The 115,343-nt window shown below is 70.9% G+C and carries 84 protein-coding genes, 1 tRNA gene and 5 pseudogenes (2 of these 90 cut by a window edge); 49 read left to right on the top strand and 41 right to left on the bottom strand.

Going from position 1 to position 115,343, the window contains the following annotated elements; translation table 11 throughout:
- On the top strand, positions 1–975 hold the 3' portion of the coding sequence (locus H9Y04_RS36865) for an MFS transporter (RefSeq protein WP_187818545.1). The gene continues 327 nt to the left of window position 1, outside the view; 975 of the gene's 1,302 nt are visible here — the last part of the coding sequence; the start codon falls outside the window, past its left edge; its stop codon occupies positions 973–975.
- A 34-nt stretch (positions 976–1,009) separates the two neighbouring features.
- Here the strand turns inward: H9Y04_RS36865 and H9Y04_RS36860 are convergent, their stop codons facing one another.
- Positions 1,010–1,594, bottom strand: coding sequence for a biotin transporter BioY (locus H9Y04_RS36860; protein ID WP_187818544.1), 585 nt, complete (start codon positions 1,592–1,594; stop codon positions 1,010–1,012).
- A 290-nt stretch (positions 1,595–1,884) separates the two neighbouring features.
- Here H9Y04_RS36860 and H9Y04_RS36855 point away from each other — a divergent pair, with 290 nt between their 5' ends.
- The 3 genes from H9Y04_RS36855 (at position 1,885) to H9Y04_RS36845 (ending at position 5,757) form a co-directional block, all read left to right on the top strand.
- A complete protein-coding gene (locus H9Y04_RS36855; RefSeq protein WP_187818543.1) occupies positions 1,885–3,264 on the top strand; it encodes an amino acid permease in 1,380 nt (459 codons plus the stop codon).
- Between the two features lie 140 nt (positions 3,265–3,404).
- Positions 3,405–4,958, top strand: a complete 1,554-nt coding sequence (locus H9Y04_RS36850; RefSeq protein WP_187818542.1) for an amino acid permease — start codon at positions 3,405–3,407, stop codon at positions 4,956–4,958.
- A gap of 151 nt (positions 4,959–5,109) precedes the next feature.
- Positions 5,110–5,757: a superoxide dismutase gene (locus H9Y04_RS36845; protein ID WP_187818541.1), complete on the top strand. Its 648-nt coding sequence runs from the start codon at positions 5,110–5,112 to the stop codon at positions 5,755–5,757.
- 134 nt (positions 5,758–5,891) lie between these two features.
- Here H9Y04_RS36845 and H9Y04_RS36840 read toward each other — a convergent pair whose 3' ends face one another.
- The 3 genes from H9Y04_RS36840 to H9Y04_RS36830 form a co-directional block, all read right to left on the bottom strand.
- Positions 5,892–6,470, bottom strand: coding sequence for a Uma2 family endonuclease (locus H9Y04_RS36840; RefSeq protein ID WP_187818568.1), 579 nt, complete (start codon positions 6,468–6,470; stop codon positions 5,892–5,894).
- Positions 6,471–6,570: 100 nt separating this feature from the next.
- Positions 6,571–7,479 carry a hypothetical protein gene (locus tag H9Y04_RS36835; RefSeq protein ID WP_187818540.1) on the bottom strand — a complete coding sequence of 303 codons (909 nt, stop codon included), beginning with the start codon at positions 7,477–7,479 and terminating at the stop codon, positions 6,571–6,573.
- Positions 7,480–7,744: 265 nt separating this feature from the next.
- Positions 7,745–7,960, bottom strand: coding sequence for a hypothetical protein (locus H9Y04_RS36830; protein WP_187818539.1), 216 nt, complete (start codon positions 7,958–7,960; stop codon positions 7,745–7,747).
- A gap of 113 nt (positions 7,961–8,073) precedes the next feature.
- On the opposite strand from H9Y04_RS36830, the gene H9Y04_RS36825 reads away from it, so the two are divergent.
- Positions 8,074–8,901: a helix-turn-helix domain-containing protein gene (locus tag H9Y04_RS36825; RefSeq protein ID WP_187818538.1), complete on the top strand. Its 828-nt coding sequence runs from the start codon at positions 8,074–8,076 to the stop codon at positions 8,899–8,901.
- Positions 8,885–9,115 (top strand): DUF397 domain-containing protein, encoded by a 231-nt coding sequence (locus H9Y04_RS36820; RefSeq protein ID WP_187818537.1) that lies wholly within the window; start codon positions 8,885–8,887, stop codon positions 9,113–9,115. The genes H9Y04_RS36825 and H9Y04_RS36820 overlap by 17 nt, the downstream gene beginning before the upstream one ends.
- Before the next feature lie 4 nt (positions 9,116–9,119).
- Here H9Y04_RS36820 and H9Y04_RS36815 read toward each other — a convergent pair whose 3' ends face one another.
- The 3 genes from H9Y04_RS36815 to H9Y04_RS36805 form a co-directional block, all read right to left on the bottom strand.
- Positions 9,120–10,841 carry a fibronectin type III domain-containing protein gene (locus H9Y04_RS36815; RefSeq protein ID WP_308801614.1) on the bottom strand — a complete coding sequence of 574 codons (1,722 nt, stop codon included), beginning with the start codon at positions 10,839–10,841 and terminating at the stop codon, positions 9,120–9,122.
- 145 nt (positions 10,842–10,986) lie between these two features.
- Entirely contained in the window at positions 10,987–11,592 is a 606-nt protein-coding gene (locus tag H9Y04_RS36810) for a hypothetical protein (RefSeq protein WP_187818535.1), read from the bottom strand.
- Between the two features lie 80 nt (positions 11,593–11,672).
- On the bottom strand, positions 11,673–12,341 hold the full coding sequence (locus H9Y04_RS36805) for a mycothiol-dependent nitroreductase Rv2466c family protein (protein WP_187818534.1): 669 nt from the start codon (positions 12,339–12,341) through the stop codon (positions 11,673–11,675).
- A gap of 172 nt (positions 12,342–12,513) precedes the next feature.
- Between H9Y04_RS36805 and pepN (H9Y04_RS36800) the strand changes: the two genes are divergently transcribed.
- A complete protein-coding gene (gene pepN / locus H9Y04_RS36800) occupies positions 12,514–15,096 on the top strand; it encodes an aminopeptidase N (RefSeq protein WP_187818533.1) in 2,583 nt (860 codons plus the stop codon).
- 103 nt (positions 15,097–15,199) lie between these two features.
- On the opposite strand, the gene H9Y04_RS36795 is transcribed toward pepN (H9Y04_RS36800), so the two are convergent.
- On the bottom strand, positions 15,200–16,708 hold the full coding sequence (locus tag H9Y04_RS36795; protein ID WP_187818532.1) for a hypothetical protein: 1,509 nt from the start codon (positions 16,706–16,708) through the stop codon (positions 15,200–15,202).
- 322 nt (positions 16,709–17,030) lie between these two features.
- On the opposite strand from H9Y04_RS36795, the gene H9Y04_RS47120 reads away from it, so the two are divergent.
- Positions 17,031–18,266 carry a hypothetical protein gene (locus H9Y04_RS47120; protein WP_236071914.1) on the top strand — a complete coding sequence of 412 codons (1,236 nt, stop codon included), beginning with the start codon at positions 17,031–17,033 and terminating at the stop codon, positions 18,264–18,266.
- Positions 18,267–18,385: 119 nt separating this feature from the next.
- Here the strand turns inward: H9Y04_RS47120 and H9Y04_RS36780 are convergent, their stop codons facing one another.
- Positions 18,386–20,125: a TIGR03767 family metallophosphoesterase gene (locus H9Y04_RS36780; protein ID WP_187818531.1), complete on the bottom strand. Its 1,740-nt coding sequence runs from the start codon at positions 20,123–20,125 to the stop codon at positions 18,386–18,388.
- Positions 20,126–20,481: 356 nt separating this feature from the next.
- Between H9Y04_RS36780 and H9Y04_RS36775 the strand changes: the two genes are divergently transcribed.
- On the top strand, positions 20,482–20,943 hold the full coding sequence (locus H9Y04_RS36775; RefSeq protein ID WP_187818530.1) for an NUDIX hydrolase: 462 nt from the start codon (positions 20,482–20,484) through the stop codon (positions 20,941–20,943).
- Positions 20,944–21,017: 74 nt separating this feature from the next.
- Here the strand turns inward: H9Y04_RS36775 and H9Y04_RS36770 are convergent.
- Positions 21,018–22,036 (bottom strand): annotated as a pseudogene (locus H9Y04_RS36770) (RNA-guided endonuclease InsQ/TnpB family protein).
- A gap of 44 nt (positions 22,037–22,080) precedes the next feature.
- On the opposite strand from H9Y04_RS36770, the gene tnpA reads away from it, so the two are divergent.
- Positions 22,081–22,476 carry an IS200/IS605 family transposase gene (gene tnpA, locus H9Y04_RS36765; protein WP_268980537.1) on the top strand — a complete coding sequence of 132 codons (396 nt, stop codon included), beginning with the start codon at positions 22,081–22,083 and terminating at the stop codon, positions 22,474–22,476.
- A 148-nt stretch (positions 22,477–22,624) separates the two neighbouring features.
- Here tnpA and H9Y04_RS36760 read toward each other — a convergent pair.
- The 5 genes and pseudogenes from H9Y04_RS36760 to H9Y04_RS47595 all read right to left on the bottom strand — a co-directional run bounded on the left by H9Y04_RS36760 (position 22,625) and on the right by H9Y04_RS47595 (position 26,446).
- A pseudogene (locus H9Y04_RS36760) lies at positions 22,625–23,824 on the bottom strand (LLM class flavin-dependent oxidoreductase).
- A 2-nt stretch (positions 23,825–23,826) separates the two neighbouring features.
- Positions 23,827–24,770: pseudogene (locus H9Y04_RS36755) on the bottom strand (ABC transporter substrate-binding protein).
- A 57-nt stretch (positions 24,771–24,827) separates the two neighbouring features.
- On the bottom strand, positions 24,828–25,592 hold the full coding sequence (locus H9Y04_RS36750) for an ABC transporter ATP-binding protein (RefSeq protein ID WP_187818567.1): 765 nt from the start codon (positions 25,590–25,592) through the stop codon (positions 24,828–24,830).
- A complete protein-coding gene (locus H9Y04_RS36745) occupies positions 25,565–26,311 on the bottom strand; it encodes an ABC transporter permease (protein ID WP_236071930.1) in 747 nt (248 codons plus the stop codon). Before H9Y04_RS36745 ends, H9Y04_RS36750 begins: the two co-directional genes overlap by 28 nt.
- Positions 26,312–26,446, bottom strand: coding sequence for a hypothetical protein (locus H9Y04_RS47595; protein ID WP_268980535.1), 135 nt, complete (start codon positions 26,444–26,446; stop codon positions 26,312–26,314).
- 542 nt (positions 26,447–26,988) lie between these two features.
- On the opposite strand from H9Y04_RS47595, the gene H9Y04_RS36740 reads away from it, so the two are divergent.
- Positions 26,989–30,306 carry a S8 family serine peptidase gene (locus tag H9Y04_RS36740; RefSeq protein ID WP_187818528.1) on the top strand — a complete coding sequence of 1,106 codons (3,318 nt, stop codon included), beginning with the start codon at positions 26,989–26,991 and terminating at the stop codon, positions 30,304–30,306.
- Between the two features lie 69 nt (positions 30,307–30,375).
- Here H9Y04_RS36740 and H9Y04_RS36735 read toward each other — a convergent pair whose 3' ends face one another.
- Complete coding sequence (locus tag H9Y04_RS36735) at positions 30,376–31,221, bottom strand: hypothetical protein (RefSeq protein WP_187818527.1); 846 nt, start codon at positions 31,219–31,221, stop codon at positions 30,376–30,378.
- Position 31,222: 1 nt separating this feature from the next.
- Positions 31,223–31,765, bottom strand: a complete 543-nt coding sequence (locus H9Y04_RS36730; protein WP_187818566.1) for a sigma-70 family RNA polymerase sigma factor — start codon at positions 31,763–31,765, stop codon at positions 31,223–31,225.
- A gap of 221 nt (positions 31,766–31,986) precedes the next feature.
- On the opposite strand from H9Y04_RS36730, the gene H9Y04_RS47115 reads away from it, so the two are divergent.
- The 4 genes and pseudogenes from H9Y04_RS47115 (at position 31,987) to pepN (H9Y04_RS36705) (ending at position 38,823) form a co-directional block, all read left to right on the top strand.
- Positions 31,987–34,251, top strand: coding sequence for a TerD family protein (locus H9Y04_RS47115; protein WP_236071913.1), 2,265 nt, complete (start codon positions 31,987–31,989; stop codon positions 34,249–34,251).
- 211 nt (positions 34,252–34,462) lie between these two features.
- Positions 34,463–34,927: pseudogene (locus H9Y04_RS36715) on the top strand (MFS transporter); the annotation flags it as partial.
- Between the two features lie 159 nt (positions 34,928–35,086).
- Positions 35,087–36,106: an aspartate-semialdehyde dehydrogenase gene (locus tag H9Y04_RS36710; RefSeq protein WP_187818524.1), complete on the top strand. Its 1,020-nt coding sequence runs from the start codon at positions 35,087–35,089 to the stop codon at positions 36,104–36,106.
- 143 nt (positions 36,107–36,249) lie between these two features.
- Positions 36,250–38,823 carry an aminopeptidase N gene (gene pepN / locus H9Y04_RS36705; RefSeq protein WP_187818523.1) on the top strand — a complete coding sequence of 858 codons (2,574 nt, stop codon included), beginning with the start codon at positions 36,250–36,252 and terminating at the stop codon, positions 38,821–38,823.
- Positions 38,824–38,986: 163 nt separating this feature from the next.
- Here pepN (H9Y04_RS36705) and H9Y04_RS36700 read toward each other — a convergent pair whose 3' ends face one another.
- From H9Y04_RS36700 to H9Y04_RS36665, 8 genes are all read right to left on the bottom strand, one after another.
- On the bottom strand, positions 38,987–42,070 hold the full coding sequence (locus tag H9Y04_RS36700; protein ID WP_187818522.1) for a lectin-like domain-containing protein: 3,084 nt from the start codon (positions 42,068–42,070) through the stop codon (positions 38,987–38,989).
- A 263-nt stretch (positions 42,071–42,333) separates the two neighbouring features.
- Positions 42,334–42,891, bottom strand: coding sequence for a hypothetical protein (locus H9Y04_RS36695; RefSeq protein WP_187818521.1), 558 nt, complete (start codon positions 42,889–42,891; stop codon positions 42,334–42,336).
- Positions 42,892–43,211: 320 nt separating this feature from the next.
- Positions 43,212–44,111 carry a LysR family transcriptional regulator gene (locus H9Y04_RS36690; protein ID WP_187818520.1) on the bottom strand — a complete coding sequence of 300 codons (900 nt, stop codon included), beginning with the start codon at positions 44,109–44,111 and terminating at the stop codon, positions 43,212–43,214.
- A gap of 54 nt (positions 44,112–44,165) precedes the next feature.
- On the bottom strand, positions 44,166–44,525 hold the full coding sequence (locus tag H9Y04_RS36685) for a VOC family protein (protein ID WP_187818519.1): 360 nt from the start codon (positions 44,523–44,525) through the stop codon (positions 44,166–44,168).
- 10 nt (positions 44,526–44,535) lie between these two features.
- Complete coding sequence (locus H9Y04_RS36680; protein WP_187818518.1) at positions 44,536–45,492, bottom strand: DMT family transporter; 957 nt, start codon at positions 45,490–45,492, stop codon at positions 44,536–44,538.
- Positions 45,493–45,704: 212 nt separating this feature from the next.
- Positions 45,705–45,935: a hypothetical protein gene (locus H9Y04_RS36675; RefSeq protein ID WP_187818517.1), complete on the bottom strand. Its 231-nt coding sequence runs from the start codon at positions 45,933–45,935 to the stop codon at positions 45,705–45,707.
- 100 nt (positions 45,936–46,035) lie between these two features.
- Positions 46,036–48,087, bottom strand: coding sequence for a 4-alpha-glucanotransferase (malQ, locus tag H9Y04_RS36670; RefSeq protein WP_187818516.1), 2,052 nt, complete (start codon positions 48,085–48,087; stop codon positions 46,036–46,038).
- A gap of 84 nt (positions 48,088–48,171) precedes the next feature.
- A complete protein-coding gene (locus H9Y04_RS36665; protein WP_308801607.1) occupies positions 48,172–48,411 on the bottom strand; it encodes a hypothetical protein in 240 nt (79 codons plus the stop codon).
- 313 nt (positions 48,412–48,724) lie between these two features.
- Here H9Y04_RS36665 and H9Y04_RS36660 point away from each other — a divergent pair, with 313 nt between their 5' ends.
- The 4 genes from H9Y04_RS36660 to H9Y04_RS36645 all read left to right on the top strand — a co-directional run bounded on the left by H9Y04_RS36660 (position 48,725) and on the right by H9Y04_RS36645 (position 54,660).
- Entirely contained in the window at positions 48,725–51,820 is a 3,096-nt protein-coding gene (locus H9Y04_RS36660; protein WP_187818515.1) for a beta-N-acetylglucosaminidase domain-containing protein, read from the top strand.
- Between the two features lie 112 nt (positions 51,821–51,932).
- A complete protein-coding gene (locus tag H9Y04_RS36655; protein ID WP_187818514.1) occupies positions 51,933–52,481 on the top strand; it encodes a PadR family transcriptional regulator in 549 nt (182 codons plus the stop codon).
- Complete coding sequence (locus H9Y04_RS36650; protein WP_187818513.1) at positions 52,478–53,236, top strand: ABC transporter ATP-binding protein; 759 nt, start codon at positions 52,478–52,480, stop codon at positions 53,234–53,236. Before H9Y04_RS36655 ends, H9Y04_RS36650 begins: the two co-directional genes overlap by 4 nt.
- The gene (locus tag H9Y04_RS36645) at positions 53,236–54,660 is read left to right on the top strand and encodes an FtsX-like permease family protein (protein WP_236071909.1); all 1,425 of its coding nucleotides are present in this window, start codon (positions 53,236–53,238) and stop codon (positions 54,658–54,660) included. The genes H9Y04_RS36650 and H9Y04_RS36645 overlap by 1 nt, the downstream gene beginning before the upstream one ends.
- 122 nt (positions 54,661–54,782) lie before the next feature.
- Here the strand turns inward: H9Y04_RS36645 and H9Y04_RS36640 are convergent, their stop codons facing one another.
- Positions 54,783–55,319, bottom strand: a complete 537-nt coding sequence (locus H9Y04_RS36640) for an HNH endonuclease (RefSeq protein ID WP_187818512.1) — start codon at positions 55,317–55,319, stop codon at positions 54,783–54,785.
- A gap of 268 nt (positions 55,320–55,587) precedes the next feature.
- Between H9Y04_RS36640 and H9Y04_RS36635 the strand changes: the two genes are divergently transcribed.
- The 8 genes from H9Y04_RS36635 (at position 55,588) to H9Y04_RS36600 (ending at position 64,860) form a co-directional block, all read left to right on the top strand.
- Positions 55,588–56,649 carry a mechanosensitive ion channel family protein gene (locus tag H9Y04_RS36635; RefSeq protein WP_187818511.1) on the top strand — a complete coding sequence of 354 codons (1,062 nt, stop codon included), beginning with the start codon at positions 55,588–55,590 and terminating at the stop codon, positions 56,647–56,649.
- A gap of 434 nt (positions 56,650–57,083) precedes the next feature.
- Positions 57,084–58,304, top strand: coding sequence for an ROK family transcriptional regulator (locus tag H9Y04_RS36630; RefSeq protein ID WP_187818510.1), 1,221 nt, complete (start codon positions 57,084–57,086; stop codon positions 58,302–58,304).
- Between the two features lie 100 nt (positions 58,305–58,404).
- Entirely contained in the window at positions 58,405–59,739 is a 1,335-nt protein-coding gene (locus tag H9Y04_RS36625; RefSeq protein WP_187818509.1) for an ABC transporter substrate-binding protein, read from the top strand.
- 5 nt (positions 59,740–59,744) lie between these two features.
- Complete coding sequence (locus H9Y04_RS36620) at positions 59,745–60,692, top strand: carbohydrate ABC transporter permease (protein WP_187818508.1); 948 nt, start codon at positions 59,745–59,747, stop codon at positions 60,690–60,692.
- Position 60,693: 1 nt separating this feature from the next.
- Entirely contained in the window at positions 60,694–61,599 is a 906-nt protein-coding gene (locus H9Y04_RS36615; RefSeq protein WP_187818507.1) for a carbohydrate ABC transporter permease, read from the top strand.
- A 5-nt stretch (positions 61,600–61,604) separates the two neighbouring features.
- Positions 61,605–62,870 carry a 6-phospho-beta-glucosidase gene (locus H9Y04_RS36610; protein WP_187818506.1) on the top strand — a complete coding sequence of 422 codons (1,266 nt, stop codon included), beginning with the start codon at positions 61,605–61,607 and terminating at the stop codon, positions 62,868–62,870.
- Positions 62,861–63,883: an N-acetylglucosamine kinase gene (locus H9Y04_RS36605; RefSeq protein WP_187818505.1), complete on the top strand. Its 1,023-nt coding sequence runs from the start codon at positions 62,861–62,863 to the stop codon at positions 63,881–63,883. The genes H9Y04_RS36610 and H9Y04_RS36605 overlap by 10 nt, the downstream gene beginning before the upstream one ends.
- 155 nt (positions 63,884–64,038) lie before the next feature.
- Positions 64,039–64,860 carry an NAD(P)H-binding protein gene (locus H9Y04_RS36600; RefSeq protein WP_187818504.1) on the top strand — a complete coding sequence of 274 codons (822 nt, stop codon included), beginning with the start codon at positions 64,039–64,041 and terminating at the stop codon, positions 64,858–64,860.
- A 60-nt stretch (positions 64,861–64,920) separates the two neighbouring features.
- On the opposite strand, the gene H9Y04_RS36595 is transcribed toward H9Y04_RS36600, so the two are convergent.
- The gene (locus H9Y04_RS36595; RefSeq protein ID WP_187818503.1) at positions 64,921–68,631 is read right to left on the bottom strand and encodes a S8 family peptidase; all 3,711 of its coding nucleotides are present in this window, start codon (positions 68,629–68,631) and stop codon (positions 64,921–64,923) included.
- 334 nt (positions 68,632–68,965) lie between these two features.
- Here H9Y04_RS36595 and H9Y04_RS36590 point away from each other — a divergent pair, with 334 nt between their 5' ends.
- The 7 genes from H9Y04_RS36590 to H9Y04_RS36560 all read left to right on the top strand — a co-directional run bounded on the left by H9Y04_RS36590 (position 68,966) and on the right by H9Y04_RS36560 (position 79,789).
- Entirely contained in the window at positions 68,966–70,420 is a 1,455-nt protein-coding gene (locus H9Y04_RS36590) for a GlnX family signal transduction membrane protein (protein WP_187818502.1), read from the top strand.
- 62 nt (positions 70,421–70,482) lie between these two features.
- Positions 70,483–71,514 carry a glutamate ABC transporter substrate-binding protein gene (locus H9Y04_RS36585; RefSeq protein WP_498067171.1) on the top strand — a complete coding sequence of 344 codons (1,032 nt, stop codon included), beginning with the start codon at positions 70,483–70,485 and terminating at the stop codon, positions 71,512–71,514.
- A 78-nt stretch (positions 71,515–71,592) separates the two neighbouring features.
- A complete protein-coding gene (locus H9Y04_RS36580) occupies positions 71,593–72,912 on the top strand; it encodes a coiled-coil domain-containing protein (protein WP_187818501.1) in 1,320 nt (439 codons plus the stop codon).
- A 2-nt stretch (positions 72,913–72,914) separates the two neighbouring features.
- A complete protein-coding gene (locus H9Y04_RS36575; RefSeq protein ID WP_187818500.1) occupies positions 72,915–75,590 on the top strand; it encodes a serine/threonine-protein kinase in 2,676 nt (891 codons plus the stop codon).
- Between the two features lie 4 nt (positions 75,591–75,594).
- On the top strand, positions 75,595–76,986 hold the full coding sequence (locus H9Y04_RS36570) for a PP2C family protein-serine/threonine phosphatase (RefSeq protein ID WP_438818198.1): 1,392 nt from the start codon (positions 75,595–75,597) through the stop codon (positions 76,984–76,986).
- A 126-nt stretch (positions 76,987–77,112) separates the two neighbouring features.
- Positions 77,113–78,450, top strand: a complete 1,338-nt coding sequence (locus H9Y04_RS36565) for a vWA domain-containing protein (protein WP_187818499.1) — start codon at positions 77,113–77,115, stop codon at positions 78,448–78,450.
- 151 nt (positions 78,451–78,601) lie between these two features.
- Positions 78,602–79,789, top strand: coding sequence for an FHA domain-containing protein (locus tag H9Y04_RS36560; RefSeq protein ID WP_187818498.1), 1,188 nt, complete (start codon positions 78,602–78,604; stop codon positions 79,787–79,789).
- A 69-nt stretch (positions 79,790–79,858) separates the two neighbouring features.
- Here H9Y04_RS36560 and H9Y04_RS36555 read toward each other — a convergent pair whose 3' ends face one another.
- The gene (locus H9Y04_RS36555) at positions 79,859–80,920 is read right to left on the bottom strand and encodes a methyltransferase domain-containing protein (protein ID WP_187818497.1); all 1,062 of its coding nucleotides are present in this window, start codon (positions 80,918–80,920) and stop codon (positions 79,859–79,861) included.
- 114 nt (positions 80,921–81,034) lie between these two features.
- Here H9Y04_RS36555 and H9Y04_RS36550 point away from each other — a divergent pair, with 114 nt between their 5' ends.
- The 6 genes from H9Y04_RS36550 (at position 81,035) to H9Y04_RS36525 (ending at position 92,357) form a co-directional block, all read left to right on the top strand.
- Positions 81,035–81,439 (top strand): globin, encoded by a 405-nt coding sequence (locus H9Y04_RS36550; protein ID WP_187818496.1) that lies wholly within the window; start codon positions 81,035–81,037, stop codon positions 81,437–81,439.
- A 268-nt stretch (positions 81,440–81,707) separates the two neighbouring features.
- Positions 81,708–84,899, top strand: a complete 3,192-nt coding sequence (locus tag H9Y04_RS36545; RefSeq protein WP_438818197.1) for an FtsX-like permease family protein — start codon at positions 81,708–81,710, stop codon at positions 84,897–84,899.
- Between the two features lies 1 nt (position 84,900).
- Entirely contained in the window at positions 84,901–87,603 is a 2,703-nt protein-coding gene (locus tag H9Y04_RS36540; RefSeq protein WP_187818494.1) for an FtsX-like permease family protein, read from the top strand.
- Complete coding sequence (locus H9Y04_RS36535; protein ID WP_187818493.1) at positions 87,600–88,568, top strand: ABC transporter ATP-binding protein; 969 nt, start codon at positions 87,600–87,602, stop codon at positions 88,566–88,568. Before H9Y04_RS36540 ends, H9Y04_RS36535 begins: the two co-directional genes overlap by 4 nt.
- Positions 88,569–88,665: 97 nt before the next feature.
- Positions 88,666–91,377 (top strand): FtsX-like permease family protein, encoded by a 2,712-nt coding sequence (locus H9Y04_RS36530; protein ID WP_187818492.1) that lies wholly within the window; start codon positions 88,666–88,668, stop codon positions 91,375–91,377.
- Positions 91,374–92,357, top strand: coding sequence for an ABC transporter ATP-binding protein (locus H9Y04_RS36525; protein WP_187818491.1), 984 nt, complete (start codon positions 91,374–91,376; stop codon positions 92,355–92,357). Before H9Y04_RS36530 ends, H9Y04_RS36525 begins: the two co-directional genes overlap by 4 nt.
- 124 nt (positions 92,358–92,481) lie before the next feature.
- Here H9Y04_RS36525 and H9Y04_RS36520 read toward each other — a convergent pair whose 3' ends face one another.
- From H9Y04_RS36520 to H9Y04_RS36505, 4 genes are all read right to left on the bottom strand, one after another.
- Positions 92,482–93,129: a DUF8185 domain-containing protein gene (locus H9Y04_RS36520; protein ID WP_187818490.1), complete on the bottom strand. Its 648-nt coding sequence runs from the start codon at positions 93,127–93,129 to the stop codon at positions 92,482–92,484.
- The gene (locus H9Y04_RS36515; RefSeq protein WP_187818489.1) at positions 93,126–93,551 is read right to left on the bottom strand and encodes an acyl-CoA thioesterase; all 426 of its coding nucleotides are present in this window, start codon (positions 93,549–93,551) and stop codon (positions 93,126–93,128) included. Before H9Y04_RS36515 ends, H9Y04_RS36520 begins: the two co-directional genes overlap by 4 nt.
- Positions 93,551–95,215 carry an energy-dependent translational throttle protein EttA gene (gene ettA / locus H9Y04_RS36510; RefSeq protein ID WP_187818488.1) on the bottom strand — a complete coding sequence of 555 codons (1,665 nt, stop codon included), beginning with the start codon at positions 95,213–95,215 and terminating at the stop codon, positions 93,551–93,553. The genes H9Y04_RS36515 and ettA overlap by 1 nt, the downstream gene beginning before the upstream one ends.
- Before the next feature lie 368 nt (positions 95,216–95,583).
- Positions 95,584–96,180 (bottom strand): TetR/AcrR family transcriptional regulator, encoded by a 597-nt coding sequence (locus tag H9Y04_RS36505; protein ID WP_187818487.1) that lies wholly within the window; start codon positions 96,178–96,180, stop codon positions 95,584–95,586.
- A gap of 85 nt (positions 96,181–96,265) precedes the next feature.
- Between H9Y04_RS36505 and H9Y04_RS36500 the strand changes: the two genes are divergently transcribed.
- Positions 96,266–97,039, top strand: a complete 774-nt coding sequence (locus tag H9Y04_RS36500) for an SDR family NAD(P)-dependent oxidoreductase (RefSeq protein ID WP_187818486.1) — start codon at positions 96,266–96,268, stop codon at positions 97,037–97,039.
- 45 nt (positions 97,040–97,084) lie between these two features.
- On the opposite strand, the gene H9Y04_RS36495 is transcribed toward H9Y04_RS36500, so the two are convergent.
- From H9Y04_RS36495 to H9Y04_RS36480, 4 genes are all read right to left on the bottom strand, one after another.
- Positions 97,085–98,515: a Cys-Gln thioester bond-forming surface protein gene (locus H9Y04_RS36495; protein WP_187818485.1), complete on the bottom strand. Its 1,431-nt coding sequence runs from the start codon at positions 98,513–98,515 to the stop codon at positions 97,085–97,087.
- A 302-nt stretch (positions 98,516–98,817) separates the two neighbouring features.
- Complete coding sequence (locus H9Y04_RS36490) at positions 98,818–99,360, bottom strand: single-stranded DNA-binding protein (RefSeq protein WP_187818484.1); 543 nt, start codon at positions 99,358–99,360, stop codon at positions 98,818–98,820.
- A 140-nt stretch (positions 99,361–99,500) separates the two neighbouring features.
- Positions 99,501–101,465 (bottom strand): YfjP family GTPase, encoded by a 1,965-nt coding sequence (locus H9Y04_RS36485; RefSeq protein ID WP_187818483.1) that lies wholly within the window; start codon positions 101,463–101,465, stop codon positions 99,501–99,503.
- Positions 101,466–101,469: 4 nt separating this feature from the next.
- On the bottom strand, positions 101,470–103,065 hold the full coding sequence (locus tag H9Y04_RS36480) for a dynamin family protein (RefSeq protein WP_187818482.1): 1,596 nt from the start codon (positions 103,063–103,065) through the stop codon (positions 101,470–101,472).
- A 525-nt stretch (positions 103,066–103,590) separates the two neighbouring features.
- Here H9Y04_RS36480 and H9Y04_RS36475 point away from each other — a divergent pair.
- Both H9Y04_RS36475 and H9Y04_RS47110 read left to right on the top strand, forming a co-directional pair.
- Positions 103,591–103,663, top strand: a tRNA-Arg gene (locus H9Y04_RS36475).
- 92 nt (positions 103,664–103,755) lie between these two features.
- A complete protein-coding gene (locus H9Y04_RS47110) occupies positions 103,756–104,553 on the top strand; it encodes a hypothetical protein (RefSeq protein ID WP_236071907.1) in 798 nt (265 codons plus the stop codon).
- Positions 104,554–104,613: 60 nt separating this feature from the next.
- On the opposite strand, the pseudogene H9Y04_RS47105 reads toward H9Y04_RS47110, so the two are convergent.
- Positions 104,614–105,027 (bottom strand): annotated as a pseudogene (locus H9Y04_RS47105) (recombinase family protein); the annotation flags it as partial.
- Here H9Y04_RS47105 and H9Y04_RS47100 point away from each other — a divergent pair.
- On the top strand, positions 104,999–105,184 hold the full coding sequence (locus tag H9Y04_RS47100) for a hypothetical protein (protein WP_236071906.1): 186 nt from the start codon (positions 104,999–105,001) through the stop codon (positions 105,182–105,184). The pseudogene H9Y04_RS47105 and the gene H9Y04_RS47100 overlap by 29 nt on opposite strands.
- Before the next feature lie 721 nt (positions 105,185–105,905).
- On the opposite strand, the gene H9Y04_RS36465 is transcribed toward H9Y04_RS47100, so the two are convergent.
- The 4 genes from H9Y04_RS36465 to H9Y04_RS36450 form a co-directional block, all read right to left on the bottom strand.
- Positions 105,906–107,138, bottom strand: coding sequence for a DNA cytosine methyltransferase (locus H9Y04_RS36465; protein WP_187818481.1), 1,233 nt, complete (start codon positions 107,136–107,138; stop codon positions 105,906–105,908).
- Positions 107,125–108,108: a TRM11 family SAM-dependent methyltransferase gene (locus H9Y04_RS36460; protein WP_187818480.1), complete on the bottom strand. Its 984-nt coding sequence runs from the start codon at positions 108,106–108,108 to the stop codon at positions 107,125–107,127. Before H9Y04_RS36460 ends, H9Y04_RS36465 begins: the two co-directional genes overlap by 14 nt.
- A 13-nt stretch (positions 108,109–108,121) precedes the next feature.
- Positions 108,122–108,745 (bottom strand): hypothetical protein, encoded by a 624-nt coding sequence (locus tag H9Y04_RS36455; protein WP_187818479.1) that lies wholly within the window; start codon positions 108,743–108,745, stop codon positions 108,122–108,124.
- Positions 108,746–108,892: 147 nt separating this feature from the next.
- A complete protein-coding gene (locus H9Y04_RS36450; protein WP_187818478.1) occupies positions 108,893–109,579 on the bottom strand; it encodes a hypothetical protein in 687 nt (228 codons plus the stop codon).
- 313 nt (positions 109,580–109,892) lie between these two features.
- Here H9Y04_RS36450 and H9Y04_RS36445 point away from each other — a divergent pair, with 313 nt between their 5' ends.
- The 5 genes from H9Y04_RS36445 to H9Y04_RS36425 form a co-directional block, all read left to right on the top strand.
- The gene (locus H9Y04_RS36445; RefSeq protein WP_187818477.1) at positions 109,893–110,687 is read left to right on the top strand and encodes a hypothetical protein; all 795 of its coding nucleotides are present in this window, start codon (positions 109,893–109,895) and stop codon (positions 110,685–110,687) included.
- 427 nt (positions 110,688–111,114) lie between these two features.
- Positions 111,115–111,441, top strand: coding sequence for a pilin (locus tag H9Y04_RS36440; RefSeq protein ID WP_438818196.1), 327 nt, complete (start codon positions 111,115–111,117; stop codon positions 111,439–111,441).
- A 350-nt stretch (positions 111,442–111,791) separates the two neighbouring features.
- Complete coding sequence (locus tag H9Y04_RS36435) at positions 111,792–113,429, top strand: TrbL/VirB6 family protein (RefSeq protein WP_236071905.1); 1,638 nt, start codon at positions 111,792–111,794, stop codon at positions 113,427–113,429.
- Positions 113,430–113,439: 10 nt separating this feature from the next.
- On the top strand, positions 113,440–114,345 hold the full coding sequence (locus H9Y04_RS36430) for a PrgI family protein (protein ID WP_187818476.1): 906 nt from the start codon (positions 113,440–113,442) through the stop codon (positions 114,343–114,345).
- Positions 114,345–115,343, top strand: the 5' portion of a protein-coding gene (locus H9Y04_RS36425) for a VirB4 family type IV secretion system protein (RefSeq protein WP_187818475.1). The gene runs 837 nt beyond the window's last position; the window shows 999 of its 1,836 coding nt (coding positions 1–999); its start codon is at positions 114,345–114,347; the stop codon falls past the right edge of the window. Before H9Y04_RS36430 ends, H9Y04_RS36425 begins: the two co-directional genes overlap by 1 nt.

Genomic DNA, 115,343 nt, shown 5'->3' with positions numbered 1-115,343 from the left:
CTGCTGCTCGCCCTCGTGGCGGTGATCGGTACGGCACGCGGACCGGGCGATCTGGCGAAGCGTGTGATGGTCCCGGACGCGGCCGAGCGCGGCGGCGTCCCGCTCGAACGGGCCATGGGGCTCAGCGGGGTGATCGACCGGCTCGCGTCCACGGTGGGTCCGGCGGCGGGCGGCGCGCTGATCATGCTGGTCGGCCCGCTCACCGGACTGTTCGTCAACGCGGCCTGCTTCGCGCTCGGTTCCCTGCTCGTCGCGGTGGCGCTGCCCCGCGGCATGGGACGGCCGGCACCGGCGCAGGACGGCCCGGGCGACGAGGGTTCCTACCGGCAGCGGTTCGCCGCGGGCTTCGCCTTCCTGCGGGGCGACCGGCTGCTGCTCTCGCTGGTCGTGATGGTCACGATCACCAATCTGCTCGACGCCGCGTTCAACGCGGTGCTCGTGCCGGTGTGGGCCAAGGAGTCCGGTCACGGACCCGCCGCGATCGGCCTGCTCGCGGGCGCGGGCAGCGCGGCGGCGGTGGCCGGCAGCCTGCTCGCCACCGTGCTGGCGCACCGGCTCCCCCGCCGCGCCGTGCTGCTCGGCGGCTTCCTGGTGCTCGGCGCCCCGCGGTTCGTGGCCCTCGCGTCCGGGGCGTCCCTCGGCACGCTGGTCGCGGTGTTCGTCGTCGCCGGGTTCGGGGCGGGTTTCCTCAACCCGATCCTGGGCGCGGTGTCCGTGGAGCGCGTGCCCCGGCCGCTGCTCGGCCGGGTCCAGGCCCTTGCCGACTCCCTCGCCTGGTCGGGCATCCCGCTCGGCGGACTGCTCGCGGGCTCCGCCGTCGCGCTCGCCGGTCTGACGCCCGTCCTCCTGGTCTGCGGCGCCGTCTACTTCCTCACGACGAACCTGACCGGACTGCGGCCGGAGTGGGCCGAGATGGACCGCGCTCGGGCGCACGAGGAACGGGCCGGCAGCAGCCGGCCCGTTCCCCATCCGTGAGACCTGCAGGCCGAGCGAAATCCCGGCCGCGGCCTCAGCTCTTGCGGCCGACCAGCTTCCACGCGGCCGGCAGCGCGCCCATGGCCAGCGCGGCCTTCAGACCGTCGCCGATCAGGAAGGGCACCACGCCCGCGGCCCAGGCCGCGGAGAGCGACATGCCCGTGGACACCATCAGCCACGGCACGCCCACCGCGTAGATCACCGCGGACCCGAGCACCATCGTCCCGGCCGTACGCAGCACGGAGCGGTCGCCGCCGCGGCGGGCAAGCGCACCCACCATGCCGGCGGCGATCAGCATGCCGACGATGTAGCCGAAGGAGGCGCCGCCCCAGCCGGACGTGCCGTTCTGGAAGATCGGGGCGCCGAGGCTGCCGACCAGCGCGTACAGGCCGAAGGAGAGCAGACCGCGGCGGGCGCCGAGCGAGGTGCCGACCAGGAGGGCGGCGAAGGTCTGGCCGGTGACCGGGACCGGGGAGCCGGGGACCGGCACCGACAGCTGCGCGGAGAGCGCAGTGAGCGCGGCGCCGCCGACGACCAGCGCGATGTCACGGACACGCGAGGCGGGCAGAAGGTCGGCGAGGACCTCACCGGGGCGGGTCGCGACAGCTGCGGTGCTCATACGGACTCCAGGGAAGCGGGCGGGACGCCGCGGCAGGGACAGGCGCGGGACCCCGGAAAAGTTCGGCTCGGGACACGGCGACGCTATCCCAGCGGTCAACGCTCGTTCACCATCAGCCGTCGACAAAGCGGCACTTGGCGCCTTCGTATGCTCCGGACAAAAACAAGCCCCGGAGCCGGAAGTGGGTGACCTCCGTCACTAGGGCCTACGTCCAAGGCTGTCCGTTTTGCGCAAATCACAGCTCGCGGGCGAGACTGTAGGGTCCCACCAATCCCCTCCGAGAGCCGACGATGCACGACACCTCGCTGACCGACGGGCCCGAACCCCTCGGCCACGGCCTGAAACAGCGCCACCTCACGATGCTCGGCCTCGGCGGAGTCATCGGCGCCGGACTCTTCGTCGGCTCGGGCGCGGGCATCGCGGTCGCCGGGCCCGGCATCATCGTGTCGTATCTGATCGCGGGCGTGCTCGCGATGCTGGTGATGCGGATGCTCGGCGAGATGTCGGCGGCCGTGCCGGCCTCGGGTTCGTTCTCCGTGCACGCCGAGAAGGCGATCGGCCGCTGGGCCGGGTTCAGCGCCGGCTGGCTCTACTGGTTCCTGCTCGTCGTGGTGCTCGCCGTCGAGGCCACCGCCGCCGCGCAGATCGCCCACGGCTGGGCGCCCGCCGTACCGCAGTGGGCCTGGGTGCTGATCTTCATGTCGGTGTTCACCGTGGCGAACCTCGTCGCGGTGCGGAACTTCGGCGAGTTCGAGTTCTGGTTCGCCGCGCTCAAGGTGTGCGCGATCGTCGCCTTCCTGGTGCTCGGCACCCTCGCGATCTTCGGCCTCCTGCCCGACACCGACCCGGTCGGCTTCACCAACCTCACCGGCCAGGGCGGCTTCCTGCCGCACGGCTGGGAGGGCGTGATCTCCGGAGTGCTCGCGGTGATCTTCGCGTTCGGCGGCCTCGAGGTCGTCACCATCGCGGCCGCCGAGTCCGAGGACCCGGCCCGCTCGGTCTCGCGCGCGGTGCGCAGCGCGGTGTGGCGGATCCTCTTCTTCTACGTGGGGTCGATGCTGGTCATCGTCACGGTGCTGCCGTGGACGATGCAGAGCGGCACGGTCAGCCCGTATGTCACCGTGCTCGACTCGATCGGCATCCCCTCGGCCGGCACGATCATGAACATCGTGGTCTTCGTGGCCCTGCTCTCCGCGCTCAACGCCAACGCGTACGGCTCCTCGCGGATGCTCTTCTCCCTTGCCGAACGACGCGAGGCGCCCCGCGCGCTGCTCAAGGTGGGCGGCAGCGGAGTGCCGCGGCGCGCGGTGCTCGCCTCGGTGACCTTCGGCTTCGTGTCCGTCCTGCTGAATCTGAAGTGGCCGGACTCCGTCTTCCACTACATGCTCAACGCGGTCGGCTCGGTCCTGATCTTCGTCTGGGCCCTGATCGCGGTGGCCCAGCTGCGGCTGCGCCGCCGCATCGAGCGCGAGGCGCCTCAGAAGCTGGTCCTCAAGATGTGGGCGTTCCCGTATCTGACCTGGTGCGCGCTCGCGGGCATGGCGGCCATCGTGGGCCTGATGCTCACCGACGACACGGCCCGTCCGCAGCTGCTGTGGTCGGGCGCCGCGACGGTGCTCGTCATCGCGGTCGCGCTCGTACGGGACTTCGCATTCGACAAGCGGAAGTAACCAGTCCTGTACCGCGCGTGAGCAAGGCGTCCGGATTCCGGTCACCCCTGCCGGGCCAGCGGACGGTGCCCTCAGACTGATCCCTCGCTTATGCGAGCCATCTGCGAGACACCTGACACCGACGTACGGATCCCCTTGTCATGACACCGCCCTCCGCACCGACGTCCGTCGAGGACGCTCCGGCGACCGGCGCCCCTGGCACCGAAGCGCCGGCCCTGACCAACAGCCTCAAGCAGCGCCACCTTTCGATGATCGCGCTCGGCGGCGTGATCGGCGCCGGTCTCTTCGTGGGCTCCGGCGCCGCCATCGCGGCCGCGGGCCCGTCGATCATCGTCGCGTATGCGATCTCGGGTGCGCTCGTCATGCTCGTGATGCGGATGCTCGGCGAGATGGCCGCGGCCAACCCGGCCTCCGGTTCGTTCTCGGTGCACGCCGAGAAGGCCATCGGGCCCTGGGCGGGGTTCACAGCCGGCTGGTCGTTCTGGTTCCTGCTGTGTGTGGCGGTCGGCCTCGAAGGCATCGGTGCCGCTTCGATCGTCCACGGGTGGATCCCGGGCGTCCCGGAGTGGGTCTTCGTCGCGCTGTTCATGGTGGTCTTCTGCGCCACGAACCTCATCTCCGTACGGCACTTCGGTGAGTTCGAGTTCTGGTTCGCCACCCTCAAGGTCCTCGCCATCGTGGCGTTCCTGGTCATCGGCGTGCTCGCGATCCTCGGCGTGCTGCCCGGCTCCGACACCGAGGCCCCCGGCCTCACGCATCTCTCCGGCGACGGCGGCTTCTTCCCGACCGGCGTCGACGGGCTGATCGTCGGCCTCCTCGCCTCGGTGTTCGCGTACGGAGGTCTGGAGACCGTCACCATCGCGGCCGCCGAATCGGAGCACCCGGTCAAGGGCGTGGCCAAGGCCGTGCGCACCGCGATGTGGCGGATCGCCCTCTTCTACGTGGGCTCGATGGCCGTCATCGTCACGCTCGTCCCGTGGGACGACCCGGCCCTCGCCTCCGGCAAGGGCTCGTACGTCGTCACGCTGGAGCGCCTCGGCCTGCCCGCCGCCGGCCAGATCATGAATGTGGTCGTCCTGATCGCGCTGCTCTCGGCGATGAACGCGAACATCTACGGAGCCTCGCGCATGGCCGGTTCCCTGGTCTCGCGCCGGCTCGGCCCGCCCGCTCTCGGCCGCATCTCCGGCGGTGTGCCGCGGATCGCCGTGCTCGCCTCCAGCGTGTTCGGCTTCTTCGCGGTGCTGCTCAGCTACTGGTACCCGGAGACGATCTTCGCCTGGCTGCTGAACATGATCGGCGCCATCATCCTCGTCGTCTGGTTCTTCATCGCCGCCGCCCAGCTGCGGATGCGGCGCACGCTGGAGCGCGAGGCGCCGGAGAAGCTGGCCGTGAAGATGTGGCTGTTCCCGTGGCTGACGTGGGTGGCACTCGCCGGCATGGCGGCCGTCTTCGTCCTCATGGCCCGCGAGGAGGGCACGCGGACGCAGCTGTACTACACGGGCGGCCTGACGGTGTTCCTGGCGGTCGTCGGTTACGCGCTCCAGCAGTCCAACAAGCTCAAGGACCTGACCGAGAAGGTCACGCGGCTGGCCGAGCGCGTCGAGGGGCTCGGCGCCTCGCCCGCACCCGTCCCGACGCAGAGCCCGGCGGCCGACTCCGAGAGTGCACCCGAGAAGTCGGCCACTCCCGTCTGACCTGCACCCTCACCACGCACCCCAAGCCCCGCCCGGACTCGATCCGGGCGGGGCTTCGCGTTGCCCACGCACACCCCCGACAAGTCTCTTGCTGCTAACCTGCAGTTGCAAGAGACTTGCAATAAGCAGATCTCGGAGGGGATCGATCGTCATGGCCGTGTACACACTCCCTGAACTCCCTTACGACTACTCCGCACTCGCGCCCGTGATCAGCCCGGAGATCATCGAGCTGCACCACGACAAGCACCACGCGGCGTATGTGAAGGGGGCGAACGACACCCTGGAGCAGCTCGCCGAGGCGCGTGACAAGGAGACGTGGGGCTCGATCAACGGCCTGGAGAAGAACCTGGCCTTCCACCTCTCCGGCCACATCCTGCACTCGATCTACTGGCAGAACATGACGGGCCCGAAGGACGGCGGCGGCGAACCCCTCGCGGCCGACGGCGTGGGCGAGTTGGCCGACGCGATCACCGAGTCCTTCGGCTCCTTCGCCGCGTTCAAGGCGCAGCTCACCAAGGCCTCGGCCACCACGCAGGGTTCGGGCTGGGGCGTGCTCGCGTACGAGCCGGTGAGCGAGCGGCTGATCGTCGAGCAGATCTACGACCACCAGGGCAACGTCGGCCAGGGCTCGACCCCGATCCTGGTGTTCGACGCCTGGGAGCACGCCTTCTATCTGCAGTACAGGAACCAGAAGGTGGACTTCATCGAGGCGATGTGGGCGGTCGTCAACTGGCAGGACGTGGCCCGCCGTTACGCCGCGGCCAAGGAGCGCTCGTACAACCTGCTGCTCGCGCCGTGACGCCGTAACCCCTGAGCACCTGCCCTCGTGATCGTCTTCTCACCGATTCACCAGGCAGGCGGAGAGAGGAGAGCCCCCGCGAGGACGTGACTCGCGGGGGCTTTCCGCACGCGACCCGGCGTCGGCCGCACGCATCAGCCCGCGTCGTCTCCGTCGAGGAGGCGGTCCACGGAGAACTCGAGCTCGATGCCGACGGAATCGGGGACCGGTACGGTCGCGCCACGCTTGTAAGTGACGCAGTTGTCATATCCGTCCGTGCCGGGGTCCGTGTGGACCAGGACCACGTCGTGCTTACGGTCGACGACGAGGTAGACGGGAATACCCGCGGCCGCGTACGTCCCGACCTTGATCATGAGGTCGTTGGACCAGTTGGTCGACGTGACCTCCACGGCGAGACGGAAGACATGCGGCGCATAGCAGTTCTTCTCGACCAGGGCGTCCCTGTAGTCGGCGTCGACGATGGACAGGTCGGGGATGGCATAGTCGTCCGGGCCTGTGGGGAGCCAGAGGCCGATACCGGGGACCGCTTTGAGCCCCGCCTCCCGGCCTCCCGCCTGCCGGAACTCATAGACGACATCGGAGCACACCTCTTGGTGCGGTCCGTCCGGCGGTGGTGTCACGACAATGCTCCCGTTGAGGATCTCCACTCGGTGCCCGGGAAGCTCGTCCCAGAGGCGCTCGGCAGCGTCCGCGATCGACGTCTCGTGCATCATGATGGCCACTGCACCCTCCTTACGGGGATCCACTGTTCATGAGCGTATCCGCCTGCGCCGGGTTTCTGCCTGCGTTCATTCGTTCGGGTCGGCAAGCCCGCTAGGCGTGACCGTGTCGCAGCGCCGTTCTGGCCAGCGCCGCTCCGCGCAGGGCCGCGAGGCCTCCCGCCGGGGGCGGCGCGGCCGCCTTGTCCGCGCGGCACTCCCCGCACCGGTCCTCGTCGTCAACCGGACGGAACAGCATCGGCTGTACGTGCTGTTCGCCCGCGCATTCCCGCATCGCCGCCACCCTCGGCCGCTGCGGCACGCGCACGGGCGGGACCTCTTTGAGCAGGTACCGCAGGAGCCCGCCGGGGCGCAGGATCGGACTGCCCGTGGCGGGCAGACCGCGGGTGACGGCCGCTCGCACGTCGTCCGCCGCATGCCCCGCGCCGAGCCAAGCGGCGGCCAGGGCCGTGAGCTCGGGCAGCATGGCGCGCGGGACGTGGAGCCGTCCGTCCAACGCGCTTAGATCCGCGACCAGTTGGGCGGCCCGCGGAGGGTTGGAGGTGTTCTCCGAAGGGGGTTCGTCTGGATGATCGCCGACGGACGGTGGCGTCGGGTCACCGGCGGCCGGTGGGGCGTCACTCGGCAGCGGCGAGTCGGTGGGCTCCGTGACCTCGGCAGTCGACGCCGGGGAGGCGCCACCGTCTCGTACCGCGGCAGCTTCCGCCGCGCTCAGCGGCACGTTCGAGACCAACTGCCGGGTGACCCACCGGCCCCGCCCGCACTGCTCGCGCCACTCGTGGACATACCCCTCCTCCTTCAACTGCCGCTTGGCGCGCGTGAAGGCGATGCGTCCGAGGCCCGCCTGCTCGGCGGTTCTGGACAGCGGGGAGCTGTCGCCTTCGGGGAGGGAGAGCTGCCAGGTCAGCAGGCGCACCGCGTCCGACGACAGTCGGGGGTGGCGGAGGATTTCGTTCGGCACCTGCGTGAAGAAGCGGGCAGGCGGGATAGCATGACGCTGCATTTCGGTGCTCCTTGTAAGCACTCGAAGTGAAGGCCCTCGACGCTGGTTGGCGCCAGCCCGGGGGCCGCTTTGCGCTCACGGTACATCAACTTCCGCACACGGACGGTTACTTCAGGTGATCGCGCATCTGCGGCAGGCGCACGGCGGGAAGCGTCCCGGCGCGTCCGTCGCCGCCCCTCCCTCCGGGCCGGCCTCGTGTGTGACCGTCGGCCCCCACGTACGGCCGCCATCCCGTGACACCCGTAGCGTCATCGTCGTCACGGCCTCACCAACGGCCCCCGTGCCGCGCCGACTTCTGCTTCAGCCATGCCGTAACCTGCTCCTTCTCCTCTGCGGAGGCGGTCCGCAGGTCGCGTACGGCGATGCTCGCGACGAAGTGCACGAACCGCACCCGCCGCCACTCGCCGTCCGCGCCGATCACCTTGCCGGGTCCGTAGACGTCGGTTCCGGTGTGGGCGACGTACGCCCCTGGCTCGCGCATGACCCGCCCGCCTCTCGCGCTGTGTGGTATTTCGCTTACACAGTGGAGCGGGCAGGCTTACGCTCGGTAGGGGTTCGCATGTGACAACGCGCTTGGCACATGCGGGAGTTCGTATGGCGATCTCGGACGGTCCGCAGGCACGGAAGCAGTACGGGGACGAGCTGAGGCGGCTGCGTGAGGCGGCCGGGCTCACCCAGGAGGAACTGAGCGTGCGGGCGGTGATGTCGCGCACGCACATCGCACACATCGAGGCGGGGCGGCGCAGACCGGATCTGGCGGACGCGCGACGGCTCGACGAAGCCCTGCGCGGGGATGGGGTGTTGGTGCGGTTCCTGCCCACGCTGGGAGAGGGGCGGGTGGCGGAGCACTTCGCGGAGGCGTTGCGGCTTGAAGGCATGGCGACGGTGATCAGGGAGTACGCCGCGAAGCTCGTCCCCGGCGTCTTGCAGACGGAGGCGTACGCGAGGGCGGTGCTGGGGTCCGGCTTCCCCGCGAAGAGCGACGAGGAACGTGACAGGCTCCTTGTCACACGACTCGAGCGCAGCCGGATCCTGGCCGATTTCCACACACCTGTGTTCTGGACACTGCTCGACGAGGCCGTGCTCCGGCGCCCGGCAGGCAGCCGAGCCATCATGTGCGAACAGCTCCGTCACATCGTGAAGTTGGGAGCGAGCCACCGCATCCGGGTGCATGTTCTTCCGTACTCGGTGGGGTTGCACGCACTGATGGAGGGCTTCGTCTCACTGATGTGGTTCGACGACCTCCCGCCAGTCGCGTACGTGGAAGGCCTGAAGACCGGGCGCGTACTCGAAGTCCCGTCCGTAGTACGCGAATGCCAGGCGGTCTACGATCACGCTCTGGGAGACGCGCTCTCACACGACGCCTCCCTGGACATGATCGAGTCCGTCGCGAAGGAATACGAGCATGCACCGGAGCAATGAGTACGTGAGCATCCCGGACGCTTCCACCGTGCCCGGGTGGCGTAAATCCAGCTACAGCGGCGGCAGCAGCGGCGAATGCCTGGAAGTCAGCGACGCCTGCCAGGGCGCCTGCGTCCCCGTCCGCGACAGCAAGAATCCCACCGGCCCGGCGATCGCCTTCTCCCCCGCCACCTGGGTCACGTTCGTCACCGCGGTCCGCACGGGCACCCTCTAACCGCCTATGGGGCACTCCCGCCTGCCGCAGTGACGAACGGGGGGATACGCGGCGACTGCTCAACCGTCAGCTTCGTGCCGTCTGCCGCGACGGCGACGATGACGTACGACTGGTTCCCGGAGGGAAGGTAAGGCCACCTGAACGAGCGGGCGTCGCCGGGGACTTTGATGGTGTTGAGGATACGGAACCGATCGCTGGTGTCCGGTGAGGTGGCCGGGTACCAGAAGCCGTCGTGTATCTCGTAATGGTCCACAGCTCCGGGGGCGGCCGGGTCCCAGCTGAGATTCACCTTGCGGTCGACGATGACACCGTTGAATCCGGTGGCGGGCGCGGGTGCGGCAGGCACCGTCACGGATACGGGAGCGCTGGGCAGGGCGCGCATCGTCGGGTCCTCATAGGGCTCCACGGTGAAAGTGTTCGTCACTCCCGGCGTCACAGTGGCGTTGCAGCGGAAGCTGAGGCGGTCGGCATCCTGGCTGTAGGTGAGGTTGCGGCAGATCTCCGGGCTGTCGGGTGCCACGCCGGAGGGTGCATCGGGGCTGAGGGTGCGCCACAGGCGGTAGTCGTCCCACCGGATGGCGAAGGTGTCCAGCGGTTGGGTCCACTGGAGGAGCGCCGTGTTGTTGCCCTGATAGGAGACGGTGACGTCACCGAGCCTGGGGTACCAGAAGGCGCCGGCGTACACCTCGTCGTCGGTGGAGGCGGGAGCCGCGTTGCCCGCGGCGTCGTACGCCTCGACGCGGTACTTGATGTTCGCACCCAGTGCCGGCACGTAGTCGGTGTAGGAGGTGCCGGTCGCCCAAGCGACCTCGGCCCAATCTCGGGAGACGCCGGACCGCAGCGTTTGACGGAGCACGCGGTACCGGACGGCGTCCGGAACGGCCTTCCAGGACAGCAGGTAGCTCTCCCGTGCCGGATCGGTTCCCATGGTGACGGCGGGGACAACGCGCGCCGGTGCGGTCTTGTCTGCGGTGGTGACCGGGATGTCGGCAGTCCCGGCGGACTCGTTGCCCGCCTTGTCGTAGGCACGCGTCTCGTAATAGAAGGTCTGGCCGGTGGGCGGCGGGCTGTCGACGTAGGACGTGCTGCCGGTCTGCGCGACCCTGGTGTACGTGGCCGTGCCCTTGAGACGGCGGTAGAGGCGGTACCCGGCGATGTCCATGTCCACATTGGGGGACCACCGGACCGTCGACTTCAACGTGCTCACGCTGTACGAGGCCGTGATGCCGGCGGGCGTGCGGGGAGCGGTCTTGTCGACGGTCGCGGAGGTGCGTGGTGCGTATGCGAAGGAGACGTTGGCGGCGCCGGTCCAGTTCACGTAGTCGATGCGCAGCGTGTGCTTGCCGCTGGGAATCGTGACGTTGACCGTCTTGGTCTGGGTGGTGGAGCCGTTCTTCCAGATATCGATCTTGCGCACGCCATCGAGATGGACACGGACGCCGTCACGAGCGGCGACGGAGAAGGTGAAGGGGCCACCGTTTCCGAAGTCGCGGACGAGGCTGTAGCGGACGCCGAAGTTGTTCGTCGGGAGGCCGGAGGCCGGGGCGCCTGTGCCCCAGTTCTGGTCCATCACGTTGTCGCAGTCGGTCTTCTTCGGGGTGCCGGAGAAGGTGGTGTTGGCGTAGAAGCTGCGGGTGAAATAGTTGGTCTTGCACGCAGTGGCGGCGTCCGCGGGCGAGGCAGTGAGGAATCCACCTGCCGTGGCGAGGACGACAGCAGCGGACACCGGTCTCAGACGACTACTGGTCTTCAAGTGGAGAGGCCCCCGTCAACAAGTCCTCCCCCTACACGCGGCACGAGAGGACAGGAACGACACGACACGCACGCGCGGAGTGCACCTTACTGACTACATCCCTGCTCTGACCAGGCCTTTAGTCGACCAGTCCGTCCAGCTCCCCCACCGCCTCGAACTCCCTTGCCAGGCCCGTCTCATGGAGGCGGGCGAAGGGCGTGAAGGGGATGCCGTACTCGGATTCGCCGCGGTCGAAGTTCCAGGACTTGTGGGCCAGGAAGCGGTACGTCACCGGGCCCGGCGAGCCGTCCGCACGGACCTCGACCGTGCCCGTCAGGCGGTACGAGACCCCGCGCAGGGCCAGCCACAGGTCGGCGTCGTCGCGGCGCGTGATGCCGACGCCCCGCCAGCCGCTGTCGGCGCGGTACACACCCGGGGCGCGCCCCTCGGCCTCCTCGCGCCAGAGATCGAGCTGCTCGTCCACCGCGGTGCGCACCACCGGAAGCGCGAGCAGCGCGCGGGCGTCGAGGCGGTACGGGCGGCCCGTGCCGCGCAGGTAGTGGCGCAGGGCGCCGGCCGCGGTGCGCAGACCGAGCACGCGCCAGAGCGGGGGCAGGGTGCGGGTCGCCAGGTGGACGGCGTGATCGCGGAGGCGAGGGGGGTACGAGGCGTAGGGGGCGTTGTCGTTCGGCAGCCGCGGGTCCTCGCGGCCGCCCTCCGTGCCGATCAGTGTGGTCGTCCCCATAGGGGGACGCTAAGCGAGCACGAAGGGCCCCGCCTCCCGGAGGCGTCCGGGAGGCGGGGCCCCTCAGGCCCGCTCGGGGATCACTTCAGGTTCGAGAAGTCCGGACCCGCCGTGCGCGTGCGCTTGATCTCGTAGAAGCCCGGGGTCGACGCGACGAGCAGCGTGCCGTCCCACAGCCGGGCCGCGGCCTCGCCCTGCGGGGCCGGCGTGACGACCGGGCCGAAGAAGGCGATCTGCTCGCCGTCAGCGCCGGGCACCGCGATGACCGGGGTGCCGACGTCCTGGCCGACCTTGTCGATGCCTTCCTTGTGGGAGGCGCGCAGCTCGGTGTCGTACGTGTCCTTGTCCGCGTACTCGATCAGGTCGGCGGGCAGCCCGACCTCTTCCAGGGCGGCGGAGACGGCCTCGAGGGTCGCGCCCTCGCCGCGGTTGTGGAAGCGGGTGCCGATCGCGGTGTACAGCGGGCCGACCACGTCGTCCCCGTGCAGCTCCTTGGCCGCGGTGACCACGCGCACCGGGCCCCAGCCCTTCTCCAGGAGCTCCTTGTACTGCTCGGGCAGGTCGTCGCGACCCTCGTTGAGCACGGACAGGCTCATCACGTGCCAGCGCACCTCGACGGGGCGTACCTTCTCGACCTCCAGCATCCAGCGGGAGGTCATCCAGGCCCAGGGGCACAGGGGGTCGAACCAGAAGTCCGCGGTGACCTTTTCGCTGGTGGCGCTGGTGTTCTGTGCAGCCTGCTCGCTCATGACCGGGGATTCCTCCATCGACAATCCGTCACACTTCTGCCCGCACGAACACCGTGGCCGACCGGGGCATTCCCCGGATGTCCGGCGCGTGGGCGACATGGGAGGATCGCACTGATCGCGACACCACCAGACGTCCGGTCGACCCGTCCATGCGCGTTACGAGGGAGTACCCGTGCCCGGAGAGAACCTGTCCCGCGACGAAGCCCGGGAGCGGGCCGCACTGCTGTCCGTCGACGGCTACGAGGTCTCGCTCGACCTCAGGTCCGCGGTCGGTGAATCCGGCGGGGAGCCCCGTACGTTCCGGTCGGTGACGACCATCCGCTTCCGCTGCTCCGAGCCGGGTTCGGCCTCCTTCGCCGATCTGATCGCGCCGAGCGTCACCGCCGTCTCCCTGAACGGCGTGGACCTCGACCCGTCGGAGGTCTTCGACGGCTCGCGCATCGCCCTTGAGGACCTGCGCGAGGAGAACGAGCTGGTCGTGGACGCGCAGTGCGCCTACAGCCGGACCGGCGAGGGCATGCACCGCTTCGTCGACCCCGAGGACGGCGAGGTCTACCTCTACACGCAGTACGAGCCGGCCGACTCGCGCCGCGTGATGACCTGCTTCGAGCAGCCCGACCTCAAGGCGCCCTTCCGTATGGAGGTCCGCGCGCCCGAGGGCTGGACGGCCTGGTCGAACGGTGTGGGTGAACTGACCGACGGCGTCTGGCGGTTCGCGGAGACCAAGCCGATCTCCTCGTACATCACGGCGTTCGTGGCGGGTCCGTACCACTATGTGACGGACAACTACACGCGCAAGCTCGCCGACGGCACGACCCTGGAGATCCCGCTCGGCGCGATGTGCCGCAAGGGGCTGGCGAAGCACTTCGACGCGGACGACGTCTTCCTCATCACGAAGCAGGGCCTGGACTTCTTCCACGACCACTTCGACTACCCGTACCCCTTCGGGAAGTACGACCAGGCCTTCGTGCCGGAGTACAACCTGGGCGCGATGGAGAACCCGGGCCTGGTCACCTTCCGCGAGGAGTTCATCTTCCGCGGCAAGGTCACGCAGGCCTCGTACGAGCGCCGGGCGAACGTCATCCTGCACGAGATGGCGCACATGTGGTTCGGCGACCTCGTGACCATGGAGTGGTGGGACGACCTGTGGCTGAAGGAGTCCTTCGCGGACTTCATGGGGTCCTTCTCGATGGTGGAGTGCACCCGTTTCACCAACGGCTGGATCACCTTCGCCAACAACCGCAAGTCCTGGGCGTACCGCGCCGACCAGCTGCCGTCCACGCACCCGATCACGGCCGACATCCGTGACCTGGAGGACGCCAAGCTCAACTTCGACGGGATCACGTACGCCAAGGGCGCCTCGGTCCTGAAGCAGCTCGTGGCGTACGTGGGCCAGGACGCGTTCCTGGAGGGCGCGCGGCGCTACTTCAAGCGGAACGCGTACGGGAACACGCAGCTGGGCGACCTGCTTTCGGTGCTTGAGGAGACCTCGGGCCGCGACATGGCGTCGTGGTCACGCTCGTGGCTGCAGACGGCGGGGGTCAACTCCCTGACTCCCGTGGTGACGTACGACGCCTCCGGCAAGGTCGTGGAACTCGCCGTGCTCCAGGAGGCGGCCGCGTCGCACCCCGAGCTGCGTCCGCACCGGGTCGCGGTCGGTCTCTACCGCCGTACGCCGGAGGGCACGGTGGAGCGTTACGCGCGGGCCGAGGCGGATGTCGACGGGCCGCGTACGGTGGTCGCCGCTCTCGCGGGCGCCGAGAAGCCCGATCTGATCCTGGTCAACGACGACGATCTGACGTACTGCAAGATCCGGTTCGACGAGGGGTCCCTGGAGACGCTCCGCGGCCACCTCGGGGACATCGGCGACCCGCTGGCTCGCGCCCTGTGCTGGTCGGCGCTGTGGAACCTCACCCGTGACGCGCTGATGCCCGCGCGGGACTTCATCGACCTGGTGCTGCGGTTCGCGGGCCGCGAGTCGGACATCGGTGTGCTGCAGATGCTGCACGCCTGGGCGCGCTCCGCGCTGGTCAACTACGCGGCGCCCGTGTGGCGTTCCACCGGCGAGCGGCTGCTCGCCGAGGGTGCGCTGCGGGAGCTGCGGATCGCGGAGCCCGGCAGCCAGCACCAGCTGACCTGGGCGCGCTTCTTCGCCGCGGTCGCCTCCTCGGACGCGGACCACCAGCTCCTCGAAGGACTGCTCGGCGGTACGGCCCAGATCGACGGTCTGGACGTCGACCAGGAGATGCGCTGGGCGTTCCTGGAGCCGCTGGCCTCGGCCGGCCGCGCCACCGCGGAGGTCCTCGACGCGGAACTTGCGCGCGACGACACGGCCTCCGGCAAGCGCCACCACGTCCGCTGCCTGGCCGCGCGGCCCTCGGCGGCGGTCAAGGCGCAGGCCTGGGCCGAGGTCGTGGAGTCGGACGCGCTGTCCAACGCGCTGGTGGAGGCGACGATTTCGGGGTTCGCGCAGTCCTCGCAGCGGGAGCTGATCGCGCCGTATGCGCCGCGCTACTTCGAGGTGATCGAGCGCATCTGGTCCGAGCGCTCCATCCAGATCGGCATGGACGTGGTCCGGGGGCTGTTCCCGTCCCTCCAGGACTCGGTCGCGACGCTCGCGGCCACCGACGAGTGGCTGTCCTCGCATGCGGACGCGGCGCCGGCTCTGCGCCGACTGGTCCTCGAGGCGCGCGACGACTTGGCTCGTGCGTTGCGGGGGCAGGCGTGTGATGCCGGTTCGGGTGCGGCGGGCTGAGGCTGTCCGGTGCGGGCGGGTGGGGGTGCGGGTTCGTTGCGCCTGCGGCGGGCCTCTCCCCCACCCCGCCCCTTCCCGAAACCGGGGCTTCGCCCCGGACCCCTCATCCGAACTTCGTTCGGATCTGCTCAAACGCCGCAGGGGCTGATTGGGGCCACAGGACCTGACCTTCTATGCAGGGCACCTGGATGCGCGGCTCCAAGTCCTCCTGTACGTAATGGAGTTCGACCGTTCCCGTTGGGGCGGGCAGGCCCCGGTGGGGGTGTTGGGCGGGGCCCGGGAAGTTGATGTCCAGGATGGATTCGGGGAGGGTCTCGGCCTCGGCGTCCAAGGGGAAGAGGACGAGGGAGACGCCCTCGTACTGGGCCTCGTGGAGCAGGACGTAGCGTCTGGTCAGGGTGTGGGGTGAGCGGGCTGCTCGGGCAAGCGCCCGGGCGGCCGGGACGCCGCGGACCGCGCGGACGCCGTCGACCGTTGCGCCGATGGCCAGGAGCGCCGCGAAGGGCAGCAGGGTGTGGCGGCCCGACCACCACCAGATGCCCGTCGTCACCGCGGCGGCCGTGCTCTGGAGCAACGCGTTCCGGAGCGAGGAGAGTTCGAGCAGCGCCCGTACCCGCCACCACGGCAGGCTGCGCACGTCGGGACGTCGCGGCTGCTCCTTGCCCGTAGGCGGCAGCATCTGGCCGTGGGCGAAAGCGGACAGGGTCCCGTAGGAGAGGTCGGCGTCCGGGGCTGCGGTGAGGCCGGAGGCGTCCTGGGTCGTCGGCGGCGACGGCAGCGCCGGCACGTTCGGTCGCGTCGCGTAGGCCCGTATCTCGAGCATGGTGCGCACCACCGCGCCGATCAGGCCGATGCCGATCAACGCGAAACCGGCCATGCCCAGACCGTCGTTGACGTCGGGGTCGCCCTCGGAGGCCAGGTAGCGGGCCAGACCGAGGCCGGCCGGCACGAGGCCGAGCAGCGCGACCCAGCGGAACAAGGGGCGTCTGGGCGGGAATTGGACCACGGGCGGTACGGGCCGCGGCACCGGGTCGGGCGGGGTGCGGTCGAGCAGTCCCTGGTCCAGCGCTTCGGCGATCACGCGGCGCCGGGCCGCTTCGCCGCGCACCGGGCGTACGCGGAAGGGAAAATCACCGCCCGGACGGGCGATGGCCCCGCGCCCGGACGGGGAGCCGCACCACCACAGCACGCCGGGTACGCCCGGCGGCAGCGGCAGTTGCTTGCCGAGCGGGGCCGTGACCACGCTCAGGGCGACAGGTTCGCCGGTGTACGGATCCCGTACGGCACAGGTGGGCCTGCCCCAGAACGCCGGGGTGACCACGGCGACGCAGACGGTCCAGGGATGGGAGCCGAGGACATGACGCGTGCGGCGCACGTGGATCCCGTACGCACCCCGCATGAGCAGCACGAGGATGCAGCCGAGCAGGCACGTGACAGTCATCGCGACCAGCGGGCCCTCGTCGCCCTCGCCGCCGGCGAGCCCAGCGGCCACTCCGACGACGAAGAGAACCAGCGCCCAGCGCCCCATCCGCCGCGCCAAGGCCCCTTGCCGCGCGACGAACGCCGCCGATCTCGCGGCGCCGATCGCCGCCTCCCCCGGCATCCGACGCACCGGCTCTCCCCGCCCTCGCACCCCGTACCCCTTCGCGCTCGGCGGCATCACCCCCTGTTCAGCCGCGTTCGGTGCGGGGACTCTACGGGGCGGCCGCGCCCACCGGTATCCCTGCGCGGAAACCGGCCCTCGGCACACCATGGCCCCACCGCTCCCGTGCAACACACCTGTGACGCACGGGTCCGCCCCCGCCCGTAACCCCCATCCGGACCAGCCCTTCTCGGCTCTCGAACGCCCGTCCTTTAGTGCAGAATTGTCCGGTTTATGCGACGGGACGGTAACAGCGGTTAGAGGGTGGTCACTCAGCGGGAAACCCCTGGCCATGAACCACAACACCCCGCTCTCCCCCCGCCCCCTGCACCACCTCTCCGACGTGGCACGGCGCGTCCTGACCGCCGCCCAGCTGCGCAGCCACGGAGTGTCCGCCGCCGAGACCAGCGCCCAGTGCCGGCCCGGCGGTCCCTGGCAGCAGGTGCTGCCGGGTGTCTTCCTGCTCCACCCCGGACCGCCGACCAGCGAGGAGCGGCTGCACGCGGTGCTCCTGTACGCGGGGCGGCCGCCCGGCGCGGGAACGGTCACCGGCGCCACCGCGGGCATGACCGGCGTCGCGCCCGGCCTGAACGCCATCCCGGCGCAGACCGGCCTGCCGAAGATGCCCCGGCAGTCCGCGGCCTCCGCGGCGGCCGCCTCGCTGCCGCCCGCGTCCCGGCCGCCCGTGGAGCGCTCGGCGGACGAGCGCCGGTCCATGGCCGCCCACCCCTCCTCGTACAAGCGGCAGGTGCAGCCCGAGGCTCCGGGCGTCTCGTTCCCGTACGAGGACGTGGCGATCACCGGGCTCGCCGCGCTCACGCTGCACGGGTTCTCGTCCGCTCCCCCGCTGCTCTCGCTCGACCGGATCGATGTGCTCGTGCCGCGCACGCGGCGGCTGCGGTCCGTGGGCTTCGCGCGGCTCGTACGGACCCACGCGCTGCCGCAGCCGCAGGACGTGACCGGTCTGCCGGTCGCCCCCGTGCCGCGGGCCCTGGCCGACGCCGTCGGCCAGCTCAATGACGCGGGTGCCGTACGGCGGCTCCTGATGGAGGCCGTACGGGGCGGGCACTGCGAACCCGCCGCCATCGTGCGGGAGTTGAACCACGCCCGGCTGCTCAACCGTCCGCATGTCGTCGACGCCGTGGACTCGCTGCTCGCGGAGGGGCGGGCGATCGCCGAGGACCGGCTGTTCCGGATGGTGGCCGAGTTCGGTCTTCCCGACCCGCTGTGGAACGTGGACCTGCGGCTGCCCGGCGGACCGCAGCTGGGCGGCGTGGACGCCTACTGGCCGGACCAGGCGGTCGCGGTGGAGCTGGACACCCGCGCCCCGCGCCAGGACGACGACGCGCTGTGGTCCGAATACGCCCGCAAGCGCGAGCACTTGGAGCGGCTCGGCATCACGGTCGTGCACATCACGCCGCGCAAGCTGAGGGACTCCCTGGAGCAGCAGGCCGCGGTGGTGCGTACGGCACTGATGGCCTCGACGGATCGGGATCCCGCCGCGTATGTGGTGGTGCTGCCGCGCTAAAGGCCCGGGGGGAGGGGGCGCGGGGGGTAAGGGGGAACGGGGGGTAAGGGGGGGTGTGGGGGCACAGGACGGGGCGGACCTCCGGACGGTGGGGGTCCGCCCCTTCGGTGTGCCGCGGGTCAGCGCTTGGGCAGGAGCAGTTCCGTGTTCCGGTCGTAGCCCTCGCCCAGCAACTCCGGTTTGCGGCCCGGGGAGTTGAAGGACAGCTCGCGGTACAGGGACGCGAGGCCCGTCTGGGTGAGGTCCTCGAAGGACGTGCGGTGCGGGGCCACGGACTCGATGAGCGTGGTGAACAGGGAGAGCGTGCCGTCCTGGTTGTCGGCGATCTCGATCACGCGGGCCAGCTGCGGATAGTCGATGTGCGAGGCCGTGGTGATCTCCCAGAAGGTGCCGCGCGGGCGGACCTTGTTGCGGTGGCTGTGGCCGTTCACCCAGGCGAGGACCCGCGGATGGCGCTTGAGCAGCCCGACCAGCTCCTGTCCGCCGTGCCGCGCCTCGCGCGGACGGGCCGGGTCGGGGCGGGTGTTGCGCATGCTGGTGCTGGTGTGGTGGCTGAAGACGATCGCGTACCGGCCGTCCTTGTCCGCCTGCTCGAGCGTGCGCTCCAGCCAGTTCCACTGGGCGGTGCCCAGCGAACCCTCGTAGTGGCCTGCCGAGTTGGTGGTGTCGAGGCTGATGCCGAGGACGTCGTCGGCGATCTCGAAGGTGTAGTACTGCGTGGACGCGGCGAGGTTCGCCTGCGTGTAGCCGTGGCCGACAGGTCCCGGACCCGTGTGCACCGGGTCGAGGTGCGCCGTGAGGTACTCGGCCCGGGTGAACGGGGCGCGGCCCCGGTCCGGGGTGATGCGGCGCAGGCGGCTGCGGTGGGTGCGGATCAGGTCCTTGAAGTACGCGCCCTTGGGGTCGTCACCGGCCCGGATGGCCTGCCAGAAGCGCGCGGCCTGCCCACGGTCGAGCTCCATCAGCTTGCGGTCGCCCACGGAGAACTCGTGGAACCAGCCGTCGTTCGCGAAGCAGCCGCCCGGCAGGGAATCGTGGTTGCCCACCGTGGAGTACCAGGGGACGTTGAGGCCGGGGCTGCGCACCGCGCCGATCGCCGCGTCGAGGAAGCCCTCGATCCGGGGGAAGCCGGCTTTGCGGTCGGCGTCGCGCAGCTCGCCCTCGGGATGCCAGAAGAGCGGCAGTCCGCTGTCCTGGACGCCCTCGTAGTGGCGCGGGTCACCGGAGTTGGGGACGATCGTGCCGCCGCTCAACGCCTTGAGGAACCAGTCGAGTTCACAGCGTGCGTTGTTGTCGGTGTTGTCGCCGGTGGTCATGACGAAGCCGAGCGGCGCGCCGGTGGCGGGCGCGCCGCGCAGCGCGTTGACCCGCTCCACCAGCGAGACGGCGCCCTGCACGGAGAGCGCCTCCTGCGGGCGCCAGGCACTCGCGGTCTCGGTGCGCAGGAACTCGTAGCGGTTGGGGTGCTGCGTGTCGACGATGTGCAGATCGGTGAACTGCACGAAGGCGGCGAGGGTGCGGCGCCGCGCCTCGCGTCCCTTCCTGGCCCCGGCCATCTCGCCGCGCGTGACCCGCGGCCAGGCGGCCCCGCTGCCGAGGCGGCGGTAGCCGCGGCCCGTGCCCGGGGCGGCGACCGCGTCGAGGGTGGTGCCGCGCTTGTACGGGGCGAGCGGCGGCGCCGGGGCCGGGCGGCTGTTCGCCCGCGTGAGCGGCTGCGCGGGCCGCGCCGCCTGCGCCTCGTGGCCGCCGCCGTCGAGGCCGATGGCGAGACCGATGCCCGTCGAGGCGGAGAGTGCGCCTGCGGCGGCGAGGAAGGAGCGGCGGTCGAGTGCGGTGGCGACAGAGCGTGTGCGCGGCATGCGCGTCTCCCCGGGTGCGAACGCGGTTCGCGGGGGCGCCGACCGGTCAAGGTGCCGAACTCCCCGCTCGTACTGGATCGTTGGCAGCCGGGATGACCTGCGCGTAAACGACACCGCAACGCCGCGGGCCGATCACCGTACGTGGATCACGGCCCCGTACGGGTGTCATGTGCGGCTCACGCAGGGCTGGCCGGACCGACCGGAGTCGGTCACGCTGCGTTCATCTGACGGGGTACGGCGGGGGCGCGGCACCTGAGCGGCGGAGTACGGCGCCCCTACCGCACTCGGCGAGTGGGCGGCGGCCCATTGGCGAACGCAGGGCTACCGGAAGGTGTCGAGCCCTTAACGTGTGCAGGGTGCACAAAGAGCTGAGGGTGGCGGCCTACGCCGTCTGCGTACGCGACGGACAGCTTCTGCTCGCCCGCTGGGTGGCCGGGGACGGCAGCAAGCGGTGGACCCTGCCCGGCGGCGGGATGGAGCACGGCGAGGATCCGTACGACACGGTGATCCGCGAGGCCGAGGAGGAGACGGGGTACGCGGTGCGGCCCGTCACGCTGCTCGGCGTGGACTCGATCCGCCGGCGCTATCCGCGCAAGCTCGGCTCGTTCGCGGACTTCCACGGGCTGCGCCTGGTGTACGAGGGGGAGGTCACCGGGGGCGAACTCCGCCACGAGACGGACGGTTCGACCGACCTCGCGGCCTGGCATCCGCTGGACACCGTGCCGGGGCTGCCGCGCGTGGGCCTGGTCGACGTGGGCCTGGGGCTTTGGCGCAACAGGCCTGCGGTGGGGCGGGTGGACGCGGAGTTGTCAACTTGACCCGGCCCTGAACGGCCGGGCTTGGAGGTAGTGCCCGGCTGGCTGCCGGGGTGGACTCCTCCGTCCAGACACCCCTATGGGGTGGCAGGGACGCGTGACTCACGCCCCGCATTCCACACGCTCTCGCCACGGGTGGCGATGTTGTGGGAAGCATTCCGGTCGGCGTGGGCAACGACCCCGCACCCCGGCAGATGAATAGCCCCTGGTCGACACGGTTGCGCTTGTCGACGTGGCCGCACTCGGCGCACGTCTGCGAGGTGTACGCGGGATCGACGAAGACCAGGGGCACACCGGCCCGCTTGGCCTTGTAGACGATGAAGTCTCCGAGCTGGGCGAACGCCCAGGAGTGGAGTGCGACCCGTTGGGGCTTGCGGAGCCGTACCCGGGTGCGGATGCCCTTGAGTTCTTCGAGGGACAGGCCGCGCCCGGTTCGTTCAGCCTCGGTCACGATCGTCTTGGCGATGATGTGGTTCAAGTTGGCGACGTGCCGCGCCTCTATGCGGGCACGGGCCTTGAGCCGCCGCTTGGCGCTCTTGGTGCGCTTCTTCTGGAGCTTGGCCCGCAGGGCGAGCTGTCGCTTGCGGTACCGGTTGAGCCCCCGCCCGGCCGCGAGGTAGCCGGTGGAGGCGGTGGCGATGTTCTCGATACCGAGGTCCACACCGGTGAAGCCGTCCGGCTCGTACTGCTCGGCCTCGGGCACCTCGCACGTGGCGACGAGGTAGAACGCGCCGTCGCGCTCGATCAGGTCGGATTCGCCCTACCGATGCCGCTGGAGCATTCTGAGCGCGTCCGGGGAGCACACGAACGAGACGTTCCTGACCCGGCCGTCCACGGCCCAGATGGACACGGTCCGCTGCTCGTACTGCCAGCTCAAACACCGGTCGTCATACGGCTGCGCGGCCTCCGCTCCCAACCCACGGGCCTTGAGTCCGGCGTAGGCGTGTTTGCGCAGCTCGTACTCACGCGGCACACCGTGCGCGAACGCCACCCGTGACACCCAGTTCGCGGCGTCATTGACCACGCGCAGGGTCGCCTCAAGTACCGCCGCCTGCACGGGCGTCGGCAGCAGCTTGACGCGCACCACCAGCTTCATGACCGCGACGCCATCGGGCCCATGACCGTCCGGGGAACAGATCCCTGTCGAGCACCCGATCCACGGACCGACAGAACACCAGCTCCCATCAGGTGTTCGAGATACATCCGGGCGAGTCCTGTTCTCACAGCCTTCGGCGCTGTGAAGAGGTCATGCGCGACGCGTGCACCGACTTCGGCGCGGAGCTGCGGGAGTCCAACGGCGAACGCGATCACGTCCACCCGCTCGCGCACCACCCGCCCAAGGCCGCCATCTCCCGGCTGGTCGGCTCCCTCAAGGGAGTCGCCGCCCGGCGCCTGCGGCAGGAGTTCCCCGGCCACATCCGCAAGTACCTGTGGGGGGAACACTTCCGGACGCCGTCCTACTTCGCCGCCTCGTGCGGCGGCGCCCCGCTCGCGGTCATCAAGGAGTACATCGAGAACCAGAAACGTCCCGGCTGAGGTCGATAGTGCAGACCCGTGCGCCGGCGCGGGTCGGAGCAGCGTCAAGAAGCGCTTCCTCCCGGGCGTGAACGCCCGGGGTTCCGCGCTGGATCATGCTGAACCGCGCTCAGCCGGACGCGCGACGCCCGCGTCCACCCGCACCCGCTCACCTCCCGCCGGCCACCACCAGCGGCGCCCCGCCCGGCGCCGAGGCCGGGCGGCCGTTCGTGAGCGGGCGGCCCACCGGCGGGACGGCACCGGTCAGGCCCCGCGCGACCAGCTCCGGGATCACGCCCTCGCCGAACCAGTACGCCTCCTCCAGATGCGGATACCCGGAGAGCACGAAGTGCTCGCCGCCCAGCGCGTGATACTCCTCGATCCGGTCCGCGACCTCGCGGTGCGAACCCACGAGCGCGGTCCCCGCACCTCCGCGCACGAGCCCCACTCCGGCCCACAGGTTCGGCGCGATCTCCAGCTTGTCCCGGCTGCCGCCGTGCAGCGCCAGCATCCGCTGCTGGCCCACCGACTCGCTGCGTCCGAGCGCCAGTTGGGCCGCGGCGATCGTCTCCGCGTCCAGGTCGCCGAGCAAGCGGTTCGCCACCGACCAGGCCTCCGCGGACGAGTCCCGCGAGATCGAGTGCAGCCGAATGCCGAAGCGGACCGTCCGCCCCTCGGCCTCGGCGAGCCCCCGGATCCAGTCGATCTTCTCCTTGACCTGCGCGGGCGGCTCTCCCCAGGTCAGATACACATCGGAGTGCCGCGCCGCGACCGGCCCCGCCGCCGCCGACGACCCGCCGAAGAAGATCTGCGGCAGCGGATCGGGCGGCAGCGCGGTCAGGCCGCCGTCCACGCGGTAGTGCTCCCCCGCGAAGTCGTACGGGGTGCCGCGCCATGCTCCCCGTACGACGGAGAGGAATTCATCCGTACGGGCATAGCGCCGGTCGTGGTCCAGATGGTCGCCGAAGCGGCGCTGCTCCGTGGAGTCGCCGCCGGTGACCACGTTGAGCAGCAGCCGGCCGCGCGTGATGCGCTGGTACGTGGCCGCCATCTATGCGGCGAGCACGGGTGAGATCACCCCGGGCCGGAACGCCACCAGGAACTTCAGGCGTTCGGTGTGCTGGGCGAGCGCGACCGTGGTCAGCCAGGCGTCCTCGCACCAGGTGCCGGTCGGGGTGAGCACCGTCTCGAAGCCCAACTGCTCGGCGGCCTTGGCGATTTGGGCGAGGTACTCGATGTCGGGCGCCCGCACCCCGCTGACGGGGGTGATGCGTTCGCGCTTGATGCCGCCGTCGGTGTAGGCGTGGCGGTCCACGAGGGTGCGGCCGTCGCCGCCGGTCGGCAGGAACCAGTGCAGATGAACGGTCATGGTCACTTCTCCGAGGACGGGTAGGTGCGGGCGGGGGTGGTGGAGGGCGGCAGGTCGCCGTTGAAGCGCGGGTCGACGAAGTCGGCGAAGGTCACCTTGCGCGGGATCAGCTTCAGTTCGGTGAAGGTGTCGGCGATGCGCTGCTCGGAGTCGACGGCCGCCTGGTCGACGGCGACCGGGACCCGTGTGCCGTTGGAGCGCTTCACCGCCGCGAGCGCGGCCTCGTAGGGCAGTCCGGTGTCCTTCGCCCAGACCTTCGCCCACTCCTCGGGGTGGTCGTACACCCACTCCTGGGCGCGCCGTAGCCGCTCCAGATAGTCCTTGATCGCGGCGGACTTCTTCTTGTCCGCGAGCGCCGAGGGGGCCGCAACCTGGAAGCCGAGCCCGTTCACGACGCGGCAAGGGCGTCGGCCGGCTGCAGATAGCTGGGCTTGGTGTCCTTCAGGGTCAGGCCCGCCTTCTCCAGGGCGGCGACCAGCTGGAAGTGCGCCGAACTGCCCTGCGCCACGGCCACGGACTTGCCCTTGAGCTGCTCGACGCTCTTGAGCGGCGAGCCGTTCGGCACCAGGATCACCTCGCCGGCCGCGCTGCCGTGCGTGGCGGCCACCACGGTGATCTTCGACCCTGCGCCGGCCGCGAAGACCGGCGGTGTGTTGCCGACCGCGCCGATGTCGACGGCTTGGGCGTTGACCGCTTCGAGCAGGGGCGGTCCCGAGGTGAACGTGGACCACTTGATGCGGTAGTCGAGATCGTCCAGTTCTCCGGCGGCTCGCAGGACGGCTTCCGAACCGCCCTTCTGGTCACCGACGTTGAGGGTGAGGGACCCCTTCCCATCGGTGTCGCCGCCCCCGAGCGTGTTGGCGGACGGTGAGCCACCGCAGGCAGTCGCGGCCGCGAGGAGAGCGAGCGGGAGCAGCAAGGCGGGGAGGGTGCGGCGTATGCGCATGGTCAAGTTCCTTGTCCAGTGGAAGAGTTACGGGGATCAGGCGGCCGGTGCAGGGGATCAGGCGGCGCGCCCGGTGGCGGTGGGGGTCTCCACCCCGAGCAGGTCGAGGAGCTCGGTCCGCAGCGCCGCGAACTCCGGGTCGGCGAGGCCGCGCGGCCGGTCGAGACCCACCTGCACCTCGTGGGCGATCACCCCGCCCTCCATCACCAGGACCCGGTCCGCGAGCGGCACCGCCTCCTCGACGTCATGGGTGACCAGGAGCACCGCGCAGCCGCGCCGCTGCCAGACCTCGCCGACCAGGCGCTGTGCCTTGAGCCGGGTGAGCGCGTCGAGGGCGCCGAAGGGTTCGGCGAGCAGCAGCAGATCGGGTTCGCGGACCAGCGCGCGGGCGAGCGATGCGCGTTGGGCCTCGCCGCCGGAGAGCGTCTTGGGCCAGGCGTCGGCCCGGTTCTCCAGGCCGACCTCCGCGAGGACCTGCTCGGCGACCTCGCGTTCGGGGCGTCCGGGGAGCCCGAGCAGGACGTTGCGCCAGACCTTCTTCCAGGGCATCAGACGCGGCGCCTGGAAAGCGGTGGCCTTGCGGCGCGGCACGAGCACCGTGCCCTCGATCTCGCGGTCGAGGCCCGCGAGGATCTTCAGGAGGGCGGACTTGCCGCAGCCGCTGCGGCCGAGCAGGGCGACGAACTCCCCCGGTCTGACGGTGAGTTCGAAATCGTCGATGACCCGTCGCCCGTCGAAGGAGCGGGTGAGCCCCTGGACGCGTACGGCGGCGGGCCTGTCGTCCACAGGTGCGGTCACTGGCCGGTGAAGGTCGGTCGCCAGTGCAGGAGCAGCCTTTCGAGGAGTCGGACGGCGAGATCGGCGAGCAGGCCGAGGAAGGCGTAGACGACCAGGCAGACCACGATGACGTCGGTGCGCAGGAAGTCGCGGGCCTGCATCATCAGGAAGCCGATCCCCGCGTCGGCGTTGACCTGTTCGGCGAAGACCAGGGCCAGCCAGGCGACGCCGAGCGAGTACCGCAGGCCGGTGAGCGCGCCGGGCAGGGCGCCCGGCAGGACGACATGGCGCACGAGGCCCCGGCGGGACAGGCCAAGCGACTGCCCGGCCTCGATCAGCTGGGAGTCGACGCCGCGGATCCCCGCGTACGCGTTGAGATAGAGCGGGAAGACCACACCGAGCGTGATGATGGCGATCTTCGGCGCCTCGCCGATCCCGAACCAGATGATGAACAGCGGGATCAGGCCGACGAAGGGCACCGTCCGCAGCATCTGCATCCCGGCGTCCACGAGGTCCTCGCCGATCCGGAAGAGACCGGAGAGCAGGGCGAGCGTGATGCCGATGACCGCGCCGAACAGCAGCCCCACCGCGACGCGTTGCACGGAGACGCCCATGGCCCCGGTGAGCGAGCCGTCGGCGAGCAGATCGCGGGCGACGCCGGCGATGGTGCCGGGTGAGGCGAGGATCTCCGGGGGCAAGGTGCCGGTGGCGCTGAGGAGTTGCCATACGGCAAGGAGCAGCAGGGGGCCCGTGGTGCGGCGCAGTCAGCGGGGGATGCGGGTGCGGTGGGTCCGGGTGGAGGCGAGGGCTTCCAGTTCGGGCCCGGCAGAGATCACCGGTCCCTTTTCCAGGGATATTTCGGGTGTGCCGGGTTGGGGCGGGGCATGGCTGATGGTCATGAGGACTCCAGGCGTACGGGACCCCGGCATGGGGCCTGCGCGACGGCGTACGAGGACAGAAATCACGCCCCGTGACGGCGCACCAAAGCGGGGCGCCGAAATCAGCGGGCGTGGAATACGGGTACGGAAAGAACGCCGTGGCTCAATAGAGCTCTCGGCTCAGCGGGAAAGGCCCGGAAGAGGGTTCAGCGGCCGCGACGACACGCGGCGGAGACCACCCGCAGCAGGTCGATGTGACCGCGCGTGGTGAGCAGGACTGAACGCAACATGTCGCCGAACGTAGCGAGTTGATCCTTCTGCGGTCAATCGGCGTCTCGCTCCGCGGACATCCGTACGCCGAGGCCGGCCGTTCGCTCCCTTTATCGCCCGCTTCGCCCCCGCTGGCGTATGGCGGAAGTACGCCATGACCCCTACCCGCCACGGGCGGCCCTCCTCAAACAGCCGTCCCATACGTAATGCTGAGCGGTCATTCGGTACCGGATTGCGGACCGGATTTCGGATCGACTTTCCTTTTCCTGCCCGTCTTTCACACAGGGACGCAGATGACGCTCGAATCCCCGCGCGCACCCCGACCGGGTGCCAGACGCGCGGCTCGAATAGCCGTGGCGGCAGGGCTTGTTGCGGCGCTCGGCGCCGCAGGGCCCCTTCCCGCCTTCTCAGCCGAGCCCGGCGGTGACCCAGCTCCCGCGAAGTCCGCGGCCGAGAAGCTCGGCTCCGACGACGCCAAGCTGCTCGCCGAGGCCCAGGCCGAGGGCGAGAAGACGGTCACCGTCATGGTGGCCACCACGCAAGGCGCGACGGAGCAGGCCGCGAAGGCCTTCGACGAGGTCGAGGGCGGCATCGTCGGCCAGCGGAACGACAAGCTCGGCTATGTCCGTGCCACCGTTCCCACCAAGAGCGCCGAGGCCGCCATCTTGGAGGCCACCGCGCTCTCCTCGGTCAAGGGCATCGATCTGCTCCAGGAGATCGAGCTCGACGACCCGACGCCGGCCGGTGACCGCGCCAAGGGTGCAGCGACCGCGCAGGGTTCGGCGGCCGGCAGCTACCCGGCCCCCGGCAAGAAGACGCCCGCGAAGAACCCGTACAACCCGTCCTTCGAGACGGGCGCGGTGGACTTCGTGCAGGACAACCCGAAGGCCGACGGCCGCGGGGTGACCATCGGCATCCTCGACTCGGGTGTCGACCTCGGCCACCCGGCGCTGCAGAAGACCACCACCGGTGAGCGCAAGATCGTCGACTGGGTCACTGCGACCGACCCGGTCATCGACGGCGACGCCACCTGGCGGCGGATGAACGCGGTCGCCCCGGTGACCGGGCCCACGTTCACCTTCGACGGCAAGACCTGGACCGCGCCCGCGGGCAGCTACCAGGTCCAGTACTTCCGCGAGGCCGCCTCCACCGGCGGCGACGCCAACGGCGACCTGAACCGCGACGGCGACACCACCGACGTGTGGGGCCTGCTGTACGACGCGGCCGCCGGCACGGTCCGCCTGGACCTGAACGACGACAAGAACTTCACGAACGACGAAGCCATGAAGCCGTACAAGGACGGCTTCCAGGTCGGCTACTTCGGTACGGACAACCCGGCGACCGAGGTCGTCGAGCGCGTCCCGTTCGTGGTCGAGATCCGCAAGGACGTCGTCTACAACGCGGCCGGCGCCAAGTCCGACTACGTCAACATCGGCATCATCGAGTCCGAGCACGGCACCCACGTCGCCGGCATCACGGCCGCCAACTCGCTGTTCGGCGGCAGGATGAACGGTGCGGCGCCGGGCGCCAAGCTGGTCTCGTCCCGGGCCTGTTCGTGGGGCGGCGGCTGCACCAACGTCGCGCTCACCGAGGGCATGATCGACCTCGTCACCAAGCGCGGCGTGGACATCGTGAACATGTCGATCGGCGGTCTGCCGCCGCTGAACGACGGCAACAACGCGCGCGCCCAGCTCTACACGCGCCTCATCGACACCTACGGCGTCCAGCTGGTGATCTCGGCCGGCAACAGCGGCCCGGGCACCAACACCATCGGCGACCCCTCGCTGGCCGACAAGGTGATCTCGGTCGGCGCGACCATCTCCAAGGAGACCTGGGCCGCCAACTACGGCTCGGCCGTGGAGAAGCGGTACGCGATGATGCCGTTCTCCTCGCGCGGTCCGCGTGAGGACGGCGGCTTCACGCCGACCCTGTCCGCCCCGGGTGCGGCGATCAACACCACGCAGACCTGGCTGCCCGGCAGCCCGGTCGCGGAGGCCGGCTACACGCTGCCGGCCGGCTACTCGATGCTGCAGGGCACCTCGATGGCCTCCCCGCAGGCCGCGGGCGCCTCGGCGCTGCTCATCTCGGCCGCGAAGCAGCGGAAGATCGAGCTCTCGCCGCTCACCCTGCGCACGGCGCTCACCTCGACCGCCAACCACATCTCGGGCGTCAAGGCGCACGAAGAGGGCGCGGGCCTCATCGACATCGAGGACGCCTGGGAGCTGATCGAGGACGGCGCGACCGCGCACGCCTACACGGTCTCCGCGCCGGTCGACACCGCGATCGAGGAGTTCCTGGCCACGCCCGGCTTCGGCACCGGTCTCTACGACCGTGAGGGCGGCCTGAAGGTCGGCGAGCGCAAGACGTACGACGTCAAGATCACCCGTACGTCGGGCTCTTCGCGTCCCGTCCGCCACGAGCTGGACTTCGAGAACAACGACGGCACCTTCCGCGTCCTCGGCGACGACGAGATCTCGCTGCCGCTGAACCAGCCGGTGACCGTCAAGGTCCAGGCGAAGCCGGGCTCCGCCGGGATCCACAGCGCGATCCTGGAGCTCGACGACGAGCGCACCGAGGGCGTCGACAAGCAGATCATGACGACCGTCGTGGCCTCCGCGCAGCTCGCCAAGCCCTCGTACGCCTTCAAGGCCTCGGGCTCGGTGCAGCGCAACAGCCACAAGTCGTACTTCGTGACGGTGCCCGCGGGCGCGAAGACCTTCGAGGTCGCCCTCGGCGGTCTGAAGGCGGGCAGCCAGACCCGCTTCATCGCGATCCACCCGTACGGCGTCCCGGTCGACCCGACCGGCACCCCGAACTGCTACCCGAACTACAACAACCCGGCCAACACCTGCCGCCCCGACCTGCGTTCGTACGCGAACCCGCAGCCGGGTGTCTGGGAGATCGAGGTCGAGTCCCGCCGTACGTCGCCGCTGCTCGACAACCCGTACGAGCTGTCGGCGACCGCGCTCGGCGTCACCTTCGACCCGGCGGTCCAGACGGTCGCCGAGGCGAAGGTCGGCACGCCGGCCGCGGTGAACTGGAACGTGACCAACGAGTTCGGTCCGATCACCGGCGGCAAGCTGGCGGGCGGTTCGCTCGGTTCGTCGAAGCAGGAGCGTCCGACGATCGCGCACCACGCGTCGCAGGAGTACGCGGTGACGGTTCCGGCCGGCACCGAGCGGCTCGACGTGAAGATCGGCAACACCGCCGACAAGGGTGCCGACCTGGACCTCAGCGTGTTCCGCGTGGTCGACGGCGTGCGCACGCTGGTCGGTTCGGCCGCGGACGGCGACTCGGAGGAGGCGGTCTCGATCGCCAAGCCCGCCGCCGGTGAGTACGTCGCGGTGGTGGACGGCTATGCCGTCCCGGCCGGCACGACGGCCTACGACTACCTCGACCTGTACTTCGCGCCGGCCCTCGGCGAGCTGAAGGTCGACGGCTCGAAGGCCATCGACCTGCCGCAGGGCGCGTCGGCCGCGGTCTCCGCGGAGGTCGTCGTCGCCGGCGCGGCCCCCGAGGGCCGCCAGTTCTTCGGCGAGGTCCGCCTCCTCAACGACAAGGGCACGGCGGCCGGTTCGGGCTCCGTGCGCATCGAGAAGGTCATCCCGTAACGGCTGAATCCTGATCGACAGCACAAGGGGCGGGCGTCCGGTTCACCGGACGCCCGCCCTCATGTCAGCTCACCCCGTCAACGGCTTCGGACAGTCGAGCTCCCGCGCATCCGGGAGCGCGGCGAGGAGCTCGGGCCGTACGTCCCCCACGCCCCACCCCTGCTCCGCGTCGTACGCGTCCTCGACGTGGATCGGTACGGTGATCAGCACCAACTCACCGACCTCGATCCCGGACGCGACACGCGCCGGCAACCTGACGGTGGTCGTCGGATGCTCCGCCACGGACCGCTCAGGCCGGTACCAACGGTCGACCTCGACGGTGACGTCCACCGCCCCGTCCCTGCGCACGACCACCTTCGTGGCCTCACCCTCCACAAGGACCTTGGCGCACGCGATCTGCTGGGCCCGGCCGACCGCCTTCTCGCCCTGAGCGGCCTCCGATTCGGAGTCGGGCGCCCGGGACTGGGACTCCGCAGCGCCTCCCTTGTCGTCGCTGTCGTCGGCACCGCTGGGCGCATCGAAGTCCGCTCCCTTCGCCGCGCCGGAGTCCGCACCCCCGCCGATCCCGTTGTTCGCCCCCAGCCAGAACAGCCCCCCGAACAGCGCGAGCGCACACGCCGCCACGGCCACCCGTACCGACACGGCGAACAGTCGGCGCGTCCGCACCCGTACGGGCTTCGCCCTGATCACGGGCGGTGGCGCGGCCTCCGGCTCGGCGGCGGGCTCGGCCGCCAGCTCATCCCCCAAGTCCCGTAGTGCGAGCCGCAGTTGGCCGAGGTCCGCGACCGCAGCCTGGTACTCCGCGTCCCGGCCGGTCCCCTCGGGCAGATGCTCACCGAGGATCGCCGCCATCAGCGCGTCGTCCGGCTCGTACGCATCGGCCTCGAAGAGTTCCTCTCCGGAGTTGCCGGCCACGTCACACCACCTCGCCCTCGTGCAGCCGAGCCCGCAGGGCCCGCACCGCACCGTGCAGCCTGCTCTTGACCGTGCCCTCGGGGACGCCGAGCCGTTCCGCGATGCCGCGCACGGACAGGTCCGCGTAGAACCGCAGCACGACCACCTGCCGCTGGGTGTCGGTCAGTTCGTCCAGACCCTTCGCGACCGCCATCGAGAGCACCTTGCTCTCCTCCACGGCATGGCTCTCCTCGCGCAGCGAGGCGAGCCGCTCCCCCAGGCGCTCCTGGCGGCGCCGGCCGCGGTGGTAGTCCATCGCCCAGTTGGAGGCGACGACGGCCGCCCACGCGGATACATCGCGGGGCGCCTCCCGTCCGTCGGCGGCCCGTTCGAGCAGCTTGAGGCGCACCTGCTGTACCCCGTCCGGCAGTTCGGAGGCGGGCACGCCACCGAGCGCGAGAACCGCCCGGACCCGGCTCACCTGAGCCGGGTCCAGGGGGTCCCGCGGATCCTGTGCCCCCTGCGGACCCGCTCCCTGCCCGCGCCGAAGCGTCCCTCTGCGCAGCAAGACCCACCCCTTCCTCACCCCGTGCTGCTCCTACGACGCAGCAGCGGCGCGAAACGTTCGCCCCCGCGCGGAAAGTTTGGCGTACCGGCCAAGGGGCACCCGCGCCGGTCGACCGTGATCGCGGGAGCGGCCGCCCGGGAATGTCCTCCCTTGTCCTCACGAACGCAAATATCGAACTACTCGTCGACTCAAGAGAGTTCAACTGCAACCATGAACACATGACGCACATGATCAAGGGCGCCAATGTGCCGGTGCCCACCGAGGTGCTGCGGGTGGCCGTGAGCCGTCTCGCCCAGGCCGGTTCGCCCGCGGTGGACGCCTCCGCCCTGCTGCTCGACGCGGCCGGCAAGGTGCGCGGCGACGCGGACCTCGTCTTCTACAACCAGCCTCAGCATCCCTCCGGCGCCGTGCGTCATCTGGGGGCGACCGAGGGCGGCGGCCAGCTCGCCCAGTGGCTCGAACTCGATCTCGCGCGGATCGAACCCGCCGTCCAGCGCGTGGTCGTCGCGGCCTCCTGCGACGGCGGCACCTTCGGCGCGGTCCCCGGGCTCTACGTCCAGGCCGTGAGCGCCGCGTCGAACATGCCCGTCGCGCACTACCCGGTGGTGGACGCGGCGGACGAAACGGCCTTCGTGCTCGGGGAGTTCTACCGGCGCGACGGGGTGTGGAAGTTCCGCGCCGTCGGGCAGGGCTGGGCCACGGGACTCGCGGGCCTGGCCACGGACTTCGGGATCATGGTGGAGGGAGCGGCCCCGCAGCAGACCCCCTCGACCGCACCCCACGGCGCCCAGCCCCAGCCCCAGTACGCCCAGCCCCACCCCCAGCCCCAGTACGCCCAGCCCCACCCTCAGCCCCAGTACGCCCAACCCCACTCCCAGCCGCAGCCCGCTCCCCCGTACGCACAGCCGCAGCCATCCCCCGCGTACGGGCAGCAGCCATCCCCCGCGTACGTACAACCGCAGCCGCAGCCGTCCACCGGCTACCCGCAGCCGCACCAGCCCCACCAGCCCCACCCGCAGACCGCCGCTCCCCAGGACGCCCGCCCCCAAGTCCCGCAAACGGCCGCCCCCCAGGACGCGCGCCCAGTCTCCTTCGGCCCCGAGTTCCCCGTGCACGTCCAGCGCGGCCGCGGGCAGGGCGTCGTCTCCGTGGACGGGCTGCCCGCGGGGCCGGTCCTCGTCGAGCTGTGGCATCAGGGCGAGGGCTACACCTGCGTCTACACGCTCAACAAGCGCAACAAGGACGACGACCTGCTGTTCAACACCACACTGGAGGACCTGCGCGGCAGCGCGGCCGTCCAGCACAAGGGCGACCGCCCGCTGCGCCTGCGTGTGGACGCCGACAACGACTGGACCGTGCAGATACGTCCGCTGTCGGCGGCCCGAGAGCTCGGCAGCGGGCTGCAGGGCCGCGGCCCCGAGGTCCTCACGTACCGCGGAAAGCTCGCGGACCTCGACGTGAGCTTCGCCGGTGACGAGGATGGGGACGACGACGGCGGCTCCATGTCGATCTACACCTCGCCGGCCGGGACCGTGCACGAGGACAAGCGCGACATGCTCATGTACGAGGTCGGTCGCCTGGAGCAGACCTTCCCGCTCACCGAGGGCCCACTGATCCTGCTCATCGAGGCGGACGGCGCCTGGTCGCTGCGGGCCCGCCCGGTGCCCGTGCCCGACCCGGTCGTCGCGCAGCGGACCGGCATGTACGAGGGGCGCGGCGAGCAGACCGTGACACTGGTCAACCCGACTCCGGGCCGCCCGTGCCTGCTCGACTACACCATCGTGTCCGAGGACAGCTGGGGCTACCGGACCGAACTCCTCGACGAGTACGACGAGGCCGAGCCGTACATCGAGAGCTCCCAGGACGGCGAGAGCGGGCGGCTCGTCGCGTTCCGCGAGGGGCAGACCGAGCAGCGGATACGGATCAAGGGCGCGGCCGACTGGAGCCTGCGCCCGATGCCGTTGGAGCAGGCGCCGCCGCTGCAGGGCCCGGTCGAGGGCGCGGGCCGGGCGGTCTTCAGGCACACGGGCGGACCCATGATGCTGACGCTCGAACGCACCTCGAGGGACGAGGACTCACTGACCGTGAACACCGTCCAGCTCGGCGGGCGCACCGCGATCGTCGCCCAGTCCGGCAGCGGGCGCCGGCCCGTGAGCGGGCCGGTCTGGGTGCAGTCCGGCGAATGCCTGATCAGCGTGCGGGCACCGGCCGGGACGGCCTGGAAGCTGACCCCGGCCGCCGCGCAGTCCGCCGAGTCCTTCGACCAGAAGATCAGCGGACGCGGCTACACACTGGTGCACTACTCAGGCCCGGAGACGGACCTGGTCTTCTTCTCGGACGGCAGCGGCGCGATCGGCGCGGTCTGGGGCCTGGACGCGAACTTCGAGCCGGTGCAGCGGCTGACGGTGGGCCCGGGGAAGTTCCGGGTGGGTCCGGGCTTCCTGCAGGTGCGGATCGCGAGCAAGTGGACGCTGGAGCGCTGAGCGGGCCGACGGACCAAAGGCCCTGACGATCGAGGACATACGTCCCGGCGGTCAGGGCCTTTCACGGGGAGCGACCGGCCTTTGGTATGCCTCAGCCTGGGCAGGTACGCATGTGATCTTTACCGCCGGAGATTCCTCCATGTCCGCTCCCCCGGCCCCTGCCCCCGAAGCCGACGAACAGACCACCGCCACCAGCCACCCCTTCCTGCCGCTCTCCGACACCGTGGGCCGCAAGCCGCTCCTGCTCGCGGGGTCGGTGGGCTTCCTCGTCCTGCCGGTGCCGGCCTTCCTGCTCATCGGCACCGGCCACTGGATCTGGGTCTTCGTGGGCCTGCTGCTGCTCGGCCTGCCGCTCCTGTGCCTGCTCGCCACGATGTCCTCGGTGCTGCCCGCGCTGTTCCCCACCGCGCTGCGGTACGGCGCGCTGGCGATCGCGTTCAACGTCTCGGTGTCCCTGTTCGGCGGCACAGCGCCGCTGGCCGTGGAGGCGCTGGTCGGCGCGACCGGGAACGATCTGATGCCCGCGTACTACGTGATGGCCTTCGCCGTGGTCGGGATCATCGCCGTGGCCACACTCAAGGAGTCGGCGGGCAAGCCCCTCGAAGGCTCGCCGCCCTCGGTGGCCACGCGCGAGGAGGCCAGGGAGCTGGTCCAGGCGCAGTACGAGCGGAGCTGAGCCCACCCGCTTGGGAGGCCCTGCGGGAACCGCCCGGGAAGCGCCGCCGTCTCGCTTCCTGGGCAAACGATTGGACACGAGTGCCCCACGTCACCGCATGATGGGACCGTCCCCAGGGCAGGCGCACGGAGCCAGAGCGCCACAGCAGAAGGAGTCACCGTGAGGGTCGGAATCGTCGGAGCCACCGGTCAGGTCGGCACAGTCATGCGCAGGATCCTCACGGAACGCAAGTTCCCGGTGGACGAGCTGCGTCTGTTCGCCTCCGCCCGCAGCGCCGGCAAGACCCTCGACGGCATCACGATCGAGGACGCCGCCACGGCCGACTACTCCGGCCTGGACATCGTGCTCTTCTCCGCCGGCGGCGCCACCTCCAAGGCCCTCGCCGAGAAGGTCGCCTCGCAGGGCGCCGTCGTGATCGACAACTCCAGCGCCTGGCGCAAGGACCCCGAGGTGCCCCTGGTGGTCTCGGAGGTCAACCCGCACGCGGTCGCCGACCGCCCCAAGGGCATCATCGCCAACCCGAACTGCACGACGATGGCCGCGATGCCGGTCCTGAAGGCGCTGCACGACGAGGCGGGCCTGACCGCCCTGATCGCCACGACCTACCAGGCCGTCTCCGGCTCCGGTCTCGCCGGCGTCGCCGAGCTGCACGGCCAGGTGCAGAAGATCGTCGCCGAGGCGGACCAGCTCACCCACGACGGCTCCGCCGTGGACTTCCCCGAGCCGCAGGTCTACAAGCGCCCCATCGCCTTCAACGTGCTTCCGCTCGCCGGCAACATCGTCGACGACGGTCTGAACGAGACGGACGAGGAGCAGAAGCTCCGCAACGAGTCCCGCAAGATCCTCGAGATCCCCGGGCTCAAGGTCTCCGGCACCTGCGTGCGCGTCCCGGTCTTCTCCGGCCACTCGCTCCAGCTGAACGCCCGCTTCCAGCGCCCGATCTCCCCGGAGCGCGCCACCGAGATCCTCTCCTCCGCCCCCGGCGTCGAGCTCTCCGAGATCCCCACGCCGCTGCAGGCCGCGGGCCGGGACGTCTCGTACGTGGGCCGTATCCGCGGCGACGAGACCGTCGAGAACGGCCTCTCGCTGTTCGTCTCCGGTGACAACCTCCGCAAGGGCGCCGCCCTCAACGCCGTGCAGATCGCGGAGCTGGTCGCCGAGGAGCTCGGCGCCAAGTAGGACACAACCGGAAAACAGCCTGCCGAAAAGGGCGGTCACCCACTGCGGTGACCGCCCTTTTCGCGTACGGCGATAACGCGATGCCCATGCCCGTACCGCCGTGGAAAGATGGCCGAAAAGTCGGATACCTAGGAGATGACCGCGTGCCAGGCACCAATCTGACCCGTGAAGAGGCCCAAGCGCGGGCGAAGCTGCTCACCGTTGACTCGTACGAGATCGATCTCGACCTCTCCGGGGCGCAGGAGGGCGGCACGTTCACCTCGGTGACCACGGTGCGTTTCGCGTGCGCCGAGCAGAACGCCGAGTCCTTCATCGACCTCGTCGCCGACGCCGTCCACGAAGTGGTGCTCAACGGCAAGTCCCTCGACGTGGCCGCCGTCTTCCGTGACGCGCGGATCGCGCTGAAGCATCTGCAGCAGGGCGAGAACGTCCTCAAGGTCGTCGCCGACTGCGCGTACACCAACTCCGGTGAGGGTCTGCACCGGTTCGTCGACCCGGTCGACGACCAGGCGTATCTCTACACGCAGTTCGAGGTGCCGGACGCGCGCCGGGTGTTCGCGTCCTTCGAGCAGCCTGACCTCAAGGCCACCTTCCAGTTCACGGTGAAGGCGCCGAGCGGCTGGACGGTGATCTCCAACTCGCCGACGCCCGAGCCGAAGGACGACATCTGGACGTTCGCGCCGACGCCGCGGATCTCCACGTACATCACGGCGCTCATCGTCGGCCCGTACCACTCGGTGCACAGCTCGTACGAGAAGGACGGCCAGAGCGTGCCGCTCGGCATCTACTGCCGCCCTTCGCTCGCCGAGTTCCTCGACGCCGACGCGATCTTCGAGGTGACCCGCCAGGGCTTCGACTGGTTCCAGGAGAAGTTCGACTACGCGTACCCCTTCGAGAAGTACGACCAGCTCTTCGTGCCGGAGTTCAACGCGGGCGCGATGGAGAACGCGGGCGCGGTGACCTTCCGCGACCAGTACGTGTTCCGCTCGAAGGTCACCGACGCCGCGTACGAGGCTCGGGCGGCGACGATCCTGCACGAGCTGGCGCACATGTGGTTCGGCAACCTCGTGACCATGGAGTGGTGGAACGACCTGTGGCTGAACGAGTCGTTCGCCACCTTCGCCGAGGTCGCCTGCCAGGCCTACGCGCCGGACTCCAAGTGGCCGCACTCCTTCACCACGTTCGCCAACCAGATGAAGACCTGGGCGTACCGGCAGGACCAGCTGCCGTCCACGCACCCGATCATGGCGGACATCCGCGACCTCGACGACGTGCTCGTGAACTTCGACGGGATCACGTACGCGAAGGGCGCCTCGGTCCTCAAGCAGCTGGTCGCGTACGTCGGCATGGACGAGTTCTTCACCGGCGTGCAGGCGTACTTCAAGCGCCACGCGTTCGGGAACACCCGGCTCAGCGATCTGCTCGGCGCCCTGGAGGAGACCAGCGGCCGTGATCTGAGCGCCTGGTCGAAGGCGTGGCTGCAGACCGCGGGCATCAACATCCTGCGCCCGCAGGTCGAGACCGACGCGAACGGCTCCATCACCGCCTTCTCCGTACGGCAGGAGGCCCCCGCGCTGCCCGAGGGCGCCAAGGGCGAGCCGACGCTGCGGCCGCACCGCATCGCCATCGGCCTGTACGACCTCGACGACGCGAGCGGCAAGCTGGTGCGCTCCGACCGCATCGAGCTGGACGTGGAGGGCGACCTCACCGAGGTGCCCGAGCTCGTGGGGCGCCACCGCCCGTCGGTGATCCTGCTCAACGACGACGACCTCTCGTACGCGAAGGTCCGCCTCGACCCCGAGTCCCTGCGCCATGTCACCCAGCACCTGGGCGACTTCGAGGCCTCGCTGCCGCGCGCCCTGTGCTGGGCCTCGGCCTGGGACATGACCCGCGACGGCGAGCTGCCGACGCGCGACTACCTGTCGCTGGTGCTCTCCGGCATCGGCAAGGAGTCGGACATCGGTGTGGTGCAGTCGCTGCACCGGCAGGTGAAGCTGGCGCTCGACCTGTACGCGGCGCCGGACTTCCGCGAGGCCGGGCTCGCCCGCTGGACGGAGGCGTCCCTGGCGCACCTGAAGTCCGCGGAGCCGGGCAGCGACCACCAGCTGGCGTGGGCGCGGGCGTTCGCGGCGACGGCCCGCACCGAGGACCAACTGGATCTGCTCAAGGGCCTGTTGGAGGGCACCGAGGCGATCGAGGGGCTCGCGGTCGACACCGAGCTGCGCTGGGCGTTCGTCCAGCGCCTCACGGCGACCGGGCGGTACGAGGAGGCGGAGATCGCCGCCGAGTACGCGCGGGACAAGACCGCGGCCGGTGAGCGGCACGCCGCCACCGCACGGGCTTCGCGTCCGACGCCGGAGGCCAAGGCCGAGGCGTGGGCCTCGGTCGTCGAGTCCGACAAGCTGCCCAACGCCGTGCAGGAAGCAGTGATCGCGGGCTTCGTGCAGTCCGACCAGCGTGAGCTGCTCGCCCCGTACACGGGGAAGTTCTTCGCGGCGGTCAAGGACGTGTGGGACTCCCGCTCGCACGAGATGGCCCAGCAGATCGCGGTTGGTCTCTACCCGTCGCTCCAGGTCGAGCAGGCCACCCTGGACGCGACGGACGCCTGGGTCGCCGAGGCCGGGCCGAACGCGGCGCTCGGCCGCCTCGTCTCGGAGTCGCGCGCGGGTGTGGAGCGTGCGCTGAAGGCGCAGGCGGCGGACGCGGCCGCCGCCTAGCCCTTACGGACAGCACACCGCCCGGACCCTCCAAGAGGGCCCGGGCGGTGTGGTGTTCACTCTGTATCTCCCACGGAGTCCTCCACGGACACCGTGACCAACCGGCATTTCCGGCCGGGGGTCCGGGGGTTGTCCCCCGGGAAGATGCAGCAGGCGTGGTGCGTCAGCCGACGCTCACGCTGTTCCACGTACCCGTGGCGTCCGTGTACCCGCCCAGGAAACAGGCGGGGACGGCCGTCACGAGGTTGGACGCGACGTCCCAGTCCGCGGTGGCGTGCACCTTGAGGCCCTTGTACTGGCCCGCGGTGACGACACCGTCGAAGTTGGCGCCCGTGAGCGTCAGCTTCGAGGTACCCATGACCGTGCTCTGGACCGTACGGCCGTTGATCATCCAGGTCATGGTGCCGGTCATGTCCGCGTTCGGCAGGCCGAGCGAGGGCAGACACGAGCCCTTGCCGGAGCCCTCGAACTGGACCTCCACGTAGGAGGGGGTCCGCTTCGAGTCCACGGACTTGCAGCCCGAGCTGGTGCCCGAGCCGGTGAAGGCCTGGAGCTTGTCGCCCATGGCCAGACCCGGCTTGAGGCTGAGCGACGCGAGGCCGCCGTAGCAGTGGACACCGGGACCGCCCGCACCGTCGTTCGGGGTGATCTCGAAGGTGTGCTTGACCGGCTCGGTGGTCTTGTCACCTTCGGTGACGACGCCGGTCTGGCCCTCCTTCGTGCCCTCGGCGTTGTCCGCGACCTCGGTCGTGACCTTGATCGTCGGGTACTGCTTGCCGGGCTGCAGGGCGTCCTCGCCCGTACCCGGACGGGTGCAGGTGACGGTCTGGCCCTCGATCTTGCACTCCCAGCCGGGGCCGCCCGCGGAACGCGGGATGACACCCTCGGGGAACGTCTCCGTGACGGTGACGGTGTCGTGGGTCGGACCGGCGTCCACGGCGTTGCTGACATCCGTCAGGAACGTGGCCGGCTTGCCCGCCACCACTTCGCCCTCGGGCTTGGTGACCACGGACAGGTCGGGCTCCTTGGTGGAGGCCGGCGTGACCGTGATGGTGTCCTTGACCGGGGGCTTGGGCTCGGCGCCGGGGGTGGTCGCACCGGTGGTGCCGGTCAGGTCGCCCTTGGCGGCCTTGTCGACCTCGGTACCGACGTGGATCGGCGGGAACTGCTCGCCCGGCTTCAGGGTGTCGGGGTGGGCGCAGGTGACCTTCTGGCCCTCGATCTTGCAGGTCCAGCCGTCGCCCGCCGCCGTGACCGGCTTGATGCCGTCGGGGAAGACGCGCTCGACCGTGGTCGGGCCCGTCGTCGGTCCGGCGTCGGGCGCGTTGCCCACACCGATCACGAAGTTGGCGGGCTTGCCGGCGACGACATCGCCGTCGGGCTTGGTGACCACCGTCAGGTTCGGGTCCTTGACGGCCGGCTTGACCGTGGTGGTGTCCTTGACCGGGGTCGGGTTCGGCAGGTCCGGCGTCGCCACGACCGTGGTGCCCGTCAGGTCACCGCTCGCGTCGTCCGCGACCTCGGTCTTCACGATGATCGGCGGGGCCGAGTCACCCGGCTTGAGCACCGGCTGGTCGCCGGGCCGGGTGCACTTGACCTCCTGGCCCTCGACCGTGCACTCCCAGCCGTCGCCCGCGGCGGACACCGGCTTGATGCCCTCGGGGAAGCTGCGGACCACGGCGATGGTGTCCGTGGGACGCGTGGGCCCGGCCTCGGGCTTGTTGGTGACGTCGATCTGGTACTCGGCCGGCTCACCGGCCTGCACCTCGCCACGCGGCTTGGTGGTGACCGTCAGGTCCGGGCCCTTGACCGGGACCACGTCGACCGTGGTGGTGTCCGGCTTGGTGTTCATGTCGTTCGGCGTCGTGGCGTCCGAGACGATCGGCTGCGGGCCCTTGACGGTCGGCGCGACATCGGTGGTCACGGTGATCGGCGGGGCCGACTGACCGGGGTTGAGCACCGGGCCGGGGCGGGTGCAGGTGACCGTCTGGCCGGCGATCTTGCAGTCCCAGCCGTCGCCCGAAGCGGTCTTGGGCACGATGCCCGCGGGGAAGGTCTGGGTGGCCGTGATCGGTCCGGTGGTCGGACCGGCCAGCTTGTCGTTGGTGGTCGTCACGGTGAACTTGGCCGGCTCGCCGGCCTTCACGGTGCCGTCCGGCTCGACCTTCGTGAACAGGTTCGGGTCCAGGGTCTCGACCTTGCCGTTCCACAGCTCGTGGATCTGGGTCGAGCTGCCGGTGGACGCCGAGAAGCCGATGCGGATCTTGTCCGGCACCGGCGGCTGACCCTCGATGGTGTCCAGGTCGACCGGCGGGATGACCTCGCGCAGCGGGGTCCCGTCGTGGAAGTTGATCAGGACGCGCATCACGCCCTCGTGCGACAGCTCCACGATGGCGGTGCGCTTGGCCGCCTGGCGGTCGGCGGCCTCCGAGACCGCGAAGCGGCGGCCCGACTGGTACGTGGCCACGAACGGGTTGTTCAGGGCCGTGCCGTCGGCGGCCTTCTCGGCGCCGCGGATGGTGATGGAGTTGGGCTTGCGCTCGGCGGGACCGCCCGTGTGGTAGTCGGGCATCCAGTTGCGGGTGAAGTTGCCGTAGACGTCGAAGCCGATGCCGAGGTAGCCACCGGCGAGCTTCGAGTAGCCGAGGCCCGCGCCGTTCTTGCCCGCCTTCGCGGGGAGCGGCTTGTTGCCATCCATGATCATCAGAGCGATGCCGTCGGCGGCGCTGGGGCCGGCCGGCTTGTACATCGCGAAGTCGATGCTCCACCGCAGACCCTTGCGGGAGTCCAGGGTGTTGCGGGTCATCACGTAGCCGTTCTGCATCGTCTTGTTGGACGTCAGACGCAGCGCGCCCTCGCCCGGCTTGTCCGGCGTGGCCGGCATACCCGGGTGGGTCTGGCAGCCGCGCAGCGGCGCGACCGGCGCGTCGGTGGTGGTGACCGCCGTACCGGAGCCGTCACCGTCGCCCTTGTCGACCGGAGTCATCGGGGCCGCGGTCAGACAGGCCCAGCCGGTCGGGTCCCCCTTGAGGTACGGACCGCCGTACCACTTGGTCTCGTCGAGGCTGGGGCCGGTGAACGGCTCGATGGCGATGGGGGCGATGCCGGCGGCGGCGTGCGCTGCCGGGACGGCCGCGGCGGACAGACCGCCCAGGCTCAGGGTGGCGGCGACGCCGAGCGCGGTGGCGCGCCAGGGGGGTCGCAGCCTTCCGGTCCGCCGTCTCGGGCGGACTTCGTTCTCTGCCATGGTGCTCTCCTCCCGGAGCGCGGCAGGACTGGATCCGCGCCCGGACTGTCACTGTGTGTAGTTTCATGACTTCACAAAGTAGCCATGCTTGCGATCATCGGATCACCCACCGACGGATCCCGCGCGCCCAAAGGGCCAACAGACTGAAGCCGTTGGCGATTGCTCGCGCCAACGGCTCGGATTCTTCAGGGGAGTTGAGAACAACGCGGAGGCCTGGCCCCGGTCGAGGACCGGCGCCAGGCCTCCGCGTCGCGGTGCGGGGATCAGCCGATGTTCAGGGAGTCCCAGGTACCGACGGCGTTCGTGTAGCCACCGAGGAAGCAGCCGCCGGCGGCGGCGATCAGGTCGAAGTCCCAGCTGGCCGTGGCGTTGACCTTCTTGCCCTTGAACGGGCCGTCGGTCACCACGCCGGTGAAGTTGGCGCCGGTCCAGGTCAGCTTGGAGGTGCCGGAGACGTTGCTGACCTTGTTCTCGACGTCCGGGCCGCCGCCGTTCCACGTGATGCGACCGTTCAGGTCGGCGTTGGGGATACCGAACTCGGGCACACACGCACCCTTGCCGTTGCCCTCGAAGAAGACGATGGCGGAGGTGACCGCCTTGCCGGAACCGACGTTCTTGCAGCCGGTCGTGACACCCTCGCCGGTCCACGTCTGCTGCTTGGAGCCGACGATCGTCAGACCCGGCTTGGCGCTCATCTGGGCGTTGCCACCGGCGCAGCGGACACCGAGCGGCTCCTCGGCGGAGGCCGCCGTCGGAGCGAGGGCCACCATCAGGGCGGCGGCGGGAAGGGCTACGGCGGCCTTCTTGAGAAGTGCGTGCATGAGGTTTCCTTGTGTGTGCTGTGAAGCGTGGCGGGGTGGCCGTCATGACCACGCATCAGTGTTTGCACACGGTGACCCGAGCTTCGCGCTGTGTGACCTGAGCGGGTGGCACGCCCGGGAACACCCCTTGGACCCCTTGGGGTGTACGGGCACCTCTGCAGGCCCACCGGTATACCGCAAGGCGATCCAATACCGACGGAACAGGCCCTGGAATGCGCCGAGTTGAGTGGCCCCGTCGCCGCTCCGAGCACCCGCCCACACCGGAACGAGCCCGGCACGGACCGCCCCGCGCCACGGTGACAGGGAGTGACGACCGTACGTCACTCCCTGTGCGCGGCCTCCTTGAGCGCCTCGATGACCCGCGCCAGCGCGGGCCTGGACTCCGCCCCCTTGCGCACGGCGGCGACCACATGGCGGCGCGGCTGGTCCCCGCCGATGCTCACGCGCACCACGCCGTCCGCCGTGGACGCGGCCATCCTCGGCACCAGGGCGACCCCCATGCCGGCCGAGACCATGGCGAGGATCGCGGTCCAGCCCGCCGCGCTGTGCGCCTGCTCGGGAACGAAGCCGGCCGCCTCGCAGGCGGCCGTGGTGATCTGCGACCAGGGGCCGCTGCCGCCGAAGATCCAGGCCTCGCCCGACAGCTCGGCGAGCCGTACGCTCCTGCGCCCCGCCAGCCGGTGGTCCTCGGGCAGCGCCACATCGAGGGGGTCGGCGAGCAGCGGGACCCGGGTGAACTTCGGATCGCGCGCCGTCGGCGCGTGCGCGGCGAGGGACAGGGCGAGGTCGACATCGCCGCCCGAGAGCAGCTCGTACGCCTCGGCCGCCTCCGCCTCCCGCACCCGGACCTCCAGACCCGGCGCCTCCTCGCGCAGCTGCCGTACGGCCGGTACGACGAGGGCGGGGACGGCCGTGGAGAACGCGCCGATCCGCACCTCGCCCGCCTCGCCGCGCACATAGCCCGCCAACTCGGCGTCCGCGCACTCCAGTTGGGCGAAGACGGCATCCGCGTGCCGCAGCACCAGATGGGCCGCGCCGGTGAGGCGGACCCGGCGGCCCTGCGCCTCGAGCAGCGGCACACCGACCTGCTTGGCCAGATTGGCCAGCTGCTGCGAGACGGCCGAGGGGGTCATCAAAAGGGCCCCCGCGGTCGCGGTGACGGTGCCGCGCTCGCTGAGGGTGCGCAGGATCTGCAGCTTCTTGATGTCCCACTCGGTCATGTCCCGCAACTTATCCGGGTCCCTCCTGGCGCGTGGGGGCAGGGCTCCCCCGGCTCACTTGTGATGGGTCACGACATTCACGACCTTGCCGTCCGGGTCGCGGACGAAGAACCGCCGTACGCCCCACGGCTCGTCCTGCAGCGGGTGGACGATCTCCGCGCCCGCCGCGCGCATCGACTCGTACGCGGAGTCGACGGCCGCGCCGTCGGGCAGTTCGATGCTCATGTCGGGGACCACCGGGGCCGAGGCGTCCTCGGTGATCAGGACGACCTGGGCGGTGGGATTGGACGGCGAGGCCATGATGACGGCCCAGCCCAGGTCCATGACCTCGGCAAGGCCGAGCGTCGCATAGAACGCCCGGCTCTTGCCGGAGTCTCGGGTACGGACATCGGGAGTGATCCGGCGAATCGTCATGCCCGGCACGTTACTTGCGGGCGGTGGCACCCTGGCCGACCGAACCGAGGATCACTCCGCCGAGGATCAGGACCATGCACAGGATCTGCATCGGACCGGTCGGCTCGCCGAGGATCACGTACGAGAGGATCGCGACGAAGACGGGCTGCAGGTAGTAGACGAGGCCCGCGCGGCCCGCGCCGATCAGCGAGATCGCCTTGTTCCAGGTGAAGAACGCGACGGCCGAGGAGAAGACCCCGGCGTAGAGCAGCGGCGAGACGCTGCCGACGGTCGGCGTGAAGCCGCCCTGCAGCACGAGGCTCGCGACGAAGGCGGGCGTCAGGACGACGGCGCCGAGCGCGAAGCTCGTGAACAGGAAGGCCAGACCGCCCAGTTCGGCGGGACGGCGGCGGAGCATGGCGCTGTACGAGGCGAAGCTGAGGGCCGCGGCCAGCATCCACAGGTCACCGGGGGCGAAGTCCGGGGCGAGCCTGCCCTTGGTGACCAGGAGCAGGACACCGACGCAGGCGATCAGCATCCCGGCCACGCGCCGGAACCCGAGCCGGGCGCCGCCCATCTTCTCGTAGACCGTCATCACGACCGGCGACGCGGCCATGATCATGCCCATGTTGCCGGCCGAGGTGGAGATGCCCGCCTGGTAGACGAGGGTGTTGTAGACGGTGATGCCGAGCAGCGAGGCGAGGCCGACGAACCGCCAGTGCCGCAGGATGACGCGCCGCTCCCGCCAGGCGTGCCGGGCCGCGAAGGGGGCGGCCGCGGTCAGGGCGATGATCCAGCGCCAGTACGCGTGCTGGATGGGCGGCACCGTGTCGGCGAGGGCCCGGGCGCCGATGAAGCTGCCCGACCAGACGACCGTCGCGACGAGCGCGAGCAGCAGCCCGAGCGTCGCGGTACCGGTCGCGCGCCCCTTCGGCTCGGTCGGCGTCGCGGTCGCCTCGTGGGTACGTACTCGGTCGAGGACTGCCATCGGTATCCCTTGCCCAACTGCCCTGGTGGGGGCGCTTGTCGTGTGCTTGCGGGATCCACAGTGGCAGTCGGCTTGCGCTTAGGTCCATCGAAAAGAATCGACGGTTCCTTTAAGGAGAACTGAACGATTCTCATGGTCGCTCCCGGGCATGCGAAAGCGCCCCCGGCCCGCACAACGCGGGGCCGAGGGCGCTCAGAAACCAGAAGGCGGAGCTAGCTCTGCTTGCGGGACTTGTCCCCCACCATCACCAGACCGGCGATCACCAGGAAGAGGACCACCGGGGCCACGACGAACAGGCCGAGGGTCTCCACCACGGAGAGGCCGGTACCCGGGTCGTCACCGTCGTCGCGCGTCAGCGCGAGCGCGGGGGACGACATCAGCAGCATCATCAGCGTCGTTCCGGCTGCTACGGCGCCGGCGCGCAGGGCGTTCTTCTTGTCCACGGTGCCAACCTAGCGAACCCCTCCGGACGGCGCGCGCCCGGGGTGCCCACCTTGCCCCCACCAGGGTCACGGCCAGGGACCTTCCCCGCACCTTCCCGGCTCAGGACTCCTCCCGTACCGCCGCCATGAACGCATGCAGCCGCGGCGAGGCCGCGAGCTCCTCCAGGGTGACCACCCGCCCGTCGGCCCTCGTCACCGGGATACGCCAGTTCGGGTACTCCGCCCAGGTCCCGGGCACGTTCTGCGGCCGCAGGTCCCCCACCGCGTCCGGCAGCCAGATGCCCGTCAGACGGGCCGGCGTACGGCGCAGCAGCCGGTAGAGGGCCTGGATCTCGGTCTCCTCCGGCCCTTCGGCCGGGAGCCCGAGCTCGCCGGCCAGGGCCAGCCACTCCCGTACGTCGGCGGACTCCGCCGCGAGCTCGGTGGCGAGCGCCCCGGAGAGCAGGCCGAGCCGGTGCCGCAGCCGGACGTGCTCGCCCGTGAGCTTGGCGGCCGTGGACGGCAGATCGTGCGTCGTGACGGTGGCCAGGCAGTCCGCGCGCCAGCGGTCGGGCGGCAGCGGGCGGCTGCCGTGCTCCCAGTCGCGTTCGAACCAGAGGACCGAGGTGCCGAGGATGCCGCGCCTGGCCAGCTCCTCGCGTACGCCCCGCTCCACCGTGCCGAGGTCCTCGCCGATGACGACCGCGCCCGCCCGGTGCGCTTCGAGGACGAGCAGCGCGAGCAGCGCCTCGGAGTCGTAACGGACATACGCCCCGTCCGTGGGCGGATGCCCCTCGGGGATCCACCAGAGCCGGAACAGGCCCATGATGTGGTCGATCCGGAGGGCTCCCGCGTGCGCGAACAGTCCGCGAAGGAGCGCGCGGAACGGCGCGTAGCCGCACTCCGCGAGCCGGTCGGGCCGCCAGGGCGGCAGGCCCCAGTCCTGGCCGCGGGAGTTGAAGGCGTCCGGCGGTGCGCCGACCGAGGTGCCGGCCGCGTACAGGTCGCCGTGCGCCCAGGTGTCCGCGCCGTCCGGGTGGACGCCGACCGCCAGGTCGTGGATGAGGCCGAGCGCCATGCCCGCGTCACGCGCGGCGCCGGCGGCCGCGCCGAGCTGGCTGTCGGTCAGCCAGATCAGCCGGCTGTGGAAGTCGATGCGGTCCATCAGTTCGTGCGCGGCGCGCGCGGTGGCCGCCGACGAGGGGTCGCGCAGTTCCTCGGGCCAGCGGCGCCAGTCGGGTCCGTGGCGTTCGGCGAGTGCGTACCAGGTGGCGTGCCGTTCGAGGTCCTCGCCGCCCTCGGCGAGGAACGCGCAGTACGCGGCGCGGCGCCCGGGGCCGAGCGGCACGGCGTGGATGAGCTCCAGGGCCCGGGACTTCAGCCCCCATACGGCGTCCCGGTCGATCAGCGCACCCTTGGAGAGCACCGACTCCCGTAGTTCCGAGGCCTGTTCGGCCAGGGCGTCGGCGCGTGCACGGTCCTCGGGTGCGAGGTACGCGTACTCCGGTATGTCCTCGATCCGCAGATGCACGGGGTCGGGGAAGCGGCGCGAGGAGGGGCGGTACGGGGAGGGGTCGGTGGGTTCGCCGCGCACCCCGGGCACGGCGGCGTGCAGGGGGTTGACCTGGAGGAAGTCGGCACCCAGGTCGCGGCCCGACCAGGCGGCGAGTTCGGCGAGGTCGCCGAGGTCGCCCATGCCCCAGGAGCGCCGCGAGAGCAGGGAGTAGAGCTGGACGAGCAGACCGTGGTGGCGCCCGGGCGGTGCGGGGGCCCGGCCCGGGGCGACGATCAGATGGCTCGCGGAGGCTTTGCGGCCGTCGGGCGTCTCGGCGTACAACGTGTGAACCCCGTACGGGAGTTCCGGCAGCTCGCCGGACCAGGACCACTCGGTGGAGTCGCCGCCGCTCTCGGGGGCGAGCACCATGCGGGTGCCCGTGGGCAGCGCGTCGAAGACGAGCGAACCTGCGACCACCGTGTGGGGCAGGGCGCGTCTGCTGCGCCGCTCACGGATCTCGAGGACCGCGCCTTCGACGGCCGCTTCGGTGGAGGTGTCCACGCCGAAGGCCGCGAGCGCCGCGCGTAACGCCGCCGGGGAGACCGGCTGTTGCACCCCGGGAGCGGGCTCGTAGGAGGAGTCGATGCCGTACAGCACTGCGAGGCGGGCCAGGGACATCGGTGCCCCTTCGGTTCGTGTGCAGTCGGATGCCGTCGTCCGGGCGGGAGCCGGGGGCTCGGTCGTCCGGGCAGGAGCCGGGGCTCAGAGGAAGGAAGCGGTGCCGAACGCCGTGGGTTCGCTGGTCAGCGGCGCTTCGTCGGCGAGCGGCGGCTCACTGGTCAGCGGGGCCTCGTCGGCCAGGGGCGGCTCACTGGTGAGCGGCGCTTCCACGGAGAACGAGCCGTGGAGCACCGAGTCGGGGCCCGAGACCCTGGACAGGTCGGGCAGCTCGGTCAGTTCCGTGCGTTTGGACAGGGCGTCGAACAACAGCTGAGCGCTCACCCAGGGCCTCCTCGAATGGGGGTCGATCGGTGTGATCGGCAGACGTTCAGCCCTACCCACCGCTTGTGGCGCCATGCGTCGAACGTGTCGATGCTCACATTCTGCGGACGGGCGGCGAGTTGACCAGAGCGCGGACGCCGGCTGCGACAGAACGGAAATTCCCGGCGGGGCAAAACCGGCACAATGGCCACGCGCATTGACACTGTCACCACCGCGGTGGTGGGCTCGACACCATCCGGAATCCCCGCGTCGAGGGCTGTGGAGAACGGCTTTGCGAGGCGTGTGGGAACCAAGGAGAAGGGCGGAAGAAGCCGTGCAGGTCCGGGGTCGTAAGCGCGCGGCAGCGCTCGCCGCCGCGGTCATCGGCGGTCTCATCGGCGGTGCCCCCGGGGCGTATGCCGATCCGCCCGGGCCGGGTCTGACCGCGCCCAACCGCGAGACCGAGGCGACGCTCCCCTCCGTGTATCCCCGCCCGCATTCGCTGCTGCCCTCCTCGGGCGCCGTGCCAGTGGGCGAGCGGGTGTTCCTGCTCGCGGACGAAGCGGCCGATCCGTATGCGATCGAGGCCCTGCGCACCCTGCTGCGGGACGCCGGCGCGCGGCAGATCACGGAGGTGACCGACGCGGCCGAGGCTACCGGTCCCGGCCTCCTCGTCCGCGCGGGACAGGAGCCGGCCCGCACCAGCCCGGCGACCCTGCACACGAGGACGGCCCGCGCGGGCACGGACGCGGCGCTCAGTGCACTGAAGGTGGCCGGGCGCGGCGATCTGCCCTCCGGCGGCTACCGCATCGGCGTCGGCCGGGTCGAGGGCCGGGACACGGTGGCACTGGCGGGCATCGGCGGGGACGGTCTCTTCCACGCCGTACAGACGCTGCGGCAGCTCGCCGCGGACGGCTCGTTCGCGGGCGTACGCGTACGGGACTGGCCGGCTTCCGCGGTGCGCGGCACCACCGAGGGCTTCTACGGCACCCCGTGGACCACGCAGGAGCGCCTGGAGCAGCTGGACTTCATGGGCCGCACCAAGCAGAACCGTTACGTGTACGCGCCCGGCGACGACCTCTACCGCCAGGCGAAGTGGCGCGAGCCCTATCCGGCGGCGCAGCGCGCGGAGTTCAGGAAGCTGGCCGAGCGCGCCCGGGCCAACCATGTGACGCTCGGCTGGGCGGTCGCGCCCGGGCAGGCGATGTGTCTGTCCTCGGACGACGATCTGAAGGCGCTCGTCAAGAAGATCGACGCGATGTGGGCGCTCGGCGCCCGCGCCTTCCAACTCCACTTCCAGGACGTCTCGTACAGCGAATGGCACTGCGACCAGGACGCCGAGACCTTCGGCTCCGGGCCCGAGGCGGCGGCCGAGGCGCAGGCGCGCGTGGCGAACGCGGTCGCGAAGCACCTGGCCGCGAGGCATCCCTCGGCTCCCCCGCTGACGCTGATGCCCACCGAGTACTACCAGGAGGGTTCGACCGCCTACCGCAAGCGGCTCGCGAAGCAGCTGAACGACGGGGTGCAGGTCGCCTGGACCGGCGTCGGCGTCGTACCGAAGAAGATCACCGGGAGTGAACTGTCGGGCGCACGAAGGGCGTTCGGCGGCCACGACCTGGTGACCATGGACAACTATCCGGTCAACGACTACGCCGAGGACCGGATCTTCCTCGGCCCGTACACCGGGCGCGAGCCCGCGGTCGCCACCGGTTCGGCGGCGCTGCTCGCCAATGCGATGCAGCAGCCGACGGCCTCGCGCATCCCGCTGTTCACGGCGGCCGACTACGCCTGGAACCCGAGGGGTTACCAGCCCGGCGAGTCCTGGCGTGCGGCGATCGCGGACCTCGCGGGCCCCGACCCGAAGACGCGCGAGGCCGTCGCCGCGCTCGCGGGCCATGACGCCTCGTCCGTGCTCGGCGCACGGGAGTCGGCGTATCTGCGGCCGCTGATCGAGGAGTTCTTCACCGCGCGCGCCACGTCCGCGACGGACAGCACACGCCTGGACGAGGCCGGACGCCGGCTCACCGAGGCCTTCGCCGTCATGCGCCAGACGCCCGGCCGGCTCGACGGCACGGATCTCGGGCAGGAAGTGCGGCCGTGGACCGAGCAGTTGGGGCGTTACGGCGAGGCGGGCGAGCTGGCCGTCGAGGTGCTGCTCGCGCAAGCGCGCGGCCAGGGCGAGGAGGCCTGGCGCTCGACGCGACGGCTCGACTCCCTGCGCGCGGCCCTGGGGTCCCGGAAGGCGACGGTCGGCGAGGGCGTGCTCGACGCGTTCCTCGACCGGGTGCAGGAGGAGGCCGCGGCCTGGACGGGGGCCGGCCGTGCCGCCGTACGCAAGGACGCGAAGGACGAAGCGCCCTCGGACCGGTCGGACCACCCGGAGGACTCCGGCAGCTCCGCGGCACCCGAAGGCTCGCGCGACCTGCACGACTCCCGTAACTCCGGTGACTCCGGGGACTCCCCCGGCTCTCGCGGCTCCGACCGGGAGACGCTGAACCTCCCCCGCCCCCGCCCCGTCGACAGGGTCTCGGTGATGACGGTGCCGGGTGCGCGCGGCACGCTGCAGGCGCACGTACCCGGCAAGGGCTGGCGCTCGCTCGGCGCGATCTCGGAGAGCGGCTGGACGGAGGCCCCGGGCCCGTCCGGTGAACGGGTGGACGCCCTGCGCGTGCTCTGGCAGGGCGAGCGGGGCCGGGTGGAGCACATCGTCCCCTGGTACGCGGACGGCCCCGATGCCTGGCTGAAGCTCTCGCGTACCGAGGTGGACGTGGAGACCGGCGGCGCCCCGCAGCGCATCGCCGCCCGCCTCACCGCCCAGCGCCCGGACGCGGTACGCGGCCGGGTCACGGCCGAGCCGCCCGCCGGGATCGAGGTGCGCACACCGCGCGAGTCCACGCTGCCGCGCGGCACCGAGGTGGACGTGCCGGTGGAGATCACGGTGCCGGCGGGCACCCCTTCGGGGACGTACGAGATCCCCGTGCACTTCGGATCGCAGACGCGGACCCTGACGGTGCGCGCCAATCCCCCCGTGTCCGGGCCGGATCTGGCGCGCTCCGGGAAGGCCTCGTCCTCCGCGGACGAGACACCGGACTTCCCGGCCTCGGCAGCCAACGACGGTGACCCGCGCACCCGTTGGTCCTCGCCCGCCGAGGACGGCGCTTGGTGGCAGACGGAGTTCGCGACACCGGTACGGCTCGGCCGGGTCGTCCTGTCGTGGCAGGACGCCCATCCGTCCCGCTACCGGGTGCAGGTCTCCTCCGACGGCCGCGTCTGGCGCACGGCGGCGACCGTACGGGACGGCCGTGGCGGGCGCGAGGCGGTCGGGCTCGACGCGCGCGAGGTGCGCTTCGTGCGGGTGCAGACGGACAAGCGGGCCACCGAGTACGGGGTTTCGCTGTGGTCGGTGGAGGCGTACGCGGTCGCGGAGTAGGCCGCGGGACGGAAGGCCTCCGCCCACCAGAAACGGAAGGTGACCTACCACTTCCCGGCTCTTCGCGGCCCGCTATTCACTCAGTACATATACCCAGTGCATAGTGATCTCCATGAGCACCCGCCACATCGTGCTCGGCCTGCTCGCCGCAGGTCCGAGCCACGGTTACGACCTCAAGCGCCGCCATGACGAGCGCTTCCCGCAGGCGCGCCCGCTCGCCTACGGGCAGGTCTATACGACGCTGCAGCGGCTGGTGCGGGACGGGCTCGCGGAGGTGGACGGCACCGACGCGGACGGCGGACCGGAACGCACCCGCTACCGCGCCACCGACAAGGGCTCCGTCGAACTCGCCCAGTGGCTGGGCGAGATCACCCCGCCCGCCCCCTTCGTGACCAACGAGATCTTCGCCAAGGTCGTGGTCGCCACCCTGGTGGCCGCGTCCGGCGAGAGCGCCGACCCCGCCGCGTATCTGCGCGAGCAGCGCGCCGCCCACATGGCGCGCATGCGGGAGCTGACCGCGCTGAAGACGGCGCCCGGCACCGACCTCGCGACCGTCCTGTCCGCCGACTACGCCCTGAACCATCTCGATGCCGATCTGCGCTGGATGAACACCACCGCGGGCCGGCTCGCCGCCCTGACCGAGGAGATCAACACCGCATGAGTACCCACGGGGGAACGCCGCTGCTCGCCGCACGCGAGCTGTACAAGTCCTACGGCCGCGCGGAAGCGTTGCGCGGCGCGTCCGTCGAGCTCGCCGAGGGCGAGATCCTCGCCCTCACGGGCGCGAGCGGCAGCGGCAAGTCCACGCTCCTGCACTGCCTCGCGGGGATCGTGCGGCCGGACGACGGCGCGGTGGTCTACGACCGGCGGCGCGTGGACCGGATGTCCGAGGACGAGCGCAGCCTGCTGCGGCGCACCGAGTTCGGGGTGGTCTTCCAGTTCGCCCAGCTCATCCCGGAGCTGACGGTCCTCGACAATGTCTCGCTGCCGCTGCTGCTCGCGGGGGCGAGCCGCCCGGACGCGCACGCGAAGGCCGGGGAGTGGCTGGAGAGGTTCGGCGCGCTCGGCCAGGTGACCGCGCGCCCCGGCCAGTTGAGCGGGGGCCAGGCCCAACGGGTCGCTCTGGCACGGGCGTTGGCGACCGGAGCACGGATCGTGTTCGCGGACGAGCCGACCGGTGCGCTCGACTCGCTCGCGGCCGAGCAGACCATGACGGCCTTGGTGCATGCCGCGCGCGAGACCGGCACGGCGGTCGTCCTGGTCACGCATGACGCGCAGGTGGCGGCGTACGCGGACCGCGAGGTGCAGCTCAGGGACGGGAAGGTGGTCGGCGCGCCGGGGTTCGCGCCGGTGTCCGCGTCTGCCTCCGTCTCCGCGTCTGCCTCCGCCTCCGCCTCCGAAGAGGAGCGTGCGTGATGACGGCCTCCACCATGGCCCCCGCCGCCACTCGCCCGGCAGCGAACACCCGGCGGTCCTGGCGGACCGATCTGCGGATCGCCTGGATGCTGCAGAGCGGCTCCGACCGGCGCGAGTGGTGGCGGCTCGGGCTCACCGCGCTGTGCGCCGGGCTCGCGACGGGGCTCGCGGTCACGGCGATCACGCTCATGGCGTACGTGGAGCCCTCCAGCGGGCTCGACGGCGGAATCAGCGGCAGTCTGCTCGCAGGCCAGGGGACGCGCCGGGGGATCGCGATGACCCTGCTCGGCCTGCTTGTCCCCGTCATCGCCCTGCTCGGCCAGTCCTCGCGGATCGGCGCCGTGCACCGCGACCGGCGTCTCGCCGTGCTGCGCCTGACGGGTGCGACACCGCGCCAGGTGCGACGGATCATGGCACTCGAAGCGGGGCTCGCCGCGCTGCTCGGGTCGGCCGCCGCCTCGGTCCTGTGCGTCGCGGTGCTCGCCGGGCGCGGCTATCTGCCCGAGCCCGCGGCGCTGGCCGCGCTGGCCGTCGTGCCGGTCGGCATCCCCGTACTGACCTCGCTCGCCGGGGTGTTCGCGCTGCGCCGCGTGGTGGCCTCGCCCCTCGGCACGCTGCGGCGGGTCAAGCCCGAACAGGACTGGGGCACGCGGCTCCTGATCGCGGCGGGCGGGGTGCTCGTCGTCGGCGCGCTGATCGCCGTCGTGGTCGCCGGCAACAATCCGGGCACCCTCCTGCTGCCGATCGGCGCGTTCGCCCTGGTGCTGCTCGTCGGCGCGGGGGCGGTGCTCGCCTCGGGCGCCTTCGCCAAGCTGGCCGGGCGCAGGCTCGCGACGTCCGCACGCCCCGCGGTCCTCATCGCCGCGGGCCGGCTCGCGCAGGACCCCTGGGCCGCCGCCCGTACGCACGCGTCAGTGCTCGCGACCGGTGTCGTCGGGGTCGGCGCCGTGGGCATCTGGCGGATCGTGCACGACGGAGTGGTGAACGCGGACTACTACACGCCCGGCGACGAGGACTTCTACGACAACGGCTTCGCGCTCTTCGGCGTCGCCGTGCTCGTCGCCCTCGGCTTCAGCCTCTTCGCCCTCGCGATCGGCACCGCCGAGTCCCTGGTGACCCGGCGCCGTTCGCTCGCCGCGCAGGCCGCGGCGGGTGTGCCGTACAAGGTGCTCGCGCGCTCGGTGCTCCTGGAGACGGCGCTGCCGCTCGCGCCCGCGGTCGCCCTGTCGGGCATCGGCGGATTCGCGATCTACGCGTACTACCACTCGCTGATGGCCGGGTACCAGGAGACGGGCATCTCGCTCCCGGTGCTGCTTCCGCTGCTCGTGCCCTTCGCGGTGTACGGCGCGTGCCTGCTCGCGGTCGCCGCCACGCTGCCGCTGCTGCGGCGCACGGTGCATCCGGGGGAGCTGCGGTACGAGTGACCTCGCCCGAGGGGGAACGGAGAGGGGGCGCCGCCGATGTGAGCGGCGCCCCCTCTCCGTATGGACAGGAGTGTGTGCCCACCCCGTACCGGAGGCGGGCACACAAAAGCCCGGATCGAAGATCAGGCAGAGATGCCGTCGATCCGGGCCATCGCATCGTCCGCGCCATATGGCTGCAGGTACGGCAGCCAGCGCGGGTCCCTATGCCCGGTGCCGATGATGCGCCAGGCGAGACCGGTGGGCGGAGCCGGTTTGTGGCGCAGCCGCCAGCCGATCTCCACGAGGTGCCGGTCCGCCTTGACGTGGTTGCAGCGGCGGCAGGACGCCACCACGTTGTCCCAGACGTGGCGACCGCCGCGGCTTTTGGGGATCACGTGGTCGACGCTGGTTGCGACGCCACCGCAGTAAGCACAGCGTCCGCCGTCTCGGGCGAACAGAGCGCGCCGGGTGAGCGGAACGGGCCCCCGATAGGGGACCCGGACGAAGCGCTTCAGCCGGACGACGCTGGGTGCTGGGATGGTGCGGGTCGCACTGTGCAGGAACGCGCCGGATTCCTCGAGGCACATGGCCTTGTTCTCGAGGACGAGGATGAGCGCGCGGCGGAGCGGTACGACGCCGAGCGGCTCGTACGACGCGTTGAGGACCAGGACATGCGGCACCGATGCCTCCTAATACGCCGGCGGCGCGTGGCTCGCGCCGGGACGATCTGTAGCCAGTCTCCCCTCATGGCTGGTCGAAGCGCCACCATGTCCCGGTAACGGGCTCGGAGTGTTTTCGACCACACTCTGTACATCCCCAGGTGAGGAGCGTCTCTCCCCTCTGCATGGCAACGATCCAGGCGCAATGCCCCGTTAGTGTTATTGGTCTGCCCGCGCACACCGCCGACGCTGTCCGGCGGGCAGACCGCTATACGTGGAGGTCCCTGCCGTGTTCTTGTCCGTACTGGCGGCCGCAGATCCCAGCGCGCCACCGACGATCCAGGACGCCCAGAAGTCGGCGGAGAACGCCGCCGGATGGGTCGAGGAGAACTGGTCGACGTGGCTCTCCATCGGGCTGCGCGTGCTGCTCATCCTGGTGATCGCGACCGTGCTCCGGCATTTCGTCCGCAAGGCGATCACCAAGCTCATAGAGCGGATGAACCGCACCGTCCAGGCCGTCGACGGCACCGCGCTCGGCGGGCTGCTCGTCAATGCCGAGCGGCGGCGGCAGCGGTCCGAGGCGATCGGTTCGGTGCTGCGCTCCGTGGCGTCGTTCGTGATCCTCGGGACCGCGGCGCTGATGATCCTCGGCGCGTTCGAGATCGATCTCGCGCCGCTGCTGGCCTCGGCGGGTGTCGCCGGTGTCGCGCTCGGTTTCGGTGCGCGCAACCTGGTGACGGACTTCCTGTCCGGGGTCTTCATGATCATCGAGGACCAGTACGGGGTCGGTGACTCGATCGACGCGGGTGTGGCGTCGGGTGAGGTCGTCGAGGTGGGCCTCAGGGTCACCAAGCTGCGCGGGGACAACGGCGAGATCTGGTACGTGCGCAACGGCGAGGTCAAGCGGATCGGCAACCTGTCGCAGGGCTGGGCCACGGCGCTGGTCGATGTGACGGTGCGGCCGGACGAGGACCTGGACAAGGTGCGGGCGACGCTGGTCGAGGTCGGCGAGGAGATGGCCAAGGAAGAGCCCTGGAACGAGCGGCTCTGGGGTCCGGTGGAAGTGCTCGGGCTCGACGCCGTGTATCTGGACTCGATGGTCGTACGGATCTCCGCGAAGACCATGCCGGGCAAGGCGCTCGGGGTGGAGCGGGAGCTGCGCTGGCGGATCAAGCGGGCCTTCGACGCGGCGGGCATCCGGATCGTGGGCGGGGTGCCGCTCGCCGTCGAGGACGAGGGCGGTCCGGACCCGGCGGCGGGTGTGGCGGCGCCGTCCGCGTACGCGTCGCCGACGTCTCCGCAGTCGGTGGCGGCTACGCCTCTCGCTCCGCCGCCGAGTATGTCGAAGTAGCGGGTTGGCTGGGCGGGCTGGGCTGGGCGGGCTGGGTTCGTCGCCCGGGGTGCGGGCCGGTTGCGCCTGCGGCGGGCTTTCTCCCCCACCCCGCCCCTTCCCGAAACCGGGGGCTGCGCTCCCGGACCCCCTCCTTACGGAGGGGGTTTTTGTTTTGGGGCTTCGCCCCAAGTCCCCTCTTCGCGGGGGCTCCGCCCCCTGCACCCCCGTAGCGGGGCCACCCCGTGAAAGCCGATGCGCAACCCCCGCGGGGGCTCCGCCCCCTGCACCCCCTGGACCTCGGCCAATAACGACTTGGTCTCCCAGCGTGTGCGAGCTCTTGACGGATACCGGAGCGGCGCTGCTACCTTCGCCGTAAGCGATAGGAAACCTTCCTAACAGACAGCCGGGTAGCGTTCCCGGGCGTCGTGAGCAGGGTCGTACGAGGGGGCACCATGGCCGGGACCACACCGGGTACGCCGCGCGTGCTGCGGGCGATGAACGACCGCGCCGCGCTCGACCTGCTGCTCCGGCACGGCCCCCTCTCGCGGACGAAGATCGGCAAGCTCACCGGTCTGTCCAAGCCCACCGCCTCGCAGCTCCTCGCGCGGCTCGAAGCTTCCGGCCTCGTCGTGCAGACCGGCACGAGCGAGGGCCGCCCGGGCCCCAGCGCCCAGCTGTACGCGGTGAACGCGGGAGCCGCCCACGTCGCCGGACTCGACGTCACCCCCGCCCGCATCCTCGCCGGCGTCGCCGACCTGACCGGCACCACCGTCGGCCGGTTCGAGCTGCCCACCCCCGGCCGCGCCGGCCGCGCCGAAGCGGGCGGCGTACGGCAGCAGGTGCTCGAGGCCCTCGACGGCGCCGTCAAGGCCGCCGGCCTCGCCCGCACCGATGTGCACCGCGTCGTCATCGGCACCCCCGGCGCCTTCGACCCCAACACCGGCCGGCTGCGCTATGCGCACCACCTGCCCGGCTGGCACTCCCCCGACCTCCTCGACGAGCTCGCGGCCGCGCTGCCGATGCCCGTCGAGTACGAGAACGACGTCAACCTCGCCGCCGTGGCCGAGCAGCGCCTCGGCGCGGCACAGGAGCACGAGAACTTCGTGCTCCTGTGGAACGAGGAGGGCATCGGTGCCGCCCTCGTCATCAACGGCCGCCTGCACCGCGGCTGGACCGGCGGCGCCGGCGAACTGGGCTTCCTGCCCGTGCCCGGCACACCCCTGGTCCGCCAGGTCGCCAAGACCGGCAGTGGCGGCTACCAGGAGCTGGCCGGTGCGCAGGCCGTCCCCCGTATCGCCAAATCCCTCGGTATCACCGGCACTTCGGAACGCACCCCGCACGCACAGGCCGCCGCCGAGCTCCTGACCCGCGCGTCCGCCGACCCCACCGATCCCCGCCACGCCGAACTGCTCCACCAGACGGCGCACCGGATCGCCACCGGTCTGTCCTCGGTCGTGGCCGTGCTCGACCCCGAACTCATCGTCCTGTCCGGCGGCGTCATGACCGCCGGCGGAGAGGCGCTGCGCGCGCTCATCCAGGCCGAACTCGCCGAGCTGGCCGCATCGCGGCCACAGCTCGTGCTCGGCGAGGTACAGCACCATCCCGTACTGCGCGGGGCGTTGGAGAGCGCACTCGCCGACACCCGCGACGAGGTCTTCGACACCTCGCGCTGACCCCACTGCAGCCCCACGTGCCCCTGAGCACGCCCTAGTAGCTCCAGCACCCCACACACCCACATCCGGCACACCCAGCCCTGCCCGGGGAGACACCGCCATGCCCAGAAACCGCCGCATCAGCGCCGCAGCCATAGCCGCTGCCGCGATATCGCTGCTCGCCACGTCCTGCGTCGGCGCCACCGAGGACGGCGCGAGCGACGACCCGAACGCCAAGACCACGCTGACCTTCTGGCACGGCTGGTCCGCCCCCAGCGAGGTCGAGGCGATCGCCGCGAATGTGAAGGCCTTCGAGAAGGCGCACCCCAACATCAAGGTCAAGGTCGTCAAGGGACTGACCGACGACAAGATCAACCAGGCGCTCAGGGCCGGTGGTTCGAACGCCCCGGACGTCGTCTCGTCCTTCACCACGGACAACGTCGGCCGCTTCTGCTCCTCCAACGCCTTCGCCGATCTGAAGCCCTTCCTCGACAAGGCGAAGATCGACCCGGCGAAGACCTTCCTGCCGCAGATGGCCAAGTACACCGAGCACAACGGCAAGCGCTGCGCGGTGCCGCTGCTCGGTGACGCGTACGGCCTCTACTACAACAAGGACGCGTTCAAGGAGGCCGGCATCACCGAGCCGCCCAAGACGCTCTCCGAGTTCGACAAGGTCGTCAAGAAGCTCACGAAGACCAAGGGCGACGGCTTCGAGCGGCTCGGCTTCATGCCCAGCTATCTCGGTTACGAGACCACGGTCGAGCACTACGGTTCGCAGTTCGGCGTGCAGTACCTGGACGGCGCGGGCAAGTCCAACACCGCCAAGGACCCGGCCGTCAAGAACATGCTGAAGTGGCAGAAGAACCTGGTCGACGACCTGGGCGGCGCCGCGAAGCTCAACAAGTTCCGTACGTCCCTCGGCGACGAGTGGGGTCCCAAGCACCCGTTCCACACCGGCCAGGTCGCCATGCAGCTGGACGGTGAGTGGCGCGGCAAGATGGCCGCCGACGCGGGGCTCGACTTCGAGGTCGGCGCGGCGCCCTTCCCGGTCCCCGACGACCAGGTCGAGGACTACGGCAAGGGCTACCTCTCGGGCACGATCCTGGGCATCGCCAACACCAGCGCGAAGAAGAACGCCGCCTGGGAGCTGGTGAAGTACCTGTCCACGGACACCGAAGCGGTGGTCTCCTTCGCCAACGCGATCCACAACGTGCCCTCCACGCAGGAGGCCATCAAGTCGCCGAAGCTGAACAGCGACCCGGTCTACCGCACGTTCGTCGACATCGCCCAGCACCCCAAGTCCTCGCACGCCCCCTCGTCCGTGAACGGCGGCGCGTTCCTCCTGACGCTGCAGGACTACGCCCTCAAGTACGAGAAGGGCGCGGAGAAGGACATCGACGCGCTGTTGAAGAAGAACGACCAGCAGGTCGACAAGGACAACGAGCAGGCCGGCTGAGGCAGATGAGCACCGTCCCGTACGGGCTGAGGGCGAAGCGTCGCAAGGCGGCGCTTCGTACCCTCGGTTTCCTCTCCCCGTGGCTGATCGGCCTGTCGGTCTTCTTCCTCTACCCGCTCCTGTCCACCGTCTACTTCTCCTTCATGAAGTACGACGGCTTCACGGCCCCGACCTGGGTGGGCCTGAAGAACTGGGCGTATGTCTTCCAGGACAACCCGTTCTTCTGGCCGGCCCTGCGCAACACCTTCTGGCTGATGGTCGTCATGGTGTCGCTGCGCGTGGTCTTCGGCTTGGGCATCGGCCTGCTGATCACGAAGATCAAGACGGGCGCGGGCTTCTTCCGCACCCTGTTCTTCCTGCCGTTCCTCGCTCCCCCGGTGGCGGCGACGATGTCCTTCGTCTTCCTGCTCAACCCGGGTACGGGACCGGTCAACACCCTGCTCGACACGATCGGGATCGAGGGCCCGCAGTGGTTCAACGACGCGTCCTGGTCGAAGCCTTCGCTGACCATCCTCGCCCTGTGGTGCATCGGCGACCTCATGGTCATCTTCATGGCCGCGCTCCTCGACGTACCGAAGGAGCAGTACGAGGCGGCGGATCTGGACGGGGCGAAGGCCTGGCACCGGTTCCGCTACGTGACGCTGCCGAACATCTCGCCGATCGTGCTGTTCTCCGTGGTCACAGGCGTGATCGCGACGATGCAGTACTACACGGAGCCGCTGGTCGCGGCGAAGGTGGCGAGCGGTGTGATCGGCGGCTCGGGCCAGCAGTTCGAGCCCGGCTATCCCGACAAGTCCACGCTCACGGTGCCGCAGGTGATCTACAACCTGGGCTTCCAGCGCTTCGACACGGGCGCGGCCTGTGTGGTGGCCCTGGTGCTCTTCGTGCTCGCCATGGCGTTCACGGCGCTCCTGATGCGCCGGCGCAGCGGCTTCCTCTCGGCGGAGGACTGAGATGACCGACACCACGCTCGCCCCTGTGCAGGCACCGGCGCCCGCTCCCCGTATCGATACATCGGCCGGCCGGAAAGCCAGGCGGAAAGCGGCACTTGAGTGGGTCGCCGTGCACTCGCTCGCGATCGCCGCCGGGCTGTTCTTCCTGCTCCCGTTCGTCTTCGTGTTCCTGACCGCGGTGATGAGCGACGACCAGGCGCTCACCCGCGACCTGTGGCCGAAGACCTGGGAGTGGGGCAACTTCGGCACGGTCTGGGAGACACCGGGCTTTTTGACCTGGTGGAAGAACACCCTCCTGTACGCGGGTCTCGGCACGCTGCTCGCGATCTGCAGCAGCCTGCCGGTGGCGTACGCGCTCGCCAAGTTCCGCTTCCGCGGCCGCAATCTGATGATGATGGCCGTGATCGCGGCGATGATGCTGCCGCCGCAGGTGGTCATCGTGCCGATGTACCTGTTCTGGGCCAAGCAGTTCGATCTGGCCGGCACCCTGTGGCCGCTGATCATCCCGATGGGCTTCGGCAACGCCTTCACGATCTTCCTGCTCCGCCAGTTCCTGCTCACGATCCCCCGTGAATACACGGAGGCCGCGAAGATCGACGGCTGCGGCGAGTTCCGTACGCTGATCCGCGTCGTGGTCCCGATGTGCAGGCCGGCCATCTCGGCCGCCGCCCTGTTCCACTTCTTCTACTCGTGGAACGACTACTTCGGGCCGCAGATCTACGCCTCGGAGAACCCGGCGGCCTGGACCCTCAGTTACGGCCTGGAGTCCTTCAAGGGCGCCCACCAGACCGACTGGAACCTCACCATGGCGGCGACCGTTCTCGTCATGGCACCCGTGATCTTCCTCTTCTTCTTCGCCCAGAAGGCATTCGTCGAGGGTGTCACCCTCACCGGAGTGAAAGGCTGAGCACCGTGAAGCTCGCAGTAGTGGGGGGCGGCTCCACGTACACCCCCGAACTCATCGACGGGTTCGCCCGGTTGCGGGACGTCCTGCCCATCGAGGAGCTCGTGCTCGTCGATCCCGCGGCCGACCGTCTGGAGCTCGTCGGAGGTCTGGCCCGCCGGATCTTCGCCAAGCAGGGGCACCCCGGCCGCATCGTCACCACCTCCGACCTGGACGCGGGCGTGGAGGGAGCGGACGCCGTCCTGCTCCAGCTGCGCGTCGGCGGCCAGGCCGCGCGCAACCAGGACGAGACCTGGCCGCTCGAATGCGGCTGTGTGGGCCAGGAGACCACCGGCGCCGGCGGCCTCGCGAAGGCGCTGCGGACGGTGCCGGTGGTGCTCGACATCGCCGAGCGCGTGCGCCGTACGAACCCGGACGCCTGGATCATCGACTTCACCAACCCGGTGGGGATCGTGACCCGCGCCCTGCTCCAGGCCGGGCACAAGGCCGTCGGCCTGTGCAATGTGGCGATCGGCTTCCAGCGCCGCTGGGCCTCGGCGCTCGGCGTCTCCCCCTCCCAGATCCATCTGGACCACGTGGGCCTGAACCACCTCACCTGGGAGTTCGGTGTCCGCATCGGCGGCCCCGACGGTGAGAACGTGCTGCCGAAGATCCTGGCCGAGGGCGGCGACGAGCTCGCGGACATGCTGAAGCTGCCGCGCACCGTCCTCGACCGGCTCGGCGTCGTGCCCTCGTACTACCTGCGCTACTTCTACGCGCACGACGAGGTCGTACGGGAGCTCGGCACGAAGCCGTCCCGCGCGGCCGAAGTCGCGGAGATGGAGAAGCAGTTGCTCGCCATGTACGGCGACCCGGCCCTCGACGAGAAGCCGGAGCTGCTCGCCAAGCGCGGCGGCGCGTACTACTCGGAGGCGGCCGTGGACCTCGCGGCCTCGCTGCTCGGCGGCGGCGGTTCGCCGCACCAGGTGGTCAACACGTACAACAACGGGACGCTGCCCTTCCTGCCGGACGACGCGGTGATCGAGGTGCAGGCCCGGGTGGGCCGCGACGGCGCGACGCCCCTGGCCGTGCCCGCTCTCGACCCCCTGTACTCGGGTCTGATCTCACATGTGACGGCGTACGAGGACCTGGCGCTCGAAGCCGCGCTGCACGGCGGCCGCGACCGGGTGTTCAAGGCGCTCCTCGCGCACCCCCTCATCGGCCAGTACGACGCGGCCGAAGGCCTCACGGACCGGCTGATCGCACACAACCGGGAGCACCTCGCGTGGGCGTGACGGCAAGTGTGCTCGCGATCGACGCGGGCAACAGCAAGACCGATGTCGCGGTGGTCGGCGAGGACGGCACGGTCCTCGGAACCGCACGCGGCGGAGGGTTCCAGCCGCCCCGGGTGGGCGTCGAGGCCGCCATGGACGCCCTGTCCGTGCCGGTCGCCAAGGCCCTGGACGCGGCCGGCGTGACATCGGTGTCACTGGTCTCGGCCTGTCTGGCCAACGCCGATCTCCCGGTCGAGGAAAGGGAGTTGACCACCGCCGTCGCCGCGCGCGGCTGGGGAGACGCGGCCGCGGTCCGCAACGACACCTTCGCGATCCTGCGGGCGGGCGTGGACCAGCCGCTCGGGGTCGCGGTGGTCTGCGGCGCGGGCATGAACTGCGTGGGCATGACCCCGGACGGCCGCACCGCCCGCTTCCCCGCGATCGGCCGTATCTCCGGTGACTGGGGCGGCGGCTGGGGCCTCGCGGAGGAGGCCCTGTGGTTCGCTGCCCGCGCCGAGGACGGCCGGGGCGACCCCACGGACCTGGCCCGCACGCTGCCCGGGCACTTCGGCCTTCCGACCATGTACGCGCTGATCGAGGCGCTGCATCTGGACCGGATCCCGATGGCGCGCCGGCATGAGCTGACGCCGGTGCTCTTCGCGACGGCGGCTGCGGGCGATGCGGTGGCCCGGTCGATCGTGGACCACCTGGCCGACGAGGTCCTCGCGATGGTGAAGGTGGCCCTGCGCCGCCTCGACCTGCTGTCCACGCCGGTACCCGTGGTGCTGGGCGGGAGCGTGCTGGCGGCCCGGCACCCCCTGCTGGACACGGGGATACGGGAACGTCTGGCCGCGGCGGCTCCGCTGGCCCGGGCCCATGTCGTCACGGCCCGGCCGGTTCTGGGGGCGGCGCTGCTCGGGCTGGACCAGGTGGGAGCGCCGGCCGAAGTGGCTGCCCGGGTGCGGCGGTTCTACGAGAGCCACGGTTCCGGGCCTGCCGCGGTGGCTGTGCCCCACCCCGCAGCCACGGATTGAGCGAGAGGGTCCGTGTTCGGGCCGCGTCGCACCGGCCTGAAACGGACCCTCGAAGGAGTCCGGATTCCGTCTCCGCAAGCCATCGGAACTAGGACAGAAGTTGTCCGCAACGGGTTCTACGGTGGTCTCATCAGCCAAACGAAGGAGCTCGGACCATGACCTTTCTTGTCGCCGGAGCCAGCGGTGCCGTGGGCCGTCGGATCGTCGAGCAGCTGCTGTCGAAGGGAGTGCCGGTCCGCGCGCTGACCCGGGACCCCGCGCGCGTGTCCTTTCCGGAGGGGGTCGAGGTCGTACGCGGCGACCTCACCGATCCGGACAGCCTGGGCCCGGCCTTCGAGGGCGTCACCGGGGTGCACCTGATCACTTTCGGCGGCGCCGCGTACGCCCCGCTGCAGACCGGTCCGCAGATCGTGGCGCTCGCCGAGAAGGCGGGGGTGCGGCGGATCACGGTGCTGCACGGCGGCGGGCCGACCCCGCTGGAGGAGACCATCAAGGCCTCCGGCATCGACTGGACGGTCGTGATGCCGGTCGAGTTCATGTCCAACGCCCTGGTGTGGGCGGACGCCATCCGCACCACCGGCCAGGTCCACGAGCCCTTCGTGGGCCGGCTCAGCGCGATGGTGCACGAGGCGGACATCGGCGCGGTGGCGGCCGAGGCGCTGGTCTCGCCCGGGCACGCCGGCCAGACGTATGTCGTCACCGGGCCCGAAGTCCTCACCCTGCAGGACAAGGTGTCCGCCCTCGCGGCGGCCCGGGGGCGCGCCATCGAACTGGTGGAGCTGAGCGAGGCCGAGGCGCGGGAGCGCTGGGCCGCGCAGGGGCTGCCGGCGGAGACCATCGAGTTCCTGGTGACGGTGTACGGGGACACGCCCGTGGAGGGGCGGACCGTCACGGACGTGGTCCAGCGGGTCACGGGCCGCCCGGCCCGGACCTTCACCGAGTGGGCGGCGGAGCACGCGGACGCCTTCCGCGCCTGAGGCACCTGCGTGAGGGGCGCCTCCCGGAGATCCGGGAGGCGCCCCTCGGTCATGGTGAGGTCAGTTCCAGCCCGGCCACGGCGGCGCGTAGGAGCACCAGTCGTTGGGGCAGCCCGACTTGTACGCCCGCGTCACCGTCTCCGTGACGGAGGTGCCGTCCGTGGCGGTGGCCGTCACGCGCAGGGACACCTGCGACTCGGGCACGCCCGGGACCGTCACGTTCCAGGACCCGCTGCCGCCGCGGGAGACCTCGGCGCCCGCCCACGTAGAGCCGTCGTCCGTGGAGTACGCGACCGAGACCCGGTTGACGGGCGCACCGCGCGAGCCCGCCTGATAGGGGAAGGACACCCCGAACCCGAACTCCTCGCCCACGGCGACGGAGTTGTCCCCGTCGAGGCCCGCGACGTCGTAGCGGACGTCGAGCAGCGGAAGCGCCTGCGACGAAGACGTACGGCCTGAGCGGAACTTCCAGGTGTCGCCGACCTTCGTGCCGAGGTACCACGAGGGGTCGTCCCGCTCGGCCGTGGCGCTCAGGGTGTACCAGTCCGACTGCGCCGGGAGGTCGAAGAGACCGCGCCCGCCATAGCCGTTGCGGCCCACCAACTCGCCGTCGGAGTCCCGCAGTTCGGTCACTCCGGATTCGATCGCCGCGACCGACTCGCTGCGGTGCCCCGCCGCGTCCGAGAACATCGGCACGTCCACGCGCAGCCGGTCCCGGTCGCGCGCGACCGGCGTACGGCCCTCCAGGGTGGTCACCCCGAGCGCGGGCCCGAACGGACCGGACAGCCAGTGGTCACGCGTGACACTCCCCGCCTCGTACACGGTCGGCGCGGTGTACTGGGCGCCGAGCGCCCCCGCCTCGTCGCTCGCGTACTCGAACGTGGCGGTCGTCCACGGCAGTCCGGGCGTGTAGTGCCCGGTGAAGCGGTGCGGCGCCCGGACGACCAGCTGCTGCTGGGCGAGCACGACGCCTTCGTACGTCACCCAGCCGTACACGCCCTTGGGGTCGTTGGGGTAGCCGGTCGTGCGCTGGCTGTGCGCGACGGCCGCGAGATCCTGCTTGCGGTCCGTCCAGCGCGCGCCGCCCGGCACCCCGTCCTCGGAGTGGTGGAAGGTGAAGTACACGTCCTCGGAGTTGCGCTTGCCGACGATCTCCATCCGCAGCGGTCCGTCCGCGAGCCGCTGACGCAGCAGGGTCGCCCCGGAGTCGTCGGCGACCAGGATGTTGTCGCCCTCCTCGGCGTCGAGCCACGAGCCGGCGAAGATCACCGCGGCCGGCTTCTCCGCCATGATCGCCTGGTAGCGGCGGGTGCGCTCGGCACCCGGCGCCTCCCGCTCGGGGGTGAAGAGCACGATCTTGTCGGCGATTTCGAGCCCATCGAGGTCCTTGCCCGTGCCCGCGTCCACGACCTCGCCCTCGACGTCCCAGTGGATGCGGGCGTAGAAGTACGGGGTGACGCGGATGTCGAAGGGCTTGTCGCCGAGCGTCGTCGCGCGAAGCAGCGGCTCCGCCCAGGTGCCGCCCGCGAAGTAGCTCAGACCTTCCATCCGCTCGCTCTGCACGGCGTACGCCTTGAAGTCGCCCTCGAAGATCGGCGTGAGCATCCCGGTCGGACCGGTGCCGGTGTCGGACACCAGGCCCTGGGCGCCGCCGCCGCCGACCACCCGCATCGCCGGGTCGTCGACGCCGAGTTCCACCGGCTTCGCGTCCGAGACGTCGATGGTCACGGACTCGTCGCCGTCGAGCCGTACGTGCTCGGCGAGGGAGACGGTGGACATGGCGGTGGTGACGCCCTGCGCCGTCTCGCGGTACTCCCAGACGTCCGCGAGCAGCCGGTAGTCGCCCTCGGGCAGCGTGACCTGCTCGCTGCCGGTGGTGAAGCCCACGATGTCGGAGGCGCCGGTCTTCTCGTTCTGCCACACGACATGGGTGTACGTGCGGCTCACGCCGTCGCGCAGCGCGCCCGGCGCCAGCGTCAGGGTCGCGCTGTCCGGCTCGGCCTGGATGCCGACGGGGGTGCGCACCCGGCTGCCGTCGCTGCCGCGCGCGGTGATCCAGGCGCCGTACGTGCCCGGCTCCGCGCGGTCGGCGTCGATCGTGACGGTGACCTTGGCGCTGCCGCCCGCGGGGACGGTGAGGTGCCGGGTGGACAGGCTCACGGGGGCCTCGCCGTCGAGCGCGAGGCTCAGACGGGCGTCCCTGGTACCGGAGTTGCGGTAGGTCACCTCACGCGTGACGTCCGCGGCCGCGTCGCCCTGCAGCTTCGCCGAGACGGCGGCCGGTGCGGCCTGCACGCGGGCGTCGAGCGCCGCGGGGATGTCCACGCTGCCGGCGCCCTGCGCGTACACATCGGCCTCGCGCACGGGGTCCGCGCTGCCGACGAGCGCCGCCTTGAGCTGCTGCGCGTCCCAGTCGGGGTGCTTCTGCTTGAGGATCGCCGCGGCGCCCGAGACATGCGGGGTGGCCATCGACGTACCGCTCAGGGAGAGGTAGTTCTCGTTGCCGGCCGCGTCCTCGTGGGTGCCCTTGGCGCGTGCGGCCAGGATCTCGCTGCCGGGTGCGGTGATCTCGGGCTTCACCCCGGCGTCGGCGAGCACCGGGCCCTGCGAGGAGAACGAGGACATCTCGCCCTGCTTGGTGATCGAGCCGACCGTCAGGGCGCTGGGCGCGACACCCGGGGAGCCGACGGAGCCGGGCCTGCCCGCGTTGCCCGCGGCGATCACGAACAGCGGTCCGCCGTCCGCGCTCAGCTGCTCGACCGCCTGCGAGAGCGGGTCGGAGCCGTCGCTGGGGGCGTCCGAGCCGAGCGACATGGACACGATGTCGGCGCCCTGGTCCTTGGCCCACTGCATGCCGTCGAGGATCCAGGAGATGTAGCCGCTGCCGCCGCCGTCGAGCACCTTGCCGTTGATCAGCTCGGCGCCGGGCGCGACGCCCTTGTAGCGGCCGCCGGAGGCCTGGCCGCCGCCCACGATCGTCGAGGCGACATGCGTACCGTGCCCGTTGAAGTCCTGCGGGTCCTCGTCCCAGGTGAAGTCCTTCTGGGCGACGAGGCGGTCCTTGATGTCCGGGTGCGTGGCGTCGGTGCCCGAGTCGAGCACGGCGACCTGTACGCCCTTGCCGTCGAGTCCGCTCTTCCAGGCCTCGGGCGCCCCGGTCATCGGCACGCTCTTGTCGAGACTGGCCTCGACCTTGCCGTCCAGCCACAGCTTGGTGCCCCGGGCGGTGCGGCTCGTCCCGTCGGCGGCTTCCAGGAAGTCCCGCCATACGCCGGCGGCTTCGGACTTCTTGACCGTACGGGCCGTCAGTCCCAGTCCGTCGAACGCGGCCCTGCGGGCGGCGCCCGCCAGTTCGGTCTGCTCGGTCGCGATCAGCGGGATCGTCGTGCGCGAGGCGTCGTCGTAGCCCTCGGCGGCAAGCGTGGTGACGTCGAACAGGGCCCGGTCGAGGCGCCCTTGGGCCAGCGCGTCGGTCGCGTCCACGGGGATCACGTATTCGCGGCCCTCGACCCGCGCACGCGAGAACGCCACGTGCTCGCGGCCCTCGCCCGGCTTCACCGCCGTGACCTGGAGCCCTTCGCCGCTCCCGGTGAGCGACACCTTGTCGCCGCTCAGAAGCGTCACCGTCTTGGTGGCGGGCGGCAGGAAGTCCCGCGGGTTCACCGCGTCCCCTTCGCCGCCCGGTGCCGCGCCCGCCTGGGGCAGCCCGGTCGCGAGCAGAGCGACGGCTGTGGCCGCCACCGTCCCCGCGGATCTTCTCCGTCTTGCCATCCCGACCCCTTACCTGTGCATTCAGGCCAAAGGACCATTGGTGCGGCTGAGTTGGGAGTTGCGCCAGGGGCGGAAGTGGCGACGATCTGCCATGGCACCTTTGTGCCGTTCGGGACAGGAGCCCCCGTACCGATGGAACCGAACCCATCCTCGCGGCGTATTAATGGCGGGGGCCGGTGCGGCGGTGCATGCTGCGCCTGGTACACAGCTCTCAAGCGATGTGCACAGCTCTAGAGCAATTCGAACAAGATCGTGTAAACGATGGCGCGGATGACAGTCCCTGCGGCCATACTTGCGCGTGGAAGACCACGGATGACCAAGGGGGAGGTCAAGCGTGACATACCCGCAAAGCGGCAGCGCGGCGCCGCCGTCCCCGGCCGCGCCGACGCTGCCCGCCGTGCCGCCCCAGGGCGCACCACCGTCGGGACCTGCGGTGATGCCGGAACGGCGGAGCGCGCGAGCCGAGTTGACCGACCGGCTGCGCAGCGCGTCGACCACGGAGCCCGGGCGGCTGCGGATCATCGGCGCGGTGATCGCGGCGCTCGTGATCGCCTTCGGCGCCCTGACGGCCTGGCAGATGGCCGACCGATCGGCCGCAGCCGACGACGTGCTGCACCGCAGTGCGCCGCTGTCCTCGGACGCGGCCGCCATCTACCGCTCGCTCGCCGATGCCAACACGGCGGCGGCCAGCGGCTTCCTGGCGGCGAACGAGGAGTCGCCGACGCTGCGCAAGCGCTATCAGGACGATATGGACATGGCGGCCGAGAAGCTCAGCACCGCCGCGGGCGCAAGCCGTGGTTCCGGACAATCCGCCCGGCACATCGAGAACTTGAACCGGCTGCTTCCCGAGTTCGCCGAGCGCATCGAGTCGGCCCGTACGTACAACCGCCAGGGTCTGCCGCTGGGCGGCGCGTATCTGCGCAATGCCAATGACCTGATGCAGAACGAGATGCTGCCCGAGGCGAAGGCGCTCTACGACGCCGAGAAGAAGCAGCTCAATGCGGACTATGCGGACGCCAAGGCCTATCCGTGGGCGGCCATAGCGCTCGGCGTGGTCGCGATCGGCGGCCTGGTCTGGGCGCAGCGGCGCAACTTCCTGCGGACGAACCGGGTGTTCAACCACGGCATGGTGGTCGCCACCGCGGCCGGCACCGTCGTCCTCCTGTGGCTCGCGGTCGGCCACACCTTCGCCTACAGCGGCCTGTCCGGGTCCTACGACGACGGGGTGCGCTCGCTCAACGCGCTCAATGACGCACGGATCTCCATCCTCCAGGCCCGCAGCAGCGAGAACCTCACGCTGGTCTCGCGCGGCGCGGTCACCGTGCCCGAGGGCAAGCCGAAGGCCGGCGAGGACCTCTACGACGTGCAGTTCCAGGAGCAGATGCTGGCCCTCGGCGACAAGACGAAGGGCACGCTCGGCCAGGCCTGGAAGCTCGCCGAGGACAAGGCCGGCGACGCGCCGGTGGACAAGACGGTGTTCGCGGTGACCGAGTGGAAGAAGCGCCACACGGCCGCCCGCGAACTGGACAACCAGGGTGACTACAGCCAGGCGCTCGCCCGGGTGATCGGTGACAACGGTGATGTGAGCAAGGCGACGGTCGAGTGCTTCGACCTCGCCGACGCCTCGCTGGCCAAGGCCATCGCCCACGAGCAGAAGGACTTCAGGAGCGCCGCCGAGGACGGGCGCGGGGCCATGACCGGACTGCCGGTCGGTGCCGCCGTCCTCGCGGTGCTCGGAGCGACGGGTGCCGTGCTCGGCATCGGACGCAGGCTGTCGGAGTACCGGTGAGAGGGGGCGACGAGATCATGAGCGCTACGGAACGGCAGGGGTACACGGCCCGTATCCGGGCCATGGCCATGGCGGGCCCGCTCTCCCGGCTGCGCGGCTGGGGCGGAGTGGCCGCGATGGCGCTCGCGTGTGTGCTCACGGCGGCGTTCGCACTGCTGCCGCTGCCACGGGTGAGCGACAGTCCTTCCGGAGTGGGCGGCCAGGGTGTCGCGGACGCGCGGCAGGCGCTCGCACCGGACGCGGTGGCGTGCGACGACAAGGAGCCCGAGGTCAGCCTCGGCCCCTCCCCGGACGCGGGCGCCAAGATCCAGGAGATCAACTCCCGTACGGACAAGCCCAAGGGGAAGCTGGTCGTCGGCATCGACCAGAACAGCTATCTGTGGGGCTACCGCAACCCCAACACCGGTGAGCTCGAAGGCTTCGACATCGATCTGGCCACCGCGATCGCGAAGGCCATATTCGGCACGTCCGAGGACGACAAGGGCGTGGAGCGGGTCAACATCGTCTTCCGCGCCGTGCCGACCAACCAGCGCATCCCGATGATCAAGTCCGGCCAGGTCGACATGATCGTGCGCACGATGACGATCAGCTGCAAGCGCAAGGCCGATGTCGCCTTCTCCACCGCGTACTTCGCGACCGGCCAGCAGGTGCTCGCCCCGGAGACCTCGAAGATCACCGGCTTCGACAGCTCGCTCGAGGGCAAGAAGCTCTGCGTCGCATCGGGTTCCACCGCGCAGGGAGCACTTGAGGACAACGACCACGGTGCCGATGAACCTCTCGTGGTCGCCAATCAACTCGACTGTCTGGTAAGGCTGCAGCTCGGTGAGGTGGACGGCGTCGTCACGGACAGCGCGCTGGCCGCCGGCCAGGCCGCACAGGACCCGACGGTCAAGCTGAAGGGCAAACCGCTGGCCACCGAGTACTACGGCATCGCGATGAGCAACGACCCGAAGGCCGAGGACTTGGTGCGCCGCGTCAACTACGAGCTGGACAAGTGGCGCAAGGATCCGAACGGCTGGCAGAAGTCCTACGGCAAGTGGCTCGCGGACGACCTGGGCGCGGCGACCCCGCCGAAGCCCAAGTACAGCGACTGACAGGGCAGTTGACGGGGCAGAGGCGCAGAGAAAAGGAAACCGCCGGGAAGTCCGGCACTGCAGAGAGGTGACACACGGATGGGCGTCACGGGAGCCGCCGGTCCCGTCATGGACCGGGACGAGGTGGACCGTGCGCTGGCACGTCTTGGCGCCGAGCACGAGGCGATCGAGACCTCACTGCTCGCGCTGCAGGACCACGCGGGGCGCAGACTCCTCGAAGGTGCCGAGCTGACCGGCACCACCAAGGAGCGCTGGGCCGCCGCGGAGCAGGAGATCACCCGTCTGTGGGCGTACTTCGACGCGTACACCGACACACTCACCAGCGCCCGCGAGCTGCGCGGCCGCAGGCGCTGGCCGAGCCGCGAGGAGCTGGTGGAGCTCACCGAGCTGCTGCGCGGCGAGTCGGTGACCATCGCAGGGGGCGCTCCCGCCTCGGGGGCGCCCGCTTCGCTGACCGGACCCTCACGGCTCTCGGAGCAGTTCACGCTGAGCGCGCTCGTGGAGCGGATGAACGGCCTGTACGCCTCCTCGCTCGACATGGTCGTCGCCGCGGACGCCGTGTGGTCCGCGCTGCCCGCCCGTATCGATCTGCTCTCCGCCGAGCTGGCCCGCACCCGCGAGCTCGGCAAGGCCGTGGGCGTGCGGCCCGGCGAGCACCCGGCCGGTGACGATCTCGACCGCATCACCCAGGAGCTGACCGCGCTGCGCGCCCAGGTGGTGTCCGACCCGCTCGCGTTCTGGCGGCCCACGCCGGGCTCGTCGGCGCCCGGCGGCGGCAGACCCGACACCGAGCGCTACGACCGTGAGGCGCGCGCCCTGGAAGAGGTGCGCCGCGAGATCGACGCGGTGCTCGGCGTACGCCAGGACGCGGAGCTCAGGCTCGGCAAACTGCGCGATCTGCTCTCGCGCGCGGACCGTACGCTCGCGGAGGCGCGGGCCGCCCGCGGCGAGGTGCTCGCGAAGATCGCCGCATCCGAGGTGCCCGCCGTGAGCGGACCGCCCACCGCGCTGCAGGAGCAGCTGGCGACGGCGGCCGAGTACCGCAGAAGCGCCCAGTGGCACCGGCTCTCCCCGCTGCTCGAATCCCTGGAGCAGAAGGCGGAGAGCGAACTGCTGCGCGCCCGCGAGTCGTTGGAGAAGGTGACCCAGCCGCTCGCCGTGCGCGCCGAGCTGCGCGGCCGGCTCGACGCCTACCGCGCCAAGGTGGCCCGGCACGGCGCCGCCGAGGACCCGCTGCTCATCGAGCGCTATGACGCGGCGCGCCGGATGCTCTGGAGCGCGCCCTGCGACCTGCGTGTGGCCGAGCAGGCGGTGCTCCGCTATCAGCAGGCGGCCGCCGAGGTGCTCTCGCCCCGCGTGCCGCATCAGGGACAGCCGACGGACCGTAGGGGGGACTGACCGTGGAAACCAAGTGCCAGCGGCCGAACTGCACCGGCTCGTACGAGGACATGGGCGGCGGCGAGCTGTACTGCGATACGTGCGGACTCGCCCCGGTCGTCTCGCCGAACGGGATGGTGTCCTCGCCGCCGACCGGGATCACCGGGGGCGGCAAGAACAGCAGTTCCTCGTCGAGTTCGCGCTCCTCCAGCCGTTCCTCGTCGCGTTCCTCGTCCCGTTCGTCGCGGTCGTCCCAGTCGCGCCGTTCGGTCTCGGGCCGGCTCTCGCGCAGCCTGACCCACGGCAGTACGTCCACCCGCAGCGTCTCCGTCCGGTCCACCGGTTCGACGGCCGGCTCGTCGGGGCGCAGCCGGCTCGGTGTCGGCCTTGTCTCGGTGCCCCAGGTGCCGCGGCCCGACCCGCGCGCGATGGTGCAGGACAACCCCGAGGTGCCGGAGAGGAAGCGATTCTGCAGCCGCTCCGACTGCGGCGCCCCGGTGGGCCGCGCCCGCGGTGAGCGCCCCGGACGTACGGAGGGTTTCTGCACCAAGTGCGGCCACCCGTATTCGTTCGTGCCGAAGCTCGGCGCCGGTGACATCGTGCACGGCCAGTACGAGGTGGTCGGCTGTCTCGCGCACGGCGGCCTCGGCTGGGTCTACCTCGCCGTCGACCGCGCGGTCTCCGACCGCTGGGTGGTCCTCAAGGGCCTGCTCGACACCGGCGACCAGGACGCGATGGAGGCGGCGATCTCCGAGCGGCGCTTCCTCGCCGAGATCGAGCACTCCAACATCGTCCGTATCTACAACTTCGTCGAGCACCTCGACCAGCGCACCGGCTCCCTCGACGGCTACATCGTCATGGAGTACGTGGGCGGCAAGTCGCTCAAGGAGATCGCCAACGGGCGGCGCACCCCCGACGGCAAGCGCGACCCGCTGCCGGTCGAGCAGGCCTGCGCGTACGGCATCGAGGCGCTGGAAGCCCTCGGCCATCTGCACAGCCGCAACCTCCTCTACTGCGACTTCAAGGTCGACAACGCGATCCAGACCGAGGACCAGCTCAAGCTGATCGACATGGGCGCGGTCCGGCGCATGGACGACGAGGAGTCGGCGATCTACGGCACGGTCGGCTACCAGGCGCCCGAGGTCGCCGAGGTCGGACCGTCCATCGCCTCCGACCTGTACACGGTCGCGCGCACGCTCGCGGTCCTGACCTTCGACTTCCAGGGCTATACGAACGTCTTCGTGGACTCGCTGCCCGACCCGGACAACATCGAGGTCTTCCGCAAGTACGAGTCCTTCTACCGCCTCCTCGTACGGGCCACCGACCCCGACCCGGCCCGCCGTTTCTCCTCGGCGCAGGAGATGGCCGAGCAGCTGACGGGTGTCCTGCGCGAAGTCGTGGCACTCCAGACGGGCCGGCCGCGGCCCGCCCTGTCCACGCTGTTCGGGTCCGAAGTGCGCGTCACGGACACCGAGTTGTTCCGCGACCAGGACGGCGAGGTCTCCAAGCTGGGCGTGCGGGCGGTACCGACGGGCCGCAAGGCGCGGCGCAACGGGACGGCGGCGCTCCCGACCGCGGCGCTTCCCGCAGCCAACGGTTCGGGAGCGGCGCTCGGCCCCGGCGTGGCCACACCCCCGATCCCCTCGCAGCCCGCGCCGCTGTCCCCCACGGGGGCCGCGCCCCCGCCGCCGTCCCTGTACGCCTCGGCACCCGGCGCCCCGCCGCCCTCCACGCTGCCCGCACCCGCGGCCCACGGCTCCCTGGTGAAGGCGCTCGCGCACGCCGCGACCGCCCTGGCCCTGCCCGTGCCGCGGGTCGACCCGGGCGACCCCAACGCGGGATTTCTCGCGGGCCTGATGGCCGCGGCCCCTGCCGAGCTGATCACGGCCCTGCACGCGGCGCCCGCCACCTCCCTGGAGCTGCGCCTGCGCGAGCTGCGCGCCCTGTTGGAGATGACCGAACAGGCGCCCGCGGCCCAGCTGTTGGAGAACCTGGAGCGCGCGCACCCGGACGACTGGCGCGTGGTCTGGTACCGCGGTGTGGTGTCGCTCACGACCGGGGACTTCGAGACGGCGGCGCTCTCCTTCGACGCGATCTACGACGCGTTCCCGGGCGAACCGGCCCCCAAGCTGGCCCTGGGCGTCTGCGCCGAGGTGCTCGACCAGCTCGACAACGCCGCCGAGTACTACCGCCTCGTATGGACCACGGACCCCAGTTACGTGAGCGCGGCCTTCGGGCTCGCCCGCGTCCAGCTGGCCGCCGGGGACCGGCGCAGCGCGGTGCGTACCCTGGAGTCCGTACCGGAGGCATCCATTCACTACACGGCGGCGCGTGTCGCGGCCGTACGGGCCCGGCTCCGGGACCAGGCGGTGCACGAACCGCTGCTCGACGATCTGACCGCGGCCGCGGGACAGGTCGAGGCGCTGCAGCAGTTCGGGCTCGACGCCGTGCGCCGCGAGCAGTTGTCGGCCGAGGTCCTGGGTACCGCGCTCGACTGGGTACTCTCCGGTAGCCGCGGCGCGGCGCCACCGCAGGGACCTTCGGGCTCCCGGCTGCTCGGCAGCACCCTCGACGAGCGGGGCCTCAGGTTCGGGCTCGAACGGTCGTACCGGATGCTGGCGCGCCTGGCGCAGCGCGGTGACGAGAGGATCGAACTGGTGGAGCGGGCCAACCGTTTCCGCCCCCGGACGTGGGTGTGAATTGATGTCGCAGATGCGCCAGCTGACCGAGGGGGCAGAGATGTCGTCGTGCCCGAGCTGTGAGGAGCCGCTGGAGAGCGGCGACCTCTACTGCGGCGCGTGCGGGTTCGATCTGTCGGCCGCTCCCGAGCCGGTCTCCGCCGACGACCACCCGACGATCGCCATCAACGGAGCCGCCCCGCAAGGCGGTTCGGCCCCCCAGGCCCCTCAGGCCCCTCAGGCCCCGGAGGTTCCGCAGGAGCCGGCGGCCTCCGTCCAGTGGCCCGAGGCACCCGACGCGAGCACCAGCACCCACCACCCCGGCGAGCTGCGCGGCACCGACTCCTCGGGCGGCGAGCTGCCCGGCGCCGGCGCCCCGGCCGCCGAGCCCGCAGCAGCCGTGCGCTTCGACCACCCTCAGGGCGCCGACGAGTACGCGCTGCAGGCCCCCGATCCCCGTACGGTCGCACCTGCCGCGGCCACTCCCCCGGCCGGTACCAAGCTCTGCGTCGCCTGCCGTACAGGCACGGTCGACCAGGACGGCTACTGCGAGCACTGCGGGCACGCCCAGCCGCGCGAACGCGACCACATGGAGCGGGAGTTGGACGCCGTCGCGGCGGTCAGCGACCGGGGCCTGCGCCACCATCGCAACGAGGACGCGTTCGCCGTGTCCGCGACCGCGCTGCCCGACGGTTCGCCCGCGGTCGTCGCGATCGTCTGCGACGGGGTGTCCTCGGCGACCCGCCCGGACGAGGCCTCGGCCGCCGCCTCGCAGGCCGCCAACGAGTCGCTGCTCGCCTCCCTGCCGCGCGGCACCCACCCGCAGCAGGCCATGCACGACGCGATCATCGCGGCCTCCGACGCGGTCAACTCCCTTGCGCAGGACCCCGCGCACGCCCGCGAGCACGACCCGCACCGCCACCAGAACGCCCCGGCCTGCACCCTCGTCGGCTCGGTGATCGCCGGCGGGCTCCTGGTCGTCGGCTGGGTCGGCGACTCCCGCGTGTACTGGGTGCCCGAGGACCGCACCGCCCCCGCGGCCCGGCTCACCGAGGACGACTCCTGGGCCGCGCAGATGGTGGCCGCGGGACTGATGAACGAGGAAGAGGCGTACGCGGACGAGCGCGCCCACGCCATCACGGGCTGGCTCGGCGCGGATGCGTACGAACTCGAGCCGCACACCGCTTCCTTCAAGCCGGACCGTGCGGGTGTAGTGGTGGTGTGCACCGACGGACTGTGGAACTACGCGGAGGGCGCGGCGGAGATGGCCGCCGTGGTACCGGCCGACGCGGCCGAGCGCCCGCTGCACTGCGCGCAGGTCCTGGTCGGTCACGCGCTGGACGGCGGGGGCCACGACAACGTAACAGTGGCGGTACTGCCGTTCTCGCTCACACCTCAAGGGGCAGGATCGGCCTGAGACGGGCGCCGCGCCGGGGGCGCGGTACCCACACAACTCGGTTCATGTCGGCACGAAGTGCCGTCCAGGCCTGCCCGCGAGGGACGTCAGGACGGCACGGTACTGCTGAGGGGGGAACACAACAGCATGGCGAATTTCTCGAAGTCGAACGTTCCGCAGTTCTCGGTGGAGGTCTATCAGAACGAGTACCTGCCCGAGGGCGGTCGTGAAGTCAACGCGATCGTCACCGTGACCTCGACCGGCGGCGGCACCGTCGGCGGCACGGCGGTGCGCGCGTACGCGGCGGGCAGCACACCGGACGCCGCGGTGGCGATCATGGTGGACTGCTCGGGCTCGATGGACTACCCGCCGACCAAGATGCGCAACGCCCGCGACGCCACGGCCGCGGCGATCGACACCCTGCGCGACGGGGTGCACTTCGCGATCATCGGCGGTACGCATGTGGCCAAGGAGGTCTACCCGGGCGGCGGTCAGCTCGCGGTGGCCGACGACCGCACCCGCGACCAGGCCAAGCAGGCCCTGCGCAAGCTCAGCGCGGGCGGCGGCACGGCGATCGGCACCTGGCTGAAGCTGGCGGACCGGCTGCTCGCCTCGGCCGACGTCTCCATACGCCACGGGATCCTGCTCACCGACGGACGCAACGAGCACGAGTCGCCTGAGGACCTGAAGGCCGCGCTCGACGCCTGCGCGGGCCGCTACACCTGTGACGCCCGCGGCGTGGGGACGGACTGGGAGGTCAAGGAGGTCACCGGGATCGCCTCGGCGTTGCTCGGCACCGCCGACATCGTCGCCGACCCGGCCGGGCTCGCCGCCGACTTCACGCAGATGATGGAGGCGGCCATGGGCAAGGAGGTCGCCGATGTGGCGCTGCGCCTGTGGACGCCGGTGGGCACGGAGATCAAGTTCGTGAAGCAGGTCGCGCCGACCGTCGAGGAGCTGACCTCGCGGCGCACCGAGGCGGGCCCGCGGGCCGGCGACTACCCGACCGGCTCCTGGGGCGACGAGTCCCGCGACTATCACGTCTGCGTTCAGGTCCCGAACGCCGATCTCGGCCAGGAGATGCTGGCAGCGCGGGTCTCCCTGGTGGTGCCGCAGAGCGACGGCGGCGTACAGACCCTGTCGCAGGGGCTCGTACGGGCTGTGTGGACGGACGACATGGCGGCGTCCACGTCGATCAACCCGCAGGTGGCCCACTACACCGGGCAGGCCGAGCTGGCGCAGGTCATCCAGCAGGGTCTGGAGGCACGCAAGGCCGGCGACATGGACGGGGCAACGGCCAAGCTGGGCAGGGCAGTTCAGCTCGCGGCGGCCTCCGGGAACGAGGACACTGCGAAACTGCTTGCGAAGGTGGTCGACGTCGAGGATGCCGCGACAGGTACTGTGCGATTGAAGGCGAAGGTCGAGGACGCCGACGAGATGACTCTCGAAACCCGGTCGACCAAGACGGTTCGCGTCAAGAAGTGAACACAGCGCGACGGCATGGCAACGGGCCGTGACGGTAAGGCTCTTGGGCACACCTCGCGGTATGCCTTGAGTGACGCGCCGAGTACCGGACGTACCGGAAGGTACAGACTCAGCGGCCACGCGCCGTAGAAGGAGAGGGGGAAGCGCCGACATGCCGACCTGCCCGAACGGACACCAGTCGGGTTCCGACGACTGGTGCGAGGTCTGCGGCCACCGCATGACCGGTGCGAGCGCGCCCTCCGGCGCCGTCCCCCCGCCCCCGCCGCCCCCGGGCGCCGGTTACGGCTATCCGCAGCAGAACCAGCAGGGCGGCTACGGCTACCCGGGCCCCGGCCAGGAGGGTGGCTACGGCTACCCGCAGACGCAGCAGCCGGCCGCGCCGCCGCAGCTGTGCCCGCAGTGCCAGACCCCGCGTGAGGCCAACGAGCCGTTCTGCGAGGAATGCCGCTGGAACTTCCTCACCAACACCGCGACCTCGTACACCCCCGCGGCCCCGCGCCAGCCCGTGCCCGGCATCAATCTGCCGCCGGGCTTCCAGGCCCAGCGCCCGGGCGGCGAGTACACGAGCTCGCGCCCTTCGCAGATGAACCGTCCGGCCGAGCCCCTGCACCCGGACCCGAACGGTCCGGGCGGCCCGTTCGGCGGTCCCGGCTCGGGGCAGAACGGTCCGGGCGGAGGCCAGCACGGCCCCGGTCCGGGTCAGAACGGTCCGGGCGGCCCGATGGGCGGCCCCCATACGGGAGCCGGCGGTCCGATGGGCGGCCCGCCGCCCCCGCCGCCCGCGCAGGGCTACCAGCAGACCGGCCCCGGTGCGCCCATGGGCACCCAGGGCGACGACGACTGGATGCTGCCGCCGCCGTCGCACCAGACCGCGCCTCCGGTCCAGCACCCGCTGGCCGGCGGTGGCTACCCGGCGCCGCAGCAGCAGGCTCCGGCCGGCTGGGTCGCGGTGATCGGTCCCGACCGCGAGTACTTCATGGCGATGATGCACCGCAGCGGTCCGGAGGCGGCGAGCCTCAACCTGCCCGCGTACTCCCCGGAGCAGGAGCGCAGACTCACGGGCAACCAGCTCACCATCGGCCGCCGCCGCCACTCCACGGGCGAGATCCCGGACATCGACCTCTCGGTCCCGCCGGAGGACCCGGGCGTCTCGCACCAGCACGCGGTCCTGGTCCAGCAGCCGGACGGCAGCTGGGCGGTCGTCGACCAGAACTCGACGAACGGCACCACGGTCAACGGCGGTGAAGAACCGATCCAGCCGTTCGTCCCGGTCCCGCTCCAGGACGGCGACAGGGTCCACGTGGGCGCCTGGACGACGATCACTCTGCGCCGCGGATAGCTCCACCCGACTCCCCACGCCCGGCTTCCCGTCCTACGGGAGGCCGGGCGTCGGCGCGTGCACCTCGGACTACCCCAGCCCCCACACATAGGGGCCAGAGGGATCGTCCAGCCAAGCCCACACCGCCCCCGAGGACACCGTCACCCCGAACCGCTCCCGCGCAGGCCGCCCCTCCCGCCGCCACAGAGCGAACGCCTCCTCCGGATCCAGCGCACCCCCGGTGAGGGCGAGCAGGAACCGGAAGAGCTCGTCCTGGACGATCCGCCGCGGCAGCGAGGACGTGTACCGCGGGCGCTCGGCCTGCCCGGTGTCACCGCGCAGCGGCACGAAGTACGCGGGCGTGGACAGAAACCGCCCCTCCGCATGCGTGGCGTCGCGCACCGAGAGCGCGATCAGACCCGTCGCCAGCGGCGCCAGGATCCGCGCCCCCGGCCGGCACTGGTCGAGCCACGCCTGCGGGATCGTCGACATGGTGCAGGTCGCGATGATCCGGTCGTAGGGCGCACGGGCCGCGCATCCGCGCGCACCGTCGCCCGTGACGACCGCCGGCCGGTAGCCGGCCCGCTCCAGATGGCGCCGGGCCGCCTCGGTGATCTCCGGTTCGAGATCGACCGTGGTGACCAGCTCGTCGCCGAGGCGGTGCGCGAGCAGCGCCGCGTTGTAGCCGGTGCCCGCGCCGATCTCCAGGACCGACTGCCCGTCGTGGACGTCGAGTTCGGCCAGCATCTTCGCCATCAGCGAGGGCTGGCTGCTGGAGGAGACCAGATCACCGTCGCGCACCCGGGTGGCCAGCGGGGTGTCCGCATAGACCCCGTTGAGCCAGCGGGCCCGGCGGGCAGGGTTGGGGTCCTCGCCCCACAGCCGTTCGTAGCCGCCGGCGACCGAGGCGTAGTAGTACGGCACGAACAGGTGCCGCGGCACCTCCGTGAACGCCGCCCGCCACCGCGGCTCGCCCTCGAACGCCCCGCTCGCCTCGATCTCCCGCACCAGACCGGCCCGCGCCGCAGCGGCGGGATCCGCATCGCCCGGCGGTACGGGCGAAAGCGGCTCCTGCGGAGAGGGCTGCAGCGGCCGGGGCCCGGGGGTTGGGGGCTCGGGCGGCGTGGGCTCGGGTTCGTGGGGCGCACCCATATACCCACTGTGCTGCGATTTGCTCCTGGATGCGAGGCCCCGCGCCCGCCCGGTCGCCTGGACAGGAGTCCTAGTCCCCCGGTCTTCGGCCGGGGTGTCTGAGACCATGGAGGGGTGAACGAGATCCCGCGCGGCACGCTTCAGGAGCAGACCTTCTACGAGCAGGTCGGTGGCGAGGAGACCTTCCGGCGCCTGGTGCACCACTTCTACCAGGGAGTCGCCGGGGACCCGCTGCTCAAGCCGATGTACCCGGAAGAGGACCTCGGTCCGGCCGAGGAGCGGCTCGCGCTGTTCCTGATGCAGTACTGGGGCGGCCCCCGCACGTACAGCGACAACCGAGGCCACCCGCGCCTGCGCATGCGCCATGCCCCGTTCAAGGTGGACCAGGCCGCGCACGACGCCTGGCTGAAGCACATGCGCGCGGCGGTCGACGAGCTGGGACTCTCCGAGGAGCACGACCGCACGCTCTGGAACTACCTGACGTACGCGGCCGCTTCGATGGTCAACACCGCGGGCTGATCCGGGAAGCACCCCGCTGCCGATCCGGAAGGCACCCCCACTCCTGATCCGGGAAGCACCCCGCTTCCGGAATGCGGCGTCCCGTACCCGCAATGCGATCACGATCTGGTCAAGTTCGGCCAGAGAGCGGTTTCCCTACCCGTATCCGACCTGAAAGAGTCACGGCTCAGGGCTAAGAGCGCCAGTTCGTTCGGTGCTCGAAGGGAGCGGGGGCTCCGCCCAGGGGACGGGGACCGGTGATCGGGTGACGGGGTTCATCTTTCTGCGAGTGCGTGCCCACCGCCTGCTGCTCGTGGCAGCACTTCTCGCGGTCCTCCTCACCACCTCGGTCCTCGCCACGCTCACCGCCTTCTCGGGCGCGATCGGCGATGCCTCCCTGCGCCACTCCCTGCTGAACCGGTCCGCCGCACCGGCCTCCTTGGTCGTACGGACGGAAGTCGAGCCCGGGGAACGGGCCGCGGTCGAGCAGCAGGTCGAGGCCGGTGCACGGCGCGTGTTCGACGGCCTGCCGGTCTCCCTGCTCTCGTACGAGAAGTCCGGCCCGTATTCGCTGCCGCTCTCGCTCCAGGCGCCGGGCAACCGCTCGGAAGACCCCGATCTCACGCATCTCGGCGCTCTGGACCGCTCCAGGATCCGGCTGGTCGACGGCGCCTGGCCGAAGGCCGCGGACAAGGGCCCGATCCAGGTGGCGCTCCCCGAAGTCGCCGCCAAGGAACTGGACTTGGCCCCGGGCGGCCCGCCCGTGAAGCTCACGGACCGGCTTGACGGTCCGTCAGTGACCGTCCAGGTGACCGGGGTCTACCAACCCAAGGACTCCACCGAGCCGTACTGGCAGGTCGACGAGCTGAACGGACGCGGGGTCCGCAAGCTGGACTTCACCACGTACGGGCCGCTCCTGACCGACCCGGCCACGTTCGCCCAGAGCCGCGTGGAGCGCGGTGACAGCGTCTGGCTGGCGCGCGCCGACTTCCGCGGCGTACAGGTGGACCGCATACCGGAGTTGAAGCGCGCGGCCGAGCAGAACAGCGCCCGGTTCGAGAAGATCTCCGGGATCACCTCGAGTCTCACCGCGGACACCCAGCTGCCCGATGTACTCGAACGCGCCGAGCGCTCCCTTCTCGTGGCCCGCTCGACTCTCCTGATCGTCGCGCTCCAGCTGATCCTCCTCGCCGGATACGCGCTGCTCCTGGTGGCACGGCTGCTGTCCTCCGAGCGGGCCGGGGAGACGGATCTCCTGGTGGCGCGCGGTGGTTCGCGCGGCCGTGTCGCCTGGTTCTCGGCGGCCGAGTCGCTGCTCCTCGCCGTGCCGGCCGCGCTGATCGCCCCGCTGCTCGCGGGCCCGTTGACGAGACTGCTCGCCGGTCAGGGGGCTCTCGCCCGGATCGGGATCGAGCTGGAGGTCGCCCCCACTCTCACCGTATGGCTGGTGGCCCTGGTGGTTGCGCTCGGCTGCGCCGCCGCGGTGATCGCGCCCGCGCTGTCGTTCACGGGCATGCGCCGCGCGGTCCGCGCGAAGTCCCTGCCGGCTCCGGTCCGCGCGGGTGCTGACGTGGGCCTGCTGGTGATCGCAGCCGTCGCGTACTGGCAGCTGGACCGCCAGACGTCCGGCGGCGGTGTGCTCAGCGGCGACGCCGAGGGCAACCTCGGCATCGATCCACTGCTCGTCGGCGCCCCCGCGCTCGCCCTGCTCGCCGGCACGATCCTGACGCTGCGGCTGCTGCCGCCGGCCGCGAAGCTCGGCGAGCGCCGGGCCACCAAGGCGCGCGGTCTGCCCAGTGCGCTGGCCGGCTGGCAGCTGAGCCGGCGCCCGTTGCGCGGTGCCGGGCCCGTGCTGCTCCTGGTGCTCGCGGTCGCGATGGGGATGCTGGCGATCGGCCAGGGCGCCTCGTGGGACCGCTCGCAGGAGGACCAGGCGGACTTCCGTGCCGGCACCGACCTGCGGGTCCAGGGGGGCCGGATACCCGCGGCGGCCCGGGACAAGGTGTACTCCTCGATTCCCGGCGTGAAGGAGGCGGCCCCCGCCTCGCGCAGCTCCATGGAACTGTCGGGAGGCCGCTCGGCGGGCATCCTCGCCCTCGACATGCGGCAGGCGGCCGACGGCCTGCTGCTCCGTGACGACCTGGGCAGCCCCGGGGAGTTGCGGGACCTGCTGACCACGAAGCCGTCCTCGCACGGCGTGCGGATCCCGGCCGGCACACAGAAGATCGCGTTCACGGTACGGATCGACTCCGACAAGCCGACGAAGTCCGCGCCCGCCTCGGTGACCGCCCAGGTCCAGGACCGCTACGGCAACGCGCAGGGGCTGCCGCTCGGAAAGGTGCCCGCCGACGGGCGCACGCACACGGTCGGTGCCGAGCTCACCGCGACCGGACCGTTCACCCTGTCGGGGTTCGCTCTCGATGTGACCCCCTCCACCGGGGCGGCGGAGAAGCACAGGTTCGCGGTCACCTCGGTCGAGGCCGACGGCGCGGCGATCACCCCGCCCGCGCAGACGACGTGGCTGGGCATCGCGCAGGATGCGAACGCCGATCCGTACGCGCCGCCGGCCGCTCTGGTGGTCCTGAAGACCGGTACGGACAAGTCCGCGCCCATCTCGGCCTCGTACGACGTGCCGGGCGCCTCGGACGGGATCGCGCTGCGGGGCGTGGAGATCGACTCCGCACGCCCCGATGCCCCGGTGCCCGGCGCCGTCGTGACGGAGCGCTTCGCCGAGTCGAGCGGAGCGGAGCTCGGCTCCTCGGTCGATCTGCCGCTGGGCAGCGCGCCGTTGCGCGTAAAGGTCGTCAAGGTGGTGTCCGATCTGCCGACCGTCACCGCGAACGGCGGTGCGGTCCTTGTCGATCTGCGCGCCGTCAACGAGGCGCTCACTGCGGACAACAGGGCCGCGCTGGCCTCCGGCGAGTGGTGGCTCACCGCCGAGCCCGGCAAGGCCGGACAGGTGGCCGACGAGCTGCGGTCACGGGCCGACACCGACCCCGAACAGGTCATCGCCCGGCCGGAGATCGCCCAGGAGCTGCGCGACGACCCGCTCGGCGCGGGCCCCCAGTCGGCCCTGCTCGCGGTGGCCCTGGTCGCCGCGGCGCTGGCGGCGGTGGGCTTCGCCGTCAGCGCGGCCGGATCGCTCAGGGAGCGGGCCGCGGAGTTCTCGGTCCTGCGCGCACTCGGCACTCCGCAGCGTCAGCTCGCGCGTCTGATCGCCGCCGAACAGGGCGTCCTCATCGGGCTCGCCCTGCTCGTCGGGCTCGCGCTCGGCGCCGTACTGACGCGTGCCGTCGTGCCGTTGATCGTGCTGACCGGCGAGGCGAGCAAGCCCGTGCCCTCGGTTCTGGTGGAGCTGCCGCCGGTCCGGGTGGCGCTGCTGCTCGCGGCGGTCGCGGTCGTCCCGCTGCTCGTCGTCGCGGCGATCGCGCTGCGGCGGACCGATCCCGTGGTCTCGCTTCGCCATGAAGGGGGCAACTGACATGGCGCCCAAGGCCGTCGCGCCGTGGGTCCGCACGCGGTTGCGCGCGGCCCCGCACGCGGCGGCTGCGGTCGGGGCGCTCGTGCTCACCACCTCGTTCCTCACCGCCGTGTTCCCGCGGGCGGTGGACGCCTACGAGACGGGCGGGCTCAGGGCCGCGGTGAACAATGCCAGGCCGGAGCAGCGCGCCATCGAAGTCTCGGTGATGAGCAGCGACCAAGGGAGCCTGGCCCAGCCGGGAATGCCGGCCGGCCTGCAGTCAGAGGTCCTCGGACTGCTGCCCCCCGCGCTCGCCCCCGACCGGGCCGGTGCCTCGCACGGCGTGGAGACGGTCCGCCCCTGGAAGGCGCCGCTCAACGGCTGGCTCCCGCGCCGGTACGGTGCCGTCGCGCCCAGGTTCACGCTCGCCGCGCAGGCCGAGGTGGCGAGCCACTCCCGTACGGTCGAAGGCCGGCTGCCGCGCGGCGAGGGCATCACCGCGCGGAGCACCGCGACCGAGGCAGCGGTGACCGAGCAGACCGCGCGGACCTTGAACATCGAGGTCGGCGCGGTGATCAACTTCCAGAAGCCGGACAATACGCTGCTGAGCGTGCGGGTCACCGGCATCGTCGAGCCGCTTGATCCCCAGGGCAGTTACTGGTCGCACGAGCCGGTCCTGCGGACCCCCACGGTCGCGGCCGACGACGCGATCACGGCGCGCAACACGTACTGGCACGGGGGGCTCCTGCTCGCGCCCGAAGCCGCACCGTTCCTGCTCACGGCCGACTGGAGCGCACGCGTCTACACCCGCGTTCCGCCCAGGGTCGGCTCCTGGGACGCGGCCGGCCTGCCCGCGCTGGAGCGACAGCTGGCCTCCCTCACCAGCGGCCCCCTGCACGCCCGGCTGACCGACATCGTCTCCCCCGAGGTCTCGGTCACCACCGGACTCGGTGAACTCGTCACCGACTTCCGCGCCCTGCGCTCGGCGATCACCCCCATCACCCGGGTCGCGGTGTACGGCATCGCCGCCGTCGCCCTCGTCGTCGTACTGATGACCGGTGCCCTGCTCGCCACCCGGCGCGCCGCCGAGCTCTCCCTGCTGCGCTCCCGCGGCGGCTCGCTGCGCGGCATCGCGGGCCGGGTGTGCGCGGAGACCGCGGTGGTGGCGGTGCCGGCGGCCGCGGCCGGGTGGCTGCTCGCGGTGGCCGTTCGTCCCGAAGGGGCGCTGGGTCCCTCCCTGTTGGCATCGGCCGCGGTGGCCGTGCTTGTCTGCGTCGCGCTGCCGCTTCTCGCCACTGCCCGGCACCGGCGGGTGCGCGGGCACCTCACCCGCGGTGATCTGGTCGCCGCGCGCCCCTCGCCGCGGCGCACGGTCGTGGAGCTGACCGTGCTCGCGCTCGCCGTGGCCGCGGTTCTCGCGCTGCGCCGGCAGGGCACCGGCAGCGGTTCGGACGCGCTGGTGAGTGCGGCTCCGGTCCTTGTCGCGTTGATCGCCGCGGTGCTTCTCGTACGGCTGTATCCGCTGCCGCTGCGCATAGTGGGCCGTCCCCTCGGGCGCGGTCGGGGCGCGGTCGGCTTCCTGTCCCTGGCCCGCGCCGGGCATGCGTCCACCACGCAGGCGCTCCCGCTGCTCGCGCTGATCGTGGCGCTGACGACGGCGGCGTTCGGCGGCTCGGTGCCGGCCGGGGTGGAGAACGCGCGGGACCGGGCCGCCCTGGAGATCGTGGGCGCCGACGTCCGGGTGGACTCACGGCCGAAGGTGCCACTGCCCGACTCGCTCGTACGGCAGGTGGGCGCGCTCGACGGGATCGACGCGGTGGCTTCGGCGTACATCGAGTACGAACTCGTCATGCCGTCCGGCAAACCGGTGGCGCTGATCGCCGTGGACCCGCAGGCCTACGCACGCATCGCCGCGGCCACCGGACTCGGCACGTTCTCGGCGAAGGACCTGACGGCGCCCGCGTCCGGCGCGCAGCCCGCGCTGGTGTCGGCGTCCGTAGCGCAGCGCCTCGGCACCGCCGAGCGTGCCTTCCGGGTGCCCGCGGGTGAGTTCACGATGCGGGTGGCCGGCCTGCTCGACACGACACCGGCCCTGCGCGGACTCGACTTCATCCTCATCGACGCGAGCCGGCTCGAGAAGCCCACGCACACCGTGCTCCTCGCGAACGGCACCGGCTACGACAAGAAGGCGCTGGAGAAGGCCGTCGGCGCGGACACCGACCTCGTCGCCCTGCGGCTGCGCGCCGAGGAACGGGCGGCCCTCACCGACTCGCCTCTGCAGACCGGCGCCGAGGCCTTCTACTCCTTCGCGGTGGCGGCCGGCGCGGGATACGCCGCGCTGACCGTCCTGCTCGCACTGCTGCAGGCCGCCCCCGAACGCACCCAGCTCGTGGCCCGGTTGCGCACCATGGGCCTGGGCAAGGGGCAGGCGCGGCGGCTGCTCGTCCTCGAGGCGCTGCCGCAGGCCCTGCTCGCGGCGGCCGGCGGCACGCTGGTCGCGATGGCGGCGATCTCGCTGCTCGCGCCGGGGCTCGACCTCGGCCGGATCGCGCTGGCCACCCGGGCCCAGGTCTTCGGGGACGTACGACTGCGCGTGGATTACTGGTCGTTGCTGTTGCCCGCGAGCGCCGTGGTGCTGCTCGCCGTCGGTGTCGCCGCCGGCCAGGCGTGGTGGACGGCCCGGCACACCTCGCTGAAGGAACTCATGGCTGGAGAGTCGCGATGACCACTTCCGAGACCGAGAAGAGCACGATGTCGTTGGCGGAGCTGGAGCAGCGGGCCACGGCCCGCCGTGACCGGCCCGCCTACGGCCAGGACGCCCTGATCTCCTGCGACCGGCTGGTCCGCATCTTCACCGCCGACGGCATCGAGGTCCAAGCCCTCCAAGGCCTCGACCTCCTGGTCACCAAAGGCGAGTTGATGGCCCTGGTCGGCGCCTCCGGCAGCGGCAAATCCACCCTGATGAACATCCTCGCCGGCCTCGACGAACCCACCGCCGGCCAGGCGAAGGTCGCCGACTGCGACCTGCTCTCCATGAACGCCAAGGAACGCCTGCGCTACCGCCGCGAAATCGTCGGCTTCGTCTGGCAGCAGACCGCACGCAACCTGCTCCCCTACCTGACCGCCGCCCAGAACGTCGCCCTGCCCATGCAACTACGCGGCGTACGAGGACGCGCCAAAAAGGCAGCCCGCGCACAAGAGTTGCTCGACCTGCTCGGCGTCGGCGAACTCCGCGACCGCCGCCCCGCCCAACTCTCCGGCGGCCAACAACAACGCGTCGCCATCGCCGTCGCCCTCGCCAACGACCCGTCCGTCCTCCTCGCCGACGAACCCACCGGCGAACTCGACTCCACCACCGGCCGCCAGATCTTCGAATCCTTCCGCGCCGCCAACGAAGAACTCGGCACCACCATCGTCATCGTCACCCACGACCAGACGGTTGCCACCGAAGTCCGCCGCACCGTCGCCATCCGCGACGGCCGCACCTCCACCGAGGTCCTGCGCCGCACCCGAGTCGACGAGACCACCGGCGAAGAACACCTCATCGCCCGCGAATACGCCATGCTCGACCGCGCCGGCCGCCTCCAACTCCCCGCCGAATACACCGAAACCCTCGGCATGCGCGACCGCGTCGCCCTCGAACTCGAACCGGACCACATCGGAATATGGCCGGACGACTCGACCGACTAGAAGCGGCCCGGCCGAGCGCCACGGATCCGTATGGCGTGCACAGGAACAACAGGGGGTCGGCCCGGAGCAGCGCGGCCGAAGCGAAGGGACGACTGAGATGAAGACCAGGGCTGTTGCCCCTTGGGTGCGGACCCGGCTCAAGGCCGCTCCGACGCAGGCGCTCGCGCTGGCACTCCTGGTGCTCGTGACCGCGTTCCTCGCGGCGGTGTTCCCGCGCGCCGTGGACACGTACGAGACCGAGGGCCTGCACCGGGCGCTGGCCGATGGAGGGCTGGAGCGCAGCGGGATCGAGATCAGCATGGCGACCGGGGAGTACTTCGCGGCCGCGCCCGAGCAGGCGGTCGACGCCGAGCTCACGCGCCGGTACCAGCCGCACATCCTCGACGAGATGAAGCGCCCGCTGCATCCGGACCGCTCCGAGATCGCCCAGGGCGCGCAGACGAGCCGCCCCAAGACGGCGCTCGACCCCTGGCTGCCGCGGCCCCAGGCCAAGCCCCCCGAGTTCGTGATCTCCACGCAGGACCAGGTGGACCGGCACGCGCGGGTAGTGGCGGGCCGGCTGCCGCAGGGCAAGGGAATCACGGCCGCGAGCAAGCAGGCCGAGGCCGCGGTGACCGTGGCGACGGCCAAGACGCTGAAGATCAAGGTGGGTTCGGTCCTCCACTTCCCCGTCGAGGGCGGCAAGCCGGTGGGCCTGAAGATCACGGGTCTGGTCGAACCGCTCAACCCCCAGGGGAGTTACTGGTCCTTCGATCCCACCCTGCGTACGCCCTCGCTCGCGGTCACCCCTCCATCGCTGGAATCCGTGAAGTACTGGCAGGCGGGCCTGCTGCTCGCACCCGATGCCGCCACGATCCTGCTGGCCATCGACCCCAACCCGCAGGTGTACTGGCGGGTTCCGATCGACGTCGGCGGACTCGGTGTCCCCGATCTGCCGGCGGTCGAGAAGCTGGTCGCGTCCCTGGAAAACGGCCCGGCAACGACCCGGCTGCACGATGCCATCGCCCCCACCGTGTCGGTGAACACCGAACTCGACTCCATCACGGCCGAGTTCACTGCGGCACGCACGGCGATCACCCCCGTGGTGTCGGTCGCGGTGTTCGGCATCGGCGCGGTCGCCCTGGTCGTGCTCCTGATGACCGCCGCGCTCACCGCGTCCCGGCGTACCACCGAGATCACCCTGCTGCGCGCCCGCGGCGGTTCGGTGCGTGGCATCACCACCCGTATCTGCGCCGAGACCGCCGTGGTCGCCGTGCCCGCCGCCGCGCTCGGCTGGTGGCTCGCGACCCTGGTCAGGCCCGACGGACGGCTCATCCCCTCGGTCGCCGGCGCGGCGGCGGTGGCCCTGATCGCCTGTTCCGCCCTTCCGGTACGCGCGGTCGTCGGCCATCTGCGGCTGCGGGCACACGGCGGGCGCGAGGACCTGATCGCCGCCAAGCCTTCGCGGCGCCGCACGGTCGCCGAACTGACCGTGCTCGTCCTGGCCGTGGGCGCGGTGGCCGCGCTGCGCCGGCGCGGCAGCGACGACGCGGACGGGCTGATCAGTGCGGCCCCCGTGATGGTGGCCCTGATCGCCGCGCTGCTGCTCGTACGGCTCTATCCGCTGCCCATCCGCTTCCTGAGCCGGCCCCTGATGCGCCGGCGCGGAGCGATCGGCTTCCTCTCGCTCGCCCGCGCCGGACGCACCTCTGCGGCACAGGCGCTGCCGCTGCTCGCGCTGCTCGTGGCGCTCACCACGGCGGCGTTCGGCGGCTCGGTGATCGCCGGTATCGCCGACGCCCGCGACGAGGCGGCGCTGCAGACGGTCGGCGCGGATGTACGCGTCAACGCGCAGCCCAACAAGGCGCTGCCCGAGGACCTCGCGGACAAGTTGCGCGCCGTGGACGGCATCCGCGAGGTCAGCCCCGTCTACATCGACGCCAATATGCGGATGCCCGACGGCGGCAAGGAGATCAGCCTGATCGCGGTGGACCCCGAGTCGTACGCCCGGCTGTCCGGGCGGACCGGTCTCGGCGCCTTCTCCGCAGGCGAGTTGAAGGCATCGGGCTCCGGTGCCCTGCCCGCGCTCGCCTCGGCGGACGCCGCCAAGCGCCTTGGCCGCGGCGAGCACGAGCTGCGCTCCATCCCGGGCGATTTCACGGCCAAGGTGACGGGGGTCCTGGAGACCACGCCCGCGAGCTTCGGCGCGGAGTTCCTCCTGATCGATGTGAGCGCACTGCCGGAAGCCACCGACAGCGCCCTGTTCGCCACCGGCAGCGACTACGACCGTACGCAGCTGAGCAAGGCGGTGGCCACGGCCGGCCCATCCGTCGCCTTCGAGCAGCGCACGGACCAGCGCGCCACCCTGTCCGACTCCCCGCTGCAGAGCGGTGCCGAGACGGTGTACGGCTTCGCGGTGGCGGCCGGAGCCGGCTATGCGGTGCTCGCCGTCCTGCTCTCCCTGCTGCAGTCGGCCCCCGAACGCACCGCGCTCGTGGCCCGGTTGCGCACGATGGGCCTGGGCAAGGGGCAGGCGCGGCGGCTGCTCGTCCTCGAGGCGCTGCCGCAGGCGCTGCTCGCGGCGGCCGGCGGTGCGCTGGTCGCCCTCGCCGCGATGGAGCTGATCTCGCCGGGACTCGACCTCGGCCGGATCGCCCTCGCCGCGCAGGCCGAGGTCTTCGGCGGCGCACGGCTGCGCATGGATCCCTGGTCCTTGTTGGTGCCGGCGGGCGCGGTGGTGCTCCTCGCCGTCTCGGTCGCCCTCGCACAGGCCTGGTGGACCGCACGGCAGACCTCTCTCACCGAACTCAGGGCTGGAGACGCACGATGACCACTTCCGAGAAGAGTCCCGTGCAGAGTTCCGGTGCGGACTCCGTGTCGTTGGCGGAGCTGGAGCAGCGGGCCACGGCCCGCCGTGACCGGCCCGCCTACGGCCAGGACGCCCTGATCTCCTGCGACCGGCTGGTCCGCATCTTCACCGCCGACGGCATCGAGGTCCAAGCCCTCCAAGGCCTCGACCTCCTGGTCACCAAAGGCGAGTTGATGGCCCTGGTCGGCGCCTCCGGCAGCGGCAAATCCACCCTGATGAACATCCTCGCCGGCCTCGACGAACCCACCGCCGGCCAAGCCAAGGTCGCCGACTGCGACCTGCTCTCCATGAACGCCAAGGAACGCCTGCGCTACCGCCGCGAAATCGTCGGCTTCGTCTGGCAGCAGACCGCACGCAACCTGCTCCCCTACCTGACCGCCGCCCAGAACGTCGCCCTGCCCATGCAACTACGCGGCGTACGCGGACGCGCCAAAAAGGCAGCCCGCGCACAAGAGTTGCTCGACCTGCTCGGCGTCGGCGAACTCCGCGACCGCCGCCCCGCCCAACTCTCCGGCGGCCAACAACAACGCGTCGCCATCGCCGTCGCCCTCGCCAACGACCCGTCCGTCCTCCTCGCCGACGAACCCACCGGCGAACTCGACTCCACCACCGGCCGCCAGATCTTCGAATCCTTCCGCGCCGCCAACGAAGAACTCGGCACCACCATCGTCATCGTCACCCACGACCAGACGGTTGCCACCGAAGTCCGCCGCACCGTCGCCATCCGCGACGGCCGCACCTCCACCGAGGTCCTGCGCCGCACCCGAGTCGACGAGACCACCGGCGAAGAACACCTCATCGCCCGCGAATACGCCATGCTCGACCGCGCCGGCCGCCTCCAACTCCCCGCCGAATACACCGAAACCCTCGGCATGCGCGACCGCGTCGCCCTCGAACTCGAACCGGACCACATCGGAATATGGCCGGATGACTCCAATTAGCCCCTGCGGCGCTTGAGCAGATCCGAGCGAAGCTCGGATGCGGGGTCCAGGGCGAAGCCCCGGTTTCGGGAAGGGGCGGGGTGGGGGAAGAGAAAACCCACCCACCCCAACGGGGAGGCCACTCCTAAAGCGGGGTAACCCCAAGGCCGGGCAACCCGCCCGCCCGCCGCAGCGCAACAGAGCCATACGGCGTCCGTAGCCGCAGCCAAGTGCCCGCAGCCAGAAGCTCCGAGGACGCATCGGGCCGCAACAGCCCGAAGACATACGCCGCGTGGGCGGCCCGCAGCGGAAGGACCGTGGAACCCAGGGTCCGCCCCCAGATCTCCGCCCCGATCCGATCGAGCTCCGCCCGCGTCCGCTTGTCCTCGGGCAACTCCTCGACCCGCCCCTTGAACTCACCGATCGCGGCCTGCACCGCAAGGCCCAACTGCCCGCTGGACGGCAGCCCTTCCTGCTTGCGCCAGCCGCCGCGCGGCGGCAGCATCCCGGCCCACGCGGGCCCGGTGACGGCGTCCGGCACGGCAGCGCCCGCCGGCTCGAGCCGCTCGAGCAACTCCCCCGCCGACACGGTGACATCGAGCTCGGCGGACTCGCCCAGCTCGACCACCCGTACGACCACGACATCGAGAGCGGGGGCCCGGCCGAAGACGGCGAGCGCATGCCCGGCCGCCTGCAGCCGGACCGCCGCGGCCCGGTCGTACTTGAGCAGCCGCTGCAGGAAGGCGGCGAGACCCGCCGCCTCCCCTTCCGCGGCCAGAGGCAGCACGGTCATGCCGCGACAGCCTCGCCTTGCTTCTCGTCGGCGTCATCGGCGTACTCCTCGAGGAACTCGCGCTCCTCGGCGGTGATACGCCGCGGCCGCTGCGCCTCGAAGTCGAACGGCACGATGACGGTCGAGGCCCGCACGTACACGATGTCCTCGTCCTTCACCTCGTACTCGATGGTGAACGAGGCCGCCCGTATCTTCGTGACCCACAGCTCGATGTTCACCGGCCTGTGCCGGTGCACCAACTGCCGCTTGTAGTCGATCTCATGGCGCGCCACGACCGACCCCTGCTGGAAGTCCTTGTCCGGGCGGAACAGGAAGTCGATGCGCGCTTCTTCGAGATACCGGAGAAAGACCACATTGTTGATGTGGCCGTACGCATCCATGTCCGCCCAGCGCAAGGGGCAGGCGTATACGTGGCGTGCCATCAGCCGCGGGTCAGCTTCTTGTACGTGGCACGGTGCGGACGGGCCGCGTCCGGGCCGAGCCGCTCGATCTTGTTCTTCTCGTACGACTCGAAGTTGCCCTCGAACCAGAACCACTTGGAGTCACCCTCGTACGCGAGGATGTGCGTGGCCACTCGGTCCAGGAACCACCGGTCGTGGGAGACGACCACTGCGGCGCCCGGGAAGTCGAGCAGCGCGTTCTCCAGGCTCGACAGGGTCTCGACGTCGAGGTCGTTGGTCGGCTCGTCGAGGAGCAGCAGGTTGCCGCCCTGCTTGAGGGTCAGCGCGAGGTTGAGGCGGTTGCGCTCACCACCGGAGAGCACACCGGCCGGCTTCTGCTGGTCCGGGCCCTTGAAGCCGAAGGCGCTGACGTACGCGCGGGACGGCATCTCGACCTGGCCGACGTTGATGTAGTCCAGCTCGTCCGACACGACCGCCCAGAGGGTCTTCTTGGGGTCGATGTTGGCGCGCGACTGGTCCACGTACGAGATCTTGACCGTGTCGCCGACCTTGATCTCGCCGGAGTCCGGCGTCTCCAGGCCCTGGATCATCTTGAACAGCGTGGTCTTGCCCGCACCGTTCGGACCGATGACGCCCACGATGCCGTTGCGCGGCAGCGTGAAGCTCAGGTCGTCGATGAGCACCTTGTCGCCGAAGGCCTTCGAGAGGTTGTTGACCTCGACGACGATCGAGCCCAGACGCGGGCCCGGCGGAATCTGGATCTCCTCGAAGTCCAGCTTCCGCATCTTGTCGGCCTCGGCCGCCATCTCCTCGTAACGGGCGAGACGGGCCTTGGACTTGGCCTGCCGCCCCTTGGCGTTGGAGCGGACCCACTCGAGCTCTTCCTTGAGCCGCTTCTGCCGCTTCTCGTCCTTCTTGCCCTCGACCTTGAGGCGCTCGGACTTGCGCTGCAGATACGTGGAGTAGTTGCCCTCGTAGGGGATCGCGCGGCCGCGGTCCAGCTCGAGGATCCACTCGGCGACGTTGTCCAGGAAGTACCGGTCGTGGGTGATGGCCACGACGGTGCCGCTGTACTGGGCGAGGTGCTGCTCCAGCCAGTTCACGGACTCGGCGTCGAGGTGGTTGGTGGGCTCGTCGAGGAGGAGCAGGTCCGGGGCCTCGATCAGCAGACGGCAGAGCGCGACGCGGCGCTTCTCACCACCGGAGAGGTTGGTGACGGGCCAGTCGCCGGGCGGGCAGCCCAGGGCGTCCATGGCCTGCTCCAGCTGGGCGTCCAGGTCCCACGCGTTGGCGTGGTCCAGGTCCTCCTGGAGCTTGCCCATCTCCTCCATCAGCTCGTCGCTGTAGTCGGTGGCCATGAGCTCGGCCACCTCGTTGAAGCGCTTGAGCTTGCCCATGATCTCGGCGGCGCCGTCCTGCACGTTCTCCAGGACCGTCTTGGACTCGTCGAGCTCGGGCTCCTGCATGAGGATGCCGACGCTGTAGCCGGGCGACAGGAAGGCATCACCGTTGGACGGCTGCTCGATGCCGGCCATGATCTTCAGCACGGTCGACTTACCCGCACCGTTGGGACCGACCACACCGATCTTCGCGCCGGGCAGGAAGTTCAAGGTGACGTCATCAAGAATCACCTTGTCGCCGTGCGCCTTGCGCGTCTTGCGCATGGTGTAGATGAACTCAGCCAAGAGAAACCGTCCGGCAAACTGGAAGTGGGCAGATACACCCCATCTTGCCTGACGGCTACCCCTCGGGGGAAACCGGTATGGTCCGACCCCCTTGACCTGGGCATCCCTCGATCCTGGCCTGTAGTTGCCCTGTCACTGCCGGTCGCCACCGATCGCCTCGTGCACCTCACGCGGCCCACAACCGGCCCGAAGCGCGCGTGCCTCCGCCTCTGCCCGGAACCAACCCTGGCTGAACCCTTCGGAGTCGAGCGCCGCGTCCCCGACGCCTACGGCATCCCGGGCCAGCCATCGCCGACTCACGCCGGAGCGGCAACACCGACGGGCCTCAGCCAGACGGGCCTCAGCAGACGGGCCTCAGCAGACGGCCCTCAGCCGACAGGACGCGGCAGCACAGCAAGAGCCGTGCGGGCGATGCCGGTCAGGGTCTCCTCGGTCGCCCCGGCCTTGCCCAGCGCTTCGATGCCGCGCAGCACGGCGAGCACCAGCGCAGCCAGGCTGCCCGGATCCGCGTCCGCGGCGATGTCGCCATGGCGCTGACACGCCTTGATGTCGTCCTCGATGAGCGACTTCAGCGCCTCCATGGCCGCGCACGCCCGCTTGGCCACCACCTCGTCGTGCTCGGCCAGCTCGGCAGCGGCCTTGGCCAACAGGCATCCGCGATGTGCGGTGTCCGCGGCCGTCGCCGCCGCCACCGCGTACACATGGGCGGACAGCCGCGCATAGGCGTCCGCGTCATCGCCGCGCAGCTGCCGGCCCACGGCGTCGACGAACGTGCCGCAGTGATCGTCGAACACGCGGCGGAACAACTCCTGCTTCCCGCCGAAGGCCCCGTACAGGCTGCCCTTGCCGAGCCCTGTCGCCTCGGCGATGTCTTCCATGCGCGTGGCGGCGTACCCGCCCGACCAGAACCGCTCCCGCGCAGCGTCGAGGACCTGCTGCTCATCGAACTTCCTCGGTCGCGCCATGGGGCCAGGCTACGCATTCTTGACCGGTCCGTCCAGAACCCCTAGCGTTATTGACGAACCGGTCCAGAACTGAGGAGTGGGCGTGATGACGGACGTACTCGCAGGTCAGACGGAAGTGCTCGCAGGCAGGTCGGAAGTACTCGCAGGCAAGGTGGCGGTGGTCACCGGAGCCAACAGCGGCATCGGGCTCGCCATCGCCAAGCGGTTCGCGGCGGAGGGGGCGCGGGTCTTCCTGGCCGGCCGCCGTCAGGAGTCACTCGACGCGGCGGTCGCCGAGATCGGGCCGGCGGCCAGGGGCGTGCGGGCCGACGTTTCGGTACAGGCGGACCTCGACCGCCTCTATTCGGTCGTACGCGAGGAGGCCGGCCGCATCGACGTACTGGTCGCCAACGCCGGCAGCGCCATCCCTCAGCGTCTCGGCGAGATCACCGAGGAAGCCATCGACGCCACCTTGGGAACGAACCTGAAGGGCACGATCTTCACGGTGCAGAAGGCGCTGCCCCTGCTGTCGGAGGGCGCCTCCATCGTGGTGATCGGGTCGACCACCACCCTCGTCCCCGCGCCGGGCCTGGAGATCTACGGCGCCTCGAAGGCGGCGCTGCGCAATCTGGTGCGCAGCTGGGCACTCAGCGCGCAGGAACGGAAGTTCCGGGTGAACGCGATCAGCCCCGGCCCGACCGAGACCCCAGGCCTGATCGGCGCCGCGGGCCCGGACCACCAGCTCGCCTCACAGGTGCCGCTCGGCCGGATCGGCCGGCCGGACGAGATCGCCTCCGTGGCGACGTTCCTGGCCTCGGACGCCGCCGGCTTCGTCAACGGCGCCGACTGGTTCGTCGACGGAGGCCAGGCACAGGTCTGAGCCCAGGCGCAGGCCTGAGCTCAGGCGCCGGTCGGCCCGTCGTGGTCACTCGCCCGACTCGGCCGCCCCGCCCTTCTTGCGCAGCAGGAACACCACCACACCGCCGAGCACCAGGAACCCCACCGCGACCCCCGCGATCATCGGCGTAGCGTTCGAGCTTCCCGTTTCCGCCAGGTCGTGGGTCGTGGTGCCGCCGGCCGTCGCCGGGCTCGGCGCGGACTGCGGGGCGATGTCGTTGCCCGCGGCGGCGCCGGACGCCTCCGTGCGGCAGTCGAGGACGCCCTTGAAGCGTTCCGCGAAACCATTCGGCCCGGTGATCGTGAAGTCGTACGCCTGGTCCTCCTGCAGCGGGATCGTGACCGTGCGCGCCTCCCCCGCCGCGATGGTGTGCTCGAAGCCCATCAGCGAGAACGTGAACTCCCGGTCACCCTGGTTGACCGCCGTGATGTCCAGACCGCCCGCGGCACAGTCGGGCTCGGCGGAGAGCGCCGGGATCGCGCCCTTCTCGGCCCAGTTCACCGTCGCGGTCGCCGACACCGTCGACTCGCTCGACCCGGCCAGGATCTGCGTCTGGCTCCTGGTCTCGGAGACGAAGGCCCGCCCGACCGGCACGCTCGTCGACGCCTGCACCGTGAGCGCCGCCTTGCCCGCGCCGCCCTTGGGAAGGTCGAAGTACAGCTCGCTGCCGTCGGCCGCCGAGGTCAGGGGTCTGCCGTCCTCGCCCACCACCTTGACGCCGCTCGCCGCCGCGTCGGCGGGCGGATTCACCGCGACGCTGCGCGCGTCCGTGTGCACCGTCACCGGTCCGACCCGCTCACCCGCCCGCCCGGACACGGCCGGCGGGTCGAGGGTCAGGGAGGCCTTCGGCTCCCGCATGTTCCGGGCCTTCTTCTGCAGATAGTCCGCGAGCCGCTCCGCCTGCGGATCGAGCGCGGACACGTCGACTCCGTCCGAGTGGCGCCAGATCGCCACCTGGGTGCCGGCCGCGGCATCCGCCTCGGTCAGGCCCGCGGCGCCCGCCTTGCGGGCCAGTTCCGCCAGATCGTTCACCTGCGGATAGGAGTTCTGCAGGATCCAGCGGATCTTCCCCGCCTGCTTGTTGGCGCTCAGCGAGGTGGCGCTCCAGGACGTCTCCCGGTACCTCGCGTCCTGCTGCGTGGGGCTGTCGATGTCAATGCAATACGTCTTGAGCATGCCGCCGCCGTCGACGGACATCTCGAAGAGGCCGGCCGGGACCTCCCGCTCCACGCCGTCCTCGCGGACGACGGCCTGCCCGTAGGTCTCCAGACCGCCGAGGGTGGCGGTCGCACCCCCCGGCAGCTGGGGGTTCTCCTCGGCGGCGGCCGCACCCGCACCGGCCAGGGCACCGGCCGCGAGCAGCCCGGGGACAAGCAACGTCACCGCGAGGCGTGCACAACCCCGGCGACGTACGACGAACGACGACAACACTGAACTTCCCCTCCGGGCAGGACCCATGGACACATGGGGGGACGGTCCCGCCAGCAGACTCAACCTCAACTGCCCCGTGAGCTACGCCCGGCATCCTAGAGACGCGCAGCATCACGCATCCCGGCCATGCGGTCCGATAAGCCTTCCGACGCGCAATCGTTATCGCCGGTAACGGCTACGACCAGGCGTTCTCGACACATCCCCGGCCAACTTCCCTCCTCCGGGCGGGATTTGAGGCCTCCCGCACACAACGCCCGCCGAACGGGAGGTCGTACGGAGGGCCGGTGCAGATCCTGTGAACGCCCCGGCCACTCCACCACTGCCCTCGATCAGAACGCCGGTTCCGGCTCCCGGTCCGGCAGGAACCCGTCCCGCGCCGCACTCTCGGCATCACCACGGGGGTCCGGCTCGAACTGGGGCTCCGCTTCCCCAGCAGCCACCGCGCCGCCCACCTCCACGTCACCTGCCCCAGCATCGCCCACCCCGGCCGTCAGCGCCGGATTGGCCCGCGACACCCGCCGGAACGCGGCCGTCCCCCGCGACAGATCGTGCCCGAGCGCCACCGCCTCGATGTCGACGCCCAGCGTGCCCTGGCTCCCCGCGCCCCCTGCGTCCTGCTGTTTCACCTTCAACCGGCCCTGGACCACCACCGGATCGCCCAACGCCACGGACGAGGTCACATTCTCGGCGAGGCCGCGCCAGGCGAACACCGTGAGGAAGTTCGTATGCCCGCTCCGCCAGTCCCCCGTCGTGCGGTCGTAATAGCGCGCCGTCGACGCGAGCCGGAACCTGACCATCGGTCCGTTCGCCGTCACCCGGGACACCGGAGTCGTCGCGACGTTCCCCACGACCGTCACCAAGGTCTCGTTCATCTCGCTCACCCTCCCCTGTGCGCTGATCCGCGCACGACATGCGTACGGGCCCGTCCCGTACGACCGCGGCCGAGACCGTCCGGCGCTCTGCCGCGATCTCAGGCTGCACCGAACGGCACGAGCCCGCTTGAGCCTGTGGATTACCTGCCGGTTGTGGACAACTCCGCCACCCGCCCGAGGGACCCCTCCGTACGAGAAGAGACCACAGAGCCACCTGAACCAACAGAAAACGCCCCGGTCCCGACCCCACCACCCGTGGCCCCCATCACCGACGGCACGACCCCGAGCACCTTCATGTACTGCTCCCGCACCTCCCGGTACCGAAGGAGCTCCGACGCGACCGGATCGAGCACCCGCTGCCGCCCGCACGCCGCGGCCGCCTCGCGCAGCTTCCGCTCGGCGTCCTGTCCGTATCTCCGCGCGGGCCCGCGCGCGGCCATCCGGCAGGCCCACTCCACACACGGACCGCCCACGATGCCCGCCACCATCAGCAGCACCGGAGCCGTCAGATTCGGCTCGGCGACCCCGACGACCTGCCCGAACAGCCACAGCCCGCCGACCACTTGGAGCAGCGTCATCAGCGCCTGTACGAGAACGGCCATCGGCCACCAGCCCGGCCGCGGCGGCCGCAGGGCGGGCAGCGCCGCGTTCACCGCCAGTTCGTCCAGCGCCTCCGGCAGCCCCTCGCCACCGCGCGCCGCCGCGTCCCGTACCGCCTGCGCCCAGGGAGCGGGAAGACCGGCCGCCGCCTCGTCGCCGACCGTACGTACCGCCTGCTCGACGCGCTGCCGCGCCGTCGCCTCCTCGTCCACGGGCGCCGGGTCGGAGGAGGACGCGGTGGCGGGACCGGTGCGCTGCGCCTCGTACCAGCGCCAGAGCCTGAGCCACGGAGTGCCGCAGGCCTTGCTCGCGCCGCGCCGCCAGGACCGTTCGGCCGCCTCGCCCGCGGCCCCCGCGCCGACCGCCTCGGCCAGCCGGTCCGTGAACTCCTCACGTGCCCGCTCGCTCAGCCCGATCCGCCGCCCCGGCGCGTACACCGGCTTGAGCTGCCGGGCCGCCGCGTCCAGATCGGCCGAGATCCGCCGCGCGGCCGCACCGCGCTCGGCGACGAACTGGCCGAGCGCGTCGCGCAGTTCGCCCACGCCCTCGCCCGTCAGAGCGGACAGCGCGAGCACCGTCGCACCCGGTTCGCCGTGCTCGCCGAGCGCGATCCCGTCCTCGTCGAGCAACCGCCGCAGATCGTCGAGCACCAGGTCGGCCGCGTCGCCGGGCAGCCGGTCGGTCTGGTTGAGGACCACGAAGGTGACTTCCGCGTGGCCGGAAAGGGGCCGCAGATAGCGCTCGTGCAGGACGGCGTCCGCGTACTTCTCCGGGTCCACCACCCAGATCACCGCATCGACCAGAGTCAGCATCCGGTCGACGTGCTCGCGGTGTTCGACGGCGGCCGAGTCGTGGTCGGGCAGATCGATCAGTACGAGACCGGAGAGGCGGGGGTCCGGGTCGGGCCCTTGCAGCGGCCTGCGCCGCAGCCGCCCCGGGATCTCCAGACGGTCCAGGAGCGAGGCCGCCCCGTCGGACCAGCTGCAGGCCAGCGGCGCCGCGGTGGTGGGCCGGCGGACTCCCGTATCGGAAATGGCCACCCCCGCAAGGGCGTTGAACAGTGTCGACTTCCCGCTCCCCGTCGCCCCCGCCACGGCCACCACGGTGTGCCGCTCGGACAGTCCGCGCCGGGCCGCCGCCTGGTCGAGCACGCGCCCGGCCTCGGCGAGCGTCTTGCCGTCCAGACGCGTACGCGAAAGGCCGACGAGCTCGCGCAGCGCGTCGAGCCGGGCCCGCAGCGCCGGGTCGTACGTCAGACCGCGCGGACGCTGCGCCTCCGCCTGCGCCGCACGCTCCTCCTCGGCCGTGACCCGCCGCGCGATCAGCCCGTCGTCCCAGGCGCGTTCGCCGGCTTCCGCCCAGGTGCTCTCGTCCCCCTCCGGGGCTTCCACGGCTTCCGCCCAGGCGCTCTCTTCTGCTTCCGCGGCTTCCACGGCTTCCGCCCAGGCACTCTCGTCGGCTTCCACGGGCTCCTGCCCGCCGGTGTGGTCAGTGACGGCAGTCATGCGGTCACCTCTCCTTCTGCAGTACGGACAGAGCGGCGATCAACTCGGCCTGGGGTTCCGGCTGGACGTCGAGGGTGTCGAGCGGGGCGAGCCTGCGGTCCCGTTCGGCCTTCAGCGCCTTCTCCACGTACGAACTGAGCAGCTTGCCGCCGCGGTCGCGCAGCTTGAGCGCGCCCTGCGCCCCGATCCGCTCGGCGAGCGACTCCCCCGCCGAACGCGCCCTGCGCCCGCCGAGCAGCGCCGTCGCGAGGAGCGCGGCCACGGGCTCGGCGTCGGGCGGGTTGTCGAGCCCGCGCAGCTCTTCCTCCACGTACTCCTCGAGGACCCGCCGCCAGCGCCGCACCGAGAGCCCGATCCGGTGCTCGGCCCCTTCACCGTCGGGCTCGCGCGCGGTCAACTCCCCTGCGGCCGGGTCCTTCTGCCAGCCGTCGTCGATACGGCGGTCGGCGGCGGACACGGCGCATACGAGAACGGTCGCGAGGCTCTCGACCACGGCGTCGAGCAGCTCGCCCGCCGTGCAGTCGAGCGGATACGCCCGCCACCGCGCGAGCGCACCGCCGGCGAGCACCGCGCCCGCCTGCAGCCGTCCACGTACGCGCGCCTGCTCGCTCTCGTACGCCTCGTCGACCATGCCCGTGAGCCGCACCGCGGCGGCATGCTGGGCGGCGACGGCGCCGGCGAGCTCGGGCATCCGCGAGTTGAGCGAATCCAGCAGACCGGTCGCCGTACGGCTGAGCGCGAACCCCCTGGCCTGCTCGTCCTGTACGCGATGCGTCAGCCAGGCCCGCAACGGCGCCACGGCCGTGGCCGGCAGCAGACCGCCGCCCCCGGTGGATTCGGGCAGCTCGGGCACGGTGAACCGGGGCACCTCGCCGAGTCCGGCCTTCGCGAGGAGCGCACCGTACTGCCGCGACACCTCGGCCACGACCTGATGCGGCACCCGGTCGAGCACGGTGACCAGCGTCGCGTCGTACTCCTTGGCGGTGCGCAGCAGATGCCAGGGCACGGCGTCGGCGTAGCGCGCGGCGGTCGTGACCATCACCCAGACGTCCGCGGCGCAGATCAACTCGGCGGCCAGGACCCGGTTTTCAGCGACGAGCGAGTCGATGTCGGGCGCGTCGAGGAGAGCGAGCCCCCTCGGCAGCGTGGCCGCGGTCTCGACCCGCAGCGCCCGCTCACCGGGCTTGGCCGTCGCGTCCCGCGCGCCCTTCTCACCACTCTGCGGCACCCATACGCGGGTGAGTTCGGGCAGAACGCGCAGGCCGGCGAACCAGTGGTGATCGTCCGGGTGGCAGACTAGCACCGGCGTCCGCGTCGTGGGCCGCAGCACGCCCGCCTCGCTGACCTGCCGCCCGACGAGCGAGTTCACCAGCGTGGACTTGCCGGCACCGGTCGAACCGCCGATCACGACGAGCAGCGGCGCTTCGGGCTGCTTCAGACGGGGCACGAGATAGTCGTCGAGCTGCGCAAGCAGCTCCTCCCGATTGGCCCGCGCTCTTGGCGCCCCCGCCAAGGGGAGCGGAAAGCGCGCGGCGGCGACACGGTCGCGCAGGGCGGAGAGTGCGTCGAGCAGCTGAGGCCGTACGTCCAAGGTCACCACATGCGAAGAATGCCCAATTTTGTTTGGTTTCTGAAGGATATGGACCCTTCTGCGCGCCGATGGTCGTCTGATCGACACGATTCGCGTACGGAATGGGGGTGGACTGGTGCGCGGAGGCCGGATGTACGGGATGGAGCGGGAGTCGGATGTACGGGATGGGGCGGAGGCCAGCTGTACGGGATGGGCGTGAAGGTGCGACAAGCGCGAGACCCTTGCGGAATGGTGACGACTGGGTGGATCGTGACGACTGGGTGGATCGTGACGACTGGGGCCAGTGGGATCAGTAGGGCTTGTGGGACGACTGGGGCGCAGGCATAACGAGTGCACAACACCCGGGGCGTGAGACGTCAAAAGCGATGCAGGATTCGTACCTGCCTGCGATTATCAGAAACCGCTTCACTGAAACTCCACATCGTGCCACGGAGCAGAAGCGCACGGGACAGGGGGCGGCGACCCCTATCCTTGTCCCCGGCAAGGTCACGGATCTCCCCCCAGTCCGCAGTCCAGGCCACCGGCCACACACCGGCCCCCGTAGCTCAGTGGATAGAGCAGGCGCCTTCTAAGCGCTTGGCCGCAGGTTCGAGTCCTGCCGGGGGCGCCCAAAACATGGGAAGCGCTTGGCGCACTTGTCCCGATGACGCCCGGACCACGTACGTGGCCCGGGTTCGTTGCTGTGCGGGGCGTCGTCCCATGCGTCTCGCCGATCCTCGGTGGTGGACCGACGAGGGGCTGTACCTGGTGGGACAGCTCGTCGACGGTGGCGCCGTCGATGGTGACCTTGAGGACCGCCCTTCGGCTCGGGCGGTCGTAGCGAATCTCCAGTTGGAAGGCATCGTAGAGGTCGCGTTGCGCCTCGACGGTAAGTGTGCCGAGGCCTCTTCTGACTTCTGGAAGCAGATCCAAGAGTTCGGCGTCGGTGCCAGGGGTGTTCCGTGCGGCGTTGTGGGTGTGGAGTTCGTCTTGGAGCCGGGCTCGCTCGCGTTCCATCTGGTTGAAGCGTTCGCGGATGGTTCTGCGGTACGCGGTGGCGATGTCCGGGTCGGTCTCGTCGATGTCGGCGAGCTCGTCCATAAGGCGGCTCTGCTTGGTCTTGAGCTGGCCGATCTGTGCGGTGAGGGCCTCGGTGCGGTCGGCGAGAAGGGGCTGGGCTTGCGCCCCGGTGTGGGCGAGCTGGGTGGCGAGCAGTTCTTGGCGATGTGGGCCGAGGATCCGGTCGGCGAAGAAGTCGTGGACCGCGCCGATGAGCGCCTTCTCGCCGATCCACACGCTCTTGGGGTGGGTGGGAAACCAGGGGGCGCCTCGGTGGTGGGCCGCGTCGATCTCGCAGGCGTAGAAGGACAGGCCTTTGCGGCTCTTGCCGTACATGCGCCGGTCACACAGGTCACAGATGACGTACGAACGCAGCGCATAGGTGCGTTTGGTCTGCGGGTGTTGGGAGTTGGGCCCTGGCTCGGGGCGCGAGCCCTGACGCGTCTTGCCCACCGGTGAGGCGGCGGAGAACATCTCGCGGGTGACGAGAGGCTCATGGGTGGGCTGCGGAGACCAGATCCATTCGCTGATGGGGTTGCGTCGGTTGCCCTTCTTGCGGGCCTTGCGGTTCCAGACCTGGTAGCCGGTGTACTTCGGGTTCTCCAGGATGCTGCGCACTCCGGCCACGCTCCACATCGCGGAGGCCGTGTCGGCGCGGTTCGGGCGCGGCGGTGGGTAAAGGAGCGGGTCGGTGTTCAGGCGGTCGGCGATCGCCCGGTAGCCGAGCTTGTTGAGGGCGCGGAGACGGAAGATCTCGGTGACGACCGGGCCGCAGACAGGATCGGGGATAAGTCGATGCTTGGTGCGGCCTTCCGCCCGCCGCGCGGGCACAGGGTGCGGGACCTTGTCGGCGAGGTAGCCGTACGGGGGTTTGCCCACGTTCCAGCCTTGTTTGGTGTGCTCGATGAAGCCGTCCCAGGACAGCTCCAGCATCTGCAGCACGTACCACTCGGAGACGGCCTGCTTCACGCGACGGGTGAGCGTCGGGGTGGCACGCTTGGCCTTCGGGTCGGTGATGATCGGTTCGTCGGCGGCGCACAGGGCGACGCCGCACTTCTCCAGCTCGTACTCGATCTTCGTGCCGAAGTAGGTGCGTCGGGCGACGCGCTCGATGGACTCGCAGATGACCGCGGCGAAGCGGCGGCTGGGGTCCTTGGCCTCTTCCAGCAGGTCGGCGATGCCGCCATCGCGCGGGATCGGAACGTCGAAGCGCTCGTGTGCGCTGCCGTGGCCGCGCTGGTCGAGTTCCTTGCGGCCGGATTCGACGTCGTAGAAGTGGGCGACGATGACCCAGCCGGGCGGGAGAGCCGCGCGAGCGTTCCGAAGCTGGCGGGGCAGGGAGAGGGTCGGGTCCTGGGCGTCTTCGTCGGAGGTCCGGCCGAGCCAGGCCACCGGCACGGTGACCGGTGGCGCGGGCGCGGACGGTGTGGCCGGGGACCAGGGCAGACCTGGGACCGGTGGCGTCCAAGGGTGTTCGGGCGCCGTGGCGTCCAGCGTCATGTCGGCTCCTGTCCGAAGGGGGGCGGGCGGTTTACGTCATGCGCTCCTCTCCCCGTCCCGCGCGCCGACCCGCTGGGCTCGCAGGTGCGCGAGCACGCGGCGGATGGCGGCGGCTTGGCGGTGTTGGAGTGCTTCTCCGTCCGGTCCGTGAATGACGACGTACTGCACGGACACCCTCAACTCGTCTGTTGTGGCTGGCTCGTTGAGCCGTCCGTCGTGGCCAAGGGCGTCCGGGGTCCATGGACGCTCCCGCTCGGCCCGGTCGTCAAGGCCGCGATCTCCCGGGCCCGGTGTGGGCTCGGGACGGGAGGTCATCGCGCACTTCCTGCGGACCGGGCGACGCACGCCGACCACGGCAGGGCGACGGCCCCGATGGTGCTGTCCGCCAGCAAATGGCGGAGTGCGTGAGCCGCTTGCTGTGGGACAACGCTGTTGCCGAGCAGGTGGAGTTGAGCAACGCGGGAGAGGCCGGGCATGCCCGTCACCCAGCCCTTCTCGAAACCCATGAGCCACTCGACCAGGTCGGCGCTCAGGCGACGGGTGCCGGGGACCGTGGGCCTGGGTGCGGGATGGCCGGTCACGTGCTCCCATCTGCGGATCGCGGGGAGGTATTCGGCCCACCAACCGGCAGGTGAGTGACGGCGGTACGGAGGTTCACTCCGCCCTTGCGTTTCGGGGTTGTACCCGCACCGCCGTGCGCGTCCGCCGTCGTCGGAGTGGGCAGCAACTTCTCCGTACCGGCAAGCACGGCCGCGGTGGAGGCAAGGGTGAGGCCGCCGTTGCGATAGCGCTGGTTCGGTGAGCCCTTCTCGCCGTCGCTCGCGCGTGGGGTGGGCAGCAGGTGCTCGTCCTTGCCTGCCCGGTAGGGGCCCTGGCCGCCGGCCTTGTGCGTGGCTGGGACTGGGGAGCCGCTGTTGACCGTGAGGTTCGGGGTCTTCGACAGCGTGATGCTTGTCGGGCATCGACCGGGCGGCGACGAGGAATACGCGCTCGCGACGATGGGCGGCGCCGACGTCGGAAGCGCGTACGCATGTCCACCGGCAGTCGTCATACCCGATCTCGGCCAGGTCCGCGAGTACGGCTCCGAGCGCTCGCATAGGCGGCAGCTTCTGGGGGTCTCCCAGACACCTCGGGCAGGGTTCCAGGTCGCGAAGGGGGCGGATTCCGGCTCTCGTGGACAAGATTCCGCGGACATTCTCGATCACCACCATGTGAGGCCGGAGGGCTGACGCTGCGGTCACGATGTGCGGCCACAGGCCGGAGGGCGAGTGCTCGGACAGGCCGGTGCGCGGGCCCGCCACGGACAGGCCCTGACAGGGAAATCCAGTGGTGAGCACGTCGACGGGTTCGACCTCGCGGAAGTCGGTGGTGCGGACGTCGCCGTGGTTGAGAGAGCCGGGCCAATGTCTGGCGAGCACAGCGGAGGCCTGGGGGTCGGTCTCGGCGTGCCAGGCGATGCGCCCGCCGAGTGCGTCTTGGACGCCGAGGTCGAGGCCACCGATTCCCGAACACAGGGAGCCCACAGTGAGATCAGTGGCCCGCATGACGTGCCTTTGCGGTGCAGGCGCGAGCGCGGAAGGTCGCCGCCGTGCGGGGCTTGCGGACCCGGCATGGCCTGGTCGCACGCCTTCGGGACCTGTTCTCGTCGCGCCGCTTCTCCGACGCTTCAGGAAAGGAGGCGCGGACGGCGACGAGCGTGTCCTCGTGCGCGATCAGGGACAGGGGGATGCCGGCGCGGCGGGCATCGCCGACGTTCTTCATCTGGAAGAAGGACGGGCGAGCGATGAGGCGGCCCTCACGGATCCCGGCGAGCAGAGCGACGTTGCGTTCGACGGGGATCAGGCCCGCGTTCTCGACGGCGGTGAGGACACCGGTGGGCAGGTCGACGAGTTCGCCCTGCTCGCGCCAGGGACGGGTGGTGATGACGATGTGGCCGCCGGGGCGAAGCAGGTGACGGCACTGGGTGAGGATCTCGGTGAATCCTTCGAGGAGGGCGTCGAGGCCGACGTGGGCAAGGTTGTGGCGGTCTGCGCTGTAGCGGTAGTGGGTCTTGGTGACCCCTCGCTCGCCTGATTCGCGGCTGGAGCGGACCTGTCCATGGACGGAGGGGCCGTACGGGGGTGAGGTGACGATCAGGTCGACCAAGCCGTGGAAGTGCGCGGGCACGTGGGCGGTGAGCTGGCGCGCGTCGCCGCAGAAGACCTCTCCTCCGCCGGTGGCTCCCTGACGGTCGGCATGGCGAAGGTTGGCGGCGGCGAGGTGCGCCCACTTCGGCTCGTATTCGGTGCCGAGTGCATGGCGGCCGAGGTGAACGGCTTCGACGAGCGTCGTGCCGATACCGCACATCGGGTCCAGTACGAGGTCGCCGGGCTTGGTGTAGGTGGTAATGGCGTGGCGGGCGAGGGCCGGGAGCATCTTCGCGGGATGCTCGGCGGAGCCGTCGACGTAGCGGTCGCCGCGCTGGAGGCGTGCGGTGGTCGGGGCGGTGCTCCACACCGACAGACGCTGGTTCATGACGCGGGACTCCCTACTGCGCGGTGCGGACCGGGCTGAGCACGAGGAGGTCGGAGTGGATGAGCTCCGGGGTGCCCGGATCCGGCGGGGCGGGGTTGATGCGGTCGCCGTCGAGGTGGCCGTGCACAACTGCGATGTGCTGGAGGTAGCGGAAGCCGGCAGTTCGGGCGGTGGCGATCAATAGGCCCAGCGGGTCGGTGAGACGGCCGCTCTCGCGGCGCTGTCGGGCAGCGATCAAGAGCAGGCCGTCGGCGGGCAGCACGCGGTGGGCTCGGTGGAAGAAGCCGGGCCAGCCGTCGTCGATCGCGCCGCGTTCGCCAGGCCCGTACGCGGTGGACACGGGTGCGGAAGGGACGGTGTCGGGGTGGAGTTCGGCGAGGATCACCGCCGGACGGCCAGGCGTCTGAGCGCAGCCGGTGGAGTCGTGGGCGGTACAGCTGGTGCGGGCATCCATGCCGCAGCCGGTGTCGGCGATGGCCACGCGGAGCATGCCGGGTCGGCGGTGTCCGGTGCGCGCGCAGAATTCCAACTCTGCGCGGGCGACCGCCCAGTCGGGCAGGACGTGTCCCGCGGGGGTGTCGGTGGCCTCGTCGGAGGCGGGGATCCAGAGGGTGGTGGGCAGCGGGTTGGTGGGCATGGCGGGTGCGTCGCCGGGGGCCGGGCGCTGATCGTGCGTGCTGACAACTCTTAAGGAGAAATCCGCACCAAATCATGCCAGCAAGGCACGAAACCGCTGGTCAAGGACGGATCTGCCACCGTCTTCCCGAGGTGCCCGGGGAGGCTCTCACCCCTCGCGGAGAACCGCGAGCGCGAAGAGCAGGCGCCGATCCAGCCAACTCGCCTGCGGCATATAGCTCCTGATGCCCTCCACGGTCGCGGAGGTCAGTGCCACCTCGTCGCCGGAGTTCCAGGTCGCGGGCTTGGGGGTGCGACCCCCAGGCTGGTCGCCACCCTCGCCGCCCAATGCTGAGTTGAGGAGACTCTCGGCCAGTCTTCCCGCGACGTACCCGGCGGTTTCCCTGCCGCGTCGGGCGATGTCTTTCCCGTTGCCCTTGGCCCAGTGGTAGCGGGCCACGATGTCGGCATGGCCGGGCTGTTGAAGCCACCACGAGTGCTGCACCGTGCGCAGCGCAGGTGCTGTGCGGTGGACGGTCCCCACCGTGCGGGCATGTTCGTCGGCGACGAGGAAACGTCCCGCGCCGTCCGGCGTCACCGTGGCCAGCAGTCGTTGGTCATCCATGGCCGCGTGCAGCTCGTACTTCTGCACGGTGTCGTCTGGGCGCACGACGAGCACGGCGGGAGCGAAGTACGCGGTTCCGTCGATGTACTTGGGGACCCGCACCGAGAGGGGTCCCTTGAGGACCGGGCGGCGGAACCCGGCGGTCCGGACGATGTCGCTGACGACGAAACGCCCAGCAAGATCCCAGCCCACCGGATCGATCACCGGATCCTGCTTGTGCCTGCCGAACATCCGCCGCCCCTCGGTTCTCACGTGCCCCTGCCGCCGTGGTCAGTATCGCGGAGCCGGAGCGGTCGGCCCGCGCCAGGTGCGCGCAGAAGCGGACAAGGACTGGTTCCTGAGTTTCCTTCGAGGAATTTCCTCTCCTCTGCGGCAGGAGAAGACGCCCAGGTCAATGCGGTTTCTGCCATGCGAAGGGCGGGTGGTGGCAGGGCCATGGCGCACCTGTGGCGGGGGCGTGGCAGGCCGGTGGCTCTGCGGTGGCAGGGGTGGTTGGCGGGATGGGAGGCGTCCCGATTCGCTGCTCGTCGGCAAGGAGCCGCTCATGCGCCGCAATCTCACGTCCACGTCGACTTCGTACAACTCCCGGGCCCGGTCATCGGCTTCCCCGTTCGACAGCGTCGATGTGTCGCTGCTGAACCTGACCCGCGGGTCCAGTCCGCTCACGCTGCCGGCGGTGCTGCTCTCTGAGCAGGAGGGTTCAGTCGCCTGGCCCGTGGACCTGGTGCGGGCGCGCATGGCGCACCCGTCCACGCCTCAGGAGGCTCGGGCCCGAGTGTGGGCCGAGATCGTTCGCCGCCGTGCCGCTTACGGGGAGCCGTGGGGGACGGTGGCGGTGGCGATGGTGGTGCCCGCACTGCGACGGGCTCTGGCCCGGATGCGGCGCCCGGCGGAACTGGATCAGTGCGAGCTGGAGCAAGCGGTCCTGGTCGCGGTCGCCGAGCAGCTCGCAGCGCTCGAACCGGACGGGGAAGCGGCGGAATTCGGGCTGCGGTTGGTGCGCGCCGGTGACCGCGCCGCGCACCGGCTGGCGTACGGCGTGCTGTGTGAGCGGCGCAACCCGACGGAGCCGCTGGACGAAGGCGCGGTACCGACAGGGCTGCCGGGCACGTCGATGGCGCAGGTGTACGCGGTCCTTGAGTGCGCCGAAGCGGCCGGGGTCATCACCGGACGGGAGCTGGAGCTGATCGGCGGCACCCGGCTGGACCGGCTGAGCGCTGCCGAATGCGCGCGGCGTGCGGGCATCAGCGTGCGGGCGATGTTCCGCAGTCGCGCGGAGGCCGAAGAGCGCCTGGTCAAGGCCCTGTTGGCCGGTGAGCTCACGGTACGTGCCGACTGAAGCAGCTGGCACGATCCGCCGGGCTTTTCTCCTTAAGAGAGTGAAGGCACTTCCGGCATCTGACGTACCGCCCGTGCTCTTCCCTCCCACCCGTCCCTCCTGACTCCTGCCGTCCGTCCTCGCATCCGTCCAGGCTGCTGGTCCCTTCGGGGGCATGGGTGACGCGCTTCGTGCTGACACCTCGAACCCCGCTTCCGCACCCGGCATACGCCGCTCTTCCGCGAGGGAGGTGGTGCGCCGCTGCGGGCCCACCCACACCCCGAAGGACCAAGGCCTCCCACCTCGCTGGCGCGGTGGCCACCGCGCCAGCCAACTTCCCCGTCTCCCCTTCCCTTCGACTGCGTTGGAGGTGTTTCGCATGTGCTCGTCACTGCCTGGACCGCAGGCCGGGACCCCCCGTCCGACGGTGCGCCGGTATGCCCGCGGCTTGCTCCGCGCGCTGGTACGGGTGCTGGTCGTGGGGACTGCAACGGCGCTGTCGTTGCTCGCGGATCCGCCCTGGTCCTGGGCGGCGGCGGACATCCCGACCGTGATCACCAATCTGCGGAACTGGATCGTCGGCCTGCTGGCCGGTTTGGCCACCTTGTTCCTCACCTTCGGTGGGCTGCGCTATCTGATGGCCGGCGGTGATCCCGGTGAAGTCGAGTCGGCCAAGCGGGCGTTGAAGGCCGCCGCCATCGGCTACGGCCTGGCGATCCTCGCCCCGGTCCTGGTCACCGTGCTGCAAGGCATCGTCGGCGAAGGCGCCCCGTGATGCGCCGCGCCCAGCGGCTGCTGCGCGCCGCCCTGCTGCTGACCGGCCCCGCCCTCATCCTCCTCGTACCGCTGTGCGATGCCCGCGCCACCCCGACCACGACCGCCGTGGAATCGGCGGCGTTCTCCATGCCCGCCGCACCTAAGGCGCCGGACCCGGAACCCAATCCTGAACCTGGTCCGCCTGCTCCCACCCCCGCGCCCCCTTCCGCTGCGGGCGACGATGCGGCTGAGCCTGAGCCCTCCCCGTCGCCCAACCCCGAACCCGTCCCGCCCTCCGAGCGTCCCGAACCGACTCCCGAGCCGCCATCGTTGGGTCCGCAACGGCCCTCCGAGCCTGCGCCGGGTGAGATGCCGCACGCCTGTGAGGCCGACGGGGATGACAGCGACTGCGACAACACAGGCGGCTTCGGCTTCGGTGGCCTCTTCGACATCCCCGGGATGATCCTCAGCGCCGTCACGGCGTTCCTGGGAACGCTCATCGAGCAGGTGATGAAGCCGGTCCGGGAACTCCTCGCCGACACCCTGCTGGCCACTCCAGATGTCACCGCGCAGGCCGACCTCAGGCGCCTGTGGAACGGAACGATGGCGATCACTGCAGGGATCTACGTCCTGTTCATCACCGCGGGCGGTGTCACCGTAATGGCGCACGAGACGGTGCAGTCCCGCTATGCGTTGAAGCAGATCGCGCCGCGCCTGCTGCTCGGGATGATCGCCTCTGCGACGTCGCTCACCGTGATGGGTGAGGCGATCAGCCTGGCGAACGCCCTCGCCCACGCGGTGATGGGCGCCGATCTGTCGGACGCGGGGCAGGGTCTGGTGGAACGGGTCGTCCCGTTCGCCCTGTTCGGCCTCGCAGGGCTGAAGCTGTACGCGCTGATCATCGCCGTCATCATGATCGTGCTGGTGCTGGCCGTGTTGATTGGCTACATCGTGCGCGTCGCCATCATCGCGCTGCTCGCCGTGGCCGCTCCGCTCGCGCTGGCCTGCCACGCCCATCCCGTCACCGAGGGTGTGGCGAAGATGTGGTGGCGGGCCCTGGCCGGCTGTCTGACCATCCAGGTCGCGCAGTCGATGACGTTCATCGTCGCGCTGAAGCTGTTCTTCGCCCCCGGTGCGACGCTGCTCGGGTTTCCGAAGCCGAGCCAGTTGGGCACGATGCTCGCCGGTGTCGCCCTGTTCTGGGTGCTGTTCAAGATTCCCGGCTGGTGTCTGGCAGGCGTCTTCCGCAACAGCCCGCTCAGCGCCCGACTGCCGGGGCCGCTGCGAATGCTGCAGTCGGTGGCGATGTGGCGCCTCATGAACCGCGCCCTGCCTGGTGCCGGTTCCCTGCGCCGCCGTGGTGGGGGCGGGCCTCGGGGTGGTACGGGCCTGCGTTCCGGTCCCGGTGGTGGGGGTGGCGGAGGCCCGCGCGGTGGTGGGGGCGGCCTGCGCGGTCCCGGCGCGCCCGCAGGAATGGGTGGCGTGATCCGACGGTTCGCCGGCCGACTGCCGCTGCCCGGCGGTGTGGCCGGTTCCATGATCCGGAGGGGTGCTGCGGCTGCCACCCGCCGCCGCGCCGCACCCGGCTCACCCTCCAACGGGCCAGCAGTACCCAACCCAGTGGGAAACGCTCGGAGTTCGGCGGGCACAGCGGCCCGTGCGCGGCGCAGCTCCGCGTCGTGGGCGCCGACTGCACCACCGCGTATCCCGTCTGGTCCACGTTCGGTGATCCATCCGGCGACCGCCCGGCGCCACCGGCAACTCGCCCTGCCGATCAAGGTGGCCCGCGTACCGGCCCGCCCCGGACGTGCCACGCAGCTACGCCTGCCGGTGGCGGCCCCGCGCGTCCCTCGCCTCGTTTCCGCACCTGCCAGGACGGCGCCGCGCCCTGCGGCCGGCTCACGCGGCCGCCAACTCGCGCTCCCCATCCCTGCCGCACGCACCCGCACGGCCCGTCCGGTCCAGCTGCGCCTGCCCCTGGAACCTCCGGCCGCTCCCGGAAAGTGAGACGCCGCTCATGTCTGAGCCCGATGACGAGACCGTCCTGCCTGCCAAGATTCCCGCCGACGTTTCGAAGAGTGATCAGGTTCTCGGGCCGCTGACCGCCCGCCAGACGGTGATCCTCGCTGCCACTGCGCTACTGCTGTACGGCGGCTTCCACGCCGTCCGTCCGTTCATGCCGCCCTTGGCGTATGTGGCGTTGGTCACGCCGGTGGGGTTAGTGATGACGGTGATCGCGGTGGGGCGGCGCGACGGCATCGGCCTGGACCGCCTGCTGCTCGCCGCTGTCCGTTTCCACCGCTCTCCCAAGCGGCAAGTTCCGGCCCCGGAAGGTGTTCCGCCCCTCGCGGACCTCGTGCCCGCCGCGTGGCGAGTACGCTCCGGCCGGCCACCATCAGCGCTGCGGCTGCCGTGCCGCGCCGTTGGCGAGGACGGCGTCCTCGACCTCGGCAGCGAGGGTCGCGCGGCGCTCGCGGTGTGCGGCACGCTCAATTTCCATCTACGGACCGGCGGCGAACAGCAGGCCCTGACGGAGGCGTTCGCCCGCTGGCTCAACTCGCTCACCGGCCCCACCCAGCTCCTGGTGCGTGCTCACCGCCTCAACCCCGACGTTCTGGTCGATGAACTCACCGAAACCGCGCCGACGTTGCCGCACCCGGCACTGGAGCAAGCGGCACTCGCGCACGCCGCCTTCCTCGACTCCCTCGCCGCCGAACGTGATCTCTTGACCCGGCAGGTCCTCCTCATCGCCCGCGAAGCCTCCCCGGCCCAGGGGGCGCGGGCCGGGCACCGGCTGGCTGAGGCGGGCCGTGCTCTGGAGGCAGCAGAGATCACCGTCACTGCCCTGGACACCGATGCGTGTGTCCGGATGCTGCGGCTGGCCGCCGACCCCGAATCCGTATCCGCGACTGGTGGTGTGTGATGTTCCGATTCCTGCGCCGTGAACACGCCTCCGAGACGGCCGTCGATGCTCGCGAGGTGTTGTCCGCGCTCGGCCCCGACGGTCTCGAAGTCCACTCCCGAACGGTGGCGGTCGGCGCCTATCTTGCCGCCACCTTGGTGGTGACCGGCTACCCGTCCGAGGTCGTCCCAGGCTGGCTGGACCCCCTGCTCACCTACCCAGGCCGCCTGGACGTGGCCCTGCACATCGACCCGGTGCCCAGCGCGCAAGCCGCGAGTCAGCTGAAGAAGCAGCGGGCCCGCCTGGAATCCACCCGCCGCTCCGGCATGGACCGGGGTCGGCTCGACGACCCGGACACCGAGGCCGCCGCGCAGGACGCGGCCGAGCTTGCGTACCGGATCGCGCGCGGTGAGGGGAAGCTCTTCCGCCTCGGCCTGTACATGACCGTATACGGGCTAGACGCCGAGCACTTGGCCGATGAAGTCGCTTCCGTCCGCTCGATCGCCGAATCCCTCCTGATCTCCACCGCCCCGGCTACCTACCGGGCGTTGCCGGGCTGGCTCGCCACGCTGCCGCTCGGCCTGGACACGCTGAAGGTACGGCGCACGTTCGACACCGAAGCTCTCGCCGCCTGCTTTCCGTTCGCCTCTCCCGACCTGCCCTCCGAGACGGTGATGGAGCCGGGCGGGGTGTTGCTCGGACTCAACACGGCCAGCGGATCGCTGGTGCTATGGGACCGCTTCGCGCAGGACAACTACAACTCGGTGCTGCTGGCCCGTTCCGGCGCCGGCAAGTCGTACCTCACCAAACTTGAGGCGCTGCGGCAGCTGTTCACCGGCACCGAGGTCATGGTCATCGACCCTGAGGACGAATACCTCAAGCTCGCCGAGTCGGTCGGCGGCACAGTCCTGCGCCTCGGCGACCCGTCCGTACGTCTCAACCCCTTCGACCTGCCCGCGCGTACAGGAACCGAGGGCGGACAGGACGCTCTGACACGGCGGGTGCTGTTCCTGCACACC

Origin of the sequence: Streptomyces polyasparticus, assembly GCF_014493765.1 — a bacterium.
Taxonomy (GTDB): domain Bacteria; phylum Actinomycetota; class Actinomycetes; order Streptomycetales; family Streptomycetaceae; genus Streptomyces; species Streptomyces polyasparticus.
Note: the sequence above shows the minus strand (reverse complement) of the source record. Positions and strands in the feature narration are given on the sequence as shown.

What these genes read in the sequence shown, in the direction of transcription:
- H9Y04_RS36620 (WP_187818508.1), top strand. Translation starts at nt 59,745, where the DNA reads ATGAGCACCGTCCCGTACGGGCTGAGGGCGAAGCGTCGCAAGGCGGCG.
- H9Y04_RS47100 (WP_236071906.1), top strand. Translation starts at nt 104,999, where the DNA reads ATGAAGCCGTCCCAGGACAGCTCCAGCATCTGCAGCACGTACCACTCG.
- H9Y04_RS36630 (WP_187818510.1), top strand. Translation starts at nt 57,084, where the DNA reads ATGGCCGGGACCACACCGGGTACGCCGCGCGTGCTGCGGGCGATGAAC.
- H9Y04_RS36805 (WP_187818534.1), bottom strand. Translation starts at nt 12,341, where the DNA reads ATGAGCGAGCAGGCTGCACAGAACACCAGCGCCACCAGCGAAAAGGTC.
- H9Y04_RS36565 (WP_187818499.1), top strand. Translation starts at nt 77,113, where the DNA reads ATGGCGAATTTCTCGAAGTCGAACGTTCCGCAGTTCTCGGTGGAGGTC.
- H9Y04_RS36695 (WP_187818521.1), bottom strand. Translation starts at nt 42,891, where the DNA reads ATGCACGCACTTCTCAAGAAGGCCGCCGTAGCCCTTCCCGCCGCCGCC.
- H9Y04_RS36655 (WP_187818514.1), top strand. Translation starts at nt 51,933, where the DNA reads ATGAGCACCCGCCACATCGTGCTCGGCCTGCTCGCCGCAGGTCCGAGC.
- H9Y04_RS36535 (WP_187818493.1), top strand. Translation starts at nt 87,600, where the DNA reads ATGACCACTTCCGAGACCGAGAAGAGCACGATGTCGTTGGCGGAGCTG.
- H9Y04_RS36530 (WP_187818492.1), top strand. Translation starts at nt 88,666, where the DNA reads ATGAAGACCAGGGCTGTTGCCCCTTGGGTGCGGACCCGGCTCAAGGCC.
- H9Y04_RS36490 (WP_187818484.1), bottom strand. Translation starts at nt 99,360, where the DNA reads ATGAACGAGACCTTGGTGACGGTCGTGGGGAACGTCGCGACGACTCCG.
- H9Y04_RS36845 (WP_187818541.1), top strand. Translation starts at nt 5,110, where the DNA reads ATGGCCGTGTACACACTCCCTGAACTCCCTTACGACTACTCCGCACTC.
- H9Y04_RS36435 (WP_236071905.1), top strand. Translation starts at nt 111,792, where the DNA reads ATGCCGCACGCCTGTGAGGCCGACGGGGATGACAGCGACTGCGACAAC.
- H9Y04_RS47120 (WP_236071914.1), top strand. Translation starts at nt 17,031, where the DNA reads ATGAACCACAACACCCCGCTCTCCCCCCGCCCCCTGCACCACCTCTCC.
- H9Y04_RS36540 (WP_187818494.1), top strand. Translation starts at nt 84,901, where the DNA reads ATGGCGCCCAAGGCCGTCGCGCCGTGGGTCCGCACGCGGTTGCGCGCG.
- H9Y04_RS36850 (WP_187818542.1), top strand. Translation starts at nt 3,405, where the DNA reads ATGACACCGCCCTCCGCACCGACGTCCGTCGAGGACGCTCCGGCGACC.
- H9Y04_RS36485 (WP_187818483.1), bottom strand. Translation starts at nt 101,465, where the DNA reads ATGACTGCCGTCACTGACCACACCGGCGGGCAGGAGCCCGTGGAAGCC.
- malQ (WP_187818516.1), bottom strand. Translation starts at nt 48,087, where the DNA reads ATGTCCCTGGCCCGCCTCGCAGTGCTGTACGGCATCGACTCCTCCTAC.
- H9Y04_RS36455 (WP_187818479.1), bottom strand. Translation starts at nt 108,745, where the DNA reads ATGCCCACCAACCCGCTGCCCACCACCCTCTGGATCCCCGCCTCCGAC.
- H9Y04_RS36520 (WP_187818490.1), bottom strand. Translation starts at nt 93,129, where the DNA reads ATGACCGTGCTGCCTCTGGCCGCGGAAGGGGAGGCGGCGGGTCTCGCC.
- H9Y04_RS36515 (WP_187818489.1), bottom strand. Translation starts at nt 93,551, where the DNA reads ATGGCACGCCACGTATACGCCTGCCCCTTGCGCTGGGCGGACATGGAT.
- H9Y04_RS36595 (WP_187818503.1), bottom strand. Translation starts at nt 68,631, where the DNA reads ATGGCAAGACGGAGAAGATCCGCGGGGACGGTGGCGGCCACAGCCGTC.
- H9Y04_RS36585 (WP_498067171.1), top strand. Translation starts at nt 70,483, where the DNA reads ATGGCCATGGCGGGCCCGCTCTCCCGGCTGCGCGGCTGGGGCGGAGTG.
- H9Y04_RS47115 (WP_236071913.1), top strand. Translation starts at nt 31,987, where the DNA reads ATGACGCACATGATCAAGGGCGCCAATGTGCCGGTGCCCACCGAGGTG.
- H9Y04_RS36810 (WP_187818535.1), bottom strand. Translation starts at nt 11,592, where the DNA reads ATGGGGACGACCACACTGATCGGCACGGAGGGCGGCCGCGAGGACCCG.
- H9Y04_RS36505 (WP_187818487.1), bottom strand. Translation starts at nt 96,180, where the DNA reads ATGGCGCGACCGAGGAAGTTCGATGAGCAGCAGGTCCTCGACGCTGCG.
- H9Y04_RS47595 (WP_268980535.1), bottom strand. Translation starts at nt 26,446, where the DNA reads ATGACCATCAGCCATGCCCCGCCCCAACCCGGCACACCCGAAATATCC.
- H9Y04_RS36780 (WP_187818531.1), bottom strand. Translation starts at nt 20,125, where the DNA reads ATGCCGCGCACACGCTCTGTCGCCACCGCACTCGACCGCCGCTCCTTC.
- H9Y04_RS36650 (WP_187818513.1), top strand. Translation starts at nt 52,478, where the DNA reads ATGAGTACCCACGGGGGAACGCCGCTGCTCGCCGCACGCGAGCTGTAC.
- H9Y04_RS36830 (WP_187818539.1), bottom strand. Translation starts at nt 7,960, where the DNA reads ATGCGCGAGCCAGGGGCGTACGTCGCCCACACCGGAACCGACGTCTAC.
- H9Y04_RS36570 (WP_438818198.1), top strand. Translation starts at nt 75,595, where the DNA reads ATGTCGCAGATGCGCCAGCTGACCGAGGGGGCAGAGATGTCGTCGTGC.
- H9Y04_RS36835 (WP_187818540.1), bottom strand. Translation starts at nt 7,479, where the DNA reads ATGCAGCGTCATGCTATCCCGCCTGCCCGCTTCTTCACGCAGGTGCCG.
- H9Y04_RS36820 (WP_187818537.1), top strand. Translation starts at nt 8,885, where the DNA reads ATGCACCGGAGCAATGAGTACGTGAGCATCCCGGACGCTTCCACCGTG.
- H9Y04_RS36840 (WP_187818568.1), bottom strand. Translation starts at nt 6,470, where the DNA reads ATGATGCACGAGACGTCGATCGCGGACGCTGCCGAGCGCCTCTGGGAC.
- H9Y04_RS47110 (WP_236071907.1), top strand. Translation starts at nt 103,756, where the DNA reads ATGCGTCTCGCCGATCCTCGGTGGTGGACCGACGAGGGGCTGTACCTG.
- H9Y04_RS36615 (WP_187818507.1), top strand. Translation starts at nt 60,694, where the DNA reads ATGACCGACACCACGCTCGCCCCTGTGCAGGCACCGGCGCCCGCTCCC.
- H9Y04_RS36855 (WP_187818543.1), top strand. Translation starts at nt 1,885, where the DNA reads ATGCACGACACCTCGCTGACCGACGGGCCCGAACCCCTCGGCCACGGC.
- H9Y04_RS36685 (WP_187818519.1), bottom strand. Translation starts at nt 44,525, where the DNA reads ATGACGATTCGCCGGATCACTCCCGATGTCCGTACCCGAGACTCCGGC.
- H9Y04_RS36560 (WP_187818498.1), top strand. Translation starts at nt 78,602, where the DNA reads ATGCCGACCTGCCCGAACGGACACCAGTCGGGTTCCGACGACTGGTGC.
- H9Y04_RS36450 (WP_187818478.1), bottom strand. Translation starts at nt 109,579, where the DNA reads ATGTTCGGCAGGCACAAGCAGGATCCGGTGATCGATCCGGTGGGCTGG.
- H9Y04_RS36525 (WP_187818491.1), top strand. Translation starts at nt 91,374, where the DNA reads ATGACCACTTCCGAGAAGAGTCCCGTGCAGAGTTCCGGTGCGGACTCC.
- H9Y04_RS36460 (WP_187818480.1), bottom strand. Translation starts at nt 108,108, where the DNA reads ATGAACCAGCGTCTGTCGGTGTGGAGCACCGCCCCGACCACCGCACGC.
- H9Y04_RS36860 (WP_187818544.1), bottom strand. Translation starts at nt 1,594, where the DNA reads ATGAGCACCGCAGCTGTCGCGACCCGCCCCGGTGAGGTCCTCGCCGAC.
- H9Y04_RS36445 (WP_187818477.1), top strand. Translation starts at nt 109,893, where the DNA reads ATGCGCCGCAATCTCACGTCCACGTCGACTTCGTACAACTCCCGGGCC.
- H9Y04_RS36645 (WP_236071909.1), top strand. Translation starts at nt 53,236, where the DNA reads ATGACGGCCTCCACCATGGCCCCCGCCGCCACTCGCCCGGCAGCGAAC.
- H9Y04_RS36690 (WP_187818520.1), bottom strand. Translation starts at nt 44,111, where the DNA reads ATGACCGAGTGGGACATCAAGAAGCTGCAGATCCTGCGCACCCTCAGC.
- H9Y04_RS36680 (WP_187818518.1), bottom strand. Translation starts at nt 45,492, where the DNA reads ATGGCAGTCCTCGACCGAGTACGTACCCACGAGGCGACCGCGACGCCG.
- H9Y04_RS36500 (WP_187818486.1), top strand. Translation starts at nt 96,266, where the DNA reads ATGACGGACGTACTCGCAGGTCAGACGGAAGTGCTCGCAGGCAGGTCG.
- H9Y04_RS36465 (WP_187818481.1), bottom strand. Translation starts at nt 107,138, where the DNA reads ATGCGGGCCACTGATCTCACTGTGGGCTCCCTGTGTTCGGGAATCGGT.
- H9Y04_RS36700 (WP_187818522.1), bottom strand. Translation starts at nt 42,070, where the DNA reads ATGGCAGAGAACGAAGTCCGCCCGAGACGGCGGACCGGAAGGCTGCGA.
- H9Y04_RS36740 (WP_187818528.1), top strand. Translation starts at nt 26,989, where the DNA reads ATGACGCTCGAATCCCCGCGCGCACCCCGACCGGGTGCCAGACGCGCG.
- H9Y04_RS36580 (WP_187818501.1), top strand. Translation starts at nt 71,593, where the DNA reads ATGGGCGTCACGGGAGCCGCCGGTCCCGTCATGGACCGGGACGAGGTG.
- H9Y04_RS36625 (WP_187818509.1), top strand. Translation starts at nt 58,405, where the DNA reads ATGCCCAGAAACCGCCGCATCAGCGCCGCAGCCATAGCCGCTGCCGCG.
- H9Y04_RS36495 (WP_187818485.1), bottom strand. Translation starts at nt 98,515, where the DNA reads ATGGGTCCTGCCCGGAGGGGAAGTTCAGTGTTGTCGTCGTTCGTCGTA.
- H9Y04_RS36600 (WP_187818504.1), top strand. Translation starts at nt 64,039, where the DNA reads ATGACCTTTCTTGTCGCCGGAGCCAGCGGTGCCGTGGGCCGTCGGATC.
- H9Y04_RS36825 (WP_187818538.1), top strand. Translation starts at nt 8,074, where the DNA reads ATGGCGATCTCGGACGGTCCGCAGGCACGGAAGCAGTACGGGGACGAG.
- H9Y04_RS36555 (WP_187818497.1), bottom strand. Translation starts at nt 80,920, where the DNA reads ATGGGTGCGCCCCACGAACCCGAGCCCACGCCGCCCGAGCCCCCAACC.
- H9Y04_RS36430 (WP_187818476.1), top strand. Translation starts at nt 113,440, where the DNA reads ATGTCTGAGCCCGATGACGAGACCGTCCTGCCTGCCAAGATTCCCGCC.